The sequence below is a fragment of the Lacisediminihabitans profunda genome (assembly GCF_008040105.1).
Classification (GTDB): domain Bacteria; phylum Actinomycetota; class Actinomycetes; order Actinomycetales; family Microbacteriaceae; genus Lacisediminihabitans; species Lacisediminihabitans profunda.
In genome coordinates, this window is record NZ_VRMG01000009.1 from 55002 (window position 1) to 166058 (window position 111057).

Annotated in this window: 121 protein-coding genes, 3 tRNA genes and 1 pseudogene (2 of these 125 running past the window's edge); 49 read left to right on the plus strand and 76 right to left on the minus strand. The window is 66.8% G+C overall.

Going from position 1 to position 111057, the window contains the following annotated elements; genetic code table 11:
• From FVP33_RS13550 to FVP33_RS13645, 20 genes are all read right to left on the minus strand, one after another.
• A protein-coding gene (locus FVP33_RS13550; protein ID WP_246142336.1) for a flagellar motor switch protein FliM crosses the window boundary here: on the minus strand, window positions 1-443 show its beginning. The gene continues 463 nt to the left of window position 1, outside the view; only the first 443 of its 906 coding nucleotides appear in the window; the start codon lies at window positions 441-443; the stop codon falls past the left edge of the window.
• 8 nt (window positions 444-451) lie between these two features.
• On the minus strand, window positions 452-1327 hold the full coding sequence (locus tag FVP33_RS13555) for an OmpA/MotB family protein (RefSeq protein WP_147784224.1): 876 nt from the start codon (window positions 1325-1327) through the stop codon (window positions 452-454).
• A complete protein-coding gene (locus FVP33_RS13560; protein ID WP_147784225.1) occupies window positions 1327-2109 on the minus strand; it encodes a motility protein A in 783 nt (260 codons plus the stop codon). The genes FVP33_RS13555 and FVP33_RS13560 overlap by 1 nt, the downstream gene beginning before the upstream one ends.
• Window positions 2109-2432 (minus strand): flagellar FlbD family protein, encoded by a 324-nt coding sequence (locus FVP33_RS13565; protein WP_147784226.1) that lies wholly within the window; start codon window positions 2430-2432, stop codon window positions 2109-2111. Before FVP33_RS13565 ends, FVP33_RS13560 begins: the two co-directional genes overlap by 1 nt.
• Before the next feature lie 105 nt (window positions 2433-2537).
• Entirely contained in the window at window positions 2538-3710 is a 1173-nt protein-coding gene (locus FVP33_RS13570; protein WP_147784227.1) for a flagellar hook protein FlgE, read from the minus strand.
• A 34-nt stretch (window positions 3711-3744) separates the two neighbouring features.
• Window positions 3745-4188 (minus strand): flagellar hook assembly protein FlgD, encoded by a 444-nt coding sequence (locus tag FVP33_RS13575; RefSeq protein WP_147784228.1) that lies wholly within the window; start codon window positions 4186-4188, stop codon window positions 3745-3747.
• A 16-nt stretch (window positions 4189-4204) separates the two neighbouring features.
• Entirely contained in the window at window positions 4205-5593 is a 1389-nt protein-coding gene (locus FVP33_RS13580) for a flagellar hook-length control protein FliK (protein WP_187270719.1), read from the minus strand.
• Window positions 5560-5985, minus strand: a complete 426-nt coding sequence (locus FVP33_RS13585) for a hypothetical protein (protein ID WP_246142337.1) — start codon at window positions 5983-5985, stop codon at window positions 5560-5562. Before FVP33_RS13585 ends, FVP33_RS13580 begins: the two co-directional genes overlap by 34 nt.
• A gap of 8 nt (window positions 5986-5993) precedes the next feature.
• The gene (locus FVP33_RS13590; protein WP_147784230.1) at window positions 5994-7316 is read right to left on the minus strand and encodes a FliI/YscN family ATPase; all 1323 of its coding nucleotides are present in this window, start codon (window positions 7314-7316) and stop codon (window positions 5994-5996) included.
• Window positions 7310-7918, minus strand: a complete 609-nt coding sequence (locus FVP33_RS13595) for a FliH/SctL family protein (protein WP_147784231.1) — start codon at window positions 7916-7918, stop codon at window positions 7310-7312. Before FVP33_RS13595 ends, FVP33_RS13590 begins: the two co-directional genes overlap by 7 nt.
• The gene (fliG, locus tag FVP33_RS13600) at window positions 7908-8927 is read right to left on the minus strand and encodes a flagellar motor switch protein FliG (protein WP_187270720.1); all 1020 of its coding nucleotides are present in this window, start codon (window positions 8925-8927) and stop codon (window positions 7908-7910) included. Before fliG ends, FVP33_RS13595 begins: the two co-directional genes overlap by 11 nt.
• On the minus strand, window positions 8924-10531 hold the full coding sequence (gene fliF, locus FVP33_RS13605; RefSeq protein ID WP_147784232.1) for a flagellar basal-body MS-ring/collar protein FliF: 1608 nt from the start codon (window positions 10529-10531) through the stop codon (window positions 8924-8926). The genes fliG and fliF overlap by 4 nt, the downstream gene beginning before the upstream one ends.
• Window positions 10531-10836, minus strand: a complete 306-nt coding sequence (gene fliE, locus FVP33_RS13610) for a flagellar hook-basal body complex protein FliE (RefSeq protein WP_147784233.1) — start codon at window positions 10834-10836, stop codon at window positions 10531-10533. The genes fliF and fliE overlap by 1 nt, the downstream gene beginning before the upstream one ends.
• The gene (locus FVP33_RS13615) at window positions 10836-11228 is read right to left on the minus strand and encodes a flagellar basal body rod protein FlgC (RefSeq protein ID WP_147784234.1); all 393 of its coding nucleotides are present in this window, start codon (window positions 11226-11228) and stop codon (window positions 10836-10838) included. Before FVP33_RS13615 ends, fliE begins: the two co-directional genes overlap by 1 nt.
• Window positions 11228-11569 (minus strand): flagellar basal body rod protein FlgB, encoded by a 342-nt coding sequence (locus FVP33_RS13620; protein ID WP_147784235.1) that lies wholly within the window; start codon window positions 11567-11569, stop codon window positions 11228-11230. Before FVP33_RS13620 ends, FVP33_RS13615 begins: the two co-directional genes overlap by 1 nt.
• Window positions 11570-11697: 128 nt before the next feature.
• Complete coding sequence (locus FVP33_RS13625; protein WP_147784236.1) at window positions 11698-12018, minus strand: hypothetical protein; 321 nt, start codon at window positions 12016-12018, stop codon at window positions 11698-11700.
• A complete protein-coding gene (gene fliS, locus FVP33_RS13630; RefSeq protein WP_246142338.1) occupies window positions 12011-12430 on the minus strand; it encodes a flagellar export chaperone FliS in 420 nt (139 codons plus the stop codon). Before fliS ends, FVP33_RS13625 begins: the two co-directional genes overlap by 8 nt.
• Window positions 12431-12447: 17 nt before the next feature.
• Window positions 12448-13842, minus strand: a complete 1395-nt coding sequence (gene fliD / locus FVP33_RS13635; RefSeq protein WP_147784238.1) for a flagellar filament capping protein FliD — start codon at window positions 13840-13842, stop codon at window positions 12448-12450.
• A 140-nt stretch (window positions 13843-13982) separates the two neighbouring features.
• A complete protein-coding gene (locus FVP33_RS13640; protein ID WP_147784239.1) occupies window positions 13983-15137 on the minus strand; it encodes a flagellin N-terminal helical domain-containing protein in 1155 nt (384 codons plus the stop codon).
• A gap of 119 nt (window positions 15138-15256) precedes the next feature.
• Window positions 15257-16069 (minus strand): sigma-70 family RNA polymerase sigma factor, encoded by an 813-nt coding sequence (locus FVP33_RS13645; protein WP_147784240.1) that lies wholly within the window; start codon window positions 16067-16069, stop codon window positions 15257-15259.
• Between the two features lie 475 nt (window positions 16070-16544).
• Between FVP33_RS13645 and FVP33_RS13650 the strand changes: the two genes are divergently transcribed.
• The 5 genes from FVP33_RS13650 (at window position 16545) to FVP33_RS13670 (ending at window position 20450) form a co-directional block, all read left to right on the plus strand.
• Window positions 16545-17030, plus strand: coding sequence for a flagellar protein FlgN (locus FVP33_RS13650; RefSeq protein WP_147784241.1), 486 nt, complete (start codon window positions 16545-16547; stop codon window positions 17028-17030).
• Window positions 17031-17040: 10 nt separating this feature from the next.
• Complete coding sequence (gene flgK / locus FVP33_RS13655; RefSeq protein ID WP_147784242.1) at window positions 17041-18468, plus strand: flagellar hook-associated protein FlgK; 1428 nt, start codon at window positions 17041-17043, stop codon at window positions 18466-18468.
• 3 nt (window positions 18469-18471) lie between these two features.
• Window positions 18472-19353, plus strand: a complete 882-nt coding sequence (gene flgL, locus FVP33_RS13660; RefSeq protein ID WP_147784243.1) for a flagellar hook-associated protein FlgL — start codon at window positions 18472-18474, stop codon at window positions 19351-19353.
• On the plus strand, window positions 19350-19733 hold the full coding sequence (fliW, locus tag FVP33_RS13665; protein ID WP_147784244.1) for a flagellar assembly protein FliW: 384 nt from the start codon (window positions 19350-19352) through the stop codon (window positions 19731-19733). The genes flgL and fliW overlap by 4 nt, the downstream gene beginning before the upstream one ends.
• A 69-nt stretch (window positions 19734-19802) precedes the next feature.
• Window positions 19803-20450 (plus strand): dienelactone hydrolase family protein, encoded by a 648-nt coding sequence (locus FVP33_RS13670; RefSeq protein WP_147784245.1) that lies wholly within the window; start codon window positions 19803-19805, stop codon window positions 20448-20450.
• Between the two features lie 6 nt (window positions 20451-20456).
• On the opposite strand, the gene FVP33_RS13675 is transcribed toward FVP33_RS13670, so the two are convergent.
• From FVP33_RS13675 to FVP33_RS13685, 4 genes are read right to left on the minus strand one after another with little or no spacing between them, the layout of a single operon-like run.
• Entirely contained in the window at window positions 20457-21464 is a 1008-nt protein-coding gene (locus tag FVP33_RS13675; protein WP_147784246.1) for a Gfo/Idh/MocA family protein, read from the minus strand.
• On the minus strand, window positions 21461-21931 hold the full coding sequence (locus FVP33_RS20005) for a hypothetical protein (RefSeq protein WP_246142339.1): 471 nt from the start codon (window positions 21929-21931) through the stop codon (window positions 21461-21463). The genes FVP33_RS13675 and FVP33_RS20005 overlap by 4 nt, the downstream gene beginning before the upstream one ends.
• Window positions 21928-23370 (minus strand): DUF5107 domain-containing protein, encoded by a 1443-nt coding sequence (locus FVP33_RS13680; RefSeq protein ID WP_246142340.1) that lies wholly within the window; start codon window positions 23368-23370, stop codon window positions 21928-21930. The genes FVP33_RS20005 and FVP33_RS13680 overlap by 4 nt, the downstream gene beginning before the upstream one ends.
• Window positions 23367-24371, minus strand: coding sequence for an N-acetylglucosamine kinase (locus FVP33_RS13685; RefSeq protein WP_147784247.1), 1005 nt, complete (start codon window positions 24369-24371; stop codon window positions 23367-23369). The genes FVP33_RS13680 and FVP33_RS13685 overlap by 4 nt, the downstream gene beginning before the upstream one ends.
• A 71-nt stretch (window positions 24372-24442) precedes the next feature.
• Between FVP33_RS13685 and FVP33_RS13690 the strand changes: the two genes are divergently transcribed.
• From FVP33_RS13690 to FVP33_RS13710, 5 genes are all read left to right on the plus strand, one after another.
• Window positions 24443-25417 carry a MurR/RpiR family transcriptional regulator gene (locus FVP33_RS13690; RefSeq protein WP_147784248.1) on the plus strand — a complete coding sequence of 325 codons (975 nt, stop codon included), beginning with the start codon at window positions 24443-24445 and terminating at the stop codon, window positions 25415-25417.
• A 38-nt stretch (window positions 25418-25455) separates the two neighbouring features.
• Entirely contained in the window at window positions 25456-26223 is a 768-nt protein-coding gene (locus FVP33_RS13695; protein ID WP_246142341.1) for a sugar isomerase domain-containing protein, read from the plus strand.
• Between the two features lie 67 nt (window positions 26224-26290).
• On the plus strand, window positions 26291-27697 hold the full coding sequence (gene ngcE, locus FVP33_RS13700; protein ID WP_147784250.1) for an N-acetylglucosamine/diacetylchitobiose ABC transporter substrate-binding protein: 1407 nt from the start codon (window positions 26291-26293) through the stop codon (window positions 27695-27697).
• The gene (locus FVP33_RS13705; RefSeq protein ID WP_147784251.1) at window positions 27694-28692 is read left to right on the plus strand and encodes a carbohydrate ABC transporter permease; all 999 of its coding nucleotides are present in this window, start codon (window positions 27694-27696) and stop codon (window positions 28690-28692) included. Before ngcE ends, FVP33_RS13705 begins: the two co-directional genes overlap by 4 nt.
• A complete protein-coding gene (locus FVP33_RS13710) occupies window positions 28689-29576 on the plus strand; it encodes a carbohydrate ABC transporter permease (RefSeq protein ID WP_147784252.1) in 888 nt (295 codons plus the stop codon). Before FVP33_RS13705 ends, FVP33_RS13710 begins: the two co-directional genes overlap by 4 nt.
• A 5-nt stretch (window positions 29577-29581) precedes the next feature.
• Here FVP33_RS13710 and FVP33_RS13715 read toward each other — a convergent pair whose 3' ends face one another.
• A complete protein-coding gene (locus FVP33_RS13715; RefSeq protein WP_147784253.1) occupies window positions 29582-30100 on the minus strand; it encodes a DinB family protein in 519 nt (172 codons plus the stop codon).
• A gap of 140 nt (window positions 30101-30240) precedes the next feature.
• Between FVP33_RS13715 and FVP33_RS13720 the strand changes: the two genes are divergently transcribed.
• Window positions 30241-30651: a DUF4383 domain-containing protein gene (locus tag FVP33_RS13720; RefSeq protein ID WP_147784254.1), complete on the plus strand. Its 411-nt coding sequence runs from the start codon at window positions 30241-30243 to the stop codon at window positions 30649-30651.
• A gap of 50 nt (window positions 30652-30701) precedes the next feature.
• Entirely contained in the window at window positions 30702-31256 is a 555-nt protein-coding gene (locus FVP33_RS13725) for a hypothetical protein (protein WP_147784255.1), read from the plus strand.
• Window positions 31257-31413: 157 nt separating this feature from the next.
• On the opposite strand, the gene FVP33_RS13730 is transcribed toward FVP33_RS13725, so the two are convergent.
• Window positions 31414-32712, minus strand: coding sequence for an ATP-dependent DNA helicase (locus FVP33_RS13730; protein WP_147784256.1), 1299 nt, complete (start codon window positions 32710-32712; stop codon window positions 31414-31416).
• Window positions 32713-32834: 122 nt separating this feature from the next.
• Here FVP33_RS13730 and FVP33_RS13735 point away from each other — a divergent pair, with 122 nt between their 5' ends.
• The gene (locus tag FVP33_RS13735; protein ID WP_147784257.1) at window positions 32835-33806 is read left to right on the plus strand and encodes a hypothetical protein; all 972 of its coding nucleotides are present in this window, start codon (window positions 32835-32837) and stop codon (window positions 33804-33806) included.
• A gap of 7 nt (window positions 33807-33813) precedes the next feature.
• Here FVP33_RS13735 and FVP33_RS13740 read toward each other — a convergent pair whose 3' ends face one another.
• The 16 genes from FVP33_RS13740 to FVP33_RS13815 all read right to left on the minus strand — a co-directional run bounded on the left by FVP33_RS13740 (window position 33814) and on the right by FVP33_RS13815 (window position 48893).
• Window positions 33814-35775: a bifunctional copper resistance protein CopD/cytochrome c oxidase assembly protein gene (locus FVP33_RS13740; RefSeq protein ID WP_246142342.1), complete on the minus strand. Its 1962-nt coding sequence runs from the start codon at window positions 35773-35775 to the stop codon at window positions 33814-33816.
• 254 nt (window positions 35776-36029) lie between these two features.
• Complete coding sequence (locus FVP33_RS13745) at window positions 36030-36317, minus strand: HU family DNA-binding protein (protein ID WP_147784258.1); 288 nt, start codon at window positions 36315-36317, stop codon at window positions 36030-36032.
• A gap of 115 nt (window positions 36318-36432) precedes the next feature.
• Window positions 36433-36738, minus strand: a complete 306-nt coding sequence (gene rpsN / locus FVP33_RS13750; protein ID WP_147784259.1) for a 30S ribosomal protein S14 — start codon at window positions 36736-36738, stop codon at window positions 36433-36435.
• A gap of 2 nt (window positions 36739-36740) precedes the next feature.
• A complete protein-coding gene (rpmG, locus tag FVP33_RS13755; protein WP_022901381.1) occupies window positions 36741-36908 on the minus strand; it encodes a 50S ribosomal protein L33 in 168 nt (55 codons plus the stop codon).
• Window positions 36908-37144, minus strand: a complete 237-nt coding sequence (rpmB, locus tag FVP33_RS13760) for a 50S ribosomal protein L28 (RefSeq protein WP_147784260.1) — start codon at window positions 37142-37144, stop codon at window positions 36908-36910. Before rpmB ends, rpmG begins: the two co-directional genes overlap by 1 nt.
• Window positions 37145-37320: 176 nt before the next feature.
• A complete protein-coding gene (locus FVP33_RS13765; RefSeq protein ID WP_147784261.1) occupies window positions 37321-37725 on the minus strand; it encodes a Fur family transcriptional regulator in 405 nt (134 codons plus the stop codon).
• A gap of 9 nt (window positions 37726-37734) precedes the next feature.
• Window positions 37735-38628 (minus strand): metal ABC transporter permease, encoded by an 894-nt coding sequence (locus FVP33_RS13770; RefSeq protein ID WP_147784262.1) that lies wholly within the window; start codon window positions 38626-38628, stop codon window positions 37735-37737.
• Complete coding sequence (locus tag FVP33_RS13775) at window positions 38625-39479, minus strand: metal ABC transporter ATP-binding protein (protein ID WP_147784263.1); 855 nt, start codon at window positions 39477-39479, stop codon at window positions 38625-38627. The genes FVP33_RS13770 and FVP33_RS13775 overlap by 4 nt, the downstream gene beginning before the upstream one ends.
• Complete coding sequence (locus FVP33_RS13780) at window positions 39476-40369, minus strand: metal ABC transporter solute-binding protein, Zn/Mn family (protein ID WP_147784264.1); 894 nt, start codon at window positions 40367-40369, stop codon at window positions 39476-39478. Before FVP33_RS13780 ends, FVP33_RS13775 begins: the two co-directional genes overlap by 4 nt.
• A 288-nt stretch (window positions 40370-40657) precedes the next feature.
• Entirely contained in the window at window positions 40658-41554 is an 897-nt protein-coding gene (locus FVP33_RS13785) for a glycine betaine ABC transporter substrate-binding protein (RefSeq protein ID WP_147784265.1), read from the minus strand.
• A gap of 41 nt (window positions 41555-41595) precedes the next feature.
• On the minus strand, window positions 41596-42537 hold the full coding sequence (locus FVP33_RS13790; RefSeq protein WP_147784266.1) for an ABC transporter permease: 942 nt from the start codon (window positions 42535-42537) through the stop codon (window positions 41596-41598).
• The gene (locus tag FVP33_RS13795; protein WP_147784267.1) at window positions 42534-43847 is read right to left on the minus strand and encodes a quaternary amine ABC transporter ATP-binding protein; all 1314 of its coding nucleotides are present in this window, start codon (window positions 43845-43847) and stop codon (window positions 42534-42536) included. Before FVP33_RS13795 ends, FVP33_RS13790 begins: the two co-directional genes overlap by 4 nt.
• Window positions 43848-44264: 417 nt before the next feature.
• Complete coding sequence (locus FVP33_RS13800; protein WP_147784268.1) at window positions 44265-45599, minus strand: dihydrolipoamide acetyltransferase family protein; 1335 nt, start codon at window positions 45597-45599, stop codon at window positions 44265-44267.
• 18 nt (window positions 45600-45617) lie between these two features.
• Window positions 45618-46604, minus strand: a complete 987-nt coding sequence (locus FVP33_RS13805) for an alpha-ketoacid dehydrogenase subunit beta (protein WP_147784269.1) — start codon at window positions 46602-46604, stop codon at window positions 45618-45620.
• On the minus strand, window positions 46601-47698 hold the full coding sequence (locus tag FVP33_RS13810; RefSeq protein WP_147784270.1) for a thiamine pyrophosphate-dependent dehydrogenase E1 component subunit alpha: 1098 nt from the start codon (window positions 47696-47698) through the stop codon (window positions 46601-46603). Before FVP33_RS13810 ends, FVP33_RS13805 begins: the two co-directional genes overlap by 4 nt.
• An 88-nt stretch (window positions 47699-47786) precedes the next feature.
• Entirely contained in the window at window positions 47787-48893 is a 1107-nt protein-coding gene (locus tag FVP33_RS13815) for a histidinol-phosphate transaminase (protein ID WP_147784271.1), read from the minus strand.
• A 71-nt stretch (window positions 48894-48964) separates the two neighbouring features.
• Here FVP33_RS13815 and FVP33_RS13820 point away from each other — a divergent pair, with 71 nt between their 5' ends.
• Window positions 48965-49369: a phage holin family protein gene (locus tag FVP33_RS13820; protein ID WP_147784272.1), complete on the plus strand. Its 405-nt coding sequence runs from the start codon at window positions 48965-48967 to the stop codon at window positions 49367-49369.
• 15 nt (window positions 49370-49384) lie between these two features.
• Here FVP33_RS13820 and FVP33_RS13825 read toward each other — a convergent pair whose 3' ends face one another.
• The gene (locus FVP33_RS13825) at window positions 49385-50800 is read right to left on the minus strand and encodes a serine/threonine-protein kinase (RefSeq protein ID WP_147784273.1); all 1416 of its coding nucleotides are present in this window, start codon (window positions 50798-50800) and stop codon (window positions 49385-49387) included.
• Window positions 50790-51065: a hypothetical protein gene (locus FVP33_RS13830; RefSeq protein WP_147784274.1), complete on the minus strand. Its 276-nt coding sequence runs from the start codon at window positions 51063-51065 to the stop codon at window positions 50790-50792. Before FVP33_RS13830 ends, FVP33_RS13825 begins: the two co-directional genes overlap by 11 nt.
• Window positions 51066-51293: 228 nt before the next feature.
• On the opposite strand from FVP33_RS13830, the gene FVP33_RS13835 reads away from it, so the two are divergent.
• Window positions 51294-51818, plus strand: a complete 525-nt coding sequence (locus tag FVP33_RS13835) for a low molecular weight protein-tyrosine-phosphatase (protein ID WP_147784275.1) — start codon at window positions 51294-51296, stop codon at window positions 51816-51818.
• On the plus strand, window positions 51815-53200 hold the full coding sequence (gene purB / locus FVP33_RS13840) for an adenylosuccinate lyase (protein WP_147784276.1): 1386 nt from the start codon (window positions 51815-51817) through the stop codon (window positions 53198-53200). The genes FVP33_RS13835 and purB overlap by 4 nt, the downstream gene beginning before the upstream one ends.
• Window positions 53201-53242: 42 nt before the next feature.
• On the opposite strand, the gene FVP33_RS13845 is transcribed toward purB, so the two are convergent.
• The 7 genes and pseudogenes from FVP33_RS13845 to rpsF form a co-directional block, all read right to left on the minus strand.
• Entirely contained in the window at window positions 53243-53482 is a 240-nt protein-coding gene (locus FVP33_RS13845) for a hypothetical protein (RefSeq protein ID WP_147784277.1), read from the minus strand.
• A complete protein-coding gene (locus tag FVP33_RS13850) occupies window positions 53479-54138 on the minus strand; it encodes a hypothetical protein (RefSeq protein WP_147784278.1) in 660 nt (219 codons plus the stop codon). The genes FVP33_RS13845 and FVP33_RS13850 overlap by 4 nt, the downstream gene beginning before the upstream one ends.
• Window positions 54139-54215: 77 nt before the next feature.
• Window positions 54216-55574 (minus strand): replicative DNA helicase, encoded by a 1359-nt coding sequence (gene dnaB, locus FVP33_RS13855; RefSeq protein ID WP_147784279.1) that lies wholly within the window; start codon window positions 55572-55574, stop codon window positions 54216-54218.
• A 509-nt stretch (window positions 55575-56083) separates the two neighbouring features.
• Window positions 56084-56536, minus strand: coding sequence for a 50S ribosomal protein L9 (gene rplI / locus FVP33_RS13860; protein WP_147784280.1), 453 nt, complete (start codon window positions 56534-56536; stop codon window positions 56084-56086).
• Between the two features lie 11 nt (window positions 56537-56547).
• Window positions 56548-56811, minus strand: a complete 264-nt coding sequence (rpsR, locus tag FVP33_RS13865; protein WP_147784281.1) for a 30S ribosomal protein S18 — start codon at window positions 56809-56811, stop codon at window positions 56548-56550.
• A gap of 54 nt (window positions 56812-56865) precedes the next feature.
• Complete coding sequence (locus FVP33_RS13870) at window positions 56866-57381, minus strand: single-stranded DNA-binding protein (RefSeq protein ID WP_147784282.1); 516 nt, start codon at window positions 57379-57381, stop codon at window positions 56866-56868.
• Window positions 57382-57506: 125 nt separating this feature from the next.
• Window positions 57507-57869: pseudogene (rpsF, locus tag FVP33_RS13875) on the minus strand (30S ribosomal protein S6); the annotation flags it as partial.
• 144 nt (window positions 57870-58013) lie between these two features.
• Between rpsF and FVP33_RS13880 the strand changes: the two are divergent.
• On the plus strand, window positions 58014-59084 hold the full coding sequence (locus FVP33_RS13880) for an inositol-3-phosphate synthase (RefSeq protein ID WP_147784284.1): 1071 nt from the start codon (window positions 58014-58016) through the stop codon (window positions 59082-59084).
• Between the two features lie 10 nt (window positions 59085-59094).
• On the opposite strand, the gene FVP33_RS13885 is transcribed toward FVP33_RS13880, so the two are convergent.
• Complete coding sequence (locus FVP33_RS13885; RefSeq protein WP_147784285.1) at window positions 59095-60519, minus strand: CCA tRNA nucleotidyltransferase; 1425 nt, start codon at window positions 60517-60519, stop codon at window positions 59095-59097.
• A 126-nt stretch (window positions 60520-60645) separates the two neighbouring features.
• Between FVP33_RS13885 and FVP33_RS20010 the strand changes: the two genes are divergently transcribed.
• The 6 genes from FVP33_RS20010 (at window position 60646) to FVP33_RS13910 (ending at window position 68460) form a co-directional block, all read left to right on the plus strand.
• A complete protein-coding gene (locus FVP33_RS20010) occupies window positions 60646-62790 on the plus strand; it encodes a DUF6049 family protein (protein ID WP_246142344.1) in 2145 nt (714 codons plus the stop codon).
• On the plus strand, window positions 62787-64457 hold the full coding sequence (gene murJ, locus FVP33_RS13890; RefSeq protein ID WP_246142345.1) for a murein biosynthesis integral membrane protein MurJ: 1671 nt from the start codon (window positions 62787-62789) through the stop codon (window positions 64455-64457). The genes FVP33_RS20010 and murJ overlap by 4 nt, the downstream gene beginning before the upstream one ends.
• Window positions 64458-64587: 130 nt before the next feature.
• The gene (trxB, locus tag FVP33_RS13895) at window positions 64588-65565 is read left to right on the plus strand and encodes a thioredoxin-disulfide reductase (RefSeq protein WP_147784287.1); all 978 of its coding nucleotides are present in this window, start codon (window positions 64588-64590) and stop codon (window positions 65563-65565) included.
• A gap of 29 nt (window positions 65566-65594) precedes the next feature.
• Window positions 65595-65921 carry a thioredoxin gene (gene trxA / locus FVP33_RS13900; RefSeq protein WP_147784288.1) on the plus strand — a complete coding sequence of 109 codons (327 nt, stop codon included), beginning with the start codon at window positions 65595-65597 and terminating at the stop codon, window positions 65919-65921.
• Between the two features lie 183 nt (window positions 65922-66104).
• Complete coding sequence (locus FVP33_RS13905; protein WP_147784289.1) at window positions 66105-67460, plus strand: aminotransferase-like domain-containing protein; 1356 nt, start codon at window positions 66105-66107, stop codon at window positions 67458-67460.
• 37 nt (window positions 67461-67497) lie between these two features.
• Entirely contained in the window at window positions 67498-68460 is a 963-nt protein-coding gene (locus tag FVP33_RS13910; protein ID WP_147784290.1) for a D-alanine--D-alanine ligase family protein, read from the plus strand.
• A gap of 544 nt (window positions 68461-69004) precedes the next feature.
• Here the strand turns inward: FVP33_RS13910 and FVP33_RS13915 are convergent.
• The 8 genes from FVP33_RS13915 to rpmH form a co-directional block, all read right to left on the minus strand.
• A complete protein-coding gene (locus tag FVP33_RS13915) occupies window positions 69005-69955 on the minus strand; it encodes a ParB/RepB/Spo0J family partition protein (RefSeq protein ID WP_147784291.1) in 951 nt (316 codons plus the stop codon).
• Window positions 69955-70869, minus strand: coding sequence for a ParA family protein (locus tag FVP33_RS13920; protein ID WP_147784292.1), 915 nt, complete (start codon window positions 70867-70869; stop codon window positions 69955-69957). Before FVP33_RS13920 ends, FVP33_RS13915 begins: the two co-directional genes overlap by 1 nt.
• Window positions 70870-71016: 147 nt before the next feature.
• Entirely contained in the window at window positions 71017-71589 is a 573-nt protein-coding gene (gene rsmG, locus FVP33_RS13925; protein WP_222706750.1) for a 16S rRNA (guanine(527)-N(7))-methyltransferase RsmG, read from the minus strand.
• 88 nt (window positions 71590-71677) lie between these two features.
• Window positions 71678-72238, minus strand: a complete 561-nt coding sequence (locus FVP33_RS13930) for a Jag family protein (protein ID WP_147784294.1) — start codon at window positions 72236-72238, stop codon at window positions 71678-71680.
• Between the two features lie 41 nt (window positions 72239-72279).
• Window positions 72280-73251 (minus strand): membrane protein insertase YidC, encoded by a 972-nt coding sequence (gene yidC, locus FVP33_RS13935; protein WP_147784295.1) that lies wholly within the window; start codon window positions 73249-73251, stop codon window positions 72280-72282.
• A gap of 10 nt (window positions 73252-73261) precedes the next feature.
• Window positions 73262-73573 carry a membrane protein insertion efficiency factor YidD gene (gene yidD, locus FVP33_RS13940; RefSeq protein ID WP_147784296.1) on the minus strand — a complete coding sequence of 104 codons (312 nt, stop codon included), beginning with the start codon at window positions 73571-73573 and terminating at the stop codon, window positions 73262-73264.
• Window positions 73570-73908 (minus strand): ribonuclease P protein component, encoded by a 339-nt coding sequence (rnpA, locus tag FVP33_RS13945; RefSeq protein ID WP_147784297.1) that lies wholly within the window; start codon window positions 73906-73908, stop codon window positions 73570-73572. Before rnpA ends, yidD begins: the two co-directional genes overlap by 4 nt.
• Window positions 73909-73917: 9 nt before the next feature.
• Window positions 73918-74055, minus strand: a complete 138-nt coding sequence (rpmH, locus tag FVP33_RS13950; RefSeq protein WP_010204566.1) for a 50S ribosomal protein L34 — start codon at window positions 74053-74055, stop codon at window positions 73918-73920.
• Window positions 74056-74331: 276 nt separating this feature from the next.
• On the opposite strand from rpmH, the gene dnaA reads away from it, so the two are divergent.
• The 11 genes from dnaA to FVP33_RS14005 all read left to right on the plus strand — a co-directional run bounded on the left by dnaA (window position 74332) and on the right by FVP33_RS14005 (window position 87088).
• Window positions 74332-75762, plus strand: a complete 1431-nt coding sequence (gene dnaA, locus FVP33_RS13955; RefSeq protein ID WP_147784298.1) for a chromosomal replication initiator protein DnaA — start codon at window positions 74332-74334, stop codon at window positions 75760-75762.
• A 543-nt stretch (window positions 75763-76305) separates the two neighbouring features.
• The gene (gene dnaN, locus FVP33_RS13960) at window positions 76306-77454 is read left to right on the plus strand and encodes a DNA polymerase III subunit beta (RefSeq protein ID WP_147784299.1); all 1149 of its coding nucleotides are present in this window, start codon (window positions 76306-76308) and stop codon (window positions 77452-77454) included.
• Window positions 77455-77475: 21 nt separating this feature from the next.
• Complete coding sequence (gene gnd, locus FVP33_RS13965; protein WP_147784300.1) at window positions 77476-78366, plus strand: phosphogluconate dehydrogenase (NAD(+)-dependent, decarboxylating); 891 nt, start codon at window positions 77476-77478, stop codon at window positions 78364-78366.
• A 12-nt stretch (window positions 78367-78378) separates the two neighbouring features.
• Entirely contained in the window at window positions 78379-79542 is a 1164-nt protein-coding gene (gene recF, locus FVP33_RS13970) for a DNA replication/repair protein RecF (RefSeq protein ID WP_147784301.1), read from the plus strand.
• Complete coding sequence (locus FVP33_RS13975; protein ID WP_147784302.1) at window positions 79539-80036, plus strand: DciA family protein; 498 nt, start codon at window positions 79539-79541, stop codon at window positions 80034-80036. The genes recF and FVP33_RS13975 overlap by 4 nt, the downstream gene beginning before the upstream one ends.
• A 166-nt stretch (window positions 80037-80202) precedes the next feature.
• Complete coding sequence (gene gyrB, locus FVP33_RS13980; protein ID WP_147784303.1) at window positions 80203-82191, plus strand: DNA topoisomerase (ATP-hydrolyzing) subunit B; 1989 nt, start codon at window positions 80203-80205, stop codon at window positions 82189-82191.
• 62 nt (window positions 82192-82253) lie between these two features.
• Window positions 82254-84836 carry a DNA gyrase subunit A gene (gene gyrA, locus FVP33_RS13985; protein ID WP_147784304.1) on the plus strand — a complete coding sequence of 861 codons (2583 nt, stop codon included), beginning with the start codon at window positions 82254-82256 and terminating at the stop codon, window positions 84834-84836.
• A complete protein-coding gene (locus FVP33_RS13990; protein ID WP_147784305.1) occupies window positions 84829-85233 on the plus strand; it encodes a DUF3566 domain-containing protein in 405 nt (134 codons plus the stop codon). Before gyrA ends, FVP33_RS13990 begins: the two co-directional genes overlap by 8 nt.
• A gap of 73 nt (window positions 85234-85306) precedes the next feature.
• A tRNA-Ile gene (locus tag FVP33_RS13995) sits at window positions 85307-85380 on the plus strand.
• 12 nt (window positions 85381-85392) lie between these two features.
• Window positions 85393-85465, plus strand: a tRNA-Ala gene (locus tag FVP33_RS14000).
• 240 nt (window positions 85466-85705) lie between these two features.
• Window positions 85706-87088 carry an MBL fold metallo-hydrolase RNA specificity domain-containing protein gene (locus FVP33_RS14005; RefSeq protein ID WP_147784306.1) on the plus strand — a complete coding sequence of 461 codons (1383 nt, stop codon included), beginning with the start codon at window positions 85706-85708 and terminating at the stop codon, window positions 87086-87088.
• A 5-nt stretch (window positions 87089-87093) separates the two neighbouring features.
• Here FVP33_RS14005 and FVP33_RS14010 read toward each other — a convergent pair whose 3' ends face one another.
• A complete protein-coding gene (locus FVP33_RS14010; protein ID WP_147784307.1) occupies window positions 87094-87663 on the minus strand; it encodes a hypothetical protein in 570 nt (189 codons plus the stop codon).
• Window positions 87664-87782: 119 nt separating this feature from the next.
• On the opposite strand from FVP33_RS14010, the gene FVP33_RS14015 reads away from it, so the two are divergent.
• Together FVP33_RS14015 and FVP33_RS14020 are read left to right on the plus strand one after the other, a co-directional pair.
• Complete coding sequence (locus tag FVP33_RS14015; RefSeq protein WP_147784308.1) at window positions 87783-88322, plus strand: peptidylprolyl isomerase; 540 nt, start codon at window positions 87783-87785, stop codon at window positions 88320-88322.
• Between the two features lie 16 nt (window positions 88323-88338).
• A complete protein-coding gene (locus FVP33_RS14020; protein WP_147784309.1) occupies window positions 88339-89190 on the plus strand; it encodes a rhomboid family intramembrane serine protease in 852 nt (283 codons plus the stop codon).
• Window positions 89191-89354: 164 nt separating this feature from the next.
• On the opposite strand, the gene FVP33_RS14025 is transcribed toward FVP33_RS14020, so the two are convergent.
• Window positions 89355-89600, minus strand: a complete 246-nt coding sequence (locus tag FVP33_RS14025) for a cell division protein CrgA (protein WP_147784310.1) — start codon at window positions 89598-89600, stop codon at window positions 89355-89357.
• A gap of 87 nt (window positions 89601-89687) precedes the next feature.
• On the opposite strand from FVP33_RS14025, the gene FVP33_RS14030 reads away from it, so the two are divergent.
• The 3 genes from FVP33_RS14030 to FVP33_RS14035 are packed head-to-tail and all read left to right on the plus strand — an operon-like array spanning window position 89688 to window position 91264.
• Window positions 89688-90467, plus strand: a complete 780-nt coding sequence (locus FVP33_RS14030) for a class E sortase (RefSeq protein WP_147784311.1) — start codon at window positions 89688-89690, stop codon at window positions 90465-90467.
• A gap of 3 nt (window positions 90468-90470) precedes the next feature.
• Window positions 90471-90629 (plus strand): hypothetical protein, encoded by a 159-nt coding sequence (locus FVP33_RS19550; RefSeq protein ID WP_187270722.1) that lies wholly within the window; start codon window positions 90471-90473, stop codon window positions 90627-90629.
• Window positions 90626-91264 carry an anthranilate synthase component II gene (locus tag FVP33_RS14035; RefSeq protein ID WP_147784312.1) on the plus strand — a complete coding sequence of 213 codons (639 nt, stop codon included), beginning with the start codon at window positions 90626-90628 and terminating at the stop codon, window positions 91262-91264. The genes FVP33_RS19550 and FVP33_RS14035 overlap by 4 nt, the downstream gene beginning before the upstream one ends.
• Before the next feature lie 33 nt (window positions 91265-91297).
• On the opposite strand, the gene pknB is transcribed toward FVP33_RS14035, so the two are convergent.
• From pknB to FVP33_RS14075, 8 genes are all read right to left on the minus strand, one after another.
• Entirely contained in the window at window positions 91298-92989 is a 1692-nt protein-coding gene (gene pknB, locus FVP33_RS14040; RefSeq protein ID WP_147784313.1) for a Stk1 family PASTA domain-containing Ser/Thr kinase, read from the minus strand.
• 69 nt (window positions 92990-93058) lie between these two features.
• On the minus strand, window positions 93059-94729 hold the full coding sequence (locus FVP33_RS14045) for a protein kinase domain-containing protein (RefSeq protein WP_147784314.1): 1671 nt from the start codon (window positions 94727-94729) through the stop codon (window positions 93059-93061).
• A complete protein-coding gene (locus FVP33_RS14050; protein ID WP_147784315.1) occupies window positions 94726-96165 on the minus strand; it encodes a peptidoglycan D,D-transpeptidase FtsI family protein in 1440 nt (479 codons plus the stop codon). The genes FVP33_RS14045 and FVP33_RS14050 overlap by 4 nt, the downstream gene beginning before the upstream one ends.
• Window positions 96165-97592: an FtsW/RodA/SpoVE family cell cycle protein gene (locus tag FVP33_RS14055; RefSeq protein WP_147784316.1), complete on the minus strand. Its 1428-nt coding sequence runs from the start codon at window positions 97590-97592 to the stop codon at window positions 96165-96167. Before FVP33_RS14055 ends, FVP33_RS14050 begins: the two co-directional genes overlap by 1 nt.
• Complete coding sequence (locus tag FVP33_RS14060; protein ID WP_147784317.1) at window positions 97576-98820, minus strand: Stp1/IreP family PP2C-type Ser/Thr phosphatase; 1245 nt, start codon at window positions 98818-98820, stop codon at window positions 97576-97578. Before FVP33_RS14060 ends, FVP33_RS14055 begins: the two co-directional genes overlap by 17 nt.
• Before the next feature lie 4 nt (window positions 98821-98824).
• Window positions 98825-99367, minus strand: coding sequence for an FHA domain-containing protein FhaB/FipA (locus FVP33_RS14065; protein WP_147784318.1), 543 nt, complete (start codon window positions 99365-99367; stop codon window positions 98825-98827).
• A complete protein-coding gene (locus tag FVP33_RS14070) occupies window positions 99364-100089 on the minus strand; it encodes an FHA domain-containing protein (protein ID WP_147784319.1) in 726 nt (241 codons plus the stop codon). Before FVP33_RS14070 ends, FVP33_RS14065 begins: the two co-directional genes overlap by 4 nt.
• A gap of 27 nt (window positions 100090-100116) precedes the next feature.
• Complete coding sequence (locus FVP33_RS14075) at window positions 100117-101358, minus strand: MFS transporter (RefSeq protein WP_147784320.1); 1242 nt, start codon at window positions 101356-101358, stop codon at window positions 100117-100119.
• Between the two features lie 117 nt (window positions 101359-101475).
• Here FVP33_RS14075 and FVP33_RS14080 point away from each other — a divergent pair.
• Window positions 101476-101559: transfer RNA gene (locus FVP33_RS14080), tRNA-Leu, on the plus strand.
• A gap of 215 nt (window positions 101560-101774) precedes the next feature.
• Here the strand turns inward: FVP33_RS14080 and FVP33_RS14085 are convergent.
• The gene (locus tag FVP33_RS14085; RefSeq protein ID WP_147784321.1) at window positions 101775-102986 is read right to left on the minus strand and encodes a tyrosine-type recombinase/integrase; all 1212 of its coding nucleotides are present in this window, start codon (window positions 102984-102986) and stop codon (window positions 101775-101777) included.
• Window positions 102979-103542 (minus strand): hypothetical protein, encoded by a 564-nt coding sequence (locus tag FVP33_RS14090; RefSeq protein ID WP_147784322.1) that lies wholly within the window; start codon window positions 103540-103542, stop codon window positions 102979-102981. The genes FVP33_RS14085 and FVP33_RS14090 overlap by 8 nt, the downstream gene beginning before the upstream one ends.
• A gap of 198 nt (window positions 103543-103740) precedes the next feature.
• On the opposite strand from FVP33_RS14090, the gene FVP33_RS20230 reads away from it, so the two are divergent.
• From FVP33_RS20230 to FVP33_RS14130, 8 genes are all read left to right on the plus strand, one after another.
• Window positions 103741-103932: a helix-turn-helix transcriptional regulator gene (locus tag FVP33_RS20230; protein ID WP_425460953.1), complete on the plus strand. Its 192-nt coding sequence runs from the start codon at window positions 103741-103743 to the stop codon at window positions 103930-103932.
• The gene (locus FVP33_RS20235; protein ID WP_147784324.1) at window positions 103842-104126 is read left to right on the plus strand and encodes a helix-turn-helix domain-containing protein; all 285 of its coding nucleotides are present in this window, start codon (window positions 103842-103844) and stop codon (window positions 104124-104126) included. Before FVP33_RS20230 ends, FVP33_RS20235 begins: the two co-directional genes overlap by 91 nt.
• A complete protein-coding gene (locus FVP33_RS14105) occupies window positions 104126-105031 on the plus strand; it encodes a hypothetical protein (RefSeq protein ID WP_147784325.1) in 906 nt (301 codons plus the stop codon). The genes FVP33_RS20235 and FVP33_RS14105 overlap by 1 nt, the downstream gene beginning before the upstream one ends.
• 370 nt (window positions 105032-105401) lie before the next feature.
• Window positions 105402-106067, plus strand: a complete 666-nt coding sequence (locus FVP33_RS14110; protein WP_147784326.1) for a hypothetical protein — start codon at window positions 105402-105404, stop codon at window positions 106065-106067.
• 701 nt (window positions 106068-106768) lie between these two features.
• The gene (locus tag FVP33_RS14115; RefSeq protein ID WP_147784327.1) at window positions 106769-107128 is read left to right on the plus strand and encodes a hypothetical protein; all 360 of its coding nucleotides are present in this window, start codon (window positions 106769-106771) and stop codon (window positions 107126-107128) included.
• Window positions 107128-107856, plus strand: a complete 729-nt coding sequence (locus FVP33_RS14120) for a hypothetical protein (RefSeq protein ID WP_147784328.1) — start codon at window positions 107128-107130, stop codon at window positions 107854-107856. Before FVP33_RS14115 ends, FVP33_RS14120 begins: the two co-directional genes overlap by 1 nt.
• Window positions 107853-108134, plus strand: a complete 282-nt coding sequence (locus tag FVP33_RS14125) for a hypothetical protein (RefSeq protein WP_147784329.1) — start codon at window positions 107853-107855, stop codon at window positions 108132-108134. The genes FVP33_RS14120 and FVP33_RS14125 overlap by 4 nt, the downstream gene beginning before the upstream one ends.
• The gene (locus FVP33_RS14130; RefSeq protein WP_147784330.1) at window positions 108134-108373 is read left to right on the plus strand and encodes a hypothetical protein; all 240 of its coding nucleotides are present in this window, start codon (window positions 108134-108136) and stop codon (window positions 108371-108373) included. The genes FVP33_RS14125 and FVP33_RS14130 overlap by 1 nt, the downstream gene beginning before the upstream one ends.
• Before the next feature lie 403 nt (window positions 108374-108776).
• Here the strand turns inward: FVP33_RS14130 and FVP33_RS19555 are convergent, their stop codons facing one another.
• The gene (locus FVP33_RS19555; protein WP_187270724.1) at window positions 108777-108944 is read right to left on the minus strand and encodes a hypothetical protein; all 168 of its coding nucleotides are present in this window, start codon (window positions 108942-108944) and stop codon (window positions 108777-108779) included.
• 16 nt (window positions 108945-108960) lie between these two features.
• Between FVP33_RS19555 and FVP33_RS14135 the strand changes: the two genes are divergently transcribed.
• Window positions 108961-109323 (plus strand): hypothetical protein, encoded by a 363-nt coding sequence (locus tag FVP33_RS14135; protein ID WP_147784331.1) that lies wholly within the window; start codon window positions 108961-108963, stop codon window positions 109321-109323.
• A 63-nt stretch (window positions 109324-109386) separates the two neighbouring features.
• Here FVP33_RS14135 and FVP33_RS14140 read toward each other — a convergent pair whose 3' ends face one another.
• The 3 genes from FVP33_RS14140 to FVP33_RS14150 all read right to left on the minus strand — a co-directional run.
• The gene (locus tag FVP33_RS14140; RefSeq protein WP_147784332.1) at window positions 109387-109989 is read right to left on the minus strand and encodes an NYN domain-containing protein; all 603 of its coding nucleotides are present in this window, start codon (window positions 109987-109989) and stop codon (window positions 109387-109389) included.
• A 300-nt stretch (window positions 109990-110289) separates the two neighbouring features.
• The gene (locus FVP33_RS14145; RefSeq protein ID WP_147784333.1) at window positions 110290-110817 is read right to left on the minus strand and encodes a hypothetical protein; all 528 of its coding nucleotides are present in this window, start codon (window positions 110815-110817) and stop codon (window positions 110290-110292) included.
• Window positions 110814-111057, minus strand: partial view of a hypothetical protein gene (locus FVP33_RS14150; protein WP_147784334.1) — the 3' portion only. The gene runs 152 nt beyond the window's last position; 244 of the gene's 396 nt are visible here — the last part of the coding sequence; its start codon lies off the right edge, out of view — the gene reads right to left on this strand; it ends in the stop codon at window positions 110814-110816. The genes FVP33_RS14145 and FVP33_RS14150 overlap by 4 nt, the downstream gene beginning before the upstream one ends.

Here is a 111057-nt window from a genome sequence, read left to right on the forward strand (position 1 = left end):
CGCAGGTCCTCGAGCGCGTCGTCGAACAGTCGCCTTACGAGGGCCTGCTCGATGTTGGTGAACTTGCGGTCCGGCGCGACCTGCGCGTGGTTGCTGCCGAGCATGTACGACACCCAGGCGAGCGCCGAGGAGGTGGGGAACTGGATCACGGCCTTCGCGTTCGACCCGTCGAGCACGCACAACACCATCGCCGTGGTGGCCGGAAGGCCGGAGGCGTACTCGTCGTAGGTCTGCATCGCGACCTGCTCGCAGGTCACGTGCGAGACGACGCGCACCTTGGCGGTGAGCTGCGTGCCCCACTGCCGGGCGAAGGTCTCGAACGCGAGCTCAAGCACCCTGGCGTGTTCGCGGGCGAGAGTGGTTGGGCGACGGAAGTCATAGGGCTCGGCCGCTGTACCCTCGTTCGCGGGCACGCCGATAGAAATCTGTTCCTGGACCGTCACACAGCGAACTATCGGCCGGGGACCCCCACCGGTAAGGTGAATCGCGCAATCCCGGTCGGCGGGTCCACGGGCGGTTTGGCGGCCGCCGCCGCCTCCGCCGCGACGATGCCAGGCATGAGCGCCCGCACCCCCTCGGGTTGGTTGGACAGCACGACGATGTCCACCCGCCGATTCCTGGCCATCTCCTCGGGACTCGTACCGGTTGCGATCGGGCGGGACGATCCATAGCCGACCGCGCCGATCCGGTCGGACCGGATGCCGCCGACCTCCACGAGGTGCCGCAACACCGACACGGCCCGCCCGGAGGAGAGCTCCCAGTTGGTGGGGTAGGGACTCGTCGACTGGCGCGCGTCGGCGTGGCCCTCCACCGACACTTCATACGGCGATGCGACGATCGCCGGCGCGATGTCGTTGAGCACCTGGGGGGCGACCCCGATCAGGGCGGTGCTGTTGGTGTCGAAGAAGGTCTGCGAGCCGACCAGGCGGATCACGAGTCCCCGCTCGGTGATCTGGAACGTGACCGTGCTCGTCAGCCCGTTGGCGGTGAGGTTCGCGGAGATCGCCGCCTGGAGGGCCTTGAGGGAGTCGACCTCCTGCGTGGCGAGCTGGGACGGCGCAAAACTCTCCGAGTTCTTCACCGCCTTGTCTGGCTGCACCACGGTTCCCTTGGCCGTGTCGATCTTGCCGATGTCCTTCACCCCGAACCCGGTGGCGAGGGAGTTACGCAGGGCGATGAACTTGGCCGAGTCGACGGTCGACATCGCGAAGAGCACGATGAACATGCACATCAGCACTGTGACCATGTCCATGTACGAGGCCATCCAGCGTTCGTCCGGCCCGTGCTCCTCCGCCTCCTCGTGATGCTTCTGCCTGCGGGCGCTCATTAGGCGGCTTTCGACAGCTTCGGGGTCTTCGGCAACGCGTTCGCCGGCACCATTGCGCGGAGGCGTTCGCCGAGGAGTCGGGGCTGGCTGCCCGCCTGGACGGCGAGAACGCCCTCCATGATGAGCGACATCCGCGCGTTCTCCAGGTCGGAGAGACGACGCAGGCGGGATCCGATCGGCAGCCAGAGGAAGTTGGCCGAGAGCAGGCCCCAGAGCGTCGCGACGAAGGCGGCGGCGATGAGCGGACCGAGCTTGCCCGGCGTCGACAGGTTCTCGAGCACGTGGGTCAGCGAGACGACGGTGCCGATGATGCCGACCGTCGGGGCGAATCCGCCGAGGGTCGTGAAGAACTTGCCGGCGATGCGATCCGAGGCGGTTCGCGTGGCGATCTCGTCTTCGAGGAGCTCGCGCAGCTCCTCGCCGTCTGTACCGTCGGCGATGTTCTGCAGGGCGTTGCGCAGGAACGGGTCAGTGACCTTCTCGGCCTCCTGCTCAAGCGAGAGGAGTCCCTCCTTGCGCGCCTTCTCGGCGAGCGCCACCACCTGGTCGATGGTGTCGTGCGGCTTCGGAACCTTGCCGGTGAAGGCGCGGGGAAGCGCCCTGATCGCGAGCAGCATGTCCTTGATCGTGCCGCTCGCGATGCCGACGGCGATGGTGGCCCCGAACACGAGAACCATGGGAGCCGGCAGAAGGATCGCGCTGATGGCCGAACCTTCTAGGGTGAGCATCGCATAGAGCGCGCCGAACGCGACGGCGATGCCGATCAGGGTTGCCGGATCCATCAGATCTTCCTCGGGCGCAGGGTCACGGGGATGTCGAGCTCAACGTGACCGTCGCCGTCCTCGTCCTCTTCTTCCACCGCGTCGACGATGCCGAACGGTCGGCTGGCCGGAAGGCGGCCGCTCGCGGACAGCTCGTGTGTCAGGGCGATGACGGTCGCGCGGTAGTGCAGGATGCGATCGATCACCTCGGTCATCGATTCGGTGACGATGTATTTGGCACCGTCGACCATCACCAGGGTCGTGTCCGGGTTCGAGTTGATTCGCTCGATCAGATCCGGATTGATCGCGAACTGGCTGTCATTCAGCCGCGTGACGACGATCATGAGCACATCCCTGTTTCGTGTAGTGGGCCCTTCCTGGGCCCTTATACAGCACTATCGGCCGCCCCCGCCCGATGGTTAGGGGGGACGGCCGACTCAGTGTGCCGACTAACGCTTGAGGTTGGTGAGCTCCTGCAGCACCTCGTCGGAGGTGGTGATGATTCGCGCGTTGGCCTGGAAGCCTCGCTGCGCGACGATGAGGTTGGTGAACTCCTGGGAGAGGTCCACATTCGACATCTCCAGGGCACCGCTGGTGATCGACCCGATGCTGCCGGAACCGGGCGCCCCGATCTCGGCGTTGCCGGAGTTGAAGGTGGCCTTGTACGACGACCCGCCGGCCTTCTCCAGCCCGCCGGGGTTGGTGAAGGTGGCAAGAACGACGCGGGCGATCGCCTGCGAGGCCCCGTTGCTGAAGGAGCCGACGAGGGTACCGTCCTGGCCGAGCGTGTAGGACTGGAGGGTGCCGGCCGCGCTGCCGTCCTGCTTGCTGACGGAGACCGTCGTGAGGGCGGCGAACCCGGTGAGCTTGCTCATGTCGACGGCGATTCCGCCGATCGTCATCGTTCCCGCGGAGGTCTGCACCCCGCTGGCGAAGGTGAGGGACGTGGCGCCGGTGGATCCGTTCGGGTCGACCCCCGCGACATCCCAGCCCGCCGCCGTCTTGGTGAAGGTGAGGGTGACGGTGCGGGCCTCGCCCGCCGAGTCGAAGACCTGCTTGTCGCGAACGAGCGCGGTGCCCACCGCCGCGTCGTCGGGCAGGTTGCCGGTGACGGTCGCCGAGGTCGTGGCGACGGCAGGCGCCACGGTGCCGAGCGGCAGGGTGATGTCGCTGAGCGCGCCACCCCCGTTGACGACACCGTTGACCGCGTTCCAGCCCTGCACGATCGCCCCGCCGGGCGCCGTGAGACGGCCGGCCGAGTCGAAGCCGAACGAACCGGCGCGGGTGTACTGGGTGGACGCGCCGAGCTTGGTGACGAAGAAACCGTCGCCGGAGATCATCAGGTCCTCCGCGCGGCCGGTCGCCTGGGTGGAGCCCTGCGCGAAGTTGGTGGAGATTCCCGCCACGCGCACGCCGAGTCCGACCTGGGCCGGGTTGGTGCCACCGACGTTGGCCTGCGGGCCGCCCGCGGCCTGCGTCATCTGCGACAGGGTGTCCTGGAACTGGGTGGCCGAGGCCTTGAAGGCCGTGGTGTTGACGTTGGCGATGTTGTTGCCGGTCACATCGAGCATCGTCTGGTGAGAGCGAAGGCCGGAGATGCCGGAGTACAGGGAACGAAGCATGGGATGCTGCCTTTCGGTTGGAGTCGGAGACGGATTATGCGGATGCTGTGGTGATGCCGGAAATGAGGTCGAGCGCCACGTCGACGCCCCCGACGCTGACCTGGGGTACCGAGCCGGCGAAGGAGACGCTCTTCGCGATTCCCGTGACGGTCGCGCCGTCCTTGCCGGTGTAGGTGACCTGCTTGCCGACGATGTTGGCCGCCGCGATGCGCATCTGCAGCGAGAAGTCCTCGGTGCTCGTGGTCGACAGCTGGGTCATCTTCTCCATCATGGAGAGCTGCGTGGTCTGGGCGATCATGGCGTTGCTGTCCATCGGCGCGCTCGGGTCCTGGTTGCGCAGCTGGGTCACCAGCAGCTTCATGAACACCTCGGAATCCATGGACTGCGATGGGCTGCGTGCCGCACCGGTCGTGTAGATGCCGGTGGTCGATACGGGCGAGGAGGCTGGCGCCACGATGCCTATGGGGTCGGTTGTCATTGCCTCCTCCTTGTTCTCAGACCATCACGTCGATGGTCGTTGACGTGCCGTGGGGACCTCGCGGGGAGGCGGGCGTCTGTTCCGTGGTGGGGGCGGTCTCCCGCTGACGCGGCGGCTCGGGCGCGAACCGCTCGCGCGGCGCCCCACCGTCCCCGCGGTCCGTCGGCTGGTTGTGCGACGACAGGTTGAGGTTCGAGTTCTGCCCGGAACTCGCGAGATCCCTGCGGAGGTCGGGCAGGATGGCGCGGATAGCGTCGCGCCCGACATCGGTGGGCGCGAAGAGCTCCACCCGGATGCCGTCGGCGCTCACCTGGGCGCGCACGGTGACGGGTCCGAGGCTGTCCGGGGCCACGGTGACCACGATCGTGTGTTCGCCAGTGGGTGCGGTGGCGAGAGTGAAGAGCGGGCGGGACAGCTGGGTCGCGAGCGGTGGCGTCGCGGCCGGAGCCGCGGCCGGTGCGACGGCGACCGGCGCAGCGACGGTCTGGGCCACCGGAGCAGGGGCGGGGGCGACGGCGGGCGCCTGGCCGGTCGCGGCCTCCGCTCCGCGTTCCTGCGACTGCCGAGCCGGGAGGGAGCTCGCGGAGACGACGGCCGCCGCGGGCGGCCCGACGACCGCGGGGGTAGCTGGAATGGCGACCGAGGCCGCCGGGACCGTGACCGCCGGAGGCACGGCGGCGGGGCTGGTGCCCGGCGCGAGCGCGATCGTGCTCGCGCCGGGTGAATCGGGTGCCGGTTGGGGCGGCATCGCGGTCTCCGTCGCGGGCCCGGCCGGCGACGGGGCGACGGACGGGGAGGGGGCGGCGCTCTTCGCCTTCCCGCCCTTGCCGTCTGTGGGGGCGGCCAGGGGGGCCGGCGCGGTCGCGGCAATCGCCGCGGTCGAGGCCGGGAGGGCCGGGGCCGCCGGGGCGGATTCGACCGCACCGGGCACCGCGGTCGACCTGGCGGGTGTGGCCGCCGACGGCGGCGTCGACTTCACCGCGCCAGGCAATGCGGCCGGCACCGGAACGGGGATCGCGGCCGGGATGGACGTGAGGGCCGCGGCGAGTGCGGCCGGATCGACCACGGCCGGCGCTCCGGGGTCGGCGGGGGTGGAGGAATCGGTGGTCGCCGGCGCGGTGCCAGTCGACTGAGCGGCGTCCTTCGACTTCGCGGTGCCTGTCGACTGAGCGACGTCCTTCGACGACGCGGTGTCCTTCGGCGACGCGGTGTCCTTCGACGACGCCGTGTCGGTCGACGGGGCGGCGTTCGACCCGGCGAGCGCGGCGGTCGCGCCGGTCAGCGCGGCCCCGAAGAGCCCCGCCGCGCCCGGGCTCGACTTCGTGGCCGGCGCCGACGCGGACGGCGGCGCGGCGAGCAGCCCGACCATGGTCACTGGGGGGCCTCCGACCGCGAGCGGTGCCATCCGGTGGAGGCGATCTCGTCGAGCACGGCCTGCTCGGCCACGATCTCGCCGCTAGCGACGGCGGCCGAGAAGCGCATTTCGAGCTTCTCGAGGCCGACGGACCTCCCTCGTGCCTCGGTGAAGGCCGCGGATGCCTCGTCGCGGCTAGCGCGGTGCATGGAGTCGAGGGCCTCGAGCTCGGCGAGCATGCTGCGGGAGGACGCGCGGGCCGCGGCGACGGCGTAGAGAACCGCGGCGCTCGTGGCCTCGGCCGGCACGACGCTGAGCGCGGCGCGGGCGCGGCGCTGCCTCGCCGAACTCTCGTTGGCGCGGGCGTTGGCCGACGCGAGGTCGCTCGCCGCCTGATCCTGCTGGATCTGTCGCAGGCGGAGCAATCCCGCTAGCGGAAACATTCTGGCCATCATGAGCCTCCCAGTGTGCTGACGAGCCGGTTGAGCTGGGCCCACGCGTCGTGCGCGGTGGACTGTTCGGTCATCCGCTGCTGCAGAAAGGCGTTGATTTCGCCCTCGTGGTCGACGGCGGCGTCGACGAGCGGGTTCGCGCCGCGCTGGTAGGCGCCGACGTCGAGAAGGTCCTGGGCGGCGCGACGCGCGGCGAGGGTCTTGCGCAGGAAGCCGGCGGTGGCCGTCTGCTCGCCCGAGTTGACGCGGGAGGCGACCCGGGAGATCGAGCCGAGGGCATCCACCGAGGGAAAGTGCCCGGCGACGGCGAGCTTGCGGTCGAGCACGACGTGGCCGTCGAGAAAGGAGCGGGCCGCGTCGGCGATCGGCTCGTTGTGGTCGTCGCCGTCAACGAGGACCGTGTAGATGCCGGTGACGGAGCCACTCTCGCCGGTGCCCGCGCGCTCGAGCAGCCGCGCGAGGAGGGAGAACGTCGACGGCGGGTAGCCGCGGGTTGCCGGCGGTTCGCCGACCGAGAGGCCGATCTCGCGCTGGGCCATCGCCACGCGGGTGAGCGAGTCCATCATGAGCATGACGTTCGCCCCGGCGTCCCGGAAAGACTCCGCGATCCTGGTGGCGACGAAGGCGGCGCGCAGCCGCATCATCGCCGGCTCGTCGGAGGTCGACACGACCACGATCGAGCGCGCCAGGCCCTCCGCGCCGAGGTCGTCCTCGAGGAATTCGCGAACCTCTCGACCTCTCTCGCCGACGAGCGCGATCACCGAGACCTCGGCATCCGTTCCGCGGGCGATCATCGAGAGCAGCGAGGACTTTCCGACGCCCGACCCGGCGAAGAGGCCGATGCGCTGGCCCATGCCCACGGTCGTGAGGGTGTCGAGCACGCGCACGCCGAGCTGCAGCGGGGTGTCGATGCGGGCGCGGTGCATGGCGGATGGGCTGTCGTTGTCGAGGGGGACCAGGGCGTCCGGCCGCAGCGGACCCTTGCCGTCGATCGGACGGCCGAGGCCGTCGATGACCCGGCCGAACAGGCCGCTCCCGGTGGGCACGAGCATCGGCACTCCGCGCGACCTCGCCGGGGCGCCCGCGTTGATCCCGGTCATGCGGCTCAGCGGCATGCACCGGATGCCGGTGCGGGTCGTCGCGATGACCTCGGCGTCGAGGGCGCCGTCGCCGATGGTGACGAGGTCGCCGATCGCGCAGTCCAGGCCGGACACCTCGAGGCCGAGGCCCACGATGGAGGAGACGACGCCGACGCGTTCCGGACGGCCGGCGGAGAGCGCGGCGGCGAAGCGCTGCGGATGCGGGCGGTAGACGCTCACGATGCCTCCCCCGCGATGGCGGCCTTCGCGCGGGCGAGCGCGGTGGAGATCCTCGCGTCGAGGTAGCCGACCTCGAATTCGGTGACGGCGTCGCCGCGGGCGAGCGAATCGTCCGGGGCGAAGAGCACCCCGGTCGCGGCGATGGTGTCCGCGTCGAGGCCGGCGAGATCGACGGGGTTCATCCGCACCACTCGCACTGTCGTGGAGTCCGCCCCGGCGAGCGCCCGGGTCAGGGCGCTGCGCGCCGAGTTCTCGTCCCGGCTGAGTTCGGAGCCGAGGATCGCCTCGGCGAGCTCGATCGCGGCCGCGGCGAGCGCGTCCTGCGAGCCCTCGATCAGGGGGAGGGTGCGCTCGTCGAGAGCCCTCGCGGCCGCCCCGAGCACGGCGATGACCCGGTCTATCCTGGCACGCCCGTGCAGAACGGCCGCCTCGTGCTCCGCGTCCAGGCGGGCGATGCGCTCCGCGAGCTCGCCCGATGCCGCGCGCAGTCCGGCCGCATAGCCGGCCGCGTGCCCGCTCGCCCGCGACTGCACCTCGAACGGGTCCGTCTCGAGACTGCGCAGCGCCGGGAAGGTCACCGGAAAGAACTCCTGGTCAATCGACATAGTCGTCCTCGTCGCCGCGCTGCACGGTGATGATGCCCTGCGCCTCCAGGTCGCGGATGGCGCGGACCACCTCGGCCCTCGCCTCCTCGATCTGGGTCATGCGCACGGGGCCGAGGGCCTGGATCTCGTCCTCGAGGATCTCCTTGTTGCGCTCGGAGATGTTCGCGCGGATGACCTCGGTGACCGCCTCGGACGAACCCTTCATGGCGACCGCGAGCACGGCCGCGTCGATGCCGCGAAGCACCTGCTGCACGTCCTTGCGCTCGAACTTGACGAGGTCGGCGAAGGTCAGCATCCGCGAGCGCACCTCTTCGGCGAGCTGCGGGTCGAGGCCGTCGAGGCCGTCGAGCACCGCGCGCTCGGTCGAGACGTCCGACCGGTTGATGATCTCGACGAGCGGCTGGATGCCGCCGACCACATCGGTGGTCTCGCGCGCGGTGACGACGGCGCTCGCGCGCTGCTTGAGGTTGTCGGCCACGATGCGCACGGCCTCCGGCGCCGCGGTGCCCATCGTGCCGATCGCCTGGGCGACATCGGTGCGCAGCTGAGGATCGAGGGCGGAGAGCACCGGCGACGCGTGCTCCGGGCGCAGGTGCGCGAGCACGAGCGCGATCGTCTGGGGAAGTTCGCCGTCGAGGAGCGTGATGAGCTGACCCGGCTCAGCCGTGTCGAGAAACTCGAAGGCGCGGCCCGCCATCGACGAGGCGACGCGGTTCATGACCCCCGCCGCGCGCTCCGACCCGAACGACGCCTCGAGCAGTCCGGCGGCGAAGTCCTTGCCGCCGCGGGCGCCACGGCCGCCCTTGATCGTGAGCTCGTGAAACTCCTCGATCGTGCGCTCGGCCACCGCGGCGTCGACCCGACGCAGCCGGATGATCTCCGCGGCGATCTCCTCGGCCTCCGCGTCATTGAACTGCTTCATGACCTCCGCGGCACGCAGCGGGTCCATGTTCATCAGCACGACGGCGACCTTCTGGGTGCCGGTCAGTACGGCGGTCACCTCGCTCATGCCGGCTGCCTGTCATCCATGAGTCCGCGCAGGAAGTCGGCGGTGCGCTGCGGGTCCTTGCCGGCGAGGGCGTCGATCTCGGCGCGCATGCGGTCGTTGTCCCCGGGGGCGACCGGCGGAAGCTGGGTGTAGGTGAGCGGGGCGGAGGCCGGCGCCGTGAGGGCGATCGGCACGGTCTGGTCGTTCATCATCGCGCGCATCTCGGCCAGTTCGCCCAGGTCGCGCAGCTCCTGCTCCTCCTCGTTGCGACGACGCAGGCGGCGGGCGATGAGGAACAGGGCGACGGTCGCCGGGATGGCGATGCCGAAGATGGTGATCGCCGTGCGGATGATGCCGGCCGTGCGGTCGGCGGTGGCCGCAGCATCCGCCGCGGCGAGCGCCTTCGCGGCCTGGACGGCGCCCATCTTGTTGAAGGACACCACCTCCACGGCCACCTGGTCGCCGCGCGTCTTGTCGATTCCGGCGGCGGCGTTGATGAGTGCCTTGATGTTGGCGATGTTGAGTCCGGAGGCGACGGTCGAATTGAGGGCCACAGACACGGTCTGCCGTGTGATCGCGCCCGCCGGGATGGTCGTGGACTCGGTCACCTTGTTGATGGCGTTGTTCTTGGTGACCGACTGCGACGTGACGCCGGTTCCCGTCTGCACGCCGCTCGGCACGGCGATGTTATCCGGACCGAGAACGCCGGTGCTCGAGTTGCCGCCGGCGGCGGCCCCGCCGCTGGCGTCACTGGAGAACGACTCGTTGAGCGCGGGGGCGTCGGTGGGCGAGGTGAACGACTCCTCGGTGCGCTGGCCGGAGTTCTGGCTCAGGTCGGCGGCCACGACGACCGTGGCGTTGCCCGGCCCGACGACCTTGTCGAGCATCGCCTGCACCGAGGAACGCACGCGCGACTCGTAGTCCGAGGCGACCTTGCCGTCTGTCCCGCTCGTGACACCGGCCGCGGAGAGCACGATGCCCTGGGCATCGATCACCGACACGTCGGTGGCCTTCATGCCGTCGATGGACGCCGAGGTGAGGTGCACGATGGCCTGCACCTGCTCATCGGTCAGCGTCACGCCGTTGTCGGTGGCGATGAACACGGAGGCGGTGGGGTCGGCCTTCTCGGACACGAAGACGGTGTCCTTGGGGATGGCGAGCTGAACCGAGGCGGTCTTCACGCCCTTCATCGCCATGATCGTGTTCGCGAGCTCGCCCTCGAGCGCGCGCTTGTATGTGACGTTCTGCTGGAATTCGGATGCCGTGACACCCATCTTGTCCAGCAGCGAATATCCGCCGGTCGTCGAGGAGGGCAGGCCGGCCGCGGCCGCCTTGAGGCGCTCGTCGTACACGTTGGCCTCCGGCACCATGATCGTGCCGCCGCCGTTCGTGATCTCGTACTGCACGCCGTCGGTGCGCAACTGCTCGACGATGGTGTTCGCGTCCGTTCCGCTCAGGCCGGAGAAGAGCGGCGTGTAGGCCGGCTTCGTGATCCAGAAGGTGAGCGCGACGACGCCGAGGGCGAGAACGGCCACGCCGATGATCGCGACGGTGCGCTGCGCGATGGTGAACTCGCGGATGGTGTGCGCGAGGCGCCGGAGCGCGGTGCTGACCTGGGTGGGCATTAGGACTGCATCCTCATGATCTCGTTGAAGGCGTCGACGCCCTTGTTACGAACCGCGGCGACCAGCTCGAGGGTGACCTGCGCTCGCGTCGCCGCGATCGTCGCATTGTGGATGTCGTCGAGGTTGCCGGTGACGGCCTTGATGGCGAGGTCGTTGGAGATCGACTGCTGCTGTTGGAGGCCATCGACGGCACTCGAGAGCTCGGTGGCGAAACCCGACGAGTTGCTCGCACCGAGGCTCGTGGTCGAGGGGAGGTACCCGGTGCCCGTGACGCCCTGGACGGACGTGATTCCTGCGATGTTCATCAACTGCGTCCGATCTGGAGTGCTGCCTGGTAGGTCTCCTTCGCACGGTCCACGACCGCGGCGTTCGCCTGGTAGCCGCGCTGCGCCATGATCAGCTGGCCCATCTGCGAGGCGAGGTCGATGTCTGGGTAGCGCACGTAGCCCTCCTTGTCGGCGAGTGGGTTCGCCGGTTCGTAGACCAGTCGGCCCTCCGCGCTTCCGAAGGCGGCGCCCTTGACGTAGACACCGGTGGTGCCCTCACCCTCCTGCGCGACCACGTAGCGAGCCTGGAAGGCGGCCCCGCTCGTCGGCTTGGCGGTGTTGACGTTGGCGATGTTGTCGGCGACGGCGTCGAGCCACTTGCGGTGCACTGTGAGCCCGGTGGCCGCGATTCCGATCGCGTCGAAGGTCATCAGCTCGTCCTGATCGCGGCGCGCATGGCAGAGAACTCGTTCCCTGCAGCCTGGCTCGCGAACTGGTAGCGCAGCACCGTGTCGACGTTGGAGAGGGTCTCGGTGTCGAGATTGACGTTGTTCCCGTTGAGCTGGGTCGGCTCGAGCGACCGCGCGACGGAGGCGGTGACATGGCCGTTGCCGGCGTCGACCGACTTCGCGAGGGCATCCTCGAAGAGCACCCGCTTGGCGTGGTAGTTCGGGGTGTTGATGTTCGCGATGTTGTTGGCGATGGTCCGTTGCCGCAGCGCCAGTCCGTCCAGTGCGCTGTTGAGCGCGGCGGAAGTAACCGATTCGAGCACAGTCGTCCGTTTCGTCGTCGAGGACAATACGGCCGATCCGTGGCCTTTCGGTGAGCAATCCGTGCTCTGTATTACCAGCTATCGGCCGAGCGGAATCGGACGTTAGCCGTTCGCCCCGAAGGGGGGGGTCAGCTCGTGACGTCGAGGTAGGCGGATGGCCCGCCCGGGTTCACCGGAGGAACGGCCTCGATGGCCGCAAGGTGCCTGCCGGTGATCCTCTTGCGTTCCTCGACGCTGTCGATCGACGCCTGCTGCTCGCTGAAGATGCGGTTGGCGCGGGAGCGCAGGTCGGGTGGCATCGGTCCGAGGTAGCTCGGCATCACCCAGATGGGCACGCCGCCGTAGTCCTCGGCGTCGGCGCGCGCCGGAAACCTGGACGCGGCGATGCTCTCCTCCATCGCGGTGAGCACGGATGCCCAGTTGTCCCAGCTCTCGCTCGAGCTAGGCAACTCCGAGCTCCCGGCTTTCGCCGGTCGACGCGCCGCGATCCGGAACCGAGAGCTGGCTCGCCGCCTCGTGCCAGGCCTGCCTGAGCGGCTCGAGAAGTTCGATGCTCTCGCGGATGCTCGCCGCGTCGCGTTTCACATTCGCCATCACCAGGAGGCTCGTCGTGTAGTTGTAGAGCGAGAGCAGGCCCTGGCCGCCATCCCACAGCTCCACCTTCAGCGACGAGGTGAGCTCGGCGATGATCGCCTGGGCGTGCAGCAGGTTCGAGGAGACCGTCGGCCAGTCCTCGGCAGCATGGGCGATCTCGGCACGACCGAGGTCGAGAAGCAGGCGGTCGTAGAGCATCGTGAGCAGGCGCACCGGGGAGGCGGACAGGATCGCGTCGCTGTTGTATTGGGAGCGTTGTGCGCTCATCGTCATCGTCATGGTCCCTATCCCGTCGTGCCGGTCGAAGTCGAAGTCGAAAGTGAGGAGAGCTGCGAGCTGAGTGCGGCGGACTGCGACTTGAGGTTGCTCAGCATGACCTCCATCGCGGAGTAGTTGCGCTGCAGCGTGCTCTTTCGGCTGGCGAGGCGCACATCCCAGGCGGAAATCTGGTCGCCCAGGTTCCTTACCTGGCTCTGGTCGCCGGTGATCTTGCTCGTCAGGCTACCGGTGTATTTGTCCGATGCAGCGGTCGCAGCCGCCGAGAGGCGCGTGGCGATCGTCTGGATGGCCGCAATGGTCGTCTTCGGATCCGATGCCATCGCTGCGGAGAATTTGGCCTGGTCAAAGCTGATGGTGCCGGTCTTGCTGAGCACAATCCCGTATTCGCCGGGCGAGTGGCCGTTGATCGGCGCGCTTGCGGCATCCAGCGCGCTCTGACGGATTCCGCGGACAGTGCTGTCCCCCGCGAACACGCCGGCCGAGGTGACCGTCTTGCCCGTCGCATCCGTGCTCGTGGAGACGGCGGTCTGGGCGGCGATGAGAACGAACGCGGAGCTCAGCGAGGCGACGAGTCCACTGGCCACAGCGCTGATTTGCGTGTCGTCCCGTGACACCGTGATAGTCACGGGGTCGGCCGACGCTGTCGCGGCGGTGACAGTGATTCCGGGGAGCAGGTCGGAAAAGGTATTGGTGGACGAAGTGATGACCTGCTCTGCCGCGGTGCCCTTCCAGAGAGTCACGCTTGCGTCAGCGGCGGTCTTGATCACGGCGGCGCCCGGCACAGCCAGCGCATTCGTCGCGGTGCCCGCCGCAACATCCGCAGCGCTGCCCTGGTAAACGGTGAACGCGGAGTCGGCCCCGGTGGTCTTGCTCGAGAACTGGAGGCGGTACAGCGTGGTGCCGGAGCCGTCGACGCCGGAGGCCACCTTTGTGGCGGTCACTCCCGCGGTGGATCCGTTGATGGCTGAGGCGACGTCGTCGAGGGAGTTCGAGGCCGGAGTGATCTCGAGCGGAGTACCAGAGTGTCCGACGATGGTGATTGTCGAGGGCGAGGGCCAGGTGGCCATGGCCGCGGAGACGCCAACTTGTGCAGAGGCAAGTGCGCTCACCACCACCTGGAGCTCGCCGGCTGCGGCCCCGGTGGCGACGGATGCGGAGAGTGCAGGAGAGGAGCTCGAGGCGGTGTACAGGTCGAGACTGCCGACCTTCGCAACGGTGGCCGCCGCATCCGCGAGGGTAGCGAGGCGACTGTTGAGCCCCTGGAGTGCGGTGACGACGGTGTTCGTCTTGGTGACCTGTGCCTTGAGCTGGTCCTGTGGTGCCGCCTCGGCTGTCATCAGCTGGTTGATGAGAGACGTGGTGTCGAGGCCGCTGGAGAGCCCGTCGAGGGAAATTCCCATCGGCCGTGTCCCTTCGTCTTATGGCGATCGTTGGTTAGTGGTGCGGTAAACGCCCGGCGGCCATCACATCGAGAGGTCCAGTTCCCTCCGCGACAAGCCGCCGGGCGTTGGTTGTTACACGCCGGCCGAGCTATCCGTTTCTAGCGGAGGAGCTGCAGCACGCCCTGGTTGCCCTGGTTGGCCTGCGCGAGCATCGCGGTGCCGGCCTGGGCCAGGATGTTGGAGCGGGTGTACTTGACCATTTCAGACGCCATGTCGGTGTCGGTGATACGCGACTTCGCCGCCGTGAGGTTCTCGGTGGAGATGGCGAGGTTGCGTGTGACGCTCTCGAAACGGTTCTGCTGTGCACCGAGGGTGGCACGAGCGGTCGAGATCTTCGTGATCTGCGTGTCGATGGCGGTGATTGCGGCCGCCGAGGTTGCTGCTGAGGTGAAGTCAAGCGTGCTCGACGGTCCGGCGGTCGCGACCGCAAGCCCGGTACCGGCCGAGGCCTGCGTGCCAGCGGTTCCTCCACCGACAACGGTTCCACCCGACTTCGCGTTCACGATAAGAGCACCGGTCAGATCGACGGTTGCCGAGAGCGAGCTCTTGAAACCGGAGTCCGAGTTCAATGCGTTCGCCACATCCTGTGCCGACTTGTAGGTTCCCGCGGCGCCCAGCGTGACGCTGACCGTGCTGGTGCTGCCGCTTGCCTCGGTGATCGAGAACTTCTGAGCACCCGTGACCAACGCAGCGGTAACCACGCTCGACGCCCCGGTTCCACCGGCCGTGAGTGCGGCTGCTACCGTCTTGACGTTCGCGCCGCTCAGGTCGACGACGATCTGGTTGCTCGCGCCACCGTTCGCACCCACCTGGAAGCTGAGCGAGTTGTTGGAACCATCGAGCAGGTTGGTGCCATTGAAGTTCGTGCCGCCCGCGATGCGTGAGAGTTCCGTCGTGAGCGCCGTGACCTCGGTGGTGATGGCCGCGCGGGAGTCCGTGTTGTTCGAGTCGTTACCGGCCTGAACAGCGAGGTCACGAACGCGCTGCAGGATGGTCTGAACCTCGGAGAGCGAACCTTCAGCGGTCTGGATGACGCTGATGCCGTCCTGCGCGTTGCGGCTGGCGACCGTGAGGCCACCGACCTGCGACTGCAGACCCTGGGAGATTGCGAGACCAGCTGCGTCATCCGCCGCGTGGTTGATGCGAAGACCGCTGGAGAGCTTCTCGAGGGACTTGGCGAGATCGTTCTGCGTGTTGCTGAGATTCCGGTACGAGTTGAGTGCCGAGATGTTGGTGTTGACCTGCATACCCATGATGTATTCCTCCGTGATGGTGGGTTATTCGAATCGGCCCATCCGTGGTCCGACACTGAGAGTTATCGGCCGAACACCCTGGGGCGTTAGGCGCGACACCAAATTCTTTTTTTGTTTATTCAGGATGCCGCCGCGTTGGCCCGCGCGGGGTGCGCGAGGTTGGCCATGCCTGCCATGGCATTGTTCGCCACTCTGGCCAGGTAGGCGCTGCGGGTGGCCGGCGCGATGCGGGAGACGGGTGTGTACTCGGCGCTTGTGTCCGAGTAGTGGGTCTCGAGGCCGTCCTTGAGCAGGCGGATCGCCTCCGCGCGCTGCTGGGACACCGCGGAGTGGGTGATGCCGAGCTCGTCGGCGAGCTCCTTCACCGAGCGGTCCTCGAAGTAGATCCCGTTGACGATGTAGCGCATCTTCGCCGGCAGGGCCACGACGGCGGCGCTGAGAAACCCGAGGCGCTCGGCGGAGAGCAGCGACTCCTCGGGCAGCGCGGTGTCGGCGACGAGGTATTCGGCCGTGGTGTCGTCGAGCGCGGAGACGGTGCGAGAGGCGTCGGCGAGACCGGCCTCGGCCTCGCCGCGGTCGACGCCCATCGCCGTGGCGATCTCGTCGATGCTCGGAACGCGTCCGAGGGCGGCGGTGAGGGTCTCCTGCACGGCCATGGTTTCCTTGATGCGGCGGCGGGCGCCGCGGGTGGCCCAGTCGCTCGAGCGCATCTCGTCGGCGAACGCGCCGATGATGCGGCGGCGGGCGAAGGCGCCGAACGGGATGCCGAGCTCGGAGTTGAACGAGTCGGCGGAGGTGATGAGGGCGACGGCGCCGGCCGAGGCCAGGTCGTCCCGGGAGAGGTGCGTCGCCCGTGCCCAGACCTCGGAGACGAGGTACCCGACGAGCGGAAGATTGTCGACAACCAACTGGTTGCGTTCTGTACGATTCACGTTGCCTGGCCCCCGTGTGCAAACTGGACGATGATGATTTCGGCGGCCGCCCCGATCGGGGCGAGTGCCGACTTGCAGATCTGCTCGGGTAAGCGCGTGTCGTGCCGGTGGAACGTGGTGAAGCTCGGGTCGGTCTCGGGTGATTCTCGGGTGGTGAAGCAGTGGAATCGGTGGGCCGTTGGCCTCGATCTGTTGCGACTCTATAGGCGGTTGACCCCCGGAAAACCAGTCGTTTCCCCGTTGTTTGCTTGATTCCTGCCCCCAGTCCGGGGGCTCGTGTACCCCATTCCGCCGGTTAAGTCCTCCATCTAGCGGACAGCTGCCGGTGGGCGATTTTTGGAACCCAGCCACGGTCTCGACTAACGCGCGGAGTACCCTTGCCGATAGTTCAACCGTGGAAGAGGTGGATACCCGACGGCGGGCAGCGCGAACTGTGCACGCCTTCGTCCACATGATCAACCGGACTTGGAGTGCCATGAGTGTCAATGAACTGTCGGCGTGCCTGTGGCGCGAGCGAGAGCTGCTCGAGCTCCTGACGTTCAAGCTCGAGGAGGAGCAGTTCCTGCTCACCGCCGGCAAGACCCGCTGGCTCCAGTACGCCACCCGCGAGGTCGAACAGGTGATGGAGCGGCTCCGTGCCGCCGGCCTCGCCCGCACTGTTGAGGTCGCCTCGGTGGCCGCCGAGTGGGGAGCCCACGAGAACGCCACCCTGCGCGAGCTGGTGGACGCGGCTCCCGAGGGGCCATGGGCCGAGATCCTCGGCTCGCACCTCAGGGCGATGACCGAACAGACCAACCAGATCCGCGAACTGCGCGACCTCAATGAGCACTACCTCCGCACCGCCATCCGCTTCGTGCAGGAGGCGCAGTCCGACGGGGTCACCGAGGCGGGTACTTACGACTCGAACGGAACCTCCGCGGCACCGGCCGGTGCCGCCCGAATCTTCGACCTGACCCTGTGAGGACCCGCGCGTGAGCACCTTCAGCGGCCTGAACACCGCCTACACCGGTCTTTCTGCCGCCCGGCAGGGCCTGTCCGTGGTCGGACAGAACATCACCAACGCCACGACAACCGGGTACACCCGCCAGCGGGTGACGACCTCGTCGCTCGGCGCCCTCTCCCAGGTGGGCCGGCTCTCCGGTGGCGTCGTGCGGATCGGCCAGGGCGTTGCCGTGACCGGCGTCGCCCGCCTCGGCGACATCTACCTCGACACCCAGGTACGCAACTCCGCCGCGACCTCCGGCAACCTCGCCGTGAAGGCCAACGCGCTCAGCGCCGTCGACGGCTCGCTGCAGGAGCCGGGGGCAAACGGGCTCTCCGCCCAGCTCACCGGCTTCTGGGCGGACTGGCAGGGGATGGCCAACAACGCCGGCAAGCCGGCCCAGGCCGGCGTGCTGATCTCGGATGCCACCGCACTCGCCTCCCACATCGCGAACGGCTACCAGGCCGTCGATGCCCAGTGGACGCAGGTGCGGGGGCAGCTGGACGGCATGGCCCGCGAACTCAACGATGCAGGCACCCAGGTCGCCGACCTCAACGCTCGCATCCGAAGCACGCTCGCCACCGGCGGTTCGGTCAACGAACTGCTCGACCAGCGCAACACCCTCACGACGACGATCGCGGCCCTCACCGGCGCGACCGTGCGCGTGCTCCCGGATGGCACCGCCGACGTGCTCATCGGCGGCAATTCCCTCGTCTCCGGTGACACCTTCCAGCCCGTGACGGTCACCGGCAGCAACATCATGGCCGGGGCCGCAGCCACTCCGGTCGCGCTCGCCTGGACGAACCGCCCCGGCGTGCCGGTCGGCGCGGAATCCGGGGAGATGGCCGGTGCCGTGGCGATCCTCGCCGCCGCGAACGCGACAGGGACGGGCGGGGCCCTCGCCGAGGCCGCCGCGAACTACAACACCTTCGCCACCTACCTCGCCACCTCGGTCAATTCCGTGCACTCGGCCGGGGTCACCTCCACCGGGGCGACGGGCCTCGACTTCTTCGCCATAGCGCCCACCGGCCCAGCCGCCCTCGGCCTCTCGGTGCTGGCCACTGGAGTCGGCGACATCGCCACGGCGACGGCCGGCTCCGGAGCCCTGGATGGCTCCAACGGTTCGGCAATCGCCGCGCTCGGCAGCGGACCGACCTCCCCGGACTTCGTCTGGTCCAAGTTCGTCACCGGCATCGGCGCGGCCACAAAATCCGCCGTGCAGCAGGCGACCCTGGCCGAGGCCGCGGCAACCTCGGCCTCGGGCGCGCAGCTCGCCAACTCCTCGGTGGACATGGACGAGGAGAACGTGAACATGCTGATGTTCCAGAAGGCCTACCAGGGCGCCGCTCGCGTGATGACCGCGGTCGACGAGATGCTCGACACCCTCATCAACCACACCGGAATCGTCGGGAGATAGCCCATGGTCAATCGAGTGACGAGCCAGACGATGATGGCCACCTCCCAGCGCAATCTCCAGTCGAGTGCAGCGCAACTCGCCCGGGTGCAGGCGCTCGCGTCCGGCCAGCAGAAGATCTCCAAGCCCTCCGACGACCCGTCGGGCACCGCCGACTCGTTGCGGGTGCGAGTGGATCAGGCGGCCACCGCCCAGTACGGTCGCAACATCGACGACGGAAACTCGTGGCTCACCACCGTCGATGCCGCCCTCTCCAGCACCACCGACATCCTCCGCCGCGTCCGCGACCTCACCGTGCAGGGCGCGAACGACGGTGCGCTCTCGCCGGCGGCCAAGGAGGCCATCGCCAAAGAGCTCGAGGGCCTGAAGACGGATCTGCTCGGCCAGGCAAACGCGAAATACGCCGGTCGCACGGTGTTCGCCGGTACCTCAGATGCCGGCGTCGCGTTCGACTCGAGCTACGCCTTCACCGGCACGGGAACCCCGGTCACGCGTCGCCTCGACGGGAGCACGACCGTGCGGGTGGACGCCGACGGCGCCGCGGTCTTCGGCACCGGACCTGGCTCGGTCTTCGCCCTCGTGGACAACATCGTCGCCGACCTGCGCAGCGGCGTGAACGTGGGCCCCCAGCTCGCCACCATCGACACCCACATGACCGCCGCGCTCTCCCAGCAGAGTGCCGTCGGCGCCAACCAGGCCCAGGTCAACAAAGCGGAGGCTTCCAACTTGCAGCAGTCGAACGCGCTCGAGGCGCAGCGCTCGTCCATCGAAGACGTCGACCTGAGCCAGGTGGTACTCCAGCTCAAGCAGCAGGAGGTCACCTACCAATCCGCCCTCGCCATCACCTCGCGCACCCTGCAGCCCACACTGATGGACTTCCTCCGTTGAGCGCCGCACTCACGTTCGTGACGCCGCCTCCCGGCCTCGACCCGCTCACCGATTTCACCCTCACCGAGATCGAGGGTGCGACCGGCCTGTACTCGCTGCGCGCCGTGCACAACGACGGCATCCGGCTCTTCGTGCTCGATGCCGCGGTGTTCCTGCCGGACTACGGCCCGATGCTCTCGGACGAGCACTGTGCGGCGCTCGGACTGACCGCCCCGGAGGATGCCATGGTGCTCGTCGTGGCGAACCCCGGGGAGGCCGGAACACGTCTCAACCTCATGGCGCCCATTGTGGTCAACGTCACTTCGGGCTCGAGCGCGCAGGTCATTCTCGAGGACCAGGACTGGTCGTTGCAGGCGGAACTCGCCACGGCCTCGGCCTAGATTCACCGCTGCCGACCCGTCGGCTAGAGTGGCGGAAACGAGACCCGTTCCGCTCTCTGAAGGGCCGGCATGACCGAAATCGTTCCCATCCCCTCGCCCGGCGTCCCGTTCTACTACGGCGAACCAGGCGGCCCGCTCGTGGTGCTGCTGCACGACTGGTACGGGCGCCTGCCCTGGCTCGAGAACTATGCCCGCGGGCTCGAACACCAGGGCTACCGCGTGGTGGTGCCCGACCTCTTCGACGGCGTGGCGACCACCGACGAGGCGACCGCCGAGCAGCTGCTCGGCCAGCTCGATGTCGCGACGGCGCTCTCGACCGTCGACGACATCATCCAGACCGCCCGGGCCGAGGGCAGCCAGCGAGTGGCAGTGGTCGGCTTCTCCGCCGGAGGCTGGCTGGCCCTGCTGCACGCGCAGGGGGGATCCTCGGATGCCGTGGTCGCCTATTACGCGACGCTCGGGCCGGCGCAGCACGGCGTGATCCCCTGCCCGGTGCTCCTGCAGTTCGCCGAGGTCGACGAGTGGGACGAGGGCGAGGATCCGGAGAGCTTCATCGACCGGCTCAAGGACCACGGCACACCGGTCTCGCAGTTCAGCTATCTCGGCACGGTTCATTCGTTCGCGAACGCGACGATTCCCGAGAAGGTGAATGGGGCGGCCGCGGCACTCGCCTTCGCGCGCACCGCGTCGTTCCTCGAAGACCACCTCATCGACTAATTCCGGTCAGGCCGTCTCGACCCCCACCGGCGCTCCGGACCCCAGGGACCGCTTCGCGGCGAGCGCCACGGCAAGCGCCAGGATCGCGTCATCGACCGGACAGAAGTCGGGCGCGGCCCCCGTGCGCACGCACTCGAGGAAGTATTCGGCCTGGCTGCGGTACGGATTGTGAGAGGGGATCGCCCGCTCGCTGGTGCCCGCCGCGGTCTGCACCCGCACGGAATCCTGGACGGCGTCCGGAGCCGAGGCATCCGACGCGACCGGGTGGAGCACGCCCGAGAACCGATGGTCGGCGAGACCCGCGCTGCCGACCACGTCGAGCGAAGACGCGAAGCTGAAACCCGTCGGCATCCCCATGAAGCCCGTCGCACGGCCCACGCCGCCGCCCGCGTAGTCCACGGTCGCCTCGACAGGGCCATCCGGCCGAGCCCGGCGCGCCGACACCGACAGCGGACGACCGAGGAAGAGATTCAGCTGGTCGAAGTCGTGGATGCTGAAGTCCACGACGATTCCGCCGGACTTCGACTCGTCGTGCCACCAGGTCGACGGGCGAGGGGCCGGGCTGAACCGACCGGCGGACACGGCAAGGGCGGTTCCCAGCGTGCCGGCCTCGAAGGTCTCGCGGATCACCCGGTAGCCCGCGAAGAAGCGCACGACGTGTGCCACCATCAGCACCCCCTGGCTGCGCGCCGCCTCGTCGCGGATGGCCACCGCGTCGGCGATCGTGAGCGCGATCGGCTTCTCCAGCAATACGCTCTTGCCCGCCCGCAGGGCGTCGATGGCGATCGAGGCATGGCTCGGAGTGGGAGTGCACACCGACACGATCTGCACCTCGGGGTCGCGAAGCACGACGCCGAGGTCCGGTTCGAACCGGGCGAGAGGCGCGAATGTCAGCGGTGGCCCCGCCGTCAGGGTGTTGACATAGTCGATGTTGTCACCGAGCCCGAGTTCGCTCCACGCCCGCGCGTGCGCCTGCGCCATCGCGCCGCGCCCGACAATGGCGATGCCGGTCATCCGGTTCCCTCCTCGGTCATGCTGAACTGGTAGTCGGGCGGAACCGGCTCGGCGGGCAGCACCCGGAGCCACAGCTCGGCCATCGCGTTCTCGCCCTCCCGCAGGTCGGCGACCTCGATTCCCTCCCGCAGAATCGCCGCCGCCCCGGCGCCATCCCCGGCGAGCGCGAGGGCCTGGGCGCGGAGCAGGCGAAGCCGGCCGTTCATCGACGGATCCGACCCGAGCAGCGCAAGCGCGGCGTCTACGGATCCCGCGGCGAGCGCCGCCGACACGGCCTCGATGCGCTGGGGCGTGTCGCCCGGTGCGAGAGCGCACGCCAGGCGGTAGTGCTCGAGCCCGCCCTCGGTGTCGCCCGCCGCCCCCAGAAGTCGCGCGAGTCCCCGGTGGGCGTGCGCGCTCGGCCCGCGCAGGAGGGAGTGTCGGTAGAGCGACTCCGCGGCACCACCGTCGCCCGCCGCGTGTCTCATGATCGCGCGATGCAGCGAGGAGACCGCCCCGTCCCCGCTCGCCGCGCAGAGGGCCTCCCAGTCCTCGCCGCGCACGAAGCCGGGTTCTCCGTCGAACCGAGTGCCGCCCTCGAGCAGGTCGAGCCACGGCTGTTGTACGGCGGTGATGGTGTCCGCCGCGAACGGGGTGCCTGCCCCGTCGATCCAGCCGAGGCCGTGGCGTCGGCGGCGCGCCGCCTCCAGGGCTCCCCAGCCGCTGCCGGCGAGAATGCCGCTCTCCGGGGGAGGTCGGCCCAGGAGCGCGCCGCGGCGTGCGCCGCCTCGAGCGCCGCGGGGTCCAGGAGTTCGGCGACGCTCCGCTCGACGTCGGCCACGACGGCTGTCCAGTCCGCGCCGCGGACGGTCGCCGCCGAGAGCGCCGGGTTGCCGTAGGCCTCCAGCCAGCTCCAGTCGGCACCAGCCGGCATCTCGAGGTGCTGAAACTGGGTCTGCGCGAGGCCGGCCTGAATCTCGGCGTAACGCCCGCCCTCCGGCGACAGCCACCGTTGCCAGCGATCGCCGCCCGGTCCCTGCCCCCAGACGAAGAGCTTCCGCCCGCGCAGCCGCCCCGTGGAGAGCATGGCGAGCCCGTCACCGTGCCCGTCGGAGGCCACGATCCAGGGGGCGTGGTGCCTCGGGATGTCGAAGAAGAAGTCCCGCGCCCGCGCGTTGCGAACGGGCCGGGTCCAGTCCGCCGCGCCCGTTGCCACGGCCACCCGACTGATCCCGCCCTCATAGGCGCTCGCGAAGGCGGAGTCGGCCGGGGCGATCACCCGGGTGTCCTCGCGTTCCGGCACCGCCGCGTTCGTCCACCAGTACATCGGCACCGTCACCGCATTCGGGTTCTGCACCCGCACCGCCACGAACAGCACCGCCGAGTCGTGCGGGAGCCAGGCATCCACCTGGAAGACGACCTCGCGCAAGCGGTCGAACTCCCACATCCGCAGCACCTCCTGCCCGGGGGTGCGAACGATCGCCGCATGCAGGGGGCTCGCGGTCGTCGGCGAGTGACCTCGCGTACCGATGTTCCACTCGATGCCACCGGCGAACCAGGCATTGCGCAGCCCCAGGTTGGCGAACTGGATGGTGGGCGGCGAGTGGAGCAGGTGCGTGCCGCTCCTCTTGTCGAACAGTTCCCAGAGCCGACCGCCCCACTCGGGCAGGAACACCGCCCGCAGCCGATCGTTCTCGAGCACCACCGTCGTGACGGGTCGCGGAGAGAGCGTGCGGCCGTAGCCGTTCTGCTCCTGGTACGGGTAGAGGTTCGAGGGGGTGCCGTAGGTCGAGCCCTCGACGATCTCCGCCGGGATGTCCCCGGTGACCACGGTGGGCGTCTCGAGCGGGGCGCCCAGCATCGGCATCGAATCCGGCAGGCCGAGATCGGCCAACGCCATCGTTCGGGTCTCGACGGAGAGGGTCATTGCGCGACCGCTTCGCCCCGGGCACGGTCGATCTCGCCGGTCAGGTGCCGGTGGAGCCGGGCATCCACCCGGATGCCGAGTCGCCGCAGGGCGAGCACCGCGGCGCCGACCACGCCGTCCGCGACCGGGATCAGTTGGGCATCCCCGGCGGCGGCCCGCAGTCGGTGGGTGAAGATCGCCGGGGCCCGCTCCATGCCGGCCGCCAGCACGCTCCCGCCCAGCACGACCGCGCCGGAGACGTCGGTCTGCACGGCCGCGGCGAGAATGCGGGCGATTCCCTCCGCCGCAGCGTCGAGGATCTCGCGGCCCACCGGATCGTCGACCGCCTCGAAGGCGAGCGGGGCGAACCGGGCGAGCTCCACGGGCTGCAGCGCGTACAGCGCGTGTTCGAGGCGCGTGAGCTCCTCGGCCCGCCCTCGGTGTTTCGCCGAGGTGCGTTCGATCCCGGTGGCCTCGAGCAGGAGGCCGGTGAGCGCGGTCGGGCGGCCGATCCCGTCGAGGGCGGCGACCACCGTGCGCGCCACGAGGTGCCCGATCCAGAACCCGGATCCGGTATCGCCCAGGAGCCAGCCGGAGCCGCCCCGCACGGTGTGGATGCGCCCGTCGCTCACTCGCGCCGCGATGGCGCCCGTGCCGGCGATCACGGCGTAGCCGTGCTCCAGGGCCGTGCCGGAGCAGAAGGTGCCGAGCAGATCCGGTTCGATGGCGACAGTGCCGCCCAGTCCGAGGCCCGCGAAGCGCGAGCCCAGTCTCTGGACGAACTCCGGCGTCTCGGCACCGGCCAGGGCGATCACGACGAGGGACTCGGCATCCGTGTCACCCAGCCGGTCGCCCAGGGCGCGCGCCACGGCGAGACCGAGTGCCTCGACCGCGGCTTCGATCCCCACCGCGGTCGGGTTTCCGGCGCCCGCCCGACCGAAGCCCCGGCAGTCTCCGGACGCTTCGAGCACGACGGCTCGCGAGGAGGTGCCACCGGCGTCGACCGCCACAATTTTTCGCATCGTTACTTCTTCGAAATATTTGGGAACTGAGCACACTGTACTGTAAGAATAATTTTCCAGAAGTTAGCCATATGGAGGTTGTGATTACCATCGAGCAAACGTCCGCCGTCATCGTCGACGGCGAGCACGCGGCCGGAGTGGCGAACCGCATCCTTCTGCGGCGCCCCGAGATGTCCGGCGCGATGGCGAAGATCGCCGACTACCTGCTCGAGTATCCCCAGGCGCCGTTGAAGCTCTCGATCGGCGAGTTGGCGAAGCAGGCGGGGGCCTCCGCCGCCACGGTCACCCGTTTCTGCCGCCTGATCGGCTACACCGGCTATGCGCCCTTGAAGGTGAGCATCGCGACCGACTTCGGCCGCAGCACGGCCCGCACCTCGTGGAAGACCGACATCGGCCGGGCGTTCGGCCCGCACGACTCGGCCGGCGATGTCCTCAGCACGCTCATCAACGCCCACTCGCGCACGCTGCGCGAGACCGCCTCCGCGATCGACCTCCCGCAGATGAAAATTCTTGCCAAGCGCATCGCCACGAGCCGCCACGTCGACATCTACGGCGTGGGCGGCAGCGCCTTCCTCGCCGAGGAGATGCAGGCGCGGCTCTACCGCATCGGGGTGAACACCCACGTCTGGTCCGAGGTGCACGCGGGGCTCACGAGTGCCGCCATCCAGGACTCCGGATCGGTCGCCATCGGCATCTCGAACTCCGGGCGCACCGAGGAGACCATTCAGATGCTCCGGGAGGCCGGCCGGGCCGGCGCCCTCACGGTGGCCATCAGCAACAACCCGACCTCGCCCCTCGCCGAGAACGCGAATGTGACCATCGTGACCTCGGTGCACGAACAGTTCCTGCAGCCGGACGACCTCTCCGCCAAGCACGGGCAGTTGCTGGTTCTCGATCTGCTCTACCTGCTCACCGCCCAGGAGAACTTCGACCGCACCACCAACAACCTCGCGGCGTCCGCCCTCGCCGTGGCCACCCACCGGCGGCCGCGGCGATCCCCGGCCAGCATGCGCCAGGCCCGCGAACCCCAGCAGTCGATCGACTGAACGCCCCCATGAACACCGGAACCAACGAAGGAGCCGCAGTGTCAGACACCGTCACCCAGACCGACCTGGACCGGCAGTACCGCCGCGAGGTGCAGTCGAGGATCGAGGCCCTGGCGGCGAGCGCCGAGGCCGGGGGTCTCGACGCAGCCATCGCCCTCTTCGCATCGGCGATCGAGCGCGGCGGGGTGATCCAGGCCTTCGGCACCGGACACTCCGAGGCCTTCGCCATGGAGATCGCCGGCCGCGCCGGGGGACTGATCCCCACCAAGAAGATCGCGCTGCGGGATGTCGTGCTGCACGGCGACATCGAGCCGGGCGCCCTCGCCGGCTCGGCGCTCGAGCGAAACCCAGACATCGCCGAGCGGCTGTACGCGATCGCGGGCGCGGGACCGGACGATGTCTTCGTCATCGCCTCGAACTCGGGGGTGAACGGGTCCATTGTGGGGCTGGCCCTCGAGGCGAAGGAGCACGGTCATCCGGTGGTCGCGGTCACGAGCCTCGACCACACCATGCGGGTCGAGCCCAAGCACCCGAGCGGCAAGCGGCTGCGCGACGTGGCGGATGTCGTGATCGACAACCTCGCGCCGTTCGGCGATGCGACGCTCGAGCTCGCCGGCGGCATCCCGGTCGGGGCGGTGTCGTCCATCACCGCCGCCTACATCGCCCAGCTCCTGACCATCGGAACTGCCCGGTTGATCGCGGAGCACGGAACGACGCCTCCGCTCTACATCTCGGCGAACATCCCGGGTGGAGACGAACACAACAAGGCGCTCGAGCTGCAGTACAACATCACTCGCTTCGCCTGACCCAGACCACACGCGCCGCACCCTCACACCGAATACCCGCCACATCAAGAATGGAAGGTAGTACAAAATGTCGATCACAGAGAAGCCACTCCAGCGACGCCAGTTCCTCCGCGGCGCACTCCTGGCCGCCGTGTTCATCCCCGCCACCGGAATGCTCGCCTCGTGCGTGGGCGGAGGAGGGTCCACGACCGCACCGGGCGGCACCGTCTCGGCGAAGAACCCGTTCGGCATGGCCGCCAAGTCCACCGTCGACGCCGTCATCTTCAAGGGCGGCTATGGCATCGACTACGCCACCTTCGCCGGCAAGATCGTGGAGAAGACCCAGGTCGGCTCCACCGTCAAGGTGACGGCGGCCACCAACATCGCGCAGACGCTGCAGCCTCGATTCGTCGGCGGCAACCCGCCGGACGTCATCGACAACAGCGGTGCCAACCTCATCGGCATCAACACCATCCGCGCCCAGCTCGAGGACCTCACCCCGGTGATCGAGGCGAAGAACCTCGAGGGCAAGGTCATCAAGGACACGCTGTACGCCGGAGTTATCGAGCCGGGCACCTTCGACGGCAAGTTCGTGCAGCTCAACTACGTGCTCACCGTCTACGCCATGTGGTACTCCGCGTCGCTGTTCGAGACCAATGGCTGGACCGTCCCCACCACCTACGACGAGGCCCTCGCCCTCGGCGCGAAGGCCAAGGCCCAGGGCAAGTACCTGTTCGGCTGGGGCAAGGAGGCGGCCACCTACTACCAGACGATGGCCATCGGCTCCGCGATCAAGGAGGGCGGAGACGAGGTGCGCCTCGCCCTCGAGAACCTGAAGGAGGGTTGCTGGTCCCTCAAGCCGATTCAGGATGTCTTCACGGGACTCAAGAAGATCATCGACGCCGGCTACATGCAGCCCGGTGGCGCCGGGACCCAGTTCACCGCGGCCCAGGCCCAGTGGAGCAATGACGAGAAGTTCATCCTGTACCCGTCGGGCGGTTGGATCGAGAACGAGATGAAGACCCAGACCAAGGCGGGCTTCAAGATGACCGGGGCACCGGAACTCACCGTCACCACCGGGTCCAAGCTCCCGCAGAAGGCTCTGCACTCCACGGCCGGTGAGGGCTACATAGTTCCGTCCCAGGGCAAGAACGTGGCCGGCGGCAAGGAGTTCCTGCGCGCGATGCTCTCCCACGACGCCGCGGTCAACTTCGCCAAGACGACGTTCTCCTCGACCATCGTCAAGGGCACCATCCCGGCGGACGGTTTCGGCTCGACCGCTCTCGTCTCGCAGGTGAAGCTGCTCGAGGGCGCAGGCAGCGACGTCTTCTCCTGGAACTTCGTGGACCTCTACGGGCTCAACACCGACCAGCTGGTGGTGTGGAACACGTTCCTGCAGGGCGACTCGTCGGTGGCGCAGCTCACCTCCGGCCTGCAGTCCATCAGCGACAAGGTGCGCAACGACAGCTCGGTGAAGAAGGTCACGGTCACATGACCGCTGTCGTTCCTCCCACTGCAGCCCCGGCCGGCAGAGTCTCTGCCGGCCGGCGCTGGAGCCGGCGTGACCTGACCTTCGACAAGATCAGCTTCATGGTCGTGTTCCTCGTCATTCCTGTGCTCGGCTACATCCTCTTCGTGGTGTGGCCGTTCATCCAGGCCTTCTACTACTCGCTCACCGATTGGTCGGGATTCACTCCCGGCATGAACTTCACCGGCCTCTCCAACTACTTCAAGCTGTTCTCCGACGACATCTTCATGAAGGCGGTGGGCAACAGCCTGCTCCTCGTGATCGTGCTGCCGATCATCACGGTGGTGTTGAGCCTCGTGCTCGCCTCCCTCGTGACCGTCGGCGGACCCAGTCACGGACCGGTGCGGGGGCTGCGCAACTCGAGCATCTACCGCGTCGTCTCCTTCTTCCCCTATGTGATCCCGGCCATCGTGATCGGAATCATCTGGGGACGGGTCTACGACCCGAGCGCCGGCCTGCTGAACGGAATCCTGACCGGCCTCGGATTCGAGCAGTTCCAGTCCTTCGCCTGGCTGGGCGAGCAGCGCACCGCCATGATCGCGACGATCTTCGTGATCGTCTGGGGTCTCGTCGGCTTCTACATGGTGCTTTTCGTCGCGGCCATTAAGGGAATCCCGGCCGAGATCTTCGAGGCGGCGCGCATCGACGGCGCCGGCCGGTTCCGCACGGCGCTCACCATCACCATCCCGCTCATCCGCGACAACATCCAGACCGCCTACATCTACATGGGCATCCTCGCCCTCGACGCCTTCGTCTACATGTCGGCGCTCAACCCGGGCGGTGGGCCGAACAACTCGACGCTCGTCATGGCACAGCAGCTGTTCACGACGGCCTTCACCAAGGGCCAGTTCGGACTGGCCTGCGCGATGGGCGTCGTCCTGGCGGTCATCACCCTGGTCTTCGCCGGCATCGTCTTCATCGTCAACCGGCTCACCGGTGGAACCAACGAGGTAGCGGAATGACCGCCATCAAGGCCGAGATCCCCTCTCGCTCCTTCACCCGCAAGTCCGAGTCGACCACGAGCGACCGGATCGTCGGCGGCCTCTCGCACACCATCCTCACCATCTGGTCCATCATCGTGGTGCTCCCGCTGCTCTGGACGGTCATGTCGTCATTCAAGACGAGCAAGGAGATCTTCGCCTCGCCGTTCTCACTGCCGTCGAGCTGGAGCTTCGTCAACTACGTGGGCGCCTGGACCACCGCCGGAATCGGCAGCTTCCTGTTGAACACGGTGATCGTGGTGTTCGGCGCGCTGGCCGTCACGATGCTCTTCGGGGCGATGTGCGCCTATGTGCTCGCCCGCTTCCAGTTTCCGGGCAACCGGGCGATCTACTACCTGATGCTCGCCGGCCTCACCTTTCCGATCTTCCTCGCGATCGTGCCGCTGTTCTTCGTGTTGAAGAGCATCGGACTGCTCAACACGCTGCCCGGGCTGATCCTCACCTACGCGGCGTTCGCCCTGCCGTTCACCGTGTTCTTCCTCTTCTCGTTCTTCAAGGCACTGCCCAACTCGATAGCCGAGGCAGCGGCCCTGGATGGCGCGGGCGAGTGGCGCACGTTCTTCCAGGTGATGCTGCCGATGGCTCGGCCCGGGCTCGCCACGGTCGCCATCCTCAACTTCGTCGGGCTGTGGAACCAGTTCCTTCTCCCCGTGGCGTTGAACACCGATCCGAAGAACTACGTGCTCACCCAGGGCATGGCGTCCTTCGCCTCGCAGGCGGGCTACTCGGTGGACTTCGGCCAGCTGTTCGCGGGCGCGGTGATGACGATCGTTCCCGTGTTCATCGTCTACCTGATCTTCCAGCGCCAGCTGCAGGGTTCCGTCTCGCAGGGCACGAGCAAGTAGGGCTCCTACCCGCTCACGTCCCACAGGTGGTGCTGGGGGTCGTGCGCGAGGTAGCGCGCGAGGGTGGCGATGGTGAAATTCGCGCCGTCGCCCCGCCGTCCGGGCCGACCCCAGGCGTCATCCGGGATGCCGTCGAGGGTCGCCGCGAGGGTCGCCGCCGCCGCGGCGAGCTCCTCACCCACCACCCGCGGATCCTGTTCGCCGTAGCGCTCGACCACCGCGGTCTCGTCCTGGTCCCAGTTGGGATAGACCGGGTCGTCCTGCTCGAGCATGAGGCGCAGCCGGCCGTCGAAGATGCGGAAGACGTCGCGCACGTGCGCCGCGTACTCGAGGGCCGACCAGGTGCTCTCGTCCGGGCGAACGCGCACGTCGTCTCGCTCGAGCACGGCGGGCCAGCGCGAGGCATTGGCCAGGATGAGATCGGCCACGTCGTGCTCCGAGAGGGTCGACGCATCGAAGCCGCACTCCTCGCACGGCCTCTCGAGCACCCAGGTCCAGTTCTTCGTATCGGGAATTATCGGCATGACTCCATCGTGGGCCACCGGCACGACAGGACGCCGTAGATATCGCGCCAACATTGCCGACGTGCACCAATCCAGTTGGCCCATGGGTACGAACGGTTAACATGCGCGACGATCGTCGGGCTGTGTTTAGGAGGAATATCATGACCAAGTCCCCAAACCGTTTGCTGGCTACTGTTTTCGGCGCGGTTTATCTTCTCGTTGGCCTGTTGGGCTTCACAGCTACCGCCGGTGTCGGCTTCTTCGCCACCAAGGGCGGACTTCTGCTCGGCCTGTTCGAGGTGAACATCTTCCACAATGTCGCCCATCTCCTGATCGGCGCCGCTCTTCTGATCGCCGGGCTCTCCAACGTCCGCGCCGCCAAGACCGTCAACTCGGTCGTCGGCGCCGCATACCTGCTGCTCGGGATCGTCGGGCTGTTCATCCTCAACTCGGCGGCGAACATCCTCGCCATCAACGGCGCAGACAACGTGCTGCACTTCGCGAGCGCGATCGTGCTGCTCGGCGTCGGCCTCGGCGCCGACAAGAACGTGCGCGCAACCGCCCACGCGTAGTCCTACCCGCACCACGTCACCACCAACCGTTCGACACGGGGAGAGCCGCCATGACCACGACCTTGATCATCCGCTCCTGGCTCGCCTTCGCGGCCGTCGGAGCCGGGGTCATTCACCTGGCCGTGGTCATCGGCTCCCCCCTTGTCTTCGGTGCACTACTCCTCGCGCTCGGCCTCGGCGAGATCGCCTGGGGAATCGTCATCCTGGTCACGGACCGGATGGTCGTCCCCCGTCTGGCCCAGGCCGGCGCGATCGCCCCGCTCATGCTTTGGGCGCTGCTGGTGGTCGCCGCCACGCTGCTCGGCGCCCCGGCCGTCGCGGCTCCACTCCGCTTCCTGCCGATGGCCATCGCGGCCGTCTTCGAGATTTTCATCGGAACCGTTCTCAGCGCGACCTTCCGCCGACTCGCCGAGCCCGGCCGCCCGGCGTCGACGCGGGCCCCGGCCAGCGCCGTTCGCTACCTCTGCGCCGTTCTCGCCGCCGGCGTCCTCGTCGGGGCGCTCACGACCCCCGCCCTCGCCGCGACCCAGGCCGGCACCGTCGCCCTCGAGCACGGCGGCACCATGGGCGGAATGATGGACATGCCCGGGATGGGCCGCCACTAGATTCCCCGCCTGTCACCTTTCGCGGCACCCCATCCCGCCCCGCGATTGTGCTCCTTCGTCGCGGCCGTGCCCGGTCGCCCGGGCCCCCTCACGACACACGGGCACGGCAACGCCGCGGGCGGCGGAGCAGTCGGGCGGGGAGCAGAGCGGCGGGAGGCTACGCGTCGATGGCGGGGATCGTCGCCGCGCGGCTCATGAACCGCTCCACATCCCGGTCGACCCGGATGTCGCTCGGACGCAGGGGGCGGCTCAGGTACAGCCCGTCGAGCTCGGTGAGCCGACTCAGCGCCACATAGGTCTGGCCCGCGCTGAAGGTGCCCGATCCGAGGTCCACGATGGCGCGGTCGTAGGTCTTGCCCTGGGACTTGTGGATGGTGACCGCCCACGCGAGCCGCAGCGGAAACTGCTGGAACTCGGCCACGATGTCCTTGCGCAGCTGCTTGGTGTTGGGCGAGTAGGTGTACTTGAACTTCTCCCAGATGGCCGGCTGCACCTCGTGGACCTCGCCGTCCACCTCCACGAAGACCGTCGAGGCGATTCGGGTGACCGTGCCGACGGTGCCGTTCACCCAGCGCTGGCCGCCGTCCGTGCTCGCGTCGTTGCGCAGGAACATCACCCGCGCCCCGACCTTGAGCTGCAGGGCCTCGTCGGCGGGAAAGGCCCGGCCGCCGAACTCGCCGGTGATCTCCGCCTTGGCGGTGAGCACCCGCCCCGGGAGGCGGGCGAGCTCGGCCGCATTGATGCGGTTGACGGTGTCGTTGCGGGTCGCGAGAGTGATCGTGCCGTCGGTGGGGGCAGGGCGGGCACCCGTCTCGTTGAGCCTGGCCGCGATCTCGGCCGTCACCTGTCCGTGCCGCACGGCGTTGAGCATGTGTTTGAACTCGGCCTCGTGCTGGCGGTGGATGGTGTTCAGCTCGAAGATGCGCAGGTCGGTCTGCTCCCACACCTTGGCGTCGAAGAACCACATCGACCGGTACTGGTCGGCGAAGTACGCGCGCTCGTCGGCATCGCCGGGCACCGGTGCGAGCTGGTACGGGTCGCCGAAGAGCACCACCTGCACGCCGCCGAAGGCGTCGAACGGCTTCTGCCTGGCCTGCCGCAGGCTGCGGTCGATGGCGTCCACGAGATCGGCGTTCACCATCGAGACCTCGTCGATCACGAGCGTGTCGATGGTGTTGAGCAACTTGCGCAGGTCGGCGCTCTGGTCGATGTCGTGGTCGGCTATGACCCCGATCGGCAGGCGGAAGAGGGAGTGGATGGTCTGGCCGCCCACGTTGAGGGCGGCGACACCCGTCGGGGCGCAGATCACCACCTGCTTGTCGGTGTTCCAGGCCAGGTGGTTGAGCAGCGTCGACTTTCCCGTGCCGGCCCGGCCGGTGACGAAGATGCTCTCACGCGTGCCCTCGATCGTCTCGAACACCGCCGCCTGCTCGGCGGAGAGGGCGAAGCCACTCATGCAGAACCCTCCGATTGTTCGCCGAACACCCCCACCAATCTACCCGCGTGCGGCACCGAGTCGGCCGGGACCGGCCCCGTGTGCACGGAATCGCGCCGAACCCGCGAGCTTAGGATGTGGGGATGGACCGCAGAGTGCTCACGAAGTGGCTCGTGGTCTTCTCGCTCCTCGTCGCGGCGTTCATCGGCACCGTCGTCACGCTCAATCTCACGGTCTACAGCGCGAGCGGGTTCGTGAACTCCTATCTCCACTCCCTCGCCCGCAAAGACGTCGACGCAGCGCTCGCCACTCCCGGTGTCGCCCGGTCGACGGCGATCTCGACCGCCCTGCTCACGCCGGGGGCGCTCGGCGACCTCGCGGACATCCGCCTGGTGAGCGACGCCGACGAGGGGGACGGCCGGCACACTGTCGCGTACCGCTACAGCTTCGGGAGCAGCACCGCGAAGACCTCCTTCGTGGTGGAGCACGTGGGCGCGCGGCTGGGGCTGTTCTCGGCCTGGCGATTCGCCGAGAGTCCGCTCAGCGTGCTCTCGGTCACCCCCCTGCACGACGACTCGTTCTCGGCCAATGGTCTGAAGCTGGTGGCGCCGGGCGGTTCGAACAAGCCGAGCGACTACCTCGTGCTGACCCCGGCCTCCATCGCGCTCGACCACCGCTCGACCTTCCTCGCCGCCCCGACCACGCGGGTGCTCGTGAGCGCCCCGGCAAGCACCGTCGCGGCGAAGGTGGACATCCAGGCGAACCGCGCCTTCGTGGCACAGGTGCAGAAGGAGCTCGACGCCAGCCTCGCCTCCTGCGTCACCCAGCGGGTGTTGCTGCCCACCGGTTGCCCGATGGGCAAGCAGATCGACGACCGCATCCAGGATGCCCCCCGCTGGTCGATGGTGAAGAGCCCGCGGGTGACTGTCGTTCCCGGCACGGCCGCCCACACCTGGGTCGTTCCCGAGACGACGGGCATCGCCCACCTCACGGTGGCGGTCAGGTCGATCTTCGACGGGCGCCTCTCCACCCTCGACGAGGACGTGCCGTTCACCGTGAGCTACCTCGTGACCCTGCAGCCCGGCGGCGGCCTGCTCATCACCGCGGAGTACTGAGTCGGAGCTAGCCGCGCCGGGCTCGGGCCGCGAGCATCTCGTTGTACTCGGCGAGGTCGGCGTCGCCGTCGCGCTCGGCCTTGCGGTCGAGGCGCCGCGCGTCGCGCTCGTCGCTGCGGCTCCACATCACGGCGACCGTGATGGCGAGGATGATCGTGGGGATCTCGCCCACGCTCCAGGCGATGCCGCCGCCCGTCTGCTGATCCATGATGGCGCTCTGGCCCCACAGTCGGCCCATCGCGCCGTACCAGTCGGCCAGGAGCAGACCGGTTCCGGTCATCAGCGACAGGCCGAAGAAGGCGTGGAAGGCCATCGTGGCGAGCAGGATGAGCAGGCGCAGCGGGTAGGAGGCTCGCCTCGGCACCGGGTCGACGCCGATCATCGACTGCACGAAGAGATAGCCGGTGACGAGGAAGTGCACGATCATCCAGGTGTGGCCGATGTGGTCGGTCGTGGCCCAGCTGAACAGCGGTGTGTAGTAGAAGGCCCAGAGCGAACCGGCGAAGAGCACCGCCGCCACGATCGGATTCGTCAGCACGACGCTCGCCCGCGAGTGCACGAAGAGCATGATCCACTCCCGGGCGCCCCGACTGCCGTCCGTGCGCTTCGCGATGGACCGCAGGGCGAGGGTGATCGGCGCGGCCGGGGCGAGCAGCACCGGAATCATCATGCCGAGCAGCATGTGCCCGAGCATGTGCGCGCTGAAGAGGTACTTCTCGTAGGCGTTGACGCCGCCGTTGGTCACGTAGAACAGCAGCGCGAGTCCTCCGAGCCAGAGCACTGTGCGGTACCACGGCCAACGGTCGCCACGCCTGTGCAGCCGCCACACCCCGGCGAGGTAGAAGAAGGCCAGGAAGGCCACCACGAGCAGCCAGAGCAGATCGAAGCGCCAGACGGTGAAGTAGCGGGCGAAGGTGAGCTCCGGCGGCAGCGGTTCACCGGTGAGGATGTAGGCGGGCGTCGTGGTGACCGCCGCCTGGGACACCGGAGTCCTGGTCTTGGCGAGCGCGGCCGCCACTCCGGTCGCGAGGCCCATGAAACCGAGCTCGGCCGCCACCAGCCACCAGAAGAAGCGACTTCCGCGGTTCTCGGCCCGCTGCATCCTCGCCACCAGGAACCGACGCTGCACGAGGCCGAACAGCCCGAGGGAACCCAGGGCGAACACCTTGACCAGCACGAGGATGCCGTAGGGCGTGAGGAGCGCGGCGAGGGTTCCCACCCGCAGCGCCGCGTTCACGTAGCCGGACAGTGCCACCACGATGAAGCAGATCACGGCGAGGGTCGAGTAGCGGGAGAGCACGGGGCCGAGGCGCCCGCGCTCGAGAGTGGGGCGGATGAGCACGATGGTGAGCAGTCCGCCCAGCCACACGGCAGCGAAGACGAGGTGCAGTCCGAGGGATGTCGTTGCCGCGTCGTGCCCGGCCGCATCCGCCGAGTGGCCCTGCAGCGCCGTCGGCACCAGGCCGACGCCGGCGAAGAGGGTGACGAAGAGAATTGCCGTGTGGTTGCGCACGGCGAAGCAGAGCACGGTCACCGCCGCGGCGACGAGGGTCGTGGCGAGCCACGCCTGGCCGAGTTCGGTGCCGGTGAGGAACTGGCCGAGCTTGGCTCCGTACTGCGAGTCGAGGGTCACCGGCTCGTAGTCGAAGCTCATGAAGGTGAGGAAGCCGGTCACCCCGGAGGTGACCGTCCAGAACCCGGCGGCGGCCGCGGCGATGTCGATGGTCCTGCCGAACTCCGGCTCGCTGTCGCTCAGCGCGAAGCAGACCAGCACGAGGGCGCCGATCGTGGCGGCGGCAGCCAGGTTGCCGAGCAGGGTGGCAACCGGCAGGCCGTAGCGCACGAACGCACCGGGGTCGAAGACGGCCGGGGCATCCGCCGCTCCGCCGAACTGCAGGGCGGCCAGCAGGGACAGGAACGCGACGACCAGCAACAGGGCTGGCCCGGCGATCCTCACGAGCCTTGGCACGGCATCCAGCCTATTCGAGCGGGTTGGGCGCACAATCCACGACCCCCACGAGCCTTGGCACGGCATCCAGACCATTCAGGCATGGTCGAGCGGGCTGGGCGCACAATCCACGACCCCCACGAGCCTTGGCACGGCATCCAGACCATTCAGACATGGTCGAGCGGGCTGGGCGCACAATCCACGACCCCCACGAGCCTTAACGACGAAGGGGATGCCGACCTGACGGTCGGCATCCCCTTCGTGACGAAAGCGAACTACTTCGCTGCCGCCTTGAGCTTGCTGCCGGCGCTGACCTTCACGCCGTAACCAGCCGCGATCTGGATCGCTTCACCCGTGGACGGGTTGCGACCGGCGCGAGCCTCACGGTGAGTGCGCTCGACCGCGAGCCAGCCCGGGATCGTGACCTTCGTGCCTTCGCCGACGGACGTGGCGAGAGTGGAGAACAGTGCGTCAAGGACGCCGTTCACTGCAGCCTGGCTCTGGCCAGACTCAGCGGCAACTGCCGCGACGAGCTCGGTACGGTTTAGTGACTTGTCAGCCATTGAAGTCCTCCTCGGACGTTGTGCTTTGCAGAACAAACATTCCTGCTCAAGAGAACAGTTCTGTTGGTCGGATTAGTTAGCGATTGGCAGGGCTAACCCTGTAACCGCCTGTAATTTACCAGCTTGACTTGGTAATTCCGGGCAACTCGCCCCGGTGAGCCATATCGCGGAATCGAACACGTGACACACCGAACTGGCTGAGGAACCCACGCGGACGACCATCGATGGCGTCACGACCACGCACGCGCACCGGTGATGCGTTGCGTGGAAGCTTCTGCAGGCCGAGGCGAGCGGCTTCGCGCTCAGCATCGGTAGAGGTGGGGTCGACGAGCGCCTTCTTCAGCTCGAGTCGCTTGGTCGCGTAGCGCGCGACCACGATTTTGCGCTGCTCATTGGCAGCAATCTTGCTCTTCTTGGCCATGTTTAGCGCTCCTCGCGGAATTCGACGTGCTTGCGCACGATGGGGTCGTACTTCTTGAGCACCAGACGGTCTGGGTCGTTGCGACGGTTTTTCTTGGTCACGTAGGTGTAACCGGTGCCAGCCGTCGAGCGGAGCTTGATAATCGGACGAACGTCCTGCTGCTTAGCCATTAGATCTTCACCCCACGAGCCAGGATGTCCTTGACCACAGATTCGATACCGCGAGCATCGATGACCTTGATGCCCTTTGCGCTCAGCGTGAGCGTGACGTTACGGCGCAGGGAAGGAACGTAGTACGTCTTCTTCTGCACGTTCGGGTCGAAGCGTCGCTTGGTGCGACGGTGCGAGTGGGAAATGTTGTGTCCGAAGCCGGGAATGGCTCCGGTCACCTGGCAGGTTGCTGCCATGGTTGTCCTCCATCAATACCGTAGAGACGAACTGCCTCTACCCAAGGTCTCTTGTCGGCACGCACAGCCCACCGGATTGTTGCGGTTGGTGGGTTTGCGTACAGGCTGCAGCGCAGATCACGCCCAGCAGCGTCCAATACTACGGATTCGCTGCCGACAAAGCAATCCGAGGCCGGTCAGGGGCGCGACGGATCGGCGGCAACGGAACACGCGGCGCAGAGTCCGAAGACGTCGACAACGTGATTCGGTTGGGTGAAGCCGTGTTCGGCGGCCACCGACTTCGCCCAGCGCTCGACGGCATCCGCCTCGATTTCGACGGTGAGTCCGCAGTTTCGGCAGATCAGGTGGTGGTGGTGCTGGCCGGGGGTGCAGGCCCGGTACAGGCTCTCGCCGTCGATCGACTGGAGCGAGTCGGCCTCGCCCTCCACCGCGAGATCGGCGAGCGCACGATAAACGGTGGCCAGGCCGATCGGTGAACCGGCCACGCGCAGCGAGGAGTGCAGGCTCTGCGCGCTCACGAAGCCCTCGTTGTCGCCCAGCGCCTGCCGGACCGCCTCGCGCTGCCAGGTGTTGCGCTTCATGCAACGATCCTAACTTTTGACGGTGGCGGCGGGCAGTCGCCCCTTGTTGCCGCGGCGGTCGCGCGCGGCACCGATCACTCGGCACACCACATAGATAAGGAACGAGATCGTCGTGACGTACGGGCTGATCGGCAGTCCACCGCCGATCGCGAGCAGGATTCCGCCCACCACGGAGGTCACCGCAAAGGCCACGCTCAGCAGCGGAGTGAACAGGGGCGAGGCCGTCACCCGCATCGCGGCCGCCGCCGGCGTCACCAGCAGGGAAAGCACGAGCAGTGCACCGACGATCTGGATCGACACGGCGGTGGCGAGACCGAGAAGCACCATGAACGCGATCGAGATCGTCGTGACCGGCAGGCCCTTGGCGCGCGCCACATCCTCGTCCACACTCGCGAAGCTCAGCGGGCGCCACATCACGAACAGTCCGATGACCACCGCGACCGAGATCACCACGAGCAGCAGGAGCTGTGGGTTGTCCACCGACACGATCTGCCCGGTGAGAAGACCGAACTTGTTGGCGCTTCGACCCTTATAGAGGGCGAGGAACAGGATGCCGAGGCCGAGGCCGAACGGCATGAGCACCGCGATGATCGAATTTCGCTCTCGCGCCCTCGAGCCGAGGACCCCGATCAGCAGGGCCGCGAGAAGCGAACCTGCGATCGACCCGGCGACCACATTCACCCCGAGCAGAAGCGCGGCGGATGCTCCGGCGAAACTCAACTCGCTGATGCCGTGCACCGCGAAGGCGAGGTCCCTGGTCATCACGAACGGCCCGATCAGGCCGCCGACCAGCCCGAGGATCGCTCCGGCGATGATGGAGTTCTTGACCAGCGCGAGCAACTCGCCGTAGTTGTCGAAGCCGAAGATCTGGTGCCAGAGGTCCTGGTTGTCGGCGAGGATCACGGCTGCGCTCCCGTCACGTGGTGTTCCAGGTGGTCGTGCGCGCCGTAGCCCTCGGGCGCGCCCATCACGATGATGCGACCGCGACTGCGGATCACCTCGACCGGGGTGCCGTACATGGCGGAGAGCACCTCGGAGCGCAGCACCTCATCCGGCGTGCCGATGCGGAAGCGGCCACCAGCCAGATAGAGCACCCGGTCGACCATGCCGAGAATCGGGTTGACATCGTGGGTGACGAAGACGACGGCGGCGTTCGTCGCGCGACGCTGCTCATCGATGAGCTCGCTGACCTGGCGCTGGTGATTGAGGTCGAGGGAGAGCAGTGGCTCGTCGCAGAGCAACAGCCGTGGGCTGCCGGCGATCGCCTGGCCGACCCGGATGCGCTGCTGCTCGCCGCCGGACAGCGTCGCCACCGGAACGGTGGCGTACGCGGTCGCGCCCACCGACTCGAGCACCTCATCCACCCGCCGGCGCACCGCCCGGGAGGAGACGGGGAGGCCCCACCGGTGGCCGTTAATGCCGAACGCCACGAGGTCCCGTGCCCGCAGCGGGGTACCCTGCTCGAGCATCTTCTGCTGTGGGATGTAGCCGATCTGGCGGCTGCCCCTCGTGACCGGCTCGCCGAGCAGGTCGATCGACCCCGCGGTGAGCTTCTGCTGCCCGAGGATCGCCTTGAGCAGGCTCGTCTTGCCGGTTCCGTTCGACCCGAGCACCGCCACGAATTCGCCGGGTCGCACGTCGAGATTGAGATTGCGCCACAGTTCTCGGTCGCCGAACGCAAGGGTCGCCGCGCGCACCCTCAGCACGGGCTCGGCGCTGTCGGTCAGGGGAGTCCGGTTCGGCGAGTCGCTCACTGGAGGGCGGCCTTCAAGGCGGCGAGGTTGCCCGTCATCCAGCGAAGATAGCTCGTGCCGCTCGGGAGAGTCTCGGTGAAGGAAACCACTGCAACCCCTGCTCGTTTGGCGGCGGTGCGAACCTGTTCCGTCTCCGCGCTGCTGGTCTGCTCATTGTAGGCAAGCAGCTTCACGGCGTGGGTAGTGAACAAGGCGAGCGTCTGCCTCAGCACGACGGGCGAAACGTCGGTGCCCTGCTCGATCGCCTCGCTGAAGGCGGCCGGAGTCTTGTTGCTGAGTCCGGATGCCTCGAGGAGGTAGAGCGGAACCGGTTCGGTGATCGCGACGCCCGCGCCCTGGTTCGAGGACTTGAGGCTCGCCTCGCCGGCCTCGAGCACTCCGAGCTGCTTGTCGAGCGTCGTGCCGTTCGCCGCGAAGGTCTCGGCGCCGGCGGGGTCGAGGGAGCTGAGGGTCGAGACGAGCTTCGCCACTACTCGCTTCACCGTGGGGAAGTCGTACCAGAGATGCTCGTTGAACGACCCGCCCTGGTGGTAGCCCGAGATCGTCGTGGCATTGAGGACAGTGGCGTCGGCGTTGTTCGCCCCCTTCAGCAGCGTGCCGACGAAATCGTCGTAGCCGCCCCCGTTCTCGATCACCAGATTCGCCTTCGAGATGGCGAGCTGCACCTGGGCGCCGGCCTCGAAGGAGTGCGGATCCTGCGCCGGGTTGTCGATTATCGAGTCGACCCGTACGCGGTCGCCGCCGACCTGCTTCGCGATGTCCCCGTAGACGTTGGTGGAGGCGACAACCCGAACGGGTCCGCCCGTCGCCGTCGGGGACGGGGCAGAGCATCCGGAAATGACGACGGCGATCGCGGCCCCGATCGCCGTGAGGAGAAACTTCGCGCGCATTGTGGTGCTTTCTAGCTAAGCCTAATGAGATTCGTTATCAATAATTCTAGGGCAGTCCGGGCCTCGTTCGGCGCGTTTCTCCGGAGGTCTGGCCGCTGCGAGCGAAATCAGGGGCGGAATGCGCCCGAAATCGGCCGCGCGCCGCGAAACCTCCGGAGAAACGCGAGTCGGGATGCGCGAGCCGGGAACGCGAGCCGGAAACGCGGGACGGGAAACGCGGCGGGGGAGCAGGAAGGCCCGGCCGGTGCGGAATCCGCGCCCGGGCCGGGCCTTCTGTCGAACGGGAGGCTACTTCGTCAGTCCATCGACGTAGGCCTGGTTCGCGGCGATCCACTTCTTCACGATCGGCGTGTAGTCCTTCACTTCGACGGTGCCGTTGTACATCTTGTTCTCGAGCGAGAAGAGCCGCTTCGAGTCCAGCTTGAAGCCCTTCACCCAACCGTTCAGCTTGGGGAAGTCCTTCGAGAACGAGGTGCTGCCGAGGGAGTGGATCGACTCGGCGGAGCCGAGGGTGCCCTTCGGGTCCTTGAGGTCCTTGATCGGGAAGGCGTCGTACGCCCATTGGGGACGCCACAGGGTGACCGCGATGTTCTCGCCCTTGCTCGTCGCCGCCTTCAGCTCGGAGAGCATCGCCGGCGTCGAGGAGGTGACGAACTTCATCTTGCCGAGACCGTAGCCCGGGATCACCTTGTCGGTGACGGCCTTGGTGAGGCCGGCGCCCGGCTCGATGCCCACGAGCTTGTTGTTGAACTTGCCGGCGTTCTTCGCCAGTTGGTCGAGCGAGTCGATCGGGGCATCCTTGTTCACCGCGACCGTGAGCTTGGCGTCGGAGTTCCAGGCGCCGAGGTCGTCGATCTTGTCGCCGTACTGCTTGAGGTACGAGGCGTGCGTGGTGGGCAGCCAGCCGTCGAGAGCGAGGTCGTAGTCGCCCGTGCTCACGCCGGCGAAGACCGGACCGGCATCGGCGTACTTGAGCTTCACCGAGTAGCCCTTCTTCTCGAGGATCGACTTCCACAGGTACGAGGCCGCCTCGCCTTCCGGCCAGCCGTTGAACACTCCGATGGTGAGGTCGGCCTTGTCGCCGTTCGAGGGTCCGGCCGCGCCGGCGCCCGACGAGCACCCCGTGATGGCCACGAGGGCCGCTGCTGTGACGGCGACTGCCGCGAGGATGTTCTTCTTCTTCATGGTGTTCCTTTCGTTCCGGTGCCGGGCACCGGGTGATTGGGTCAGACTCTGGCGGGCTCGGTGGCCCGGTCGCTGTCGGAGGGGTCGGCATCCGGGGCGTCGGACTCGGCCTCTGCGGAATCCGCCTGACGCGTCGCGCGGAACGGCCACAGGCGCTGGCCGGACGCCCCGAGGGACGCGGTGATGCGGTCGAGCAGGATGGCGAGGATCACGACGGCCAGTCCCGCCTCGGCGCCGAGGCCGACATCGATGCGGCTGAGGGCCTGGACGATGTCGCCGCCGAGCCCTCCCGCCCCGACCATGCTGGAGATGACAACCATCGACAGCGACAGCATGATGACCTGGTTGACACCGGCCATGATCGTCGGCTTGGCGAGCGGCAACTGGATCTGCCGAAGGATGCGCCCGGGCGAGGAGCCGAACGCGTGGCCGGCCTCGATGACCTCCCGGTCGACACCGCGGATGCCCAGCTCGGTGAGCCGCACCCCCGGCGCGAGCGAGAACGCGATCGTGGCGACGATCCCCGGCACGACGCCGATCCGGAACAGGATGATCGCGGGAATGAGGTAGACGAACGCCGGCATCGTTTGCAGGAAGTCGAGCACCGGCTTGATCACGGCCGAGGCCGCGTTCGATCGGGCCGCCCAGATGCCGATCGGGATGCTGATGGCGATCGCGATCGTCGCCGCGACGAGGGTGAGCGCGAGGGTGTCCATCGCGTTGCCCCACTGGTCGAGTCCGGCGATCAGCACCAGGCCGATCGCGGCGCCCGATCCGAAGATCCACCCCCTGGCCCACACGGAGAGGGCGACGAAGAACAGGATGACCACCCAGAACGGCGGAGTGGCGAGTGCCCAGTCGACGGCGTCGTAGAAGCCGCCGAAGATCGCTCGGACGGCGTCGAAGAACCCGCCGCCGGTTGCCGTGATGAAGTCGACGATGGCCGTGGCCCAGTCCCCGACGGGTATGCGGAAGCCGTTCATTTGCTGCCTTCGTTCGCGGTCACGAGAGCACCCTGCGGCTGCTGCGCCGTGGCGAGCAGGGTTTGGGTGATCACCTCGACGGAAATGGTGGGGGCCGGCTCGACCAGGTCGATCTCGCCGGTGGTGGTCGACACGTTGCCGAGGGCCCCGAGGAGGGTCACTCGCGGGATAACCCCGAGCAACCGGTCGCGGGAGTCGACGACGGCCACGGGCAGCGCGCTCTCGACCGACGCCTCGAAGAGCTCGGAGAGCGCGGTCTCGCCCGTGACGGAGCTCGTCGGGCGCTCGATCACCGACGAGAGGTCGGGGTCTGAGTTGCGCACGAGACGCATGACGTCCCGGTCGCGAACCACACCGAGGTACCGACGGCCCTCGCCGACCACGAACACGGCGGAGGTCTGCAGGTCGCGCATGACGCGCAGCGCCGCCCGCGGCCCGGCGGTCAGCGACACGAGGGCCCGAACCGGCTCCATCACGCTCGCGGCGGTCAACACCCGCGCCCGGTCGACGTCCTTCACGAACTGCGCCACGTAGTCGGTGGCCGGGTCGGTGAGGATCTCCTCGGGCGTTCCCACCTGCACGATGCGGCCATCGCGCATCACCGCGATCCGGTCACCGATGAACATCGCCTCGTTGAGGTCGTGGGTGATGAAGATGATCGTCTTGTCGTACTCCGCCTGCAGCTCGATGAGCTGCTCCTGCATTTCGCGGCGGATGAGCGGGTCGAGGGCCGAGAAGGCCTCGTCCATGAGCAGGATGTCGGTGTCGGCCGCGAGGGCCCTGGCGAGTCCCACCCGCTGCTGCATCCCGCCGGAAAGCTCACCGGGCAGCTTGTTTTCCCAGCCGTCGAGTCCGACGCGCCGAACCACGGCGAGCGCCCGTTCGCGCCGTTCGGCGGCCGGCACTCCCTGGATCTCCAGCGAATACGCCGCATTGTCGAGCACCGTGCGGTGCGGCAACAGGGCGAAGTGCTGGAACACCATCGACACGCTGCGACGGCGCACCTCGCGCACCCGGGCCGGCGAGGCCCCGGTGATGACCGTGCCGTCGATCGTGACGGTTCCGGATGTCGGTTCGACGAGTCCGTTGAGCATGCGGATGAGGGTGGACTTGCCGGAGCCGGACAGCCCCATGACCACGAAGATCTCGCCCTTCTTCACCTCGAAGGAGGCGTCGATGACGGCGGGGGTGCCGGTTCGGCTCACGACATCGCGGCTCTCGCCGTTTTCGAGGCGCCGGACGGCATCCCGAGGGCGGCGCCCGAAGAATTTGTATAGGTTGTGCGCCGTGACGGCGATGGAATCGGACACGTGTTCTCCACATGCGCCGCAACGATCGAAACCGCCGCGGGTGGCATTCGTACTCTCGTCCGGGTCTGCGTCGCGGCGGGGAGGACTCACCCGTCAAGCATTGGGCGAATCTGCGCCCTGCGATCGGAGTCTTCCGCTGGTGCAGCCACGGGGCGGCACCGACGACACCAGACCATACGTTGACGCCCCGTGAGAGGGGGCACGAGCGCGGGCTGGGCTCTGTGGGTCTTGAAGACCACGGACGAGCCTATCAACACCGGAGGCTCCAAGACCGTTCTGGGGCCGGCATCCACGGGGCCAGGCGGTGACCCCACGGGCCGGAAACCCCCGAACGAGCAGGGATGCGGAGGGGTCGGCCGAGCGGTCCCCGAAACTTTGAAACGTGTCGTATTCGAGTGCCCGGCCCGGGCGTGTTGCTCAGTCGAGGAGCAGGGCCGGCTCCTCGATGATGCTCGCGACATCCGCCAGGAAACGGCTCGCCACGTCCCCGTCCACGATGCGGTGATCGAAGCTCGCGCCGAGCGTGGTGACGAAGCGCGGACGCACCTCGCCGTCGACCACCCACGGCTTCTGCTTGATCGTGCCGAGGGCGACGATCCCGGCCTCACCCGGGTTCAGGATCGGGGTTCCCGTGTCCATGCCGAAGACGCCGATGTTGGTCACCGTGATGGTGCCGCCCGTCTGGTCGGCCGGGGAGGTCTTGCCGTCGCGCGCCGTGATGGTGAGCTGCTCGATGGCCGACGCGAGCTCGCGGATCGACAGTTCCTGCGCATCCTTGATGTTCGGCACGATGAGTCCGCGCGGGGTGGCCGCGGCGATGCCGAAGTTCACGTAGTGCTTGACGATGATCTCGCTGTCCGTCCACTGCGCGTTCACCGTGGGATTGCGGCGCACCGCCCAGATCATCGCCTTCGCCATGATTAGCAGGGGCGACACCTTCACGCCGGCGAAATCGGCCGAGTTCTTCAGGCGCTTGACGAATTCCATCGTGCGCGTCGCGTCCACATCCACGAAGAGGCTCACGTGGGGCGCGCTGAACGCGCTCGACACCATCGCGGTGGCGATCGCCTTGCGCACGCCCTTCACGGGGATGCGCTCCTCGCGGTCGCTCGACCACGCGGGGGTCTCGATGTTGCGGAACAGGCTCGCCTGGGAGGCCTGGCGGATCACGTCGTCGCGGGTGATCTCGCCCGCGAGTCCGGTCGGGTTGACCTCGCCGAGGTTCACGCCGAGGTCCTTGGCGAGCTTGCGGATGGGCGGCTTCGCCACGATCGTGGAGGCGGAGGCCGCCGGCACCGACGACGGCCGTGCCGAGGCGGCCGGCGTCGTCGCGGCCGGAGCGACGGCACCGCGCTGGCGGCGGGACGACACCTGGCCCTTGATGCCGTAGCCGACGAGCACGGCGCCCTGGCCCTCTTCCGAGGAGATGCTGCCCGCCGTGTCCGACACCGCTCCGCGCGCGTCGAGGTCGGCCTGGGTCGGCTCCGCCGGGGCTGGGGCGGCCGGCGCGCCGTCGGAGGACACGGAGATGATGGGCGTGCCCACATCCACCGTCTGACCCTCCGGCACGAGGATTGCCGTGACCACGCCGGCGAACGGCGAAGGCAGCTCGACGAGCGACTTTGCGGTCTCGATCTCCACCAGCACCTGATTGACGACGACGGTGTCTCCCGCCTTCACCCGCCAGGCCACGATTTCCGCCTCGGTCAGACCCTCGCCGACATCCGGAAGATTGAATTCTGAGGTGCTCACGCTGACGCTCCTGAATCTCTAGTAGGCCAGGGCCCGGTCGACTGCCTCGAGAACGCGGTCGGCGTCCGGAAGGTAGGGCGTTTCCAGCTTGGCCGGCGGGAACGGGGTGTCGAACGCGGTCACCCTGAGCACGGGCGCCTCGAGCGAATAGAAGGCCTTCTCCGTGACGGTCGCGGCGATCTCCGAGGAGACGCTCACGAACCCGGGCGCCTCGGATGCCACGACGAGACGCCCGGTCTTGTGCACGGAGGCGAGGATCGGCCCGTAGTCGATGGGGGAGAGCGACCGCAGGTCGATAACCTCGACGCTCGTGCCCTCGCCGGCGGCGAGCTCGGCCGCCTGCATCAGCACGTTCACCATGGCGCCGTGCCCGACGAGCGTGACCTCGGTGCCGTTACGCACGACCCGGCTCGAGTGCAGCGGCGACGCGCTCGCGGAGAATTCCACCGGCCCCTTGTGCCAGTACCGGCTCTTCGGTTCGAAGAACATCACGGGATCGTTCGAGGCAATCGCCTCCTGGATCATCCAGTAGGCGTCATTCGGGGTGCTCGGGCTCACGAGCCTGAGGCCCGGGGTGTGCGCGAAGTACGCCTCCGGGCTCTCCTGGTGGTGCTCCACCGCACCGATGTGCCCGCCGTACGGCACCCGGATCACCACCGGCATGGACACCTTGCCCTCGTGCCGGCTCGTCATCTTCGCCAGCTGGGTCGTGATCTGGTCGAAGGCGGGGAAGATGAAGCCGTCGAACTGGATCTCGCAGACCGGCCGGTAGCCACGCATGGCGAGGCCGATGGCCGTGCCGACGATGCCGGACTCGGCGAGCGGGGTGTCGAACACCCGGTTCTGGCCGAAGTCGGCCTGCAAACCCTCGGTGACCCGGAAGACGCCGCCGAGCGGGCCGATGTCCTCGCCCATCAGCAGCACCTTGGGGTCGTCGCCGAGCGCCTTGCGCAGGCCGGCGTTGAGCGCCTTCACGAGGGGGAGTTCCTGGCTGGTGTCGCTCACGCGTCCCCTCCGAACGAGGCCTCGTAGTCGGCGAGCCAGCTCTTCTGGGCATCCATCACGGGGTGCGGCTCCGAGTACACGTTGTCGAAGATCAGGTCGGTGCTCGGCACGCCAAGCTCGAGCGTGCGTCGGCGAAGATCGGCGGCGAAGTCCTCGGCCTCGGTCGCGACCGCGGCGAAGAATGCCTCACTCTCGCCGCGATTGCGCAGGTACTTCTCGTAGCGGTCGATCGGATCCCGGGCTATCCAGGACGAGACTTCGTCGTCGAGCCGGTACTTGCTCGGGTCGTCACTCGTCGTGTGGGCGCCGATGCGATAGGTGAGGGCCTCGATCATCCGCGGGCCTCCGCCGGCCCGTGCCTCCTCGAGGTTCTTGCGGGTGACCGCGTAGCTCGCCAGCACGTCGTTGCCATCGATCTGGATACCGGGAACCCCGAAGCCCCCGGAGCGGAGGTAGAGCGGCACTCGGGACTGCACACTCACCGGAACCGAGATCGCCCATTGGTTGTTCTGCAGGAAGAAGACCTCCGGCGTCTGGAAGCTCGCCGCGAAGACGAGCGCCTCGCTCACGTCGCCCTGGCTCGTCGCGCCATCCCCGAAGTAGACCATGACGGCCTCGTCGGTGTCCGGATGCCCGGTGCCGGTGGTGCCGTCGAGGGTCATCCCCATGGCATAGCCGGTCGCGTGCAGGGTCTGCGACCCGAGCACGAGCGTGTAGAGATGGAAGTTGCCGTTGGCGAGCGGGTCCCAGCCTCCGTTCGTCACCCCGCGCATGACCCGCACGATCTCGATGATGTCGAGTCCTCGGATCATGGCGATTGAATGTTCGCGGTAGGACGGGAAGAGGTGATCCTGCGCACGGGCGGCGCGGGCCGAGCCGACCTGCGCGGCCTCCTGGCCGTGGCTCGGCGGCCACAGCGCGAGTTGGCCCTGGCGCTGCAGGTTGGTGGCCTCGACGTCGAAGCGCCGGGTGATCACCATGTCCCGATGGAACTGCTGGAGCTGTTCGTCGGTCAGGGCGTCGATGAAGGGAAGGTACTCGGCGGCGGCGTCACCCGTGGTGAGTTGTCCCTCGGTTGAGAGGAGCTGCACCATTTGTGCGGATTCTGCCACTGTGACCTCGCAGTCCTGTTTCGGCAAGCGCCTGGGGGGATTTTCGGCGCCGCGCGGCGACACCGAGCTTCTAATCTAGCGTGGCCCCGCTACGCGGACTTGGTAGGTTGCGAACAACCTCCGCCGATGCCCTTAGGAGTTTGTCCACAGAAGCCGGCTCGCCGATCGTCACCCGCAGGCCATCCGGAAGCAGCGCACGAACCACGATTCCATGACGCTCGAAGACACCGGCGGCGTATTCGGTGGAGTCCCCGGTGGCGAGCCAGACGAAGTTGCCGTGCGGCCTCGGCACGTTCCAGCCCTGGTCGACGAGGGCCTGCCAGACCTGGTCGCGAAGCACCGCGATTCGCGCCACGCGCTCGAGCAGGAGATCCTCCTGCACGAGGGAGGCGAGCCCGGCGGCCTTCGCCTGTTCGGTGACCGAGAGCGGGATCGCGGTGCTTCGCGCGGCGTCGAGGATGGGCTCCGCGCCCACCGCGTAGCCCAGGCGCAGTCCCGCGAGGCCATACGCCTTCGAGAAGGTGCGCAGGATCACGACGTTGGGATACCGGTCGGCGATGGACCGGCCGTCCACGGCGCTCGCATCGGTCACGAACTCGACGTATGCCTCGTCGAGAATGACCAGGATGTCGGCCGGCATCCCCTGCATGAACTCCTCGAATTCGTGCGCCGTGACGATCGATCCGGTCGGGTTGTTGGGCGAGCAGACGATCACGACTCGTGTGCGGTCGGTGACCGCACGGAGCATCGCCGGCAGGTCGTGCCTTCCGTCTGCCAGAACGGGCACCTGCACGCTCGAGGCACCGGCGACCGCGACGAGCCCCGGGTACGCCTCGAAGGAACGCCACGCGTAGACGACCTCGTCACCCACGGTCGCGGCCGCCTGGATGAGCTGGGCGAGCAGCGCCACCGAGCCGGCACCGAGGTGAACCCGCTCGGCCCCCACGCCGAATCGCGCGGCAATCTGCTCGCGCACGGCAAGTCCGGACGCCTCGGGGTAGCGGTTCACGGCGTCCACCGCCGCGATCGCCTCGACCACGGCGGGAAGAGGTTCGAACGGGTTCTCGTTCGACGAGAGCTTGAAGGCGTCCGCCCGCGCGGGCTTGCCCTGCTTGTACGCGGCGAGCGCGACTATCTCCGGCCGCAGCTTGACCGCGGGCGTCTCCTGGCTATTCACCGTCCAAGCCTATGTCGCCGGGATGCGCGAGCCGATTGCACCTGCGCCCCTCGCACGGGCATAGTTGAGGAATGACGAGACTCATCGTGCGCCTCCTGATCAATGCCGTCGCCTTGTGGTTGACCACCCTCATCGTGCCCGGAGTGAAGGTCGTGCCGTTCGCGCCGGCCGACACCCTGGCCTGGGTTCTCACCTACCTTCTCGTCGCGATCATCTTCGGCGTCGTGAACGGCGTGATCGGCAACTTCATCCGCATCGTGGCGTTCCCGATCTACATCCTCACCCTCGGCCTCATCGCGCTCGTCGTCAATTCCCTTCTGCTCCTTCTGGTCAGCTGGATCTCCTCGCTCATCGGCTTCGGCCTGCACGTGGACGGCTTCTGGTGGGGCGTCCTCGGGGCCCTCGTTCTCGCGTTGATCAGCTGGCTCATCGGCATCCTCCTTCGGCCCCTCGTAGGAACCGACCGCCGCCGCTAGGCCTCCGGCCGGGTCTCAGGGCCTCACGCGGGTCGCGGTGTAGAGCGTCGACTCGACGGTCGCGCCGCGTTCTGGCGAATTGAGGGCGCCGAGGGTGCGCTCCACTCTGGCTTCGCCCGAGGCGTCCACGAGCGCGGCGGTCTGTCGGTACGCGGAGAGCTGGTGGGCCGGGAAGGCCACGCTCGTGTCGACCGGGGCGCCGGCGAAGAGTTCCCGCCGGGCCAGCACCGGGTCGGCCGACGCCCAGGTGCCGCCGAGTGCCGGCACGATGTCGTCGGTGTGCTCCACGGCGAGCCAGGGCACGCTCGTGGGCACCGCCACCTGGGCGGCCGGGGCGCCGAGGGTGAAGAGCCCGCCGGCGTTGTAGTCGCCGGATGCCGCGATCTGGGCCGCGACGAGGCCGCCCTGCGAGTACCCGGTGAAGACCACGGGCGAGGCGGCGGACACTCCGGCCGCCGCCATCGCCTCCCGCACCGCGCGGGAGGAGCCGGCGTCCTGGCCGGCGATGCCCGCGACGTTGCTCGTCATGTCCCACGGCTCCGTGCCGGCGACGACCGAGAAGTCCCGGGTGCCGCCGATGTACACCTCGAACCGGTCGGCCTCGCCGGCCGAGCGGTAGCGGTCGATGCGCACCTGCGCGTCGCCCTCCGGGATGCGGGCGGCCCGCTCCGCGAACGTCACCGCGGGGGATGCGACGACGGGCAGTGCCCGCTCGACGGTGACGCCGGTCTCCCGCAGCGCGCCGAGGCGGCCGGCCGCCCCCCTCGCCACGGAGGCCGAGGTGCCGAGGCCGACCAGGCCGAGCCCCTCGTCCCCGACGAGACGAGCCAGGTCGGGCGGAATCCTGAGCACGCCGGCCCCCACGTCGTCGGCACTCATCACCGACAGCCGCACCGCCTCCACGACGCCGGGGTCGGAGAGGGCCCGACTGTTCCTCCTGAACCAGACGGGCAGCGCGGCTCCGAGTGCCCGCCGGCTTTCCGCCGAGAGGAGGGCGTAGCCGGAGGCCGCACCGCCGAGGAAGCCCACCGCGGCCGGCAGGAGCACGAGGGCGATGGTGGGCAGGGCGAGGCCGAAGAGGTAGCCGGCGCCGGCGGCGACCTGTTGGCCGAGCCGGTGGAGGGCATCCTCCGCCTCGCCGTACCGTTCGGCCGACAGCTCGAGCGCCGTGCCCAGGTGCTCAAGCCTCGACCGGGTCGCGCCGATCGTGGCGATCGCGTCCCGGATGTCGCGCTCGGCCGAGGCGGCGCTCAGCGGGGCGTCGGCGTCTCGGAGCATCCCGGCCGTGACCCCCCGGTCGACCGCGCTCAGTTCGGCGAGGCAGTCGTGGAGGCGCACGCCGATCATCGCGAGGTCCCTGGCCCGGGAGAAGAGCTCGGCTGTGGCGACGGCGGTGGATCCGCCTCCGCCGATGATCAGGTCACCCGACACGGCCGGCCAGGCTCGCGATGGCTCGCCGGGTGTGCATCGCGGCGGTGGTGAGCTGTCTCTCCGCCGCTTCGAGCTGTCTCGCCGACGCGTCAACGGCATCCACGTAGCGTGAGTGCGCCTCGCCCCGCCAGATGCCGCACTGCCGGGCGGCGGGGAGTCCCGTTCTCGCGGCGGCGACCACCCGCGCGACGTGGTCGAGCGCCACGAGCTGCTGCTCGAGCGCGTGCATCAACCGGGTTTCCGCGGCGACAACGGACTCAGACACCCCACCTCCTCCCGACCCAGCCATGATCGCCGCGGGCGGTGCGGCCCGGCCTCGGTGCCGCTACCGCGGGGGTGGGCGCCGCGGCCCGTGCGCCTGTGCGGGAGCGGATCGGGAGAGAGTGCGTCAGAGCAGTGCGCTTCAGGGCGTGGGCAGCCGGGGACGTGGTCGCGGACCGCCGGCGGCCGGGACCGCGCTGGACGCGCGCCCAAACTGCGGGAGAATGAAGGCATGAGCTTCGACCGCACCCTCGACGAGTCGGCGCTCTTCAGGATCTGTTTCGTCTGCACGGGCAACATCTGCCGTTCGCCCATGGCCGAGGTCGTGTTCCGTGACCTGATCCGCAAGTCGGGCTACGTCGGCGCCATCACGGTGATGTCTGCAGGCACCGGCGACTGGCATGTCGGCGAGCACTCGGACGCCCGCACGATCGCCGCCCTCGAGGCCCACGGCTACGACGGGTCCCTGCACCGCGCGAAGCAGTTCGACCCGAATTGGTTCGAGAACCTCGACCTCGTGGTCGTCTTCGATCGCAGCCAGGAGCGCATCCTCCGGGCCTGGGCCACGAGCGAACAGGACCGCGGCAAGGTGCAGATGCTGCTCAGTTTCGACAGTGAACAGGCCGCCCAGGTGGATGTTCCCGATCCGTACTACTCCGATGCCGCGATGTTCGACAACGTGCTCGGAATGATCGAACGATCAAGCTTGGCGCTCTTTCGCCAAATCGAACCAGGAATCCGACGGGGAACCCCATGAATCCACTGCCAGAACAACCACTGAGCCCGCTCGACGGACGATACAAGGCCGCCGTGGCAGGGCTCGGGGAGCACCTCTCCGAGGCCGGGCTCAACCGCGCCCGCGTGCTCGTCGAGGTCGAGTGGCTGCTCTACCTCACCGATCACGAGCTGTTCGGGTCGAAGCGCCTCGAGGCCGAACAGGCGAGGGCGCTGCGCCAGGTCGTCGCCGACTTCGGGCAGGACGACATCGACGAGCTCGCCGAGCTCGAGGCGACGACTCGGCACGACGTGAAGGCCGTCGAGTACTACGTGCGCCGCCGACTGGTCGCGCTCGGGCTCACGGATGTCGAGGAGCTCACCCACTTCGCCTGCACGAGCGAAGACGTGAACAACCTGTCCTACGCCCTCACCATCCACGCCGCGGTGCGCGACGTCTGGCTGCCGAGGGTCCACCTGCTGATCAACGCCCTGTACGTGCGGGCCGACGAGCACCGGTCGGTGCCGATGCTCGCCCACACGCACGGGCAGCCCGCGACGCCGACCACGGTCGGCAAGGAATTCGCGGTGTTCGTCAACCGCCTGCGCCGCATCGTGGCGCAGGTGGAGGCCACGGAGTACCTCGGCAAGTTCAGCGGCGCCACCGGCACCTTCGCGGCGCACGTCGCAGCCGACCCCAGCCAGGACTGGCCGGCCATCTCGCGGGAGTTCGTCACGTCCCTCGGGCTCAGCTGGAATCCGCTGACCACCCAGATCGAGCCGCACGACTGGCAGGCGGAGCTGTACCAGCGAATCAGCCACACCAACCGTGTGCTGCACAACCTCTGCACCGACATCTGGACCTATATCTCGATGGGCTACTTCACGCAGATACCGCAGGCAGGCACGACCGGCTCCTCGACGATGCCCCACAAGATCAACCCGATCCGCTTCGAGAATGCGGAGGCGAACCTCGAGCTCTCGAGCGCCCTGCTCGACTCCCTCGCCGCGACCCTCGTCACCTCCCGCCTGCAGCGAGACCTCACCGACTCGACCACCCAGCGCAACATCGGCGTCGCGATCGGTCACTCGGTTCTCGCCCTCGACAACATCCTCCGCGGGCTCGGCGAGATCGCCGTCAACCACGAGCGCCTGGCCGAGGACCTCGACGGCAATTGGGAGATTCTCGGAGAGGCGATCCAGACCGTGATTCGCGCCGAGGTCACCGCGGGACGAAGTTCGATCGCCGACCCGTACGCCATGCTCAAGGAGCTCACCCGCGGGCGCCGCGTCGGCGCCCAGGAGTTGCGGGACTTCGTCAACGCCCTCGACATCGGCGAGGAGGCCAAGTCGCGCCTCGCCGCCCTCACCCCGGCCGGCTACGCGGGGCTGGCGAGCACGCTCGTCGACTACGCCGCGGAATAGCCGGGGCGACTCTCGCGACTTACGGGGCGGCGCTGCACCGGGCTAGTGGCCCTTGTCCTGCTCGCCGAGGTCGATCTTCTCGGCCTCGTCGGGCTTCACGGCGAGTGACAGCATGGCGATCGTCACGAGCGTCACGATGAAGGCGATGCCGAAGAAGACGAGGGAGAGCACCGGCTGGCGAGTGCTCAACAGCACGACCAGACCGATGAACACGGAAATGATCGCCGACAGCACGATGTATTCGAGCGGCTTCAGGCGGTCCTGACGGCTGGGAGTTGTCACGCCGAGGTCTCTCTTTCCGCCGGTGACGGCTTGGCTTCTTCTGCTTCCGGCGTCGACTGCGTTCCCCACTTGGCGGAGAGGCCGGCGATCAGGAGGTACACGGCGAGGATTGCGGCGTAGGCGCCGAGCAGCCCGACGACGACGACCGAGGAGTCGAGCACCCGGGCCACGCCATCCGGACCGGTGAAACGCTGGCTGTACCCCGGGGGGATGAGCACGAAGACCACCGCGACCACGGCCGTGAAGGCTCCCGCCGTCACCCAGTCGCCGGAGGCGACGAATCGACGCCGCGTGCGCAATCCGCTGTACAGCTCGAGGAAGCCCGTGATCGCCGCGAAGACGGTGAGGATGAGGAAGAGGTACTGAACACCCCCGCCGTTGACGAGGAGGGCGAGCAGCCCGGCCACGACTGTGACGGCCCCCTGGGCGATGACGAACGCGCGCGCCCCCGAGTCGGCGAGCCGCAGCAGTGCCGCGGCCGCGACGACGACACCGCCGACGATGCCGAAGATGCCGAACACGACGAGCCCGAACCGGGCGGAGTGGTCGGCGGAGAAGGTGATGACGAGGGCGAGGGCGGCCGCCGGAATCGCGCGAGCGATCGGCACCGGCCAGTACGCGGCGCGCTGGGCGGCGATGGGCAGCTGGGGCGCCACGTGACCTCTTTCTCGGTGGGCAAGGAGAGGCTAGTTTACGCTCCCCGGCATCGACAACCGATGGGAGCCGGCGGCTACTACGCGCCCGCCATGTCCTGGAAGCGCGAGAAGTGGCCCTGGAAGGCGACGGTCACCGTGCGGGTCGGTCCGTTGCGATGCTTCGCCACGATGAGGTCGGCCTCGCCGGCGCGGGGGTTGTCCTTCTCGTACGCGCTCTCGCGGTGCAGGAGGATCACCATGTCGGCATCCTGCTCGAGCGATCCACTCTCTCGAAGGTCGGAGAGGGCCGGCATCTTGTCTGCCCGCTGCTCCGGACCACGGTTGAGCTGGGAGAGGGCGATCACGGGAACCTGCAGCTCCTTCGCGAGCAGCTTGAGCGCACGGGAGAACTCGCTCACCTCCTGCTGGCGCGACTCGACCCGCTTGCCCGATGTCATGAGCTGCAGGTAGTCGATGATCACCATCTTGAGGCCGACCTTCTGCTTGAGCCGACGGCACTTGGCGCGGATCTCGACGAGGGTCATGTTGGGGCTGTCATCGATGTAGAGCGGCGCGTCGTTGATACGCCCACGGGTGGAGGCGATCGTCGTCCAGTCGCGCGTGTCCACGGTGCCCTTGCGCATGTTCTGCAGGGGAACCGAGGCCTCGGCGGAGAGAAGGCGCATCGCGATCTCGGAGCGGCCCATTTCCAGCGAGAAGATGATCGACGGCATGTCGTTCTTGATGGATGCCGCCCGAGCGAAGTCGAGTGCGAGGGTCGACTTTCCGAGCGCCGGGCGGGCGGCGACGATGATCAGCTGGCCCGGGTGCAACCCGTTGGTGAGCTCGTCGAGCTCGGCGAATCCGGTGGGCACCCCGGTCATCGAGCCGTCGCGACCCTTTGCGGCCTCGATCTCATCGATCGCGGTCGTGACGGCGATGGTGAGCGGGATGAAGTCCTCTGCCTCGACACCGCCGGTGACCCCGTAGATCTCGGCCTGGGCGTTGTTGACGAGGTCGACGACTTCACCCTCGCTCGCGTAGCCCATCTGCACGATGCGCGTACCGGCCTCCACGAGCCGTCGCAGCACGGCCTTCTCCGCGACGATGGTCGCGTAGAAGCCGGCGTTGGCCGCCGTTGGCACGAGTCCGGTGAGAGTGTGCAGATATTCGGCGCCGCCCGCGCGGGTGAGCTCACCGGTCTTGGTCAGCTCGTCGGTGACGGCGATCGCGTCGGTCGGCTCTCCGTGCGAGTACAGCGACAGGATCGCGTCGAAGATGATCTCGTGTTTCGGGATGTAGAAGTCGACGGCGCGCACCGATTCGATCACATCCGCGGTGGCATCCTTGCTCAGCATCATGCCGCCGATGGCGCTCTGCTCGGCGAGCAGATCGTGCGGTGGAGTGCGCTCGGACTGCCGCTGATCGGCCGCGAGGCCCAAATGGGCGATCGACATCTCACACCTTTCGAAAACACTGACCGGGAGCCAAGAGGCGTCCGGAAACCGGGGTTACCAGGACTTCGTGTGTCGGTCCAGTTCTACCGGTCGCTACCGACAATTCCTGCCCAGCCTGTGGTTCCTTGTGGCCTCCCCGATGGCCCTGCTACACCATAGGAACCCCATGGCACCGGTAGCAAACTGCCCCTGTGTATAACCCTGTGGGCAAATGGCGCGAAACGCCGACGGCGATGTGAGCAACCTGTGGAAAGTCCTGTGAGTAACTCCCCAATTTGGGGGCCTATAGGCGGCCTGAACAGGGCTTTTATTGGATTGACGCTGTGTGTAGAAACATGTTTACAGTTGCGGTTGAGGGTTGGCACGTTCTTCTTCATCCTGTGTACAAACGAGACCGCGACGGATAGAAAATAGCCCCAAAAAGGGGGTAACAGCGGGAGGGAAAATAGCCCCAAAAAGGGGGTAGCGGCGGACTCTCGTCCGCCGCTACCCCCTTGAGGGAAGAGCTGCTACTTTGCTGCCACGACCTGGAGGGTGATGGTGGCCACGAGGTCGTCACGGAGGCGGACTGTCGCCTCGTGCTGGCCCGTCAGCTTGATCGCCGACGAGATCTCGATCTTGCGCTTGTCGACGCTGCCGAGTCCGGCGGCGGCGACGGCCTCCGCGATGTCGGTCGTCTTGACCGAGCCGAAGAGGCGTCCGCCCTCGCCGGCCTTGACGGTCAGCTTGACGGTCGTCGCCTCGAGCTTGGCCTTGAGGTCGAGGGCTTCCTCGATCGTGGCGTGCTCGCGGGCTACGCGCGCCGCCTTGATCGATTCGACCTGCTTCTCGCCACCGCGGGTCCAGGCGACGGCGAAGCCCTGGGGGATGAGGTAGTTACGGCCGTAGCCGTTCTTGACATCGATGACGTCGCCCGGTGCACCGAGGCCGGTGACCTCGTGCGTGAGAATCAACTTTGACATTGTCTGGCTCCTTAACGGCCTGAGCCGGCGTAGGGAAGCAGTGCCATCTCGCGCGCGTTCTTGACGGCACGGGCGATGAGGCGCTGCTCCTGTACGGAGACACCGGTGATGCGGCGAGCACGGATCTTTCCACGCTCGGAGATGAACTTGCGGAGGGTGGCGACATCCTTGTAGTCGATGACACCGACGCGAATGGACTTCGCCGGGGCGGCGTTCTTGCCGCCCTTGATCGTGCGGAGGGGCTTACGGCGATCGCCGCTGCTCTTTCCAGCCATGGTTTCCTGCTTTCTGAAAAAAAGGTGATCCGGTCCCCTCGGGGAACCGGAGGTTTAGAAGGGTGTTTCGTCGCTGTAGCTACCCGGCGTGTTCCAGACATCGCCGGCGGCAGGCTCGCTCGGGGCGGATGCCGCCCACGGCTCGTCTGCGACCTGGCCGCGTCCTCCACCGGAGTTGCCGCCACCGCCGGAGCCCTCGCGAGAGGACGACGTGCGGGTGACCTGCGCGGTTGCATAGCGCAGGCTCGGGCCGATCTCGTCTACCTCGAGCTCGATGCTGGTGCGCTTCTCGCCCTCTTTGGTCTCGTACGAGCGCTGCTTGAGCCGACCGGTCGCCACGACGCGGGAACCCTTGGTGAGGGAACCTGCAACGTGCTCGGCGAACTCGCGCCACACGCTTGCGCGCAGGAACAGCGCGTCGCCGTCTTTCCAGTCATTGCTCGCCCGGTCGAAACTGCGGGGGGTGGAGGCGATGGTGAAGTTGGCAACCGCCAGCCCGTTCTGCGTGTAGCGCAGCTCGGGGTCGCTGGTGAGATTCCCCACCACGGTGATTACGGTTTCGCCGGCCATGGCTACTCGGCGCTCGTCGCGGCAGGCGCGGCGGGGGCTGCAGGTGCTGCGGGAGCTGCAGGCGCAGCGGTCGGAGCCGCCGAAGCGACCTCGGCCGACTTCGCGGCCGTTCCTGCTGCGGCGCCGGCCTTCGCGGGGGCGGCAGCCTTGCGGGCGGCCTTCTCTGCGGAGAGCTTGGCGGCCTCGGCAACCTGGGCGATCGCTTCCTCGGCGCGGAGCACCTTGGTGCGCATGACCGCTTCGCTGAGCTTCAGCTGGCGGTCGAGCTCGACGGTCGCATCCGGGTTGGCGGTCAACGCGACGACCGCGTAGATGCCCTCGGACTTCTTGTTGATTTCGTAGGCAAGACGACGACGGCCCCAGACATCAACCTTGTCGATGGTTCCACCATCGTTACGGATGACGTTGAGGAACTTATCGAGGCTCGGAGCCACGGTGCGCTCATCGATCTCTGGATCGAGAATTACCATTAGTTCGTACTGATGCATAACTAACCCACCTCCTTTGGACTAGAACGGCCACAGACGATCTGTGACAGGAGGGTTTTGGCATCGTTGGCCACGCCGGAAGGCAATGGACAACCTGCCTAGTGTAGTCAGTTCCCCGTGCAAGAAACAAGGAGCTCCCCACGCATGCCACTCAAGGTCGCCATCGCAGGAGTCGGAAATTGCGCGAACGCGCTCGTGCAGGGCGTCAGCTTCTATGCCGACGCGGATGAGTCGCAGGTGGTCCCCGGTCTCATGCACACCCGCTTCGGCGGCTACGGCATCGGCGATATCTCGTTCGTCGCGGCGTTCGACGTGGATGCCGCCAAGGTGGGAGTGGATCTCTCCGAGGCGATCTGGGCAAGCGAGAACAACACGCTGCGTTTCGCCGATGTCGCACCGGCCGGGGTGATCGTGCAGCGCGGCCCGACCCTCGACGGGCTCGGCGAGTACTACCGGGACGTGATCGAGGAGTCGGAGGCCGCCGCGGTCGATGTCGCTCAGGCCCTGCGCGACTCCGGCGCCGACGTGCTCGTCTGCTATCTCCCGGTCGGCTCGGAAGAGGGCGCGAAGCACTACGCCCAGGCGGCCCTGGACGCGGGGGTCGCGTTCGTGAACGCGCTCCCGGTGTTCATCGCGAGCGATCCGGTCTGGGCCGCGAAATTCGAGGCGGCGGGCATCCCGATCGTCGGGGACGACATCAAGAGCCAGCTCGGCGCCACGATCACCCATCGCGTGCTGGCCCGGCTGTTCGAGGAGCGCGGCATCGTGCTCGACCGCACCTACCAGCTGAACGTGGGCGGCAACATGGACTTCAAGAACATGCTCGAGCGCAAACGGCTGGAGTCGAAGAAGATCTCGAAGACGCAGGCGGTGACGAGCAACATCGACGTGACACTTCCGGAGCGCGACGTGCACATCGGGCCGAGCGACCACATCCCGTGGCTGGACGACCGCAAGCTCGCCTTCGTGCGGCTGGAGGGTCACGGTTTCGGCAACGCGCCGACCACTCTGGAATACAAGCTCGAGGTGTGGGACTCGCCCAACTCGGCGGGGGTCGTGATCGACGCGATCCGTGCCGCGAAGATCGCCCTGGATGCCGGACTCGGCGGACCGCTCGAGGCGGCATCCGCCTACTTCATGAAGAGCCCGCCGCGGCAGCACCCGGACCCGGTCGCTCGCGAACTGCTCGAGGAGTTCATCCGCGAGCACGGCTGAGCGAGGCTCGCTAGCGGGACTCCCACCAGGCGCGCAGACGCTCGGCGGCCAGGTCCACGCCGAGCGGACCCTCCTCGAGTCGAAGCTCGAGCAGGAAGCGGTAGGCCTCGCCCACCTCGCGCCCTGGTGGCAGCGACAGGATCTCCATGATCTGCTCACCGTCGAGGTCCGGGCGGATCGCGGCAAGCTCCTCCTCGAGGCCGAGCGTCACGATGCGCTCCTCGAGGTCGTCGTAGGCGAAAGACAGACGGTCGGCCTTGCGGCGGTTGCGGGTGGTCACGTCGGCCCGCGTGAGGATGTGCAGCCGCTCCAGCAGGGGTCCCGCATCCCGCACGTACCGACGAACGGCCGAATCCGTCCAGGCACCCTCGGTGTAGCCGAAGAACCTCAGGTGCAGTTCGATCAGCCGGGACACGTCGGCGATGGTCTCGTTGTCGTAGCGCAACTCCCGCAACCGCTTCTTCGCGAGCTTCGACCCGACGACGTCGTGGTGGTGGAAGGTGACAACCCCGCCCGCCTCCGTGCGCTTGGTCGCCGGCTTGCCGATGTCGTGCAGCAGGGCGGCGAGACGCAGGATGAGGTCGGGGGCCTCGCCGGGGTTGCGCTCGGTCTCCAGCTCGATGGCCTGATCGAGCACGGTGAGGCTGTGCTCGTAGACGTCCTTGTGATGGTGGTGTTCGTCGATCTCCAGCCGTAGGGCGGGAAGCTCCGGCAGCACGATCGCCGCGAGCCCGCTGTCCACGAGCAGTTGCAGGCCCTCCCGCGGGGACGGACTGCAGAGCAGCTTGCTGATCTCGTCGTTGATGCGCTCGACGGAGATGATCGAAATGCGGTCGGCGAGTGCGAAGAGGGCAGAGCGGGTCTGCTCGTCGAGCGCGAATCCGAGTTGGGAGGTGAACCGGGCGGCGCGAAGCATGCGCAACGGATCGTCCCCGAAGGAGTGCTCCGGCGTGCCGGGGGTGGTGAGTCGGCGCGCGACCAGGTCCTCGAGCCCCCCTGACGGATCCACGAGCTGCTTCTGCGGAAGCCGCAGAGCCATCGCGTTCACGGTGAAGTCGCGGCGAACCAGGTCGCCCTCGAGCGAATCGCCGAAGTCCACGACGGGCTTGCGAGTCTCGCCGTCGTAGGCATCACTGCGGTAGGTCGTGATCTCCACGGTGTGGCCGTCGATGAGCGCGCCGATGGTGCCGAAGGCCCGCCCGATGTCCCAGTGCGTGTCGGAGATCGGCTTCACGACGCGAAGGATCTCGTCCGGGCGCGCATTCGTTGTGAAGTCGAGATCGTTGAGCGGACGGTCCAGAAAGGCGTCGCGAACCGGACCGCCGACGAGGGCCAACTCGAAGCCCTGGGCGGCGAAGGCGGCCGCGAGGCGGGCGATGTGCGGGGACTCGGCGAGGTCCGACAGCCGCTGAATTGCCGAAGCGACGCTTTCCATGGCTCCCAGACTAGTAGCGGCCGCGCACGGCGCGTGGTCGGTCGGCACAGGCGGCGCCGAGGTGGATGACCCTAGAATCACTGGGGGACGGCCGAGCAATCCTGGTGGTGCCGACCCCAATCGCCTATGAGACTAGTCACTTTCCTGATTGCGCTGGCCATGGCCATCGGTGCCATCGTGCTGCCCGTGGCGGCGGAGGCGGCCGAGCCTCCCGCGGTCGTTGCGACCTTCGCTCCGGCGGCCCTCGGCACACTCGCACCGGGCCAGGACCTCGTTCTGAGCGGCACGATCTCCAACTCCGGCGCCCAGGTGATTCCGGCGGGCACCGCGACCGTGACGCTCAACCGCACCGCCGTCTCGTCCCGCACCGATCTGGCCGGCTGGCACGACTCCGATTCGATTCTCGGCGACGACAAACTCGGCACGAAGATCTTCGAGACCGGTACCCCCGAGGTGCCGGCCGGACATTCCGTTCCCGTCGTCATCACGGTGCCGGCGGCCGCCGTGAGCCTGAGCGCCCAGTCGTCGTGGGGCACGCGCACCGTCGCCGTCACGGTGCGCAGCGTCGGCAGCGTCGTCGCCCAGGCCAGGACCGACATCGTGTGGGCCCCCGGCGGCCCGGTCGCGGCCACCGGCCTCGCGGTCGCCTTCGCGCTGACGGTTCCCCACCCGACGACGGGCCTCATCCCCGCCGACCTGCTCGCCACCTACACGGGGATCGGGGGCATCCTCTCTCACGACCTCGACTCGGTCATCGGGCGCAATGTCGCCATCGGAATCGATCCGATGCTGCTCGCCTCCATCCGCGTCCTGGGCGACAGCGCTCCACAGTCCGCCACCGATTGGCTGTCCCGGCTCGAGGGTGCGCCCAATGACACCTTCGCCCTCAGCTACGCCGACTCCGACCTCGCTGTGGCGACCCAGGCCGGGTCGAAGCGACTTCTCACCCCCACCGGGTTCCCGATCGACCCGACCCTGTTCCCCGGCGCGAGCACCGTGTCCCCGTCACCCCAGACCGGCGCGCCGACCGGCGGCCCGACACCGACCCCGTCTCCCACCGGGGGGCCGGTGAGTCCGCTGCCGACACCCGAGAGCCTCGTCGCCTGGCCGTACACGATCGACAAGATCGGCTGGCCCGCCGACGACACCGTGGTGGAGGCCGACCTCGATGCCTTCGACTCGTTCGGTCTCAGCACCACCATCCTGAATTCCTCGAACGTGTCATACACCGTCAACTACACGCCGAGTGCGGCGGCGACGATCGACAAGCATCGCGTCGTCGTCTCGGATAACATTCTCTCCTCCCTGCTTCGGTCGGCGGCCGGGGCCTCGTCGCAGCTCGCGTGGGAGAACGCGATGGTGAGGCTCTCCGGGTCGATCGCCGTGGTGGGCCGGGAACGCCTGGCGGAGTCGCGCACCCTCCTGACGACACTCGGCCGCTCGACGGGGATCGAGCCGCGGTTGTCCCAGACCCTGGACGCGCTCGCCGCCCTGTCGTGGGCGACCCCGGCCACCGTGGCTGCCGTCGCCACTGCCGGCGAACCGATCAGTGCATCCGTCACCGCCAAGCCCGTGCCCGCCGCGCGCCTGGCCCAGATCAAGGCTCTCCTCGCCTCCGAGGCCCAGGTCGGCAACTTCTCCTCGGTGCTCGCTGACCCCTCGTTGCTCAGCACCGAACGCCGGCTCAGTCTGCTCGCGCTGCTCTCGAACTCGTGGAGTTCGGACGACTCCGGGCTGGCGGCCGCAAACGCGAAGTACCTGACCCGGTCCACCACGATCCTCAATTCGGTGAGCATTGCCGAGAGCAGTTCGCTCTTCCTCACCTCTCAAAACAGTCCGCTGCCGGTCACCGTGAGCAACAAGCTGCCGTGGCCGGTCACCGTCTACGTGAGCGTGCGGTCGCCCACCGGCATCCTCGAGGTTCTCGAACCGCGAGTGGAACTCACCATCGAGGCGAACTCCCAGGCCAAGGCATCCGTGCCGATCCGATCCGTGGCGAACGGCGAGGTGCTCATCGACACCACGCTGTCCAGCGCGACGAACATCCCGATCGGGAGGCCGGTTCAGACCAAGGTCGAGGTGCAGGCCGGATGGGAGACCGCCTTCACCGCGGTCGTGGCCGCCCTGGTCGTCGGCGTCTTCGGGTTCGGCATCTGGCGCAACATCCGCAAGCGCCGCAAGGGCAAGGGGCCAGCCGGCGACGGCGAGCCGGGCGACGAGTCGGACGAGACTCCCGCCCCGGCCGACTCCGCAGAGACCACCACCTCGTGAGCGACCCCGTCGACCCGGCAGCGGCCGTGGAGCCTCCAGCCGGGTTGGGGCGCGCGAGCGCGATCCTCGCCGCCGGCACGGTGGTGTCCCGGGTGCTGGGATTCGTGCGCGCAGTGGTGCTCGCGCTCACGATCGGCTCGCTCGGAGCGGCCGGCAACGCGTTCGCGGTCGGTAACCAGCTGCCGAACAACATCTACGCGCTCGTCGCCGGCGGCGTCCTGAGCGCGGTGCTGGTGCCGCAGATCGTGCGCGCCGCGGCGCACTCCGACGGCGGCCAGCAATTCATCAACCGCGTGGTCACGCTCGGCATCGTCGTCTTCGCCGTCGTCACAATTGCCGCGACCCTCGCCGCCCCGGCGCTCGTCGGCGTCTACACCGTGCAGTCGACAACCGGTCGCGGCTTCACTCCGGCGGCGCTCGCCCTCGCGACGGCGTTCGCCTACTGGTGCCTGCCCCAGATCTTCTTCTACGCGCTCTACAGCCTGCTGAGCGAGGTGCTCAACGCCCGGCAGGTCTTCGGCCCGTTCACCTGGGCGCCGGTGCTCAACAACGTCGTCTCGATCGCCGGTTTCGCGTTCTTCATGGTGTTGTTCGGTGGAGCCCAGCAAAACAGCACCGTCGAGGTCTGGGACACCGCCCGCATCACACTGCTCGGCGCATCAACGACCCTCGCCGTGGCCGCGCAGGCCCTGGTGCTGTTCCTGTTCTGGAGGCGCGCCGGACTGCGCTTCCGCCCCGACTTCCGCTGGCGAGGGGTGGGCCTCGGGGCCACGGGCAAGGCCGCCGGCTGGCTGTTCGGCATGATCCTCATCACCCAGCTCGCGGGCATCGTGCAGAGCCAGGTGACCTCGATCGCCTCCGGCAACGGGGCGTCGAACCTCGCGCTGCAGAACTCCTGGCTCATCTTCATGCTTCCGCACTCGGTGATCGCCGTGTCGGTGGCCACGGCGTACTTCACCCGGATGAGCGGCCATGCCAGCGCAGGAAATCTCGGCGGAGTTCGCGACGACCTCTCCGCCTCGCTCCGCAGCATCGGCCTGCTCATCGTCTTCGCCGCGGTGAGTCTCTCTGTAGTCGCCTACCCGTTCGCCCGAGTCTTCACCATCACCGGATTCACCGATGTCGCCGCCATGGGAAACGTGATTCTCGCGTTCCTGCCCGGGCTCATCCTCTTCAGCATGTTGTTCGTGCTGCAACGCGTGTTCTATGCCCTCGGTGACACGCGCACCCCGTTCTTCATGCAGTGCGTGCAGTCCGGGCTGTTCGTCATCGGCGCCCTGCTCTGCATCCTGCTCCCGACCGCGTGGATCGGAGTCGGGATCGCCGCTGTAACCTCCTTAGCCGGTAGCGCGCAGGCCGTCCTGGCGATCGTGCTGGTCCGTCGTCGGCTGATGGGCATGGATGGCGCCCTCGTTCTGCGTCGGCACCTTCAATACCTCGTGCTCTCGCTCGCCGCCGGCGCCGTCGGGGTCGCAGTGGTGGCCCTCCTCGGCGGTTACTCGGCGGACGGCTTCGCCCAGTCCGGAGTCTTCCCCGCGCTCCTGTCGATAGTCATCGCCGCGGCGGTGATGGGGGCCGTGTATTTCGGCCTGCTCCTCGCCTTCCGCAACCCGGAGCTCGCCTCCGTCACGAGCGTCGTCAGCGCGCGATTCGGCCGCCGCCGCTGACTTCGGGCCGGTCGTGACCCGGTCCTCCGGGCTTTCCGGGCCGTGGAATATCGTGCGAATAGGATGTGTTGTACCGGGAAGTGGAGCGGGCAGAGGCCTGCGCCCACCGTCAGCCAAGGAGATGTTCCAGTTGCGCCAGACCATCATCATCGGTTCCGGTCCCGCCGGCTATACGGCAGCGATCTATGCCGCTCGAGCCAACCTGAACCCGCTGCTCATCGCGAGTTCCGTTGAGGCGGGCGGCGAGCTCATGAAGACCACCGAGGTGGAGAACTACCCGGGCTTCCCGGAGGGCATCCAGGGCCCGGACCTCATGGCTGCATTCCAGGCTCAGGCCGAGCGTTTCGGCACCGAGATCGTGCTCGACGACGTCACGTCACTCGAATTGCGCGGCGACGTGAAGAGGGTCACCCTCGGAAACGGGGACGTGCACGAGGCCCTCACCGTGATCTTCGCCACCGGATCGGCGTATCGCAAGCTCGGCCTCGAGGACGAAGAGCGCCTGAGCGGCCACGGCGTCTCGTGGTGCGCCACCTGCGACGGGTTCTTCTTCCGCAAGAAGAACATCGCGGTCGTCGGCGGCGGCGACTCGGCGATGGAGGAGGCGACGTTCCTCACGAAATTCGCCGACAAGGTCTACGTGATCCACCGCAGCCACACCCTGCGCGCGTCCAAGACCATGCAGGATCGCGCCCTCGAGAATCCCAAGATCGAGTTCATCTTCAACAAGACCGTCGAGCACATCTACGGCGACGGCGCTGTGACCGGCCTCGGCCTCGTCGACACGACGGACGGTTCGGAGACGACTCTGGATGTCAGCGGGCTCTTCGTCGCGATCGGCGCCGACCCCCGCACCCACCTCGTGCACGGCCAGCTGGACATCAACCCGGATGGCACCATCGCCGTCGAAGGCCGCAGCTCACGTACCAACATCCCCGGGGTCTTCGCCGCGGGCGACGTTCTCGATCCCACCTACCGACAGGCCGTCACGGCCGCCGGTTCGGGCACCGTCGCCGCCCTCGACGCCGAGCACTACCTCGCCTCCATTCCCAAGGAGCTGCTCGCCAGAGCGACCGCCTTGCCCGAGCCCGAAACCGTATCGGCCTAGGGCCGATCCAAGCGAAAAGAGAGAAATCGATGTCAACCGCCAAAGATGTGACCGACGCCAGCTTCCAGGCCGACGTGCTGGACTCCGACAAGCTCGTGCTTGTGGACTTCTGGGCCGAGTGGTGCGGACCGTGTCGCGCGGTCAGCCCGATCCTCGACCAGATCGCCGCGGAGCACGCGGACAAGATCCAGCTCGTCAAGGTGAACGTCGACGACAACATGGAGATCGCCGCGAAGTACCAGATCACCTCGATCCCGGCCATGAAGCTGTTCAAAGGCGGCGAGGTCGTGAAGAGCGTCATCGGCGCCAAGCCGAAGCCGGCGCTCGAGGCCGACTTCGCCGAGTGGCTCAAGTAGTAGTCGGCGGGCTCGTCTAGCCCGCACGATCTCGGGGCCCGTCCACACGCAGTGGGCGGGTCCCTTCTTTGTTTCGTGGCGGTCTCTTTGTTTCGTGGCGGTCCGAGTCGGCCTAACGGGCGCCCCAGACACCACCGTCTATTGTTTAAGCTTCTCCACTTCTTCGCACAACCGGGATTCCAGATGAGCAGCCACGGCACCACGCCGCACCATGCGGCCCAACGCGATGCCGGCCTGTCCGGCGCCGGAACCAACCTCGACCCGTGGTACGACCTGTACGCGGACCGCACGGCCGGCCTCAGTGCCTCCGAGGTGCGCGCCCTCTTCGCCGTCGCGTCGCGCCCCGAGGTGGTCTCGCTGGCCGGCGGCATGCCGTTCGTCTCGGCCCTGCCGAGCGAACTCATCGCCGGCGCCTTCGAGCGGATGATGCGGGATGTGGGCCCCCAGGCCCTGCAGTACGGCTCCGGCCAGGGCGTACCGGCGCTCCGCGAGCACATTCTCGAGATCATGGCACTCGAGGGCATCCGGGCGAGTGTGGATGACGTAGTCGTCACCACCGGATCCCAGCACGCCCTGGAGCTGGTGACCAAGCTCTTCATCAACCCCGGGGACGTCGTTCTCGCCGAGGGGCCGAGCTACGTGACCGCCATGGTGGTCTTCAACTCCTTCCAGGCCGATATTCAGCACGTGCCCATGGACGAGCACGGACTGATCCCCGAGGCCCTGCGGGAGGCGATCACCCGGTTGAGGGCGGCGGGCAAGGCGATCAAGTTCCTCTACACCGTTCCGACCTTCAGCAATCCGGCCGGGGTGACGCTCAGTTGGGAACGACGGCTCGAAATCCTCGAAATCTGCCGTTCCAACGGCATCCTCGTGCTCGAAGACAACCCCTACGGGTTGATCTACTTCGATTCACCCCCGCCCCAGGCGATGCGCTCCGTGGAGGAAGACGGCGTGATCTACCTCGGGACCTTCTCCAAGACGCTCGCCCCGGGCTTTCGAGTGGGCTGGGCCCTGGCCCCGCACGCCATCCGCGAGAAGCTCATCCTCGCCAACGAGGCTGCCGTGCTCTCCCCCAGTTCCTTCAGCCAGCTGATGATCACGGAGTACCTCAACACCGCGGACTGGAAAGAGCAGATAAATACCTTCAGGGGAATCTATCGGGATCGGCGCGATGCCATGCTCGGCGCCCTCGCCGAGTACCTGCCCCAGCTCTCCTGGACCGTGCCGAACGGCGGATTCTACGTCTGGGCGACCCTTCCCTCCCACCTGGACTCGAAGGCCATGCTCCCGCGCGCGGTGAAGGAACTCGTGGCCTACACCCCAGGAACGGCGTTCTACGCGGACGGCAACGGGCGCAACAACATCCGCCTCTCGTTCTGCTACCCGACCCCCGACTTCATCCGGGAGGGCATCCGGCGGCTCTCCACGGTCATCAACGGCGAGATCGACCTGCTCAACACCTTCTCCCAGACCACGCCGCTCGCCACAATTCCCCTCAAACAGGGCATCGTGAGCCCGCCGCCCAACATCGACTAGCCACCGGCCAGTCGGCACCAGTGAAGAGAGCGACGAAATGAACGAGTCTTCCCCGCGCACCGTGGTGGTGCTCGCCGGTGGAATCTCCCACGAGAGGGATGTCTCCCTGCGATCCGGTCGCCGGGTCGCCGACAGCCTCGCCGAACACGGCATCACCGTCGAGCTTCGCGATCCGGATGCCACCCTCCTCGCCTACCTCGCCGAGACCAGACCAGACGTGGTCTGGCCGGCCCTGCACGGCGCCAGCGGGGAGGACGGCGCCCTGCGCGGCCTGCTCGACTTCATCGGCATCCCCTATGTCGGGTCCAATTCGGGTGCGGCGCGCCTCGCCTGGGACAAGCCGACCGCCAAGGTGCTGGTCGATCGCGACGGCGTGGCGACACCCAAGTCCATCGCCCTCTCCCGGGATGCCTTCCGCGAGCTCGGTGCCCAGAGCGTGCTCGACTGCCTCTCAACAGAGCTGCCGGTGCCCGTCGTGGTCAAGCCGGCCCAGGGGGGGTCGGCCCAGGGCGTGACCCTCGTCGACGATCGCGCCAACCTGCCCCGCGCAATGGTTGACGCGTACACCTATTGTGATGTCGCACTGATCGAGAAGCGCATCATCGGCACCGAAATCGCCATCGGCATCATCGACAGCGGCGACGGTCCAGTGGCCCTACCGGCGGTGGAAATACAGCCCCTATCAGGGGTTTATAGTTTCGAGGCCCGGTACAACGCCGGGGAGACCAGGTTCTTCACGCCCGCCAGGCTGGGAGCCGAGGAGACCGCGCGCGCGGCTGAGGCGGCGCTACTCGCCCACCGCACTCTCGGCCTGCGACACCTCTCTCGCGTCGACCTGATCGTGGACGACGAGGGTATCCCCTGGTTCCTCGAGGCGAACGTGCTGCCCGGACTCACCGAAACGTCGCTCCTTCCTCAGGCGCTCGAGGCCGCCGGGCACGATCTCGGCTGGGTCTACTCGGCTCTCGCCGAGGCCGCCATCCGGGAGAGCCGCGCCTAGTTGTACTGCCCAGGCAGGTTGGTTGATTGGGTGTGACGACTCGCTTCACTCGGTGAACGTGAGCGAGGTCCTCGTGTCCCACGCTGATGCCGCTTTGACTCTGAAACACCGTTAGGGACGTTCGCGTGTGGCCGTCGGCGGCCCTCTGGCGGTGCCGCCCGCATCGGTTGGTCCCTGTTCTTCAGGTTGGTCCCTGTTCCGCAGGACGGGCCCCGGTGACGTGGGCGCCTACCCCGCAGACTCCAGTTATGCAGGACAGCTTGTGCAGGACACGGCAGTGGTGTCGCGACCCGAAGTGTCCCGGTCTGCAGGACGCTCCCGTCGGTTCTGCACCGATCGTCCTCGCTATCCGCCCGACACGTCCTGCACAACCCGTCCTGCATAACTGGAGTCTGCCGGGCGGGCACCCGTGAACGCCCGAGCCGTTCTGCACAACGCGTGCCATGCGCAAGGGAGCGCCGCGCAGTGGCGGGGACAAGCAGGCCGAAATGCCCTCCCAACGCCCCTGGGCAGTAAAGCTAGCGCACAGCCGTCCGATTGCGGCCTAGCCGAATCCCGGCTCGTTCAGCTCTGCGAGGATTCGGTTGAGGTCGGCCACTGTCGCGAAGTCGATCACAATCGTGCCCTTGGTCGCGCCGAGGTTCACCTTCACCCGGGTATTGAGGCGATCCCCGAGGCGTTCGGCGATCTCATCAAGCTGACCCTGGCGCCGACCCGCACTCGGCCGAGCCGGTCGAGCCGGCTTGGTGGTGACGAGTCCCGCCGCGGACTCCGCAGCGCGCACGGACAGGTCTTCGTTCACGATCTTGTCGGCCAGACGTTCCATCGTGGCGTCGTCCCCGGCCGAGAGGATGGCCCGGGCATGTCCGGCGCTCAACACCCCGGCTGCGACGCGATTCTGCACGGACGTGGGCAGTCGCAGCAGGCGGATGGTGTTAGTGATCTGCGGACGTGACCGCCCGATCCGCGTGGCCAACTGGTCCTGCGTGATTCCGAAGTCGGCGAGGAGCTGCTGGTAGGCCGATGCCTCCTCCAGCGGGTTGAGGTTCGCCCGGTGAAGGTTCTCGAGCAGCGCATCGCGCAGCATTGCCTCGTCCGCGGTGTTCTTGACCACGGCGGGGATCGTCTCCAGCCCCAGTTCCTTGCTCGCGCGAAGGCGACGCTCGCCCATGACGAGCTCGTAGTGCGGCCCGGTGGCGGTCGCGCCGACAATCGGGCGCACGACGATCGGCTGGAGAACGCCGACCTCGCGTATGGAGGCGACGAGTTCGTCCAGATCCTCCTTGATGAAGTCCTTGCGCGGCTGGGCGGCGTTCGGGACGATGTCGCTGGGGGCGATGTTCGCGAGTCGGGCTCCCGGAACTGCGACGAGGCCCTCCGGCTCTGGGCGGCTCGTGGGGAAGAAGACATCTACCGGTCGCGCTGGGCTGCCCTCGTCCGTGGGGATGAGCGCGCCGATCCCTCGGCCCAGTCCGGTTCTCTTTGGTGCGGCCATTACTGCGGTGCCCCTCGTCGTGCGATTTCGGCGGCCGCCTCGAGGTAGGAGAGCGAGCCGGTGGAGTTGGTGTCGTAACTGATTACGGTCTGACCATAGCTCGGCGCCTCCGAAATACGCACCGAACGCGGGATGAGCGTGTTGAGAACCTGGTCGGGAAAGTGATCCCGTACGTCCTGGGCGACCTGGTTCGCGAGATTCGTGCGGGAATCGTACATCGTGAGCAGGATCGTGGACACGGTGAGCACCGGATTGAGGTGTCGTTCTATCAGCTTGATGTTGTTGAGCAGCTGGCTGAGTCCCTCGAGCGCGTAGTACTCGCACTGAATCGGAATCAGCACCTCCTGCGCCGCGACGAACGCGTTGATCGTGAGCAGACCGAGCGACGGCGGGCAATCGATGAAGACGTAGTGGAAGAGGTCGGGGCTCTCGGCGAGGAACTGGTCCAGGGCGGTGTGCAGCCGCTGCTCGCGAGCGACCAGCGAGACGAGCTCGATCTCCGCGCCCGCGAGGTGAATGGTGGCCGGGAGGCAGTAGAGAGACTCGAATTCCGGGCTCTTCTGCACGACGCCGGCCATGGGGACGTCTCCGATGATCACGTCGTAGACGCTGACGGTCTCCGAGCGGTGTTCGATACCAAGGGCGGTGGAGGCGTTGCCCTGAGGATCCAGGTCGATCACCAGCACGCGAGCACCGCTGCGGGCGAGCGCCGCCGCAAGATTGACGGTGGTAGTGGTCTTGCCCACTCCCCCCTTTTGGTTCGCGACCGTGAGAACCCGGGTCTTCGGCGGCAGGGGAAGCCGCTGGGCGGCCAGTGCCAGCTTGCGTCTCGTGATCTCGGACAATTCCCGAGCCAACGGGGTGTCGTCGAATGCTCCGACGGAATTGACCTCGGTGGGTTCAGGATGTTTCACGTGAAACCTTCTTGGCTGGGGAGGTGGGGCGATGGTGAGCGAACGAGCGGGCGCACCGAGGCTGTGCCCGACCATCCGTCACGCTCGACTCACGTTGTGCGGCCGCCAAGACGACTCGCACCACGAAGCACGCCGCGCGGGGATCGATCAGTCAACTGTAGCCCGAAACACCCGGGTCACCTCGGTTACGAGGCCCTCTCCGAGTGTCAGGACCTCCACGTCGGTGAGTCGCGCCTTTCGGATGGACTTTGCCGCCGCCTCGACCTCCGCGCTGACGCCTGCCCCCTTGAGGAAGAGCAGCTCGCCACCGGAGCGAACGAGAGGAACGGTGAGCGGGATGAGTTTGGAGAGGGCGCTCACCGCGCGGGCGGTGGCCTGGTCGAGCCAGGGCTTCAGCTTCGCCTCCTCGGCGCGGGCGCGAACGACCTCGACGTTGTCGAGTCCGAGCTCCGCCGTCTCGTGCCGCAGCCACTCCACGCGGCGCTCCATCGGCTCGATGAGAATGAGCTGAACGTCGGGACGCGCGATCGCCAGCACGAGGCCCGGCAGTCCAGCACCGCTGCCGATGTCACCGACTCGACCTGGACGAAGCAGGGGAGCGAGCAGTGCACTGTTCAGCACGTGCCTGGTCCAGAGCCGGGGAATCTCCAGCGGACCGATCAGCCCGAGCTCCTCGCCGCGCTCGGCGAGGTGCCGGGTATAGGCCCGCGCGAGCTCCATCCGATCGCCAAAGAGTTCTGCGGCCGCCTCAGGCTCCTGCTCGAGCCCGGGGAGCGACGACTCAACCACGTCGATGTTTCACGTGAAACTAGGCCCGGGAGATGACGGTGTGGCGATCGGAACCCTCGCCCTCCGACGCGGACGAGAGTCCCTTGGCGGCGACCAGGTCGTGCACGAGCTTGCGCTCGTAAGACGACATCGGTGGAAGGGCTGCCGACTCGGCGCCGCCCTCGATCCGATCGACCGCCCGGTCGACGAGAAGCGAGAGCTCGGCCTCCCTGGCCTGCCTCGATCCGCCCACATCCAGGATGAGTCGAGAAAACACCCCGGTCTTCGCCTGCACCGCGATGCGGGTGAGTTCCTGGAGCGCGTTCACGGTCTCCGGCTTCGACAGCAGTCGAAGGTTGCTGTCCTGGCTCGAGTTGACCGACAGGTACGCGCGGCCGTCGCGGGCGTCGATGTCGATATCGCCGTCCAGGTCCGTGATGTCGAGGAGTTCCTCGATGTAATCGGCGGCGATGTCGCCCTCCTCCTCGAGCTGGGTGACCGAACGGCCGGCACCCTCGTCAACGGTGGCCTCCGTCGCGACGGCCTCGTCGCTCGTGGGGACCGGAGTCTCGTTCTCTACGTCATGGGTCGTCTCTGCCACGTGACTGCTCTCTTTCTTGAGGATGCTGAGGGTTGCGCGAACTACTTCTTGGCGCCTGGCTTCTTCTTGCGATTCTTCGCATTCACCGGCTGAACGCGCTGCGTCTGCCGCGGTTCCTCGATCTGCTCTGGCCCGTCCTCGACCAACGTGAATCCGCGGCGCTGGGCCTTGCGGGCAATTCGCGTCTCCCGGGCGAGCGCCGCCTCGCTGCCAGGCGTGGGCATGTTACGGATCACCAGGAACTGCTGACCCATCGTCCAGAAGTTGGAGACGAGCCAGTAGAACATCACGCCGAGCGGGAAGGTGAAGCCGGAGAAGGCGAACACGAGGGGGAGCAGGTACAGCAGGATGCGCTGCTGCTTGAACATCGGGCTGGCCTTCATCTCGGCCGACTGGTTCTTGGACATGATCTGAAGCTGGGTGATGAACTGGGATCCCGTCATCAGGACCACCATGATCACAGCGATGACGATCACCGCGACGTTGCCGTTGGCGGTGCTGATCGCGAGCTTCAGCGGGGCGACTCCGAAAAGCGAAGACTCCCCGAACGACTTGGCCAACGGGCCGGTCAGGAGACCGACGCCCGCCAGGTGCGTCTTGTCGTAGTTCTGAGCGGAACTCAACACCGAGAAGAGGCTGAAGAAGATGGGCATCTGCAGCAGGAGGGGCAGACAGGAGCTGAGCGGGTTGGTGCCCGTCTTCTTGTAGAGCTCCATGGTCTCGCGGGACATCGCCTCGCGGGAGAATTGGTCCTTCTTGCCCTTGTACTTGTCCTGGATCTTCTTGAGCTGCGGCGCAACCTCGAGCATGCGGCGCTGGCTCTTAATCTGGCGAACGAAGATCGGGATGAGCGCCGCCCGGATCACGAGCACGAGGCCAACGATCGACAACACCCAGGTGAAGCCTGCGTCGGGATTCAACCCAAGGAACGTCCAGAAAGAATGCCAGGACACGAGCAACAGCTCGACGACCCACTTGATGGGCCAGAGGATTACGCCAATAAAGTCGGGCATTTTTCTTTTGTCAGCCCTTTCCATGGCCGTGAGTAGTGACAAAACCAAACCGCGTTACCGCGTACTTCTGAACCGAGGGCTCCGGCACGTCATCCACGCCGCCTGCCGCCCAGGGGTGACAGCGAGCGATCCTTCGCGCACCGAGCCAGCTGCCCTTGATCACGCCGTGCTTCTGAATCGCACCCAGCGTGTAGGCCGAGCAGGAGGGGTAGTACCGGCAGACGTCTCCATACAGGGGAGAGATCACCGCACGATAGACCCTCAGGATGAGAACACTCAGGTTGCGGGGGAGAAGCAGAACAAAAGCCAGGATTCGATTCACCTCCGTGTCTCGCCCCCCAACGCTTCCGAAATCTCAGAACGAAGATTAGCCCAGCTAGCCTGCGCTGCGCCTGGCAGCGCTCGAATCACAATTTCGGTACCGGGAGCGAGACGATCCAGCACCTCGAAGCTGAGCGCCTTGAGCCGGCGGCGCACGAGGTTCCGCTTCACCGCCACTCCCACCGTCTTGGCAACGATGAAGCCAAACCGGGGAGCACTGGCACTATCGGCTCGCGCCAGATAGACCACCGCATGCTCGGTGGTGATCCGGCGACCCCGACGCACGAGACGTCGATAGTCGTCCGCAGTCACCAGCCGGTTGGCTTTGGCCAACACGAACGAAGGCTACGCGGAGAGTTCGGTGCGTCCCTTGCGGCGACGCGCACCGAGGATGGCGCGGCCGGCGCGGGTGCGCATCCGCAGACGGAATCCGTGGACCTTCGCACGGCGCCGGTTGTTGGGCTGAAAAGTTCTCTTGCTCATGATTGTTATTTCTCCACGTATTGGGACTCCGCGAGGCCAGCTCGCAATAGTGAGCAGTGGAAGCCAAGGAAGTGAAGGTTAGCCATCAGGCTGAAGTCAACTGATTAAAAATACGGTCTTAAAGCGCTGCGGTCAAACCCTGAGGCTACCAGCCGCATTATCCACATAGTGTGAAAGGGGGCGTGGCAGCGACATGCCGTCACAAACTAAGGTGGTGGGACTGCACAGTCGGTGGATAACCCTGTGAGTAACTTACTCAACAACAGCGAGGGGAACATGGCTGACATTGCGGATCCGACCAGGGAAATCTGGGCGTCTGTGCTGTCCAGCCTTCGCGACGACGAGAGAATCACCCCGCAACTGCAGGGATTTCTGAGTCTTGTCGAGCCCAGGGGAGTGATGGCCGGCACCCTCTACCTCGAGGTTCCGAACGACCTCACCCGCGGGATGCTCGAGCAGCGCATCCGACTTCCGCTCCTCAACGCCATCACCGGACTCGACGAAGACCATTCGGTGAGTAATTTCGCCATCGTAGTGAATCCCGAGATCGCACACGACGCCCTGGGCGAGCCGAGCCCGTCCGCGGTAGAACAGCCATACATCGAACAGGTCGCCCCACCGGCCCCTCTCTCGGAATCCATCGGCACAAACTCCCGTCGGGCCGACTCACGGCTCAACCCGAAATACAACTTCGACAACTTCGTCATCGGCGGCTCGAACCGCTTCGCCCACGCGGCCGCCGTTGCCGTGGCCGAGGCCCCGGCGAAGGCCTACAACCCGCTCTTCATCTACGGCGACTCCGGCCTCGGCAAGACCCACCTCCTGCACGCCATCGGTCACTACGCCGAGAGCCTCTACCCCGGAATCCGCGTGCGCTACGTGAGCTCCGAGGAATTCACCAACGACTTCATCAACTCGATCGCTAACAACCGCGCATCGGTCTTCCAATCCCGGTACCGAGAAATCGACATTCTGCTGATCGACGACATCCAGTTCCTGCAGCGGGCGGTGGAGACCCAGGAGGCCTTCTTCCACACGTTCAACACGCTGCACGACCACAACAAGCAGGTGGTGATCACCAGCGACCTGCCGCCGAAGGCCCTCACCGGCTTCGAGGACCGGATGCGCTCCCGCTTCGAGTGGGGCCTGATCACCGATGTGCAGGCTCCCGACCTGGAGACCCGCATCGCCATCCTCCGCAAGAAGGCCCAGAGCGAGAAGCTCCAGGTGAGCGCCGAGATCCTCGAATACATGGCCACCAAGGTGTCATCCAATATCCGAGAGCTCGAGGGCACCCTGATCCGGGTCACTGCCTTTGCGAGCCTCAACCGCACGCCGGTAGACCTCGCCCTGGTGCAGACCGTGCTCAAGGACCTGATCACCCTCGACGACGACAACGTGATCGCGCCGGTCGACATCATCAACCACACCGCGGAGTACTTCAAACTCACGGTCGACGACCTCTACGGCTCCTCCCGCTCTCAGGCGGTAGCCACCGCACGTCAGATCGCCATGTACCTCTGCCGTGAAATGACGAATCTCTCCCTGCCGAAGATCGGCCAGCTGTTCGGCAACCGCGACCACACCACGGTGATGTACGCGAACAAGAAGATCAGCGAGCTCATGAAGGAGCGTCGCTCCATCTACAACCAGGTCACCGAGCTCACCAGCCGGATCAAGCAGAACCACCGCTACAGCAAGATCTGACCGGCGCGGGCAACCGGCCGCCTCTTCGCTCCACCCTCCGCCTCCGCCTCCGTCGCGCGGCGCCCTCGCCCCGCGTGTGTTCCCCTTTGTCGCTCGCGTGCCGGCTCGACCGGGCACAACGGCGACAAAGGGGAACACACGCACCACGGGCAGTACGCGCGCGCCCGCGGTACAGCACTGGCCACCCCCGGCAAGCCGTCACCCACAGGCTCAACCCACAGTGTGCATAACCTGTGGATAACTGTGGATAGACCGCGACATCATTGTGTGATTCGAGCCGAGTCCTGTGGAAACTGCGTTCATCACTCGCTCTTCGCCGCCGCCGAATCACAACAAATTTCACAGGCTCCCCACAACTCACACGGTTGTAGTTCCCTGCCGACTGTTGGGTTCCGAAGAGTTATGCACAGTTCGCACAGCGGTTAAGAGTGTTAATCCTTTAATTAATTCATTGGTGGGGGAGATAACCCTTGGGACTCTGGCGCACAGCGGCTGTGCCAGTATTAACCTCCCGGAGCAACTTTCATATCGACAGGGGTGGGCATGAAGTTCCAAGTCAATCGTGACGTCTTCAGTGAGGCCGTTTCCTTTGCCGTCAAGCTTCTTCCCCAGCGCACCACCCTCCCGATTCTGAGCGGTGTGCTCATCGAGACGATCGACACCGGGCTCAAACTCTCGTCGTTCGACTACGAGGTGTCCGCCCAGACCGAGATCGCGGCAGACATCGAGGAGCCGGGCAAGATCCTGGTCTCCGGTCGCCTGCTCGCCGACATCGCCAGCCGGCTGCCCAACGCCCCGGTGCAGTTCTCCACGGTCGAGGGTCGGATCACGGTCAACTGCGGCAGTGCGACCTTCACCCTCCTGAGCATGCCGGTAGAGGAATACCCCACCCTCCCGCAGATCTCGGAGCAGACCGGATTGCTCCCCGCCGATGCCTTCGCCACTGCGGTGTCCCAGGTCGCGGTCGCCGCGTCGCGTGACGATGTCACGCCGGTGATCACCGGCGTGCAGCTCGAGGTGTCGAATAACAGCCTCACGCTCGTCGCGACCGACCGCTACCGGGTCGCCGTGCGCGAGATCGAGTGGGACTCCGGCGACGTCGCAAACACGGAGACGCTCACCGCACTCGTTCCGGCCCGCACGCTGCAGGAGATCGGCAAGACCTTCGGTCACAGCGGCACGATCTCGGTGGCCATCACGAGCACCGATGACCGGGAGCTGATCGCGTTCCGCGCCGATCGCAAGACCGTGACGTCTCTGCTCATCAAGGGCAACTTCCCCCCGGTCAAGCGCCTGTTTCCCGAGACTGTCGACAATTACGCGGTGATCAACACGGCGGAGCTCATCGAGGCGGTGCGTCGTGTCTCACTCGTTCTCGAGCGCGAGGCCGCCCTGCGCTTCACCTTCACGATCGACGGCGTGACCCTCGAGGCCATCGGTTCCGAGCAGGCCCAGGCGTCCGAGACCATCGATGCTCACCTGAACGGCAGCGACACCGTCGTGTCGCTCAAGCCGGCCTTCCTGCTCGACGGCCTCGGTGCCGTGCACTCGGAATTCGTGCGGATCTCGTTCACGAAGACCGAGAATCCCAACAAGCCGGGCCCCGTTCTCATCACCAGCCAGTCATCCAAGGACCAGCCCGGGGCCGACAACTACAAGTACCTCCTGCAGCCCAACCTGCTGCTCCGCTAGTCAGATCGAAAGAAGCGCATCATGCACATCGGCCTCGTTGGTCTCGGAAAAATGGGAAACAACATGCGTGAGCGCCTGCGTGCTCACGACATCGAGGTCACCGGATTCGATCGAAACCCGGCCGTGTCCGACGTGTCGAGCGTCGAGGAACTCGTGAAGGCTCTTCCCACGCCGCGAATCGTGTGGATCATGGTGCCGGCCGGAGAGGTCACTACTGCGGTGGTCACCGAGCTCGCCGGACTACTCGAGGCCGGCGACCTCATCATCGACGGCGGCAACTCGCGCTTCACCGAGGACTTCAAGCATTCCGCGTTGGTCGCCGACAAGGGGATCGAGTACGTGGATGCCGGGGTCTCCGGCGGAGTCTGGGGCCTGGCCAACGGCTATGGCCTCATGGTGGGTGGCCACAAGAAGAACATCGATCTGGCGATGCCGATCTTCGACGCGTTGCGTCCGGACGGCCCTCGCGAGGAGGGCTTCGTGCATGCCGGCGAAATCGGTGCCGGCCACTACGCCAAGATGGTGCACAACGGGATCGAATATGCCCTGATGCAGGCCTACGCCGAGGGTTACGAGCTCCTCGACAAGCGCGACGACATCATCAAGGACGTCACGGGCACCTTCAAGGCCTGGCAGCGCGGCACCGTCGTTCGATCCTGGCTGCTCGAGCTCCTCGTGCGTGCGCTCGAGCAAGACCCGGAATTCAAGGACATCGAGGGTTACGTCGAAGACTCAGGCGAGGGTCGCTGGACCATCGAGGAGGCACTCGCGAATGCGGTGCCCGTTCCCACGATCAGTGCCTCGATCTTCGCCCGGTTCGTATCACGCCAGCCGGAGGGATCCCCGGCGATGAAGGCCGTTGCCGCACTGCGCAACCAGTTCGGCGGGCACTCGGTCAAAGCTGTCGACTAGTCCAGTGACAGCGTGATCGTCACCCACCTCAGCCTCACCGACTTTCGTAATTACACGACCGCCGAGGTGCCGCTCGTCGCCGGCGCCAATCTGTTCGTCGGCAGCAACGGCCAGGGCAAGACCAACCTGGTGGAATCGCTCGCCTACCTGAGCACCCTCGGATCGCATCGCGTCTCGGTGGACCACGCGATGATCCGCCAGGGAGCGGAGGCGGCGATCATCCGCGCCCGTCTCGAGAATGGCGAACGACAGATCCTCGCCGAGGTGCAGATCAACCGTTCGTCGGCGAATCGGGCGCAGATCAATCGTTCGGTGATCAAGACGCGGGATCTGCCGCGGTACTTCTCCAGCGTCTTGTTTGCTCCGGAGGACCTCACGCTGATTCGGGGCGAGCCATCGGGGCGCCGTCGCTTTCTGGATGAGCTGCTGGTGCTGCGCTCTCCCCGGCTCTCCGGGGTCATCGCCGACTACGACCGGGTGGTACGTCAACGCAACACGCTGCTCAAATCGGCCAGGGCGTCCGGGGTCAAGGGCAACCAACTGGGCACCCTCGACATCTGGGACGATCGCCTCGTGGATCTCGGATCACAACTCATCGAGGCGCGGAGCGCACTGATCACGGAACTCCAGCCCGAGGTCACCGCGGCCTACACCGCCGTCGCCGGGGAGGACCACCATGCCACTCTCGCGAGCCAGTTGAGTATCTTCAGCGGGTCCGAGTCCGACGACGCGGGCGGCGCCGCGTTGCGGCGGGACATCATCACGGCGCGGGAGGCGGCGGTCGCCTTCCGAGAGTCGCTGGTCAGGCTGAGACGCAGCGAACTCGACCGCGCGATCACCCTCGTGGGTCCGCACCGCGACGACCTCGTGCTCGAGCTGAACGGTCTGCCGGCTCGCGGCTATGCGAGCCACGGCGAATCCTGGTCGTTCGCCCTCGCCCTCAAGCTGGCGTCGGCGAACATTCTTCGCCGGGAATCGAACATGGGCGACCCGGTGCTCATGCTCGACGATGTGTTCGCCGAACTCGACGAGTCTCGGCGGCTGAGACTCGCGGCCGCCGTCGCCGACTTCGAGCAGGTGTTGATCACGGCCGCCGTTCTCGACGATGTGCCGGCCGCCCTCACTGGAAACACGGTGCACATCGCGCACGGAACGATTGTGGGGAGCACTCCATGACCGAGGACAACGCGCCGAGTGAATCCACCGCGGTCTATCTGCGCTTCCGTCGCGTCTTCGGCGACGGCTCGTCAAGATCCAACGACGCCAGAAAGCGGGCGACGAAGGAGCCGGGATCGAGTGTTCCGTTCGGGGCCGGACGCGACCCCCAGGGACTGGGCTCGATCGTGGATGCGCTCACCACCCGGCTCGGCTGGAGTTCGCCGCTCGCGCGCTCGGAGTTGCTCTCCTCCTGGGCGCAGATCGCCGGTGCCGAGACCTCCGAACACTCGACTCCGGTCGGAATCGAAGAGGGGGTGCTCACGGTGCGATGCGACTCGACGGCGTGGGCGACGCAGCTTCGACTGATGCGGGTTCAGATCATGACGCAGATCAGCGTGCGGTATCCGGATGCCGGCATCGAGACAATCCGTTTTGAGGGGCCGGGTGCCCCCTCCTGGAAAAGAGGTCCCAGATCAATTCCAGGGCGCGGTCCGCGCGATACTTACGGCTAACTAGGCAAAACAGGTCGCCGCACCGAAATAAAGTCCCCAGACGGGCGTTTTCGGGCCTGTACCCCGTTCTCATTTGGTAGAATTGCAGGGTCGTCATGACAGCTTCCTTCTGGGAACCCCGGTCGCGAACGGCTCATCGATCCACCCGGCAGGAGACAAACTTCACATGGCAGCAAACCGCTCGAATTCCGAATCTGAAGACAACTACGGCGCAGATCAGATCCAGGTGCTCGAGGGACTCGAAGCGGTGCGCAAGCGTCCTGGCATGTACATCGGATCGACCGGCCCGCGCGGACTCCACCACCTCGTATACGAGGTCGTGGACAACTCGGTGGACGAGGCCCTCGCCGGATTCTGCGACACCATCCTCGTCACCCTGCTGAAAAGCGGTGGCGTCCGCGTCATCGACAACGGCCGCGGCATCCCGGTCGATCTGAATAAGTCCGAGAACAAGTCGAGCGTCGAGGTGGTCATGACCATCCTCCACGCCGGTGGCAAGTTCGGAGGGGGCGGCTATTCCGTCTCCGGCGGCCTGCATGGCGTGGGCATCTCCGTCGTCAACGCACTCTCCTCTCGCATGGACACCGAGGTCCGCCGACAGGGTGCGGTCTGGCGGATGAGCTTCACCAATGGTGTCCCAGACGCGCCGCTCGCCAAGGGTGAGGCATCGGAGGAACACGGCACCACCCAGACCTTCTGGCCCAGCCCGGAGACCTTCGAGACCGTGGAGTTCGATTTCGAGACGCTTCGCGCCCGTTTCCAGCAGATGGCCTTCCTCAACAAGGGCCTCTCGATCACGCTCACCGACGAGCGCGAAGGCGCCGACGCGACAGGCGAGAACAGCGGCGAGCCGGTCAGCATCACCTACCTCTACGAGAACGGACTCGTCGACTATGTCGAGTACCTCAACTCGTCGAAGAAGGTCGAGGTCGTGCATCCGGAGATCATCTCGTTCGAGTGGGAGGACAAGGAACTCAAGATCGCCCTCGAGGTGGCGATGCAGTGGACCACCTCCTACCAGGAGAGCGTGCACACCTACGCGAACACGATCAACACCCATGAGGGCGGAACCCACGAAGAGGGATTCCGGGCCGCGCTCACCACTCTGGTGAACAAGTACGCCCGCGAGAAGGGGATCATTAAAGAGAAGGATGAGAACCTCACGGGCGACGACGTGCGCGAGGGACTGACCGCGGTCATCTCGATCAAACTGGCCGAACCGCAGTTCGAGGGGCAGACCAAGACCAAGCTCGGCAACACCATCGCGAAGTCGTTCGTGCAGCGAATCACCGGCGACCAGCTCGGCGACTGGTTCGACCGCAACCCCACCCAGGCGCGCGACGTGATCCGCAAGGCGATCCAGGCATCCGCGGCCCGTCTCGCCGCCCGCAAGGCGCGCGAGCAGACCCGTCGCAAGGGCCTCCTCGAGTCCGGCGGCATGCCGGGCAAGCTGCGCGACTGCTCGAGCAACGACCCGAGCCTGTCCGAGATCTTCATGGTCGAGGGCGACTCCGCAGGTGGCTCGGCCGTGCAGGGTCGCAACCCGGAGTTCCAGGCGATCCTGCCGCTGCGCGGCAAGATCCTCAACGTGGAGAAGGCGCGCCTCGATCGGGCCCTGGCCAACAACGAGGTTCAGGCCATGATCACGGCGTTCGGCGCCGGGGTCGGCGAGGACTTCAACCCCGAGAAGGCCCGGTACCACAAGATCGTGCTGATGGCCGATGCCGATGTCGATGGCCAGCACATCACGACCCTCCTGCTCACCCTGCTGTTCCGGTACATGCGTCCCCTCATCGACCTGGGGTATGTCTATCTGGCCCAGCCCCCGCTGTACCGACTCAAGTGGAGCAACTCCCCGCACGAGTACGTCTACAGCGACCGGGAGAAGGATGCCCTGCTCGCGGCGGGCGCCGCGGCCGGCAAGCGTATGCCCAAGGAGAGCGGCGTGCAGCGCTACAAGGGGCTCGGCGAGATGGACTACAAGGAACTGTGGGAGACGACCATGGATCCGGTGACCCGCACCCTGCTGCAGGTCACCCTGGATGACGCCGCCGCCGCGGACGCGATCTTCGACACCCTGATGGGCGAGAACGTCGAACTGCGCCGCAACTTCATCCAGAAGAACGCCAAAGACGTGCGCTTCCTCGACATCTAGTCAGCAGGCCGCCCGCGGCCGTATCGAATCTTCACCAACGGCACACCACAGACTGGAATTCAATGGCTGACGTAACACCCCCGGACGGCGCCGAACCGCAGATCGCCGGCAAGGAGATCGACCTCACCCACGACAAGGTGACCCAGGTAGACCTGCAGCTCGAGATGCAGCGCTCGTACCTCGACTACGCGATGAGCGTCATCGTCGGTCGCGCGCTTCCCGAGGTGCGGGACGGCCTCAAGCCGGTCCACCGCCGGGTGATCTACGCGATGTACGACGGCGGCTACCGTCCGGACAAGGGATTCTCCAAGTGCACCCGCGTCATCGGCGACGTCATGGGCCAGTTCCACCCGCACGGTGACTCCTCGGTCTACGACGCGCTCGTGCGCCTCGTGCAGCCCTGGAGCCTGCGCTACCCGCTCGCTCTCGGCCAGGGCAACTTCGGTTCGCCCGGCAACGACGGAGCGGCGGCCCACCGGTACACCGAGACCAAGATGGCTCCCCTCGCGATGGAGATGGTCCGCGATATCGAAGAGGAGACCGTCGACTTCCAGGACAACTACGACGGCCGCACCCAGGAACCCTTCGTGCTCCCGAGCCGGTTCCCCAATCTTCTGGTCAACGGGTCAGTGGGCATCGCGGTCGGCATGGCCACCAACATCCCGCCGCACAACCTTCGCGAGGTCGGCGAGGCTGCGCTCTGGCACCTCGCTCACCCCGACGCGAGCAAGGAAGAACTGATCGAGGCGCTCATCCAGCGCATCAAGGGACCGGACTTCCCCACCGGAGCTCAGATCCTCGGGGTCAAGGGCATCCAGGACGCCTATCGAACCGGCCGTGGATCGATCACGATGCGCGCCGTCGTGAACGTGGAGGAACTGCAGGGTCGCACCTGCCTCGTCGTCACCGAGCTGCCGTACCAGGTGAACCCCGACAACCTCGCTCTCAAGATCGCCGAACTCGTGAAGGAAGGCAAGATCTCGGGGATCGCGGACATCCGAGATGAGACCTCCGGACGCACCGGCCAGCGCCTCGTCGTCGTGCTCAAACGGGACGCCGTGGCCAAGGTCGTCCTCAACAACCTCTACAAGCACACCTCGCTGCAGGAGAACTTCGGCGCGAACATGCTGGCCATCGTCGACGGCATCCCGCGCACCCTCGCCATCGATGGCTTCATCACGGCGTGGGCGGCTCACCAGATCGAGGTCATCGTGCGCCGCACGGTGTTCCGCCTGCGCAAGGCGGAGGAGCGCGCGCACATCCTGCGCGGCTATCTCAAGGCCCTCGACGCCCTCGACGAGGTGATCGCGCTGATCCGTCGATCGGCGACCGCCGAAGACGCGCGGGACGGGCTGATGGCCCTGCTCGACGTGGACGAACTGCAGGCCAACGCGATCCTCAGCATGCAGCTGCGCCGTCTCGCCGCCCTTGAGCGCCAGAAGATCATGGACGACGCCGACGAGCTCGAGCGCCAGATCGCGGAGTACAACGCGATCCTCGCCGACCCGCAGCGCCAGCGCGACATCGTCACCGAGGAGCTCACCGAGCTCATCGCCAAGTACGGCGACGACCGCCGCACCGAGATCATGTTCGGCTTCGACGGTGACATGAACGTGGAGGACCTGATCCCCGAGGAGGAGATGGTCGTCACCGTCACCCGCGGCGGATACATCAAACGCACCCGCAGCGACAACTACCGCACCCAGCACCGGGGCGGCAAGGGAGTCAAGGGAGCGCAGCTGCGGGCGGATGACGTCGTCGAACACTTCTTCGTCACCACCACCCACCACTGGCTGTTGTTCTTCACCAACAAGGGGCGCGTCTACCGCGCCAAGGCCTACGAGGTTCAGGAGGGCGGTCGCGACACGAAGGGCCAGCACGTGGCCAACCTGCTCGCGCTGCAGCCGGACGAGGAGATCGCCCAGATCCTGGACATCCGCGACTACGAGGTTGCCAAGTACCTGGCCCTCGCCACCCGCGGCGGACTCGTGAAGAAGACCCTCCTCTCCGAGTACGACACGAATCGCACCGGCGGCATCATCGCGATCAACCTGCGCGACGAGGACGAACTGGTCTCGGCGATGCTCGTGGAGGAGGACTCGGACCTCCTGCTCGTCTCGCGCAAGGGGATGTCGATTCGGTTCACGGCATCCGATGAGGCACTGCGTCCGATGGGGCGCGCCACCTCCGGAGTGATCGGCATGCACTTCCGTGACGACGACACCCTTCTCGATGCGTCCGTGGTGAGCGACGACGGTTACGTCTTCGTGGTGACCGAGGGCGGCTTCGCCAAGCGCACGGCCGCCGACCAGTACCGGGTGCAGGGTCGCGGCGGACTGGGCATCAAGGTGGCCAAGCTCCAGGAGGCCCGAGGCGACCTCGCCGGGGCGCTCATCGTGGAGGAGGAGGACGAGGTTCTGGTGGTTCTTGCCAGTGGCAAGGTGGTACGCTCGTCTGTCGCCGAGGTGCCGGCCAAGGGTCGTGACACCATGGGAGTGGTGTTCGCACGTTTCGCGGACGACGACAGGATCATCGCAGTCGCGAAAAACAGTGAACGTAATCTGGAAGTCGACGAGACGGAACCCTCTGATGAGGATCCGGCCGGAGACGTCCAGACCGGAAAGGACGAAACAGTAGATGAGTAGCGTCGCCGAAAAACTCCAGAAAAAGTCGCAGCGCGCCTCAGCGACCAAGCAGGTTCGCCTCAAGCTCGTGTACATCGACTTCTGGTCGGCGGTGAAGCTCTCCTTCCTGGTGGCGGTTTCGCTGGGGATCGTGCTCGTCGTGGCGAACATGCTCATCTGGGTGGTGCTCAACACCACCGGCGTGTTCGGCAAGATCGACTCGCTGCTGACCGACATCCTGAACCAGCCGTTCAGCGTGGCCCAGACGTTCTCACTGCCCCAGGTGGCTGTGTTCTCGCTCATCGTCGCGATTCTCAACACGGTGGTCGGCACCGCGCTCGGTGCGATCACCGCCGTGTTGTACAACTTCACGGTGCGCATCACCGGGGGTCTGCTCGTCGGTTTCACGAACAACTGATTCGGGATGATCGGGTCCGAATGGACTCGATTTACCGAATCTCGGCAGGTGCGATACTCTCGTATCTGCCCACGGGGATATAGCTCAGGCGGTTAGAGCGCTTCGCTGATAACGAAGAGGTCCCAGGTTCAAGTCCTGGTATCCCCACGTGTGGCCCACGGGGACGTAGCTCAATTGGCAGAGCACCGCCTTTGCAAGGCGGGGGTTAGGGGTTCGATTCCCCTCGTCTCCACATCAGCCCCGGATCGCGGCGCGGCTCGCGTGCTCGCTCGAGTCCGGCTACCTGCGGCTCCGCGATCGTCCTCATCGCCTCGCGCACGTCGGGCGACTGCTCGTCCGCCACGAGATCCTCCGGTCTGGCCGCCAATGTGTCGAGAATCACTAGGCACCAAATCGGCTGTGCCACACTCGTAGGACCAACAACGTCGTTGCTGCGCGGGAGACCGCTCGCCACACTCGAAGGGCCCTCGTCATGACGGGCAGTGCAGCCACCCTGCGTTTTCTGGGCGCAACGCAGACGGTCACCGGATCCCGATATCTCGTGACGGTGGGCGGCGCGAATGTTCTCGTGGATTGCGGGATGTTCCAGGGATACAAACAGCTGCGGGATCGCAACAGGCTTCCGTTCCCCGTCGATCCCTCCTCCATCGACGCGGTGGTGCTCACCCACGCCCATCTCGACCACTCCGGCTATCTTCCCGCGCTCGTTCGCGACGGGTTCGCCGGCCCGATCTACGCGACCTCAGGCACGGCGGAACTCTGCGCGCTCGTGCTCGTCGACAGCGGCCACCTTCTCGAGGAGGAGGCCCGGTATGCGCAGAGGCGCGGGTCGTCCAAGCATCACCCTCCGCGGCCGATCTACACGGTGAAGGATGCCGAGCGGGCGCTCGAGTCCTTCCGCGTCACGCCGTTCGATCAGGAATTCGAGATCGCCGACCGGCTGAGCGCGACCTTCGTGCCGGCCGGCCACATCCTGGGCGCGGCCCAGGTGATGCTCGACGCGGGCGGCACCCGGGTGCACTTCACGGGCGACCTGGGGCGCAAGGATGATCCGCTCATGCGCGAACCCCGCGCCCTCGGTGCCGTCGACGTGCTCGTCACCGAGTCCACCTACGGTGATCGCGACCATCCGGAGGTCGACCCGGCGGCCCAGCTCGGCGAGATTGTGACCCGGGTGGCGAGCCGGGGCGGCGTCGTGCTCATCCCGTCGTTCGCGGTGGGACGGGCGGAGAGCCTGCTGCTTCACCTCTCCCGGCTGCACGCCACGGGGGCGATCCCCGACATCCCGATCTATCTCAACAGCCCGATGGCGGTCGACGCCTCGGTGATCTATCAACGGCACGAGGAGGAACACCGCGTGTCTCCGGCCGAGTTCGACGCGATGTACTCGATCGCGAGACTGGTGCGTACGGTCGACGACTCTAAGCTGCTCAACCTGCGTGGTGGGCCGATGGTCATCATCTCGGCGAGCGGGATGCTCACTGGCGGGCGGATCCTGCACCACATAGCGGCCTACGGCTCAGATCCCAACAATGCCATCGTGCTGAGTGGATTCCAGGCCGGCGGCACCCGTGGTGCTGCGCTCGCCCGCGGCGAAACCACGCTGCGGATCTTCGGCCAGGACGTTCCGATTCTCGCCGAGGTAGTGCAGGTCGAGAGCCTGTCGGCTCACGCCGACCGCGGCGAACTCATCGACTGGATGCGCACCGCACCGCATGCGCCGTCGATGACCTACATCACCCACGGCGAGCCGGATGCGGCGGACGAACTGCGCGCGCGCATCAAGCGCACCCTCGGCTGGCCGGCCAGGGTGCCGGAATACCTGGAGACCGTGAGTCTCGCAGAGCCCCGCTGACGCGCCTAGGTCGTCGCGGGCGTGGGAGGCGTGGGAAGCGGCTCGTCCGTGTCGTCGGTGACCCAGAGTTCATCGTCGGCACGAAGCGTCTGCCACGCGGCGTAGGCAACCCCGGCGAGGGCGACAAGTCCGACCCCGATCAGGATGTACCGGCCGGGCCCCGTGTGTCTGGCCGGAGCGACTACCGTCTTCGAGGTGAACTGGGTGCCCACCTTTCCCGCGCGGCTCAGCGCCTCGCGCACGCGCGGGTCTTTCGCCACCTCGAGGACCGCGATGGCGGAGGCGAGGGCCGACGAGACGGAGGGAAGCACGTCGCGGGCGAACTTGTCCTTCGCGGTGTCTGCCACGGAACGGCCGGCGGCGACGCCGGAGGCGAGCACGGGCTTCACGCTGTGGTCGATCGCATCCTTGACCCGCGGAGCGACTTCCTCGCGTCCCACCTGGGCGGCCTGGCGACTCGCCTCCCGGACAACCCTCGACGCGTGCTCGAGAACGTCCTTCTGGTCGTCCCACAGGTCGGATGCCGCATCCCGCAAACGCTTGAGTTCTTTTTCGCGCTTTCGTGACAGTGCCATAAGAAACCTCCAGTTGTAGGGCGGAGAATTGATCCATCCTCCCATGCCGAGCCCGGGCAACAAACCCCGTTGACTGAGTGAAGCCTGAGCACTAGGGGATGCTGTGAAAGAATGGTGGCATGTCATCGCATACCCACGTAGCCACCCTCCACACCTCGCTCGGCGACATCAAGGTCAACCTCTTCGGCAACCACGCGCCGAAGACGGTCGCCAACTTCGTCGGCCTCTCCACGGGAGAGATCGAGTGGACCCACCCGGGCACCGGTAAGGTCTCGCACGACAAGCTCTACGACGGCGTGGTGTTCCACCGCATCATCGACGACTTCATGATCCAGGGCGGCGACCCGCTCGGCCAGGGCACCGGCGGACCGGGTTACAACTTCGACGACGAGATCCACCCCGAACTGACCTTCACCAAGCCCTACCTCCTCGCCATGGCCAACGCCGGCAGCCGTAACGGCAAGGGCACGAACGGTTCGCAGTTCTTCATCACCACCGTTCCCACCACCTGGCTTCAGGGCAAGCACACCATCTTCGGCGAGGTGGCCGACGAGGCCTCCCGCGACGTCGTGAAGAAGATCGAGGCCGTGGAGAAGGATTCCCGCGACAAGCCCAAGGAAGACGTCGTCATCAACACCGTGACGATCGAGGAGCTCTAGCCTTCGTGACCACCCCGTGAGCGCGGTGCCGCCGAGCTCGGACAATTACTGCTACCGGCATCCCGACCGCCAGAGCTTCGTGCTGTGCCAGCGCTGCGGGCGCACCATCTGCCCCGAGTGCCAGACAGTCGCGGCGGTGGGGGTGCACTGCCCGGAGTGTGTGAAGGAGGCCAGGCAGTCCGCTCCCCGCACGCGTCCGGCGATAGTGACATCGATGCGCCGCGCCGGCAGAAGCGATTCTCCGGTCGTCACGTACGCGATCATCGCCCTCTGCGTGAGCGTCTTCGTCGCCGAGCTCTTCCTTGGCGGCACGAGTGGCGCCGTGTTCCAGTCGCTCGTGGCCTACGGTCCCCTCACCAACGCCGAGCCGTGGCGACTGCTCACCTCGATCTTCGTGCACCTGTCGATCCTGCATCTGCTGTTCAACATGTACTCGTTGTTCATCTTCGGACCGATCCTGGAACGGCTGCTCGGACGAGGGCGCTACGCGGCCCTGTTCTTCCTCAGCGGGCTGGGTGGCTCGGTGGCCGTGCTCCTCATCGCGCCGGCCATTCCCGTCGCCGGCGCGTCCGGGGCGATCTTCGGACTGCTCGGTGCCTTCTTCGTGATCCAGCGGCACCTGGGCGGCAACAATGTGCAGCTGCTGATCGTGATCGCCCTGAACCTCGTGATCGGTTTCGTCGTGCCGAACATCGCCTGGCAGGCGCACGTCGGCGGGCTCATCGTCGGCGCCGCCGTGGCGCTGATCTTCGTGCGCACTCGAGATCGAAAACAGCGGGGCCTGCAGTTCGCGCTGCTCGGCGTGACCCTGCTGGCGCTGATCGGACTCACCGTCTATGGAGCCGCAACCGTCTTCTCCCGGGTCTGATCGCGGAGTTATCCACAGGGTTTTCCACACTGGGGATAATTACACGCGTGTAATTGGTCCGCATTAACGGGGACTCATCTCGCGCGTTCCGGAAGAGGTGTCAAGCCCCCCGGGGCGCGCTCGACGGACGATTCGCCGATGAGGGCGAACGGCGGAGCGAAGAGTCAGCGCCAGCGGGTGGTCATGAGGAATCCCACGAAGAGGATTCCGAAGCCGACCAGGATGTTCCAGTCCTTGAGCGCGGGAACCGGCAGGGTGTTCTGGCTCACGTAGAAGACGATGATCCAGGCGAGGCCCACGAGCATCAGCCCGAACATGATCGGCTTGAACCACACCGGGTTCGGAACGTCATCTCCCCCACGCGTCTCTTGCGGGGCGACGGGCTTGGAGCGGGAGTTCGATCTGGCCATTCGGGAATACTACCGTGAAAGCGCGGGCGGCCCCCGAGAGTCGCCCGCGAAAGGGCTGGAACCTCGCCACCGCCTACAATCGACAGCATGACCGAGGAGCGGAGCCGCCGAAAAACGGGCGCCCGCACCGCGCCCGCCAGGGTCAGCGCGATCGGCGTGATCGGCGTGATCGGCGAGCTATTCATCACCGCCGGGGTGTTGGTCTTCCTCTTCCTGGGCTGGCAACTCTGGCTCAACGACCTCGTCGTCGGGGCCGACCAGAACCGGGTCGGCGTCGCCCTCGCTCGGAACTGGGATGCCGGCACTCCGACCCACGCGCACGTCACGCCCGCGGTTGCGCCGGACTACGGCCCGCCGGCGGTGGCCGAGCCGCCGAAGAACGCGGTGAAGTTCGCGGTGATGTACGTGCCGCGGTTCGGATCGGACTACGCGCGCTCGATCTCCGAGGGGGTGGGGACGACCGACGTGCTCGACAAGAACGGCATCGGGCACTATCCGGGAACCCAGATGCCGGGCGCGGTCGGCAACTTCGCCGTCGCGGCCCACCGCACCACCCACGGCGCCCCGTTCAAGCAGCTCGCGACCCTGACGGTGGGCGACAAGATCTACGTGCAGACCCAGGACGGCTACTACACCTACGACTTTCGCGGCCTCGAGTATGTGCGGCCCACCGCCGTGGACGTTCTCGACCCGGTGCCCCGGGCCCCGGGGGCCACGCCCACCGAGCGGGTGCTCACCATGACGAGCTGCAACCCGATGTTCTCGGCCGCGGAGAGGATAATTGCCTATTCGGTGCTGGAATCCTGGCAACCGACATCCGCAGGACCGCCGCCGGCGATCCTCGCCACCGTGAGCGCGAAGGGATAGGACATGTACGCAGCACTCTGGCGACTCATGCCCGGTCCTCTCTGGCTGCGCGTGGTGCTGATGGTGGCACTGTTCGCCGCGATTCTCGCCGGGCTGGTGCTCGTGGTGTTCCCGTGGCTCAATACCTTTGTCAATGTGAATGATGTGACGGTGAATCAATGACTCGAATCCTGGTCGTGGACAACTACGACAGCTTTGTCTACACGCTGAACGGGTACCTGCTTCAGCTGGGTGCGGAGACCGAGGTGGTGCGCAACGACTCGTTCGCCTCGAGCGAGGCCGCCGAGCGGATCGCCGACTACGACGGCGTGCTGCTCTCCCCCGGTCCGGGCACTCCCGCCGCGGCCGGGGTCTCGGTGCCGATCGTGCTCGCGGCGCTCGAGTCCGGGCTACCCCTCCTCGGGGTGTGCCTCGGCCACCAGGCGATCGCGGAGGCGCTCGGCGCCACGGTCACGCACGCCGACGAACTGATGCACGGCAAGACGTCGAGCATCACCCACGATGAGAGCGAGTTCTACCTCGGGGTGCCTCAGCCCTTCACGGCCACCCGCTACCACTCGCTGGCCGTCGTCGACTCGACGGTGCCGCGCGAGCTGGTCGTGACGTCGAGGACCACCGGCGGCGTCATCATGGGCATGCGGCACGAATCGGCGCCGATCTTCGGCGTGCAGTTCCACCCCGAGTCCGTGCTCACCGAGGGAGGCTACGCGATGATCGCCAACTGGCTCGCCGTGGCCGGCCTTCCCGAGGCACGCGAGGCGGCGAAGGGCCTCACTCCACTGGTGAACCTGAGCTGACCAGGGTCCGAACCTGCCGAACCCCCGGCCGGATCACTTGCTGCAGTAGGTGAGGGTGATCGAGGAGTGCTGCGGCTGGTTGTCGCCCTTGAGCGACTGGGCGGTCACCTTGCCGCCCGCGCAACTGGCATCCGCCACGGTGCTGATGGTCAGCCCGAGCGGTTCGAGCAGAGTGTTCGCTTCCGGGATCGGCCGACCGGTGACATCGGGGATGTTGATCAGGCCATCGGAGATCACGAGATCGATGACGTCGCCCTCGTGCGCGCCGGAGTTCGCCTCCGGCGTGCTGCGGATCACGGTGCCCGCCGCGAGCGTGGCCGAATGCTCGGGGGTCGACTTGCCGTACTGGAGTTTGCGGTCTTTGAGGGCGGCCTTCGCCTGGTCCTCGCTGAGATTGTTCACACTCGGAACGGTCGTGGGGTTCTTGCCGTCCGACACGTAGACCTTCACGGCCTGGTTGCGCGGCACCCGGGAGTCCGCGGCCGGGTCGGTGGAGATGATGTCGCCCTTCGCCACGGTGTCGCTCGGCAGGGTGAGCCGGCTGGGCACGAGCTTGAGGTCGGTGAGCTTCGTCGCGCCGGCGTCGTACTGTTCGCCGACGATGTTGGGGACGCGCACCGAGAGGCCGTCGCCGATCGTCGACGGCGGGAGGTGGATCACCCAGAAGACGACAGCAACGAGGATCACGGCGAGGCTCGCGATGCCCACCCAGATCCAGGCGACGGGCGGGCGGCTCTGCGTGCGCACCGCGCGCTCGTCGGCGCGGGCGTTCAGTTGACGGAGGGCGGCCTCTGACCCGGCGGTGGCGGCCGGGTTGGCGCCGAAGAGAGTCGCGTTGAAGTCGTTGGCGACGCTCTTGCGCGGGGGCACGGCGCCGGCCGCGGCGGTCTCGAGGTCGTCGCGGAATTCCGCGGCGGTCTGGAACCGCTCGAACTTGTCCTTGGCCAGGGCGTGCAGCACGACGGCGTCGAGGGCGGGAGACACCCGGGGGTTGAGGGAACTCGGCGCGACCGCCGGCTCACTGATGTGCTGGTAGGCCACCGCGGCAGCGCGATCGCCCCGGAACGGCGGCCGGCCGGTGAGGAGCTCGAACAGCACCACTCCGGTGGAGTAGAGGTCGGTGCGGGCATCCACGGTCTCTCCGCGCGCCTGCTCCGGGGAGAAGTACTGTGCGGTGCCGAGGACGGCGCTCGTGTCGGCAACCGTCGCCGAACTGTCGGAGACGGCCCGGGCGATGCCGAAGTCCATGACCTTCACCTGGCCATTTTGGGTGACCATGATGTTGCCGGGCTTGATGTCGCGGTGAACGAGCAATGCGCGGTGGCTGTACTCGAGAGCGGTCAGCACGCCGGAGATGATGCGCACGGCCTCCTTCGGCTCCAGCGGGCCGTCGGCGATGATGTCCCTGAGCAGTCGGCCATCCACGTATTCCATGACGATGAACGGAACCTGGCGCTCCAGCCCGTTGGGCTCCTGTACCGTCTCCTCGCCTGCATCGAAGACGCGCACGATGGTGGGATGGGCCATGCGCGCGGCCTTCTGGGCCTCCTCGCGGAAGAGGACCCGGAAACGGGGATCGGTGGCAAGGGCCGGCTTGAGGAGTTTGATCGCCACGCGCCGACCCAGGCGAGTGTCGTTTCCCACGTGAACGTCGGACATGCCGCCGCGGCCGATGAGCGCGCCCACCTCATAACGGCCGACGAGCAGCCGGGTACCTTCGGTCACGAGAGATCTCCTGGGTGGTGCGTACTGAGTCCTAGCCAGTGTAATGCGTCGTAAATGGGGGGTTGCTGGCTAGCCGGTGGTCGTGATGGTGAGGTTGGGCGAGGAGGGCGAGGTGCCGCTCGAACAGACCGCGACGTAGGAAATGGTGTTGGGGCCGGGGGTGGAGGACAGGGTGAACCTCACAGTCACCGTGTTGGCGGGGGCCGGGTTGGGCGGGTCGAAGGTGGAACCGGGGCTGGAGGTGATCGTGAACCCGGTGAGCGTGGAGCCCGATGGGCAGCCGGTGTAGGTGGGGATCGTCAGGGCGACGACGTCAGACGCCTTGGGGGGTGTTGGACTCGTCGGCTGGCTCATCGCCGCCGGCGCGGTCGGGGTCGGCACCGCCCCGTAGAGCTTCACGGTGATGGTCGTGCCCTTCTGCACGTTGCCGGTCGGATCGACGAAGAACGACAGCCCGACCTTGTCCGCGGACGGCGCCGGGGCGGCATCCGGCACCACATTGGCCGCGAGGCCCATCTGGTCGAGGATGGTGCGCACCTGGTCTTCGGTCTTGCCGGTGAGGGCGGCGGAGGTCACGTTGACCGTGTTGCTCGTGGGCGTGGGGGTCGGGGTGGGGGTGATGGAGGGCGACGCCGAGGGCGACTTCGACGGCGTGGGCGGAGTCTTTGACGGGTTGGCGATGAGCGCGATGAGGGTGCCGACGAGCACCACCACGAGGATGCCGATGAGGGCAATCAGGGGCCAGGTCCAGGGATTGCGGCCCTTCGTCTCGCCCTCCGACGACAACGGGGTCGACGAGGTGGCGATGGCACCCGGCGCATTGAGCACGCGGGTGGCCTGGGTGACCGAGTTCTCGCGCTGCAGCGCCGGCAGCGTGCCGGCCCCGAGGATTCCGGGCACGGCGGCGGCGGCACCGGCCACGTCGCCCCGGCGCAGGGCCTGGGCGGCGCGCGCGAGGTGCGCGGCGGAGGCCGGGCGGTCGGCGGGGTTCTTGGCGATGCACGCGTAGACGAGGTTGCGCACCGGCTCGGACACCGTCACCGGAAGGTCGGGCGGCGACTCATTGATCTGCGCCATCGCGATCGCCACCTGGGACTCACCGGTGAACGGCCGGCGGCCGGCGAGTGCCTCGTAGGCCACGATTCCGAGGGAATAGATGTCGGTGGTCGGGGACGCCGGATGTCCGCTCGCCTGCTCGGGAGACAGGTACTGCACGGTGCCCATCACCTGGCCGGTGGCGGTGAGGGGAACCTGGTCGGCGATCCTGGCGATGCCGAAGTCGGTGATCTTGACCCGGCCATCCGGGGTGATCAGGAGGTTGCCCGGCTTGATGTCGCGGTGCACGAGACCGGCCGAGTGCGCTGCGTGCAGGGCGGACGCGGTCTGGGCGACGATGTCGAGCACGCGGTCGGTGGAGAGCACACGCTCGCGCTCGAGGATGGTGGAGAGCGCCTCGCCCGGAACCAGTTCCATCACGAGGTAGGCGCTGCCTTCCTCCTCGCCGTAGTCGAACACGTTGGCGATGCCCTCGTGGTTGACCAGCGCGGCATGCCGTGCCTCGGCGCGAAAGCGCTCGAGGAAGCCGGGGTCGCCCAGGTACTCGTCCTTGAGGATCTTGATCGCGACGGTGCGCCCGATCACGAGGTCGGTCGCCTGCCAGACCTCCCCCATGCCGCCGATAGCCACTCGGCTGGAGAGCTGGTATCGTCCCCCGAAAGTGAGGCCACTTGTGGGTCTCATTTGCTCAGCACCGCCTCAATGACTTTCTTTGCGATTGGCGCCGCGACCGCATTGCCGAAACTCGTGCCATTTTCGACGACAACGGCGACGGCAACCTGTGGATCGTTTGCGGGGGCGAAACCAGTGAACCAGAGGGTATAGGGCCTACCCTCGCCGTTCTGTGCTGTTCCGGTTTTACCGGCCACATCGACTCCGTTTATTCTTGCATTGTTGGCAGCGCCGCTGCTCACGTTGCTGACCATCAGTTGGGTGAGTGTCGCACTCGTCTGGGCGCTGATCGGCTGGCTCAGCACCTTCTGCTGGAACGGCTGGATCACCGAGAGATCGGGCGCGGCGATGTGGTCGATGAGCGTCGGCTGCATCAGGTTTCCTCCGTTGGCGATCGCCGATGAGACCATGGCCACCTGCAACGGCGTGACCCGGTCCTCGTCCTGGCCGAACGACGAGAGCATGAGCTTCGCCTGGTCGGTGTTCTGCGGGTAGAAGCTCGGCGTCACCGACATCGGCACCTTGAGCGCCTGGCCGAATCCGTAGGCCTTGGCGTATCTCGAGATCTCGTTCGCGCCGAGGGCGGCGCCCAGCTGGGCGAACGGAATGTTGCAGCTGAGCCGCAGCGCCGTGGCTATCGAGACCGTGGGGGTCCCGCCGCAGGATCCGCCCTCCGCGTTGTTGATCGACGTGCTGCTGCCGGGCAGCGGAAGGGTGGCCGGGTTGGGGAACTCGCTGTCGGGGGTGTACTTTCCGCTGTCGAGAGCGGCCGAGGCCACGACGAGCTTGAACACGGATCCCGGGTGGTAGAGGTCGCCGGCGAGAGTGCGGTTGAACAGCGGATGCTTCGGGTCGGCGATCAGCTGCTGGTAGGCCGCGATCACCGACTTCGTGTCGTGCGAGGCGAGCACGTTGGGGTCGAAGGCCGGCTTCGACACCATGGCGAGGATCGCGCCGGTCTTCGGGTTGATGGCCACGACGGCACCCGCGTTGCCGCCGAGGGCATCCCACGCCGCCTGCTGCACCTTGGGGTTCAGCGTGAGCGTCACGGCGGCGCCCTTGGGCGGCTGACCGGTGATGATCGAGTTGATCTTGTCGAAGAACTGGCTGTTGGCGTTGCCGCTGAGGTAGTTGTTGAGCGCACCCTCGACACCGGTGTTGCCCTGGTTGAGAGTGAAGTAGCCGGTAGCCGCCGAATAGAGCTGGGGGTTGCTGTACACGCGCTGGAACTTGTACTGGTCGGTGGAGGGCTTGGACTCGGCCACGGCCTGGCCGTCGACGAGGATCGGACCGCGCTCGGCGGAGTAGCCGTCGTAGAGGGTGCGCACATTGCGCGGGTCGCCGTTGAGGGTATCGACCTGGAACACGGCGATCACCGTGGTCGAGGTGAACAGCGCGATGAACATCAGCAGCACGGCGATGCTCACGCGCTTGAGTTCCTTGTTCATTACTCCACCACCAATCGGGGCTGGTTGCGCACGCTGTCCGAGAGTCGCAGCAGCAGGGCCGCGATGATCCAGTTGGCCACGAGCGAGGAGCCGCCGGCGGCCAGGAAGGGCGTGGTGAGCCCGGTGAGGGGGATCACTCGCGTCACGCCGCCGAGCACGATGAAAACCTGGAGGGCGATCACGAAGGACAGCCCGACGCCCAGGAGGCGACCGAAGTCGTCCTGCCCCGCGAATCCGATGCGGAATCCGCGCGAGACGAAGAGCAGATAGAGCGCGAGGATTGCGAAGAGTCCGGCGAGACCCAGCTCCTCGCCGAGGCTCGCGATGATGTAGTCGCTCTCGGCGAGGGGCACGATGTTGGGCCGGCCGAGGCCCCAGCCGGTGCCGATGAGGCCGCCGTGGGCGAGGCCGAAGATGCCCTGAACGAGCTGGTAGCTGCCGCCCTGGGCCTGGTAGACCGTGGGGTTGAAGGCGTCGAGCCAGGCGTGGAACCGCCCGCCGACGTAGCCGAGAACCTGGCTGGCGACGAGGGCACCGCCCACGAACAGCGTGAGGCCGAGCACGACCCAGCTGGCGCGGCCGGTCGCGACGTAGATCATCACGAGGAAGAGTCCGAAGTAGAGCAGGGCGGTGCCGAGGTCGCGCTGGAAGATGAGCACGATCATGGCGGCCAGCCAGATGATGAGGATGGGGCCGAGGTCGCGGGCGCGGGGGAACCGCATCCAGAGGAACTTGCGTCCCACGAGCGACAGGCTGTCCCTGGCCGTGACGAGGTAGCCGGCGAAGAAGATGGCCAGGGCGATCTTGGCCAGTTCGCCGGGCTGGAAGCTGAAGGAGCCGATGCGGATCCAGAGCCGGGCGCCGTTCACGGTCTCGCCGATCACCGGGAGCATCGGCAGCAGGAGCAGCGCGATGCCCACGAACATCGCCACATAGCGATAGCGCTGCAGCACGCGGTGGTTGCGGATGAGCAGGATCACGGCGATGGCGATCAGCATCGCCATGGCGGTCCAGGCGATCTGGCGGATGCCTGACGACTCCCAGCCGCTCACCTTCCTTGAGATGTCGAGTCGGTAGATCTCGGCGATGCCGAGACCGTTGAGCACCGTGATCACGGGCAGGATGAAGGGGTCGGCCTCGGAGGCCACGAACCGCAGCACCACGTGCATCGCGATGGCGAGCACGCCGAGACTCGTGCCGATGATCAGCACAGTCGGGTCGATCGTGCCCAGGGCGCCCAACTGCACGAGGGCGATCGAGCCGCCGACGATGATGCACGCGAAGAGCACCAGGAACAGTTCGAGGTTGCGCAGCTTCGCCGGCGCGCGAAGGCGCAACCGGATCGTGTTGGTGAAGGTGGCGCGCGCCCCGGCGTCGATCGGCTGCCCGATCGAGGCCGGCGCTTCACCGCTACTTCTTGATTGCATCGGAGAGCCGCTTGATGATGTTCTTGGCGTCCTCGAGGTCGCTCGCGCTGATGGTGTCCTGGACGGTCTTGCGCGTGTAGCTCGGCAGGTCGGTGAGCCGCACGCTCGTCTCCTCGTAGACGCTGTGCAGGGAGATGGGACCGATGTCCTGCTGCACGCCGCGGTAAATTGCAACCGTCGGGCCGTCGGCGCCGACGTAGTACAGGGACTGGGTCCAGCGATAGCCGGCGATGATCGCGATCACGATCCCGATCGCGATGATCGAGATGCCGACGAGCCACGCCACCCGGCGATTGCGCGCCCGACGCCGGTCTTCGAGGATGAGCTCGTCGAGGTACTCGTCGGACTCCGGCTCGAAGTGACTGTCCTCCTGCTGGGTGGACTTGAGCGGATGCAGCAGCAGCGCCGGCAGGCGCACGGCCCGGCGGGCGGCGTCGCCCACGAAGGTGAGCGGCAGTGCTGCGGAGCCCACGACAACGGCCGGTTCGGAGGCCGACGACGGAGTCTCATCGACATCGACGACGACCACCGTGACGTTGTCCGGGGCACCCTGGTCGAGGCTCTCCTTGACGAGGCGGTCCGCCGCGGCGCGGGCGGCGGGAAAGTTCTTGAGCGCCGCCTCGATCTTGTCGTCCGACACGTAGCTCGAGAGGCCGTCGGAGCAGAGCAGCCAGCGGTCGCCGGGACGGGTATCGAGCACTGTCGAGTCGATCTCGGGGGCGGCGTCGATGTCGCCGAGCACTCTCATGAGCACCGAGCGACGGGGGTGCACGGCCGCCTCCTCCTGGGTGATGCGACCGCTGTCGACCAGCCGCTGCACGAAGGTGTGATCCGCGGTGATCTGCTTGAGCACGCCATCCCGCAGGAGATAGATGCGCGAGTCGCCGATGTGCGCGACGGCGACCTTGCCGTCGGCGCGCAGCATGGCGCTGACGGTCGTTCCCATTCCCGTGAGCTCCGGATGGTCGAACACGGTCTCGGCGAGAAGCGAGTTGGCCGCGCTCAGCGCGGACTTCAGGGCGAATTCCGCGTCGTTTGCCGAGGTGAACGGCTTGTCCGTCTCCATGATGCGCTTGAGCGCGATCGCGGAGGCGACGTCACCGCCGGCGTGGCCGCCCATCCCATCGGCGACGATGAAGAGCTGGGTGCCCGCGTACCCGGAGTCCTGGTTATTGGCCCGGATTTTTCCCACATGGGAAACGGCCGCGCTCTTGCCCGATGTGGCCATCCACCTACCGCCGAAGTTCGAAGCTGGTCGTGCCGATCCTGACCGGAGTGTTCAGAGGCACCGGTGTGGGAAGGGTCACCCGGGAGCCACCCAGGAACGTGCCGTTGGTCGAGTCTAGGTCCTGGATTACCCAGTCATCGCTCCACAGCATGAGCCTGGCGTGGTGGGTGGACGTGTAGTCGTCGCGGATGACGAGGCCGCTCTCGTTGGAGCGACCGATCGTGAGCGGCTCCTTCGACAGCTGCAATTCGAGCCCCTCCCTGGGGCCGGAGGTGATCACGAGGCGGGTGGCTGTGGAGGAATGGGCGGCGACCGTGAAGGCCTCGGTGGCGGTGTCCTGGGAGGGGGCCGGCGCCGCAAAGGCGACGGGAGCCGTCGGCTGGGCCACCGCGGAGGCGACGAACGGCGCCGGGGCGGCCTCCACCGGCTGGCGGCGCACTCGCTGGCCGAAGAGGTCGGAGCGCAGGGCGTAGACCACCGAGAACACGAAGGCCCAGAGCACGAGCAGGAAACCGAAGCGCAGGAGCAGCAGGGTCAGTTCGCTCATCGGCGGCCGCCCTGGTCGTCGCCGGGCGCGCGCAGGTCCGAGAACTGGTCGACCGACGCGGCCTGGGCGAGAACCCGGAAGACGATGCGGGTGCGGCCGATGTTGATCACGGAGTCCGGGGGCAACGGCGCCTTGTGCACCGGGGCGCCGTTGAGCTGCGAGCCGTTGGTGGAGCCGAGGTCGTTCGCCTCGGCTCGGGTGCCGTCCCAGAGGATCTCGACGTGCTTGCGGGAGATGCCGGTGTCATCCACGGTGATGTCCGCTTCGCTGCCGCGGCCGATGATCGTGCGGGACTTGAGGATCGGGTAGCGCTTGCCGGCGACATCCAGAACCGGTGTCCAGGACACCGTGCCCTTCACGCTCACCGAGTCGATCTGCACCATGCCCTCACTGAGGGTGGGATCCTCGGCGAGAGTGATGCTGATGCCACCGGAGAACTGGTAGTGCTGGGCGGCCGCGTGCTGCTGCACGAGCTGGCTGAACTCGTCGATGAGGGTCGGGCCGATGGCCGTCATGCGCTGGTAGTCGCCGCGGGCGAGTCGCACGGTGAACTTGTTGGGCACGAGAATGCGGTCGCGAGCGACCACCGCGGCCTGGGTGTCGAGCTCCCGACGGAGGGCCGAGGTGATCTCGATGGGCTGCAGGCCCGACTTGAAGGTTCTCGCGAATGCACCGTTAACGGCGCGCTCGAGACCCTTCTCGAAGCTGTCCAGTAGGCCCAATGGTCTCCCTTGTCACGGCGCGTGCAACTAGGACGATGTTAGTCGTTGGCTCTGGGAGGGAGGACGTCCTCCCGCGTGCGACGCACCTGATCCCCCCTGCGGATGGCGGGGGGCGACCCTGGCGAGGGTGATGGTGGCGACGAGGGAGACCGCGGCGACCACCGCGAGAATGACGAAGCCGAGGGTGAACGACCCCGTCGCATCCTTGAGGATGCCGAGCATCAGCGCCGAGGCGAAGCCGCCGAGATTGGCGCAGAAGTTGCCGAAGCCGGAGCTCAACCCCGCCACCCGCGGACCGAAGATCTGCCGGGGCACCGCGAAGAGCGGGCCGAAGTAGAGCTGGATGAACAGGGCGATCACGGCGACGACCACGATGAGCAGAACCACATCTTTCAGGTGGCCGACGAGCCCGAGCAGCAGGGCGAGCGCGCCGAGCGAGACGCCGATGACCGCGATCGGCCTTCCGAGCCGGTCGGAGAGGATGCCTCCCGCGATGTTCGCCGGGGCGGTGATCGCGGAGGAGAGCGCGACGACGAGGCCGGCCTGCACGAGCGAGAATCCGCGCTCGACCACGAGGTAGGCGGGGAGCCAGAAGGTGAAGCCCTGCACGATGGCGAGCCGGGCGAACTGGATGAGCCCCAGCAGCCACCAGGCGGGCTGGCGCCAGACGGAACTGTCGCCGGCCAGCGGATGGTGCGTCTCCGGCTTCGGGGCGTCATCCCCGAGGAACCAGAACGCCGCGAGCACGGCGAGGCCGAGGGTCGACGAGAGCAGGATCAGTCCACGCCAGCCGAGCGGGCCCACCAGGAACGGGCCGACGAGATTGAGCAGGATGTTGGACGAGAATCCGCCGGCCACGAAGAGGCCCATCGCCGTCGCTCGCTTCTCCACCGAGAAATGCCGGGTGATAAGGAGCAGCCCCGGCACGAACATGAGCGCGCGGAAGACGCCGGACACGGCCTGGATGGCGAGCAGCCAGCCGAACACGGGCACGACCGAGAAGAGCATCGCGAGCACGTTGGAACCGAGCACGCCGATCGCGAAGAGCACCTTGGGATTGAACCGGTCGGCGAGCACGCCCGACGGGATCTGCATCAGGGCATAGGTGAGCGTGGTGGCGGCGGAGAGCAGCCCGGCCTGGCCGAAGGTGATGCCGAGATCTGTGCGGATGAGGGGAAGGAACAGTGCGATGGCCCCCACCGCGATGGCCTGGGTGCTCTGCGCGACCACAATCAGCGTGGCGTTGACCGCGACCCCTCGTTGCGCCATTGCCATGCCTCGCTGAACTCATCGATCGGTGTTGCCGCGGCCAGCGGAACCCTCCCGATGCTAGCCGCCGGCCGGGCACTGGCGGAGCCGTCCCGCTGTGGTAATGTCGCTAAGTCTGCGCGAGTGGCGAAATTGGCAGACGCGCACGGTTCAGGTCCGTGTGCCCGAGAGGGCATGGGGGTTCAAGTCCCCCCTCGCGCACGAACAGATCCCAGTGTTTGCTTACTTTGCAGACACTGGGATCGCCTGTTTTCGGCCTCGTGATACCGCCGTGATACTTCGAGGTCAGGCGTTGTGGCCGACGATGCGTATTTCCCGGATTCGTTCAGCGATCGCTGCCTGTGCCTCAGTGACGAGAGTCCCGACTATGCCCAATGCGAAAGTCAACGCTTGAAGACCCGCAGTCCAGAAATTGGTCATGCGCCTGTTCCGTAGACCAGGCCGGCGAGCTTGCTTGCTGCTTCGCGCTGCAGAGTGGGCACAGCGTGGGAGTAAACGTCCATCGTGATCGACACCTTCGCATGGCCAAGTCGTTCGCTGACGATCTTGGGGTGCACGCCGGCCTGCAGGAGCAGTGTCGCGTGGGTGTGTCTGAGGTCGTGCAGCCGGATCTCGGGCAACAAGTCCGCGCCGAGCGCCTTCCGTGCCGTGACGAGGCGGCCGTGGAAGGTACGTGAGAAGCGTTCTGGATGGCGCACCTCCCCGTTGATGTCTCCGAGCACGTAGGAATCGGCGTGGGCGAGCGCGAGCGAGAGTGTGCCTCTTTGTGCTCGATACGAGCGCATCGCAGCCAGGGACTGGGGATCGAGGTCGACTACGCGCGATCGTCCGGACTTCGGGGGCCCGATGAGCAGTTCCACCGGCTTCCCCTTCACCCGGATGAGCCCAGCGGAACGACGAACGCTCACGGTGCCGGAGGTGAAGTCAAAGTCGCCCCAGCGGAGCGCCAGGGCTTCCCCTCGGCGCATGCCCGTCATGGCGAGGAGTAGCCACGCCTGATAGAGCTCGTCCGGCAGCTCTTGGGACCAGTCGAGGAAGCGGCGCAACTCCTCGCTGTCCCACGTCTTCATCTCAGGAGAGATGGACTCGCGCGCAGTCGGCGGTGTGGCCTTGTCGGCAGGGTTGAGCGCAAGCCGACCGTCACGCACGGCCGCGCCGAGCGCGCTGTGAATGATCGTGTGAACGTAGCGCACGGTGCGAGCCGAAAGGCCGCCTGTGCCATCGAAACGACCTGAGGTCTCGAGCTTCCGGTAGTGCGCGGTGAGGCGTGTACCAGTGAGCTGGTCGAGTCGCAGGTCTCCGAGGTACGGCTCAATGTGCAGGCGAACGTTCTTCCGATATGAGGCGACGGTGGACTGCCCGAGCCGAAGCCCATCCAGCCATTCGGCCATGTGGGCGCCGACCGTCACGCGGTTGGTAAGCACGTGTGTGCCGGTAACTACCTTCGTGCGCTGCTCTCGCAATTCCTCGCCGGCAGCCTTGCGCGTGAGGAACCCGCGCTTGAGCACGATCCTCTTCGTGCCGTCCTCTTGTGGTGCTGTGTACTTGATCAAGTAGCGGACGCCGGCCTTTGTCGCGTATTCGCTGATTCCGCCCTCACCTGCCTGGCGACGTCGTGGCTTAGTCATCGAGCTCCTGCTTTCTGTCGAGGGATTCTCCGGGGCGACCCGGGCGTGCCGGGCCGAGCAGCCCCTGTTTTCGTGCTTCGCTCAAAATCCTGCTGATGTGGCCGCGCTCATAATGCAATTCGTTGGCGACGTGCTGCGTAGGGGCTGCTCGGATGGAAGGATCCTTGTCGACAAGGGCGCGTCTGTAGGCGTCCACGACTTGAGGCAACACCTCTGATTTAGGCCGCCGTTTGCGTTTCGAGATCATCTCCGTGGTGGACACTGCAGTTCGTTCCTCGCCAGAAACTGAGAATGGAAACCCGGTCCCCTCGAGGCTCGCGTTCAGGTAGCTGGCCAGCGGAATCCCGCGCAGGGTTGCGCCAGTGATCGTGAGTGGTGCGCCTTTGTGCAGGCTCTCGACCTTGAGAGATCGACATTCGGGTTGTCCATCAACGATTTCCACCTCGACGGTGATCTTCAGAGGATCCGAGTTCATGGTGGAGCGGTACCTCGTCATTGGCAGGAACACTCCTGGTGCCACTTCGGCAGGCGTGGCATCTAGTACTTCGCTCCCCATGCTCGAAATATGAAGATTGGTCCGTCGCGGGCTCATATGTACAACGGTAAGTCCAATGTGTCGCTTTTGTCAACGGTGACACATAGTGGACGTGAACAGGTGCTAGCCAGAATGTGTCACCTTTGACAACTCGGAGCTAACGTGTCACCCATGACCCCTAGAAATCAACAGCTGGATCGCCTCAGCGAAGTGCGGCGGATGTTTCGATCCGGCGAAAGTAAGGCCCTCCGAGAGGAGGCAGGAATCAGCCAGGCCGAGTTTGCGAGAGCTGTCGGCGTGAGCCGCTCGGCCGTGTGCCAATGGGAGTCCGACTCCCGATCGCCGCGAACGGAAGTGGCGCTGCGGTGTTGGTCAGTGTTGTCGAGACTCCGGACGGTCGTGTCCGAGTGACTCTCGACGAGCTACGGGCTAGCACCGCGACGGTGGTGTCAGTGGCGATAGTCGCCTCACTGCTGGGAGTGAACGAGCGCACCGTGAGGCGGGCCTGTGACGACGGACAACTGCCGATCGTCCGAGTCGGCACTCGGACACTCATCGTCCGTGAACGCCTCGTGTCGCTACTCATGAGCGGGGAGCTCGTCTAGTGGTCTGGTTCAGGGTGACAGATGACCTGCCCTCGAAGGCGGAGACAACCCGCATCCCGCGCGCGCACCGCCGTTCAGCGGTGGGCATGTGGGCTCTAGCGGGCTCGTGGAGCGCGCAGCAGCTCACGGACGGGCACATTCCCGAGCACATGCTCGATGAGCTCTCAGGCACTTCAGAGGACGCCGCCTGGCTCGTGACGGCTGGCTTCTGGGAAGTGGTCGAGGATGGCTGGCAGTTTGTGGAGTGGGCGCCGGATCAGCCCTTGCGCGCGGTGGTTCTTGCCGAGCGTGCGAAGCGTGCGGAGAAGATGCGTGGCTGGCGCTCGCGTAACCAAGTCAGTAACCCTGCTACTGACGAGGGCACTAACGAGGCCACTGACACTACTACTGAGTGGTTTACTGACCCGTCCGTGAAGGATGCCCAGCCCATGCCCCCTCAAAAACACGTGCAGGAGCCTGCACTCGAGTATTCGGCGGAGTTCGAAGAGTGGTGGTCCCTGTATCCGCGGAAGCAAGCCAAGCCCGACGCGTACAAGGCATTCAAGACAATCCGGAAGACCACCGAGCTCGCGACCCTCGTCGCTGGCGTCCAGGCGTACAAGCTCGCGACGATCGGAGGCCAGAAGGGTCATCTGAAGATGCCCGCGGGGTGGCTGCGCGATCGCCGGTGGGAAGACGAGCAAGTCGTTACACCCACAGCCGCCGGCCCGGCTGTGGCAGCACCTGAGGCACGGGCGCGCCAGACGATGGCATTGGCGGGAGCCCCTGTCGTTGCTCGCATCGAAAGCCGTCACGAGGCCCTTGGTCGCGAGTGCGAGATCCATCCCGGGTATCCCCAGAGCGAGCGAGAGCCGTGCGCGGCCTGCGAGCGAACGATCGGCCCACCCGAAGGGAATCAGTTCTAATGGCCGTTCACAGCCCCGATCTCGGTATCCGGTGCACGCGCCACGTAGGCGAGGCGTTCCCGCCCCGCTGTAGCGACTGCGACGTGGCCACCGTCGACGCTTCCGAGAGCCGCCTGGCGCGTCGGCTCGGCTACATCCCCGGCACAGAGTGCAGAAACCATAGCGGATACCCCCTTCCCTGCTCGAGATGCTCAAGAGACGTCGACACCGCTGAAAGGGCCGCAGAAGCCTCCTTGAATGCCTGCCAAGTATCAGATTCGGTATCGGAAGGTCTGACGATGCGTGATTCGTCCCAGAACCCCATTGATTCCGTAGTTGCATCCGCAGTCAGGGACGGGGACCAATGGTCCCCCCTCACGGGATCCCTCACATGAGCGACGCCGGCTACCCCCAGGAGAAACCGAAGTGGCCGGGCCCGGTGGCTCGTGTCGAGTGGATCTTCAACGACGAGACGCGCGTCGCCGCGAAGCAAGCCGAGATGCTCACGATCGACCTTCGCGCGTTCAGCCGGTGGGCCGAATCGATGGAGGCTCTGATCGCGGAGGAGCTATCGGACAAGGAATTCACCGGACGGCGCATGGATGCCCTGAAGGCTTGGGAGAAGGATCGGAAGCGGGCGCAGCGGAACCTGCACTACAAGTACGACCCGAGACGACGTGACCCCGCTCGGATCGAGCGCGACATCCGAGCCATCCGAATCAAACTCGCCAAGCAAAGGGTCGAGCTCGACACACACATAGCCCGGAGACAAGCAAACGTGTGGGCGATGCCGGAGGAGGTGGATCCAGCCCCGGCGAAGGCACGGCGCCCGCGGGTGGAGAAGCCGCTCGTCCGGCGTGACCTTCCCGAACTGCCGTTCCTGCGGTCCCTGAACGGCGTCGACGAAGCCGTGATCGAGATGGTGAAGGACGCGGCCGGCATCGAGGACCTCACCGGCACCACCGACGATGAACTGTGGACAGCCCTTGTCGAGCACGGCATCCCGACCGCGTCCACGCAGATGTACATCGACGCGCTGAACGCGGGCCAATCATGACAATTCACCTACAGGCGGGACGTGCGTGCGCGCGCATGGCGGGTGGCGAATGTTCTCCGCTCGCCGTTTTCTCCTACACGCGCATTGCGTGCGCGCGAGCGAACCGGGCATCGACTGGTCGACTGCATGATGTTTCACCTACAGGCGGGTTACGCGCGAGCGAGCCGCGGAGGCTCATTGATGAACCTCATCGGTTTTCTCCTACGGGCGCGTTATGTGCGTGCAGGCGCACGCGCGAGGCCTCTTGTGCCGAGACACCGGTTGAACCTGGCTGGCGGTCGATCCCATGACGTTCCCTCCCGTGCCGGCTGACTATGTGCGCTCTGATGGCGCTCTGGTGGTACCTGCGCGAGTAGTGGAGGATCTTCTGCGGATATTCACGCGAGGGGTGCTCGTCAGCCGTAAGAACGGGATCCCAGTGGACACGGACATGGTGGTGGTGCTTCACGCTATCCAGCTCGCGGCGATGGCCGAGGATACGGCGACTTCCGTTGACGGAAGCATGGTTGGCGATCCTGTCAGTCTCGTATTAGCCGACGAGCCATTGGTGACTTCCGGTCAAGCAGCAGAGCGCATCGGGTGCACGTCCCGCGCCATCCGATTAGCCCTTGAAGAAGGGCGACTGCTTGGCCGGAAGTTCGGTCGCCAGTGGTTGATCGGTGAATCAGACCTCGAAGATTACCGATTTGGAAGGGGCCCTCATGGCTCGAACAGCAATTACGTACACCGCCCTGACGGGGAACGGGACAGTGGCCGCGATCCCGGCAACGATTGACATCGCGAACGGCATGCAGCTTGCAGCAGCCACTCCCGAGTCAACGGTGCTGCTCATCACGAACACCGACACGAGCCCGCACAACGTCACTCTGGCGGCCGGGGATCCTGTTCTGGGCGCAGGCATGGCTGTCGACCAGGTCTTCGCCATTCCGGCATCCAGCTCGCGTTACATCGGGCCATTAACGTCCTCCAGGTGCACGCAGAAGGACGGCAGCATGACGCTCACCTTCGTTGCCGGCCACACCGGCACCGTCACCGCACTGCTGAACCCGAGAGGCATCTAATGGCTGACGAACGAATCACCGACAAGGATGTGCGAGCTGCTGAGGCGGCCGCCGACGAAGCTGCAGCTCTTGTGGCCGAGCTTGAAGAGCGTGTCGCGTCCGGTGACGAGGAGGTGACGCTCGAACACATCACCGCACAGGAGGGTCTTTCCCGGTTCGCCAAGTTGCGGGCCGAGGCCACGAGGCGGAAGGCCGTCAGCGCGAAGGTCGCCGCCCGTCTCAGCGCTGCGAAGAGCCTCCGCAAGGAGATCGACGAGTACGCGACCGGAAGCGGGCAGAGGTTCGCCGACAACCTGCGCGCGGTCGCGGCCGCCGAGGAGAAGTTCCGGCGAGGCATCAGCGAGCACAACGCGAAGGTGCTCGCCTGGGGGGAGCAGATGCAGAACCTCGGCATCCCGGTCACCGACGGGCGACCGTGCCCTCCCGACAGGGACGGCAACCTCGCACTCGGCCGGGAGGGGAGCACGGTCGTGCTGCAGTCCGGTCGTCGCCAGTTCGAGATCGTGGCTGCAGAGACATTCGTCGATTCCCACCGGATCGCGGGGCGCGAGATGGCCCTGTACGCGGCTCTTGAGGCGATCGATGCGCCCTTGCCCGAATCGACCGCACAGCACTTCTACCGAGGCGCAGGCGGCGGCGTGGTGGCGGTTGACGCCCCCTACTCGCCGGAGGACATCAAGCGACTCGACCTGGTGAAGCTGAGCCGCGAGGACGCGTGGGGCGAGTGAGCGAGCAGCGCGACGCGGCATGGGTCAAGGGGGCCAGTCCGGAGGAGGTCTCGACGGCCTACGAGGCGGGGGACCTGCGGGAGTGGCTGGCGCAGCCGAACGTGCTGGAGGCGATTCCCGCGGCGCGAGAGGGGCAGCGTGGTGAGTCGTGGGTTCGCGCGGCAACTCCCGAGCAGGTCGAAGCTGCGCGTCACGCCGGCGAGCTCGATGACCTGATGGGCATCGTCAGGAACGAAGCTGGCAACACTGCTGAAGACCTACTGGGGAGCGGCCACTAATGGTTTCGATCGAAACCGCGGACGAGCCACTCTTTGCCGGAGTCGAGGTCGGCAATGTCGATGCGGAGCTTGGCGGCGCCCTTACGGTCGGGATTATCGCCGCGGCCCACGGCAAAGACCGCCTCCTGTATCTCCACATGGTGGACACCGCTCACGTCACCGCCTTCACCCGTGAACAGGTCGAGGACCTGATGCAAGGCCTCGCCAACTGCTTGATGGTGTTGGAGGTGGGCGCGTGACACGCACCGACAATCTGCTGAATGATGAATTCCGCGAGTTCAATAGGCGTCTTCGCGCGCTCGAGACCGCCTCACCTCTAGGGTTCTCCTCCGTCACCCGAGGCCAATTCCGGATTGGCGGCACAGCGCAGTTCCTGGTGGATGCTACTGGTGGCGTAGTCATCAACGGCTCGTGCACTGGTACGGGGGCGTGGACGTGGACGGGCACTTCGAACCTCAATGGTCCGTGGAACCTCGCGGGTACGGGCGGCATCACTGGTGCGGTGTCGTGTACGGGCAACTGGACGTGGAGCGGCAACCTCACGGTCAACAGCCCCGGCAAGATCACCTTCGGAGCCGGCACACTGAGCCCAACGGCTGCAGGCGGCGACCCCGGGCTAGGTTCAACGGCATCCTTGGGAATTCAGGCTGCGACGTCGCTCACTATCTCGGCAACATCCGTGCTGGTGTTCGGCCAATTCTCTACCTCCTCAATGGCATGCAGCCTGACAACCTCGACGGCGACGGCGAACGTGGTCTGCTCCTCGCTTACAGGTGTCTTCACCCGGACCACGTCCGCGTCGAGGTTCAAGATCGACGCGCAACCGATGGCCTTGTCGCCGGAGCTGCTCGAGGTGCCGGTCAAGGACTGGGTCGACCGGGGCAACGCGGAACGATTCGCCGCCGTCTACGACAGCCCGCGGCCGCTGACCGTCGCCCAGCAGCTCGATTTCGACGGCGTCGAGCTTGCACGAATCCCCGGTGTCATCGCCGAGGAGGTCGCCGCTGCCGCTGGCGGAGAAGCGTTCATCACCCGCGGCGCGGACGGCGAGATCGAGGGCGTGTCCTACGACAGGTTCGCGCTCGCCCGTACCCAGGTCCTCGCCCAGCAGGTCGCGACGACGAACGAGCGTTTGGATGACGCACTCGCCCAGATCACGGAGTTGCGCGACCTGTTGGGCGCCCGATGATTCACCTCGCCGGCGGGTTTCCGGCTGCCGCTAAATCACGCGAACGAAAGTTGACAGAAGAGTTCATGCGTAGCGGCGAGGGTCCTTGCTTGCCTTGAACTCGGCTTCTTCGAGTCTCGTTCCCCACAGCCGTGGGCCGCCCTTCACCCCGGAGAAGGACAATCGGCTGTCCCCGTGCCAGCCTGCGACCTCAACGTGCGCCCCGTCGATGGTGTGGGCGATCTCGAGCGCTGGCAGCAGGTCGGTATCACGAGACGCGAGGATTAGGTAGTCTGCCCATTTCTCCATGGCGGCCCGGATGAACGTGATCGCCAGCATGACGTCAACGCCCTTCTCTCGCGCTGGTTCGGCTGGCCATGCACGGGGATACCGAAGCGGACGTTCATAGAGCACTACTCTCGGATCTCGGGTCCACTCTGCCTTCTGCGCCTTGTTTCGGGACGCCGGAACAGTCTCGTTTTGGTTGCTTGGCATGCCGCGAAACACATGCACTTTTTCAATGCGGACCGCTTCGTAGACGAGTTCATTCCTACGCTTCTCCAGCGCTGTGGCAAATAGGCCGGGATGTATGAGCGATTGATGGACAGCTGCGCCCAACGTGCCGAATCTGTCATGCGCTGACAAATGCAGATTCTGGTAGTCAATGAACAGGTGAGCGGTCTTCACTGTCTCGCTTCCGGATACAAAAAAGCCCCACCAGGCCCGGAGGACGGTGGGGAGCTATGCAGCAAACGTAACAGACGGGGGTGGAAGGTAGCTACCAGTTTCGCTGGCAGAGTACCCCAATTTGGGGGAGGTTTCGATGCTATTTCGATCAGATTATGGTTGCGGATCGCAGGATATAGAACAGATCTACTATCCTTTCTGAAGTCGAGTCTCTGGTTCCTTCCCTCCTGCGCGCGCACCATCGGCAACGGCTCCATCCTCAGTATCGATCTGGTTCGTCGTCGGGCGGGTCCTCGTCGTTCATTCTTGCGGTTCAAGATCTCCCGAAGTCGCATCGGGCGAAGATGGTTGGGCCGCCACGTCGGCGAGCCGGCTTGCAGCATTGAGCTCCATCGCGAACTTGCGGGCGGCCGTGCCGATCGTCGGGTTGCTCTTCACCTTGATCGCCTTGACGATGGCGGTGGTCGGCCCCTCAATGGTCAAATACACTTCCCGATCGTCTTGCTTCTTCGGGGCCGCGAGGGCGAAGACGCCGAGAGCTACCATGCGCGTGGCCGTGATGCGACGGTTCAACGTTCCTGAGTCCTCCACGCGCGCCGTCAGGCCTGCCAGCGGATGCCGGGCGGCACCTTCTCCGTAGCCCTCGATCAGCTCTGTCCGGGTGATGCGCAAAGGGATGTCGAGGAACCCCGCAGTTTTGAGGCGCGAGATCACGCCGTCTGTCAGGTCCTGGGCTCGTTGCCGGGAGTTCGTCACGACCTGCAAGGTGATGAAGCCACCAAGGATCACGAAGAAAAAGACGAAGGCAAAAGCGGTACTTCCATTCACGGGGCGTCCTCTGGTAGGTGAAGTCTTGTCATAGTGGTCAGAGCGTAGTCGCGGGAGTCGCTGAGCAATACTCCCCGTTCGGGAGGGAGGGAGGGAGGTGGATTCGTCGCTCTGAGCCGGTCGGCGCGTTTCGCTGCCTGCTCATGCTGCGCACGCGACTCCACGAGGTACGCCTGCCACACCGCGGCCGCGGCATCCTCCGGCGTGGCGAAGTAGCCGAGCAGTCGCCGACGTGCGGAC

Coding starts and splice junctions, on each gene's coding strand:
- FVP33_RS14135 (WP_147784331.1), top strand. CDS start 108,961: ATGGCCTTGTCGCCGGAGCTGCTCGAGGTGCCGGTCAAGGACTGGGTC.
- yidC (WP_147784295.1), bottom strand. CDS start 73,251: ATGCCCGACTTTATTGGCGTAATCCTCTGGCCCATCAAGTGGGTCGTC.
- dnaB (WP_147784279.1), bottom strand. CDS start 55,574: ATGTCGATCGCCCATTTGGGCCTCGCGGCCGATCAGCGGCAGTCCGAG.
- FVP33_RS14035 (WP_147784312.1), top strand. CDS start 90,626: ATGACTCGAATCCTGGTCGTGGACAACTACGACAGCTTTGTCTACACG.
- FVP33_RS13615 (WP_147784234.1), bottom strand. CDS start 11,228: ATGACCTTCGACGCGATCGGAATCGCGGCCACCGGGCTCACAGTGCAC.
- FVP33_RS13790 (WP_147784266.1), bottom strand. CDS start 42,537: ATGAACGGCTTCCGCATACCCGTCGGGGACTGGGCCACGGCCATCGTC.
- FVP33_RS14060 (WP_147784317.1), bottom strand. CDS start 98,820: ATGGCCACATCGGGCAAGAGCGCGGCCGTTTCCCATGTGGGAAAAATC.
- FVP33_RS13705 (WP_147784251.1), top strand. CDS start 27,694: ATGACCGCTGTCGTTCCTCCCACTGCAGCCCCGGCCGGCAGAGTCTCT.
- FVP33_RS13780 (WP_147784264.1), bottom strand. CDS start 40,369: ATGCGCGCGAAGTTTCTCCTCACGGCGATCGGGGCCGCGATCGCCGTC.
- FVP33_RS20235 (WP_147784324.1), top strand. CDS start 103,842: ATGGGAGTCCGACTCCCGATCGCCGCGAACGGAAGTGGCGCTGCGGTG.
- FVP33_RS13835 (WP_147784275.1), top strand. CDS start 51,294: ATGAGCTTCGACCGCACCCTCGACGAGTCGGCGCTCTTCAGGATCTGT.
- gnd (WP_147784300.1), top strand. CDS start 77,476: ATGCACATCGGCCTCGTTGGTCTCGGAAAAATGGGAAACAACATGCGT.
- FVP33_RS13580 (WP_187270719.1), bottom strand. CDS start 5,593: ATGGCACCGCTCGCGGTCGGAGGCCCCCCAGTGACCATGGTCGGGCTG.
- dnaN (WP_147784299.1), top strand. CDS start 76,306: ATGAAGTTCCAAGTCAATCGTGACGTCTTCAGTGAGGCCGTTTCCTTT.
- FVP33_RS13595 (WP_147784231.1), bottom strand. CDS start 7,918: ATGTCGATTGACCAGGAGTTCTTTCCGGTGACCTTCCCGGCGCTGCGC.
- FVP33_RS13990 (WP_147784305.1), top strand. CDS start 84,829: ATGAGTAGCGTCGCCGAAAAACTCCAGAAAAAGTCGCAGCGCGCCTCA.
- rsmG (WP_222706750.1), bottom strand. CDS start 71,589: ATGGAGCTCGCGCGGGCCTATACCCGGCACCTCGCCGAGCGCGGCGAG.
- FVP33_RS19550 (WP_187270722.1), top strand. CDS start 90,471: ATGTACGCAGCACTCTGGCGACTCATGCCCGGTCCTCTCTGGCTGCGC.
- FVP33_RS14065 (WP_147784318.1), bottom strand. CDS start 99,367: ATGAGCGAACTGACCCTGCTGCTCCTGCGCTTCGGTTTCCTGCTCGTG.
- FVP33_RS14030 (WP_147784311.1), top strand. CDS start 89,688: ATGACCGAGGAGCGGAGCCGCCGAAAAACGGGCGCCCGCACCGCGCCC.
- FVP33_RS13565 (WP_147784226.1), bottom strand. CDS start 2,432: ATGATCGTCGTCACGCGGCTGAATGACAGCCAGTTCGCGATCAATCCG.
- FVP33_RS13710 (WP_147784252.1), top strand. CDS start 28,689: ATGACCGCCATCAAGGCCGAGATCCCCTCTCGCTCCTTCACCCGCAAG.
- rpmB (WP_147784260.1), bottom strand. CDS start 37,144: ATGGCAGCAACCTGCCAGGTGACCGGAGCCATTCCCGGCTTCGGACAC.
- FVP33_RS14130 (WP_147784330.1), top strand. CDS start 108,134: ATGGTTTCGATCGAAACCGCGGACGAGCCACTCTTTGCCGGAGTCGAG.
- FVP33_RS13975 (WP_147784302.1), top strand. CDS start 79,539: ATGACCGAGGACAACGCGCCGAGTGAATCCACCGCGGTCTATCTGCGC.
- gyrA (WP_147784304.1), top strand. CDS start 82,254: ATGGCTGACGTAACACCCCCGGACGGCGCCGAACCGCAGATCGCCGGC.
- rpmH (WP_010204566.1), bottom strand. CDS start 74,055: ATGAGCAAGAGAACTTTTCAGCCCAACAACCGGCGCCGTGCGAAGGTC.
- fliE (WP_147784233.1), bottom strand. CDS start 10,836: ATGAACATCGCAGGAATCACGTCCGTCCAGGGCGTCACGGGCACCGGG.
- rpmG (WP_022901381.1), bottom strand. CDS start 36,908: ATGGCTAAGCAGCAGGACGTTCGTCCGATTATCAAGCTCCGCTCGACG.
- FVP33_RS20005 (WP_246142339.1), bottom strand. CDS start 21,931: ATGAGACACGCGGCGGGCGACGGTGGTGCCGCGGAGTCGCTCTACCGA.
- FVP33_RS13725 (WP_147784255.1), top strand. CDS start 30,702: ATGACCACGACCTTGATCATCCGCTCCTGGCTCGCCTTCGCGGCCGTC.
- FVP33_RS13870 (WP_147784282.1), bottom strand. CDS start 57,381: ATGGCCGGCGAAACCGTAATCACCGTGGTGGGGAATCTCACCAGCGAC.
- FVP33_RS13560 (WP_147784225.1), bottom strand. CDS start 2,109: ATGGATCCGGCAACCCTGATCGGCATCGCCGTCGCGTTCGGCGCGCTC.
- FVP33_RS13675 (WP_147784246.1), bottom strand. CDS start 21,464: ATGACCGGCATCGCCATTGTCGGGCGCGGCGCGATGGCGCAGGCGCAC.
- FVP33_RS20010 (WP_246142344.1), top strand. CDS start 60,646: ATGAGACTAGTCACTTTCCTGATTGCGCTGGCCATGGCCATCGGTGCC.
- FVP33_RS13745 (WP_147784258.1), bottom strand. CDS start 36,317: ATGGCTGACAAGTCACTAAACCGTACCGAGCTCGTCGCGGCAGTTGCC.
- FVP33_RS13885 (WP_147784285.1), bottom strand. CDS start 60,519: ATGGAAAGCGTCGCTTCGGCAATTCAGCGGCTGTCGGACCTCGCCGAG.
- FVP33_RS13905 (WP_147784289.1), top strand. CDS start 66,105: ATGAGCAGCCACGGCACCACGCCGCACCATGCGGCCCAACGCGATGCC.
- FVP33_RS13735 (WP_147784257.1), top strand. CDS start 32,835: ATGGACCGCAGAGTGCTCACGAAGTGGCTCGTGGTCTTCTCGCTCCTC.
- FVP33_RS13730 (WP_147784256.1), bottom strand. CDS start 32,712: ATGAGTGGCTTCGCCCTCTCCGCCGAGCAGGCGGCGGTGTTCGAGACG.
- FVP33_RS14005 (WP_147784306.1), top strand. CDS start 85,706: ATGACGGGCAGTGCAGCCACCCTGCGTTTTCTGGGCGCAACGCAGACG.
- FVP33_RS14015 (WP_147784308.1), top strand. CDS start 87,783: ATGTCATCGCATACCCACGTAGCCACCCTCCACACCTCGCTCGGCGAC.
- FVP33_RS13585 (WP_246142337.1), bottom strand. CDS start 5,985: ATGTTTCCGCTAGCGGGATTGCTCCGCCTGCGACAGATCCAGCAGGAT.
- FVP33_RS13765 (WP_147784261.1), bottom strand. CDS start 37,725: ATGAAGCGCAACACCTGGCAGCGCGAGGCGGTCCGGCAGGCGCTGGGC.
- FVP33_RS13650 (WP_147784241.1), top strand. CDS start 16,545: ATGAGTGTCAATGAACTGTCGGCGTGCCTGTGGCGCGAGCGAGAGCTG.
- FVP33_RS14025 (WP_147784310.1), bottom strand. CDS start 89,600: ATGGCCAGATCGAACTCCCGCTCCAAGCCCGTCGCCCCGCAAGAGACG.
- FVP33_RS13575 (WP_147784228.1), bottom strand. CDS start 4,188: ATGACAACCGACCCCATAGGCATCGTGGCGCCAGCCTCCTCGCCCGTA.
- FVP33_RS13720 (WP_147784254.1), top strand. CDS start 30,241: ATGACCAAGTCCCCAAACCGTTTGCTGGCTACTGTTTTCGGCGCGGTT.
- FVP33_RS13910 (WP_147784290.1), top strand. CDS start 67,498: ATGAACGAGTCTTCCCCGCGCACCGTGGTGGTGCTCGCCGGTGGAATC.
- FVP33_RS14090 (WP_147784322.1), bottom strand. CDS start 103,542: ATGGGGAGCGAAGTACTAGATGCCACGCCTGCCGAAGTGGCACCAGGA.
- FVP33_RS14110 (WP_147784326.1), top strand. CDS start 105,402: ATGAGCGACGCCGGCTACCCCCAGGAGAAACCGAAGTGGCCGGGCCCG.
- flgL (WP_147784243.1), top strand. CDS start 18,472: ATGGTCAATCGAGTGACGAGCCAGACGATGATGGCCACCTCCCAGCGC.
- FVP33_RS14085 (WP_147784321.1), bottom strand. CDS start 102,986: ATGACTAAGCCACGACGTCGCCAGGCAGGTGAGGGCGGAATCAGCGAA.
- FVP33_RS13785 (WP_147784265.1), bottom strand. CDS start 41,554: ATGAAGAAGAAGAACATCCTCGCGGCAGTCGCCGTCACAGCAGCGGCC.
- fliS (WP_246142338.1), bottom strand. CDS start 12,430: ATGAGCGCACAACGCTCCCAATACAACAGCGACGCGATCCTGTCCGCC.
- FVP33_RS13690 (WP_147784248.1), top strand. CDS start 24,443: ATGGAGGTTGTGATTACCATCGAGCAAACGTCCGCCGTCATCGTCGAC.
- rplI (WP_147784280.1), bottom strand. CDS start 56,536: ATGTCAAAGTTGATTCTCACGCACGAGGTCACCGGCCTCGGTGCACCG.
- FVP33_RS13715 (WP_147784253.1), bottom strand. CDS start 30,100: ATGCCGATAATTCCCGATACGAAGAACTGGACCTGGGTGCTCGAGAGG.
- FVP33_RS13685 (WP_147784247.1), bottom strand. CDS start 24,371: ATGCGAAAAATTGTGGCGGTCGACGCCGGTGGCACCTCCTCGCGAGCC.
- FVP33_RS14050 (WP_147784315.1), bottom strand. CDS start 96,165: ATGAACAAGGAACTCAAGCGCGTGAGCATCGCCGTGCTGCTGATGTTC.
- FVP33_RS14055 (WP_147784316.1), bottom strand. CDS start 97,592: ATGCAATCAAGAAGTAGCGGTGAAGCGCCGGCCTCGATCGGGCAGCCG.
- FVP33_RS13680 (WP_246142340.1), bottom strand. CDS start 23,370: ATGACCCTCTCCGTCGAGACCCGAACGATGGCGTTGGCCGATCTCGGC.
- FVP33_RS14045 (WP_147784314.1), bottom strand. CDS start 94,729: ATGAGACCCACAAGTGGCCTCACTTTCGGGGGACGATACCAGCTCTCC.
- FVP33_RS13570 (WP_147784227.1), bottom strand. CDS start 3,710: ATGCTTCGTTCCCTGTACTCCGGCATCTCCGGCCTTCGCTCTCACCAG.
- fliG (WP_187270720.1), bottom strand. CDS start 8,927: ATGAGCGAGGTGACCGCCGTACTGACCGGCACCCAGAAGGTCGCCGTC.
- FVP33_RS13820 (WP_147784272.1), top strand. CDS start 48,965: ATGACGAGACTCATCGTGCGCCTCCTGATCAATGCCGTCGCCTTGTGG.
- FVP33_RS13670 (WP_147784245.1), top strand. CDS start 19,803: ATGACCGAAATCGTTCCCATCCCCTCGCCCGGCGTCCCGTTCTACTAC.
- rpsR (WP_147784281.1), bottom strand. CDS start 56,811: ATGGCTGGAAAGAGCAGCGGCGATCGCCGTAAGCCCCTCCGCACGATC.
- fliF (WP_147784232.1), bottom strand. CDS start 10,531: ATGCCCACCCAGGTCAGCACCGCGCTCCGGCGCCTCGCGCACACCATC.
- FVP33_RS14115 (WP_147784327.1), top strand. CDS start 106,769: ATGGCTCGAACAGCAATTACGTACACCGCCCTGACGGGGAACGGGACA.
- fliD (WP_147784238.1), bottom strand. CDS start 13,842: ATGGGAATTTCCCTCGACGGGCTCTCCAGCGGCCTCGACACCACGTCT.
- FVP33_RS13915 (WP_147784291.1), bottom strand. CDS start 69,955: ATGGCCGCACCAAAGAGAACCGGACTGGGCCGAGGGATCGGCGCGCTC.
- trxA (WP_147784288.1), top strand. CDS start 65,595: ATGTCAACCGCCAAAGATGTGACCGACGCCAGCTTCCAGGCCGACGTG.
- FVP33_RS14120 (WP_147784328.1), top strand. CDS start 107,128: ATGGCTGACGAACGAATCACCGACAAGGATGTGCGAGCTGCTGAGGCG.
- purB (WP_147784276.1), top strand. CDS start 51,815: ATGAATCCACTGCCAGAACAACCACTGAGCCCGCTCGACGGACGATAC.
- FVP33_RS13880 (WP_147784284.1), top strand. CDS start 58,014: ATGCCACTCAAGGTCGCCATCGCAGGAGTCGGAAATTGCGCGAACGCG.
- FVP33_RS13810 (WP_147784270.1), bottom strand. CDS start 47,698: ATGGTGCAGCTCCTCTCAACCGAGGGACAACTCACCACGGGTGACGCC.
- FVP33_RS20230 (WP_425460953.1), top strand. CDS start 103,741: ATGTTTCGATCCGGCGAAAGTAAGGCCCTCCGAGAGGAGGCAGGAATC.
- FVP33_RS14010 (WP_147784307.1), bottom strand. CDS start 87,663: ATGGCACTGTCACGAAAGCGCGAAAAAGAACTCAAGCGTTTGCGGGAT.
- gyrB (WP_147784303.1), top strand. CDS start 80,203: ATGGCAGCAAACCGCTCGAATTCCGAATCTGAAGACAACTACGGCGCA.
- ngcE (WP_147784250.1), top strand. CDS start 26,291: ATGTCGATCACAGAGAAGCCACTCCAGCGACGCCAGTTCCTCCGCGGC.
- FVP33_RS13555 (WP_147784224.1), bottom strand. CDS start 1,327: ATGAGCGCCCGCAGGCAGAAGCATCACGAGGAGGCGGAGGAGCACGGG.
- FVP33_RS14075 (WP_147784320.1), bottom strand. CDS start 101,358: ATGGCGCAACGAGGGGTCGCGGTCAACGCCACGCTGATTGTGGTCGCG.
- dnaA (WP_147784298.1), top strand. CDS start 74,332: ATGGCTGACATTGCGGATCCGACCAGGGAAATCTGGGCGTCTGTGCTG.
- rpsN (WP_147784259.1), bottom strand. CDS start 36,738: ATGGCCAAGAAGAGCAAGATTGCTGCCAATGAGCAGCGCAAAATCGTG.
- FVP33_RS13640 (WP_147784239.1), bottom strand. CDS start 15,137: ATGGGTATGCAGGTCAACACCAACATCTCGGCACTCAACTCGTACCGG.